The 114633-nt window shown below is 51.7% G+C and carries 116 protein-coding genes and 2 pseudogenes (1 of these 118 running past the window's edge); 53 read left to right on the forward strand and 65 right to left on the reverse strand.

Translation table 11 applies throughout. From position 1 onward, the window contains the following. From FFT88_RS01925 to gadW, 3 genes are all read left to right on the forward strand, one after another. On the forward strand, window positions 1–1144 hold the 3' portion of the coding sequence (locus FFT88_RS01925) for a glutamate decarboxylase (protein ID WP_135381088.1). 257 nt of this gene lie to the left of the window's left edge; 1144 of the gene's 1401 nt are visible here — the last part of the coding sequence; its start codon lies beyond the left edge, outside the window; the stop codon is at window positions 1142–1144. Between the two features lie 398 nt (window positions 1145–1542). After that, window positions 1543–2358, forward strand: a complete 816-nt coding sequence (gadX, locus tag FFT88_RS01930; protein WP_135405540.1) for a DNA-binding transcriptional regulator GadX — start codon at window positions 1543–1545, stop codon at window positions 2356–2358. 368 nt (window positions 2359–2726) lie between these two features. After that, entirely contained in the window at window positions 2727–3455 is a 729-nt protein-coding gene (gene gadW, locus FFT88_RS01935) for an acid resistance transcriptional activator GadW (RefSeq protein WP_135405392.1), read from the forward strand. Between the two features lie 363 nt (window positions 3456–3818). On the opposite strand, the gene mdtF is transcribed toward gadW, so the two are convergent. Both mdtF and mdtE read right to left on the reverse strand, forming a co-directional pair. Then, window positions 3819–6932, reverse strand: coding sequence for a multidrug efflux pump RND permease MdtF (gene mdtF, locus FFT88_RS01940; protein WP_135405394.1), 3114 nt, complete (start codon window positions 6930–6932; stop codon window positions 3819–3821). Window positions 6933–6956: 24 nt separating this feature from the next. Beyond that, the gene (gene mdtE, locus FFT88_RS01945) at window positions 6957–8066 is read right to left on the reverse strand and encodes a multidrug transporter subunit MdtE (protein WP_346763846.1); all 1110 of its coding nucleotides are present in this window, start codon (window positions 8064–8066) and stop codon (window positions 6957–6959) included. Window positions 8067–8173: 107 nt separating this feature from the next. Here mdtE and FFT88_RS25910 point away from each other — a divergent pair. Continuing rightward, window positions 8174–8458 (forward strand): annotated as a pseudogene (locus FFT88_RS25910) (hypothetical protein); the annotation flags it as partial. Between the two features lie 19 nt (window positions 8459–8477). Here FFT88_RS25910 and gadE read toward each other — a convergent pair. Next, entirely contained in the window at window positions 8478–9005 is a 528-nt protein-coding gene (gadE, locus tag FFT88_RS01955) for an acid resistance transcriptional activator GadE (RefSeq protein ID WP_064527778.1), read from the reverse strand. A 721-nt stretch (window positions 9006–9726) separates the two neighbouring features. Then, window positions 9727–10296, reverse strand: coding sequence for an acid-resistance protein HdeD (gene hdeD, locus FFT88_RS01960; RefSeq protein ID WP_135405400.1), 570 nt, complete (start codon window positions 10294–10296; stop codon window positions 9727–9729). A 254-nt stretch (window positions 10297–10550) separates the two neighbouring features. On the opposite strand from hdeD, the gene hdeA reads away from it, so the two are divergent. The 3 genes from hdeA to FFT88_RS01975 all read left to right on the forward strand — a co-directional run bounded on the left by hdeA (window position 10551) and on the right by FFT88_RS01975 (window position 12036). After that, window positions 10551–10883 (forward strand): acid-activated periplasmic chaperone HdeA, encoded by a 333-nt coding sequence (hdeA, locus tag FFT88_RS01965; protein ID WP_130209189.1) that lies wholly within the window; start codon window positions 10551–10553, stop codon window positions 10881–10883. 115 nt (window positions 10884–10998) lie between these two features. After that, the gene (hdeB, locus tag FFT88_RS01970) at window positions 10999–11325 is read left to right on the forward strand and encodes an acid-activated periplasmic chaperone HdeB (protein ID WP_130209187.1); all 327 of its coding nucleotides are present in this window, start codon (window positions 10999–11001) and stop codon (window positions 11323–11325) included. Window positions 11326–11388: 63 nt separating this feature from the next. Next, the gene (locus FFT88_RS01975) at window positions 11389–12036 is read left to right on the forward strand and encodes an MgtC/SapB family protein (RefSeq protein ID WP_135405403.1); all 648 of its coding nucleotides are present in this window, start codon (window positions 11389–11391) and stop codon (window positions 12034–12036) included. A gap of 50 nt (window positions 12037–12086) precedes the next feature. On the opposite strand, the gene FFT88_RS01980 is transcribed toward FFT88_RS01975, so the two are convergent. Genes FFT88_RS01980 through shuT form a run of 6 tightly spaced genes read right to left on the reverse strand, consistent with a single transcriptional unit; the run spans window position 12087 to window position 17298 of the window. Beyond that, window positions 12087–12857, reverse strand: a complete 771-nt coding sequence (locus tag FFT88_RS01980; protein ID WP_135405415.1) for a heme ABC transporter ATP-binding protein — start codon at window positions 12855–12857, stop codon at window positions 12087–12089. Further along, window positions 12854–13846, reverse strand: coding sequence for a heme ABC transporter permease ShuU/ChuU (shuU, locus tag FFT88_RS01985; protein ID WP_217355974.1), 993 nt, complete (start codon window positions 13844–13846; stop codon window positions 12854–12856). Before shuU ends, FFT88_RS01980 begins: the two co-directional genes overlap by 4 nt. A 50-nt stretch (window positions 13847–13896) precedes the next feature. After that, window positions 13897–14520, reverse strand: coding sequence for an anaerobilin reductase (gene chuY, locus FFT88_RS01990; RefSeq protein ID WP_130217834.1), 624 nt, complete (start codon window positions 14518–14520; stop codon window positions 13897–13899). Then, entirely contained in the window at window positions 14520–15014 is a 495-nt protein-coding gene (gene hutX / locus FFT88_RS01995; RefSeq protein ID WP_021550030.1) for a heme utilization cystosolic carrier protein HutX, read from the reverse strand. The genes chuY and hutX overlap by 1 nt, the downstream gene beginning before the upstream one ends. A gap of 12 nt (window positions 15015–15026) precedes the next feature. Then, on the reverse strand, window positions 15027–16364 hold the full coding sequence (hutW, locus tag FFT88_RS02000; protein WP_135405418.1) for a heme anaerobic degradation radical SAM methyltransferase ChuW/HutW: 1338 nt from the start codon (window positions 16362–16364) through the stop codon (window positions 15027–15029). 19 nt (window positions 16365–16383) lie between these two features. After that, window positions 16384–17298: a heme ABC transporter substrate-binding protein ShuT gene (gene shuT / locus FFT88_RS02005; RefSeq protein ID WP_135405541.1), complete on the reverse strand. Its 915-nt coding sequence runs from the start codon at window positions 17296–17298 to the stop codon at window positions 16384–16386. A gap of 55 nt (window positions 17299–17353) precedes the next feature. Here shuT and FFT88_RS25230 point away from each other — a divergent pair, with 55 nt between their 5' ends. The 3 genes from FFT88_RS25230 to chuS all read left to right on the forward strand — a co-directional run bounded on the left by FFT88_RS25230 (window position 17354) and on the right by chuS (window position 21030). Next, window positions 17354–17554 (forward strand): hypothetical protein, encoded by a 201-nt coding sequence (locus tag FFT88_RS25230; protein ID WP_167851621.1) that lies wholly within the window; start codon window positions 17354–17356, stop codon window positions 17552–17554. Between the two features lie 416 nt (window positions 17555–17970). Next, entirely contained in the window at window positions 17971–19953 is a 1983-nt protein-coding gene (gene chuA, locus FFT88_RS02015) for a TonB-dependent heme/hemoglobin receptor ChuA/ShuA (protein WP_135405420.1), read from the forward strand. A 48-nt stretch (window positions 19954–20001) separates the two neighbouring features. Beyond that, window positions 20002–21030 (forward strand): hematinate-forming heme oxygenase ChuS, encoded by a 1029-nt coding sequence (chuS, locus tag FFT88_RS02020; RefSeq protein WP_135405423.1) that lies wholly within the window; start codon window positions 20002–20004, stop codon window positions 21028–21030. 61 nt (window positions 21031–21091) lie between these two features. Here chuS and FFT88_RS02025 read toward each other — a convergent pair whose 3' ends face one another. The 5 genes from FFT88_RS02025 to arsR all read right to left on the reverse strand — a co-directional run bounded on the left by FFT88_RS02025 (window position 21092) and on the right by arsR (window position 24921). Next, window positions 21092–21622 (reverse strand): LuxR C-terminal-related transcriptional regulator, encoded by a 531-nt coding sequence (locus tag FFT88_RS02025; RefSeq protein WP_130217826.1) that lies wholly within the window; start codon window positions 21620–21622, stop codon window positions 21092–21094. 142 nt (window positions 21623–21764) lie between these two features. Beyond that, window positions 21765–22331, reverse strand: a complete 567-nt coding sequence (gene slp, locus FFT88_RS02030) for an outer membrane lipoprotein Slp (RefSeq protein WP_130217824.1) — start codon at window positions 22329–22331, stop codon at window positions 21765–21767. A gap of 454 nt (window positions 22332–22785) precedes the next feature. Continuing rightward, on the reverse strand, window positions 22786–23211 hold the full coding sequence (gene arsC, locus FFT88_RS02035; protein ID WP_135405426.1) for a glutaredoxin-dependent arsenate reductase: 426 nt from the start codon (window positions 23209–23211) through the stop codon (window positions 22786–22788). A gap of 12 nt (window positions 23212–23223) precedes the next feature. After that, window positions 23224–24513, reverse strand: a complete 1290-nt coding sequence (gene arsB, locus FFT88_RS02040) for an arsenite/antimonite:H(+) antiporter ArsB (protein WP_000922639.1) — start codon at window positions 24511–24513, stop codon at window positions 23224–23226. Between the two features lie 54 nt (window positions 24514–24567). Next, a complete protein-coding gene (arsR, locus tag FFT88_RS02045) occupies window positions 24568–24921 on the reverse strand; it encodes an As(III)-sensing metalloregulatory transcriptional repressor ArsR (protein ID WP_135405428.1) in 354 nt (117 codons plus the stop codon). Window positions 24922–25665: 744 nt separating this feature from the next. Here arsR and dinQ point away from each other — a divergent pair. After that, window positions 25666–25749 (forward strand): damage-inducible type I toxin DinQ, encoded by an 84-nt coding sequence (dinQ, locus tag FFT88_RS02050; RefSeq protein WP_001295215.1) that lies wholly within the window; start codon window positions 25666–25668, stop codon window positions 25747–25749. Window positions 25750–25802: 53 nt separating this feature from the next. Here the strand turns inward: dinQ and gorA are convergent, their stop codons facing one another. Both gorA and rlmJ read right to left on the reverse strand, forming a co-directional pair. Then, window positions 25803–27155, reverse strand: coding sequence for a glutathione-disulfide reductase (gene gorA, locus FFT88_RS02055; protein ID WP_135405430.1), 1353 nt, complete (start codon window positions 27153–27155; stop codon window positions 25803–25805). Window positions 27156–27226: 71 nt separating this feature from the next. Next, complete coding sequence (gene rlmJ, locus FFT88_RS02060; RefSeq protein ID WP_105289337.1) at window positions 27227–28069, reverse strand: 23S rRNA (adenine(2030)-N(6))-methyltransferase; 843 nt, start codon at window positions 28067–28069, stop codon at window positions 27227–27229. Window positions 28070–28271: 202 nt separating this feature from the next. Here rlmJ and prlC point away from each other — a divergent pair, with 202 nt between their 5' ends. Then, window positions 28272–30314 carry an oligopeptidase A gene (prlC, locus tag FFT88_RS02065; RefSeq protein WP_001298719.1) on the forward strand — a complete coding sequence of 681 codons (2043 nt, stop codon included), beginning with the start codon at window positions 28272–28274 and terminating at the stop codon, window positions 30312–30314. 7 nt (window positions 30315–30321) lie between these two features. After that, the gene (gene rsmJ, locus FFT88_RS02070) at window positions 30322–31074 is read left to right on the forward strand and encodes a 16S rRNA (guanine(1516)-N(2))-methyltransferase RsmJ (RefSeq protein WP_135405432.1); all 753 of its coding nucleotides are present in this window, start codon (window positions 30322–30324) and stop codon (window positions 31072–31074) included. Between the two features lie 48 nt (window positions 31075–31122). On the opposite strand, the gene dtpB is transcribed toward rsmJ, so the two are convergent. Both dtpB and uspA read right to left on the reverse strand, forming a co-directional pair. Then, a complete protein-coding gene (gene dtpB, locus FFT88_RS02075; protein ID WP_135405435.1) occupies window positions 31123–32592 on the reverse strand; it encodes a dipeptide/tripeptide permease DtpB in 1470 nt (489 codons plus the stop codon). A 354-nt stretch (window positions 32593–32946) separates the two neighbouring features. After that, entirely contained in the window at window positions 32947–33381 is a 435-nt protein-coding gene (uspA, locus tag FFT88_RS02080) for a universal stress protein UspA (protein WP_000323571.1), read from the reverse strand. A gap of 390 nt (window positions 33382–33771) precedes the next feature. On the opposite strand from uspA, the gene uspB reads away from it, so the two are divergent. Next, complete coding sequence (uspB, locus tag FFT88_RS02085; protein ID WP_000626187.1) at window positions 33772–34107, forward strand: universal stress protein UspB; 336 nt, start codon at window positions 33772–33774, stop codon at window positions 34105–34107. Window positions 34108–34174: 67 nt separating this feature from the next. Here the strand turns inward: uspB and pitA are convergent, their stop codons facing one another. Continuing rightward, window positions 34175–35674 carry an inorganic phosphate transporter PitA gene (pitA, locus tag FFT88_RS02090; protein WP_135405438.1) on the reverse strand — a complete coding sequence of 500 codons (1500 nt, stop codon included), beginning with the start codon at window positions 35672–35674 and terminating at the stop codon, window positions 34175–34177. Window positions 35675–35904: 230 nt separating this feature from the next. On the opposite strand from pitA, the gene FFT88_RS02095 reads away from it, so the two are divergent. Then, window positions 35905–37098: an NAD(P)/FAD-dependent oxidoreductase gene (locus FFT88_RS02095; RefSeq protein WP_135405440.1), complete on the forward strand. Its 1194-nt coding sequence runs from the start codon at window positions 35905–35907 to the stop codon at window positions 37096–37098. Here the strand turns inward: FFT88_RS02095 and FFT88_RS02100 are convergent. Further along, entirely contained in the window at window positions 37090–38088 is a 999-nt protein-coding gene (locus tag FFT88_RS02100) for a permease (protein ID WP_135405442.1), read from the reverse strand. The genes FFT88_RS02095 and FFT88_RS02100 overlap by 9 nt on opposite strands. A gap of 105 nt (window positions 38089–38193) precedes the next feature. Here FFT88_RS02100 and FFT88_RS02105 point away from each other — a divergent pair, with 105 nt between their 5' ends. Next, entirely contained in the window at window positions 38194–38490 is a 297-nt protein-coding gene (locus tag FFT88_RS02105; RefSeq protein WP_000418114.1) for a metalloregulator ArsR/SmtB family transcription factor, read from the forward strand. Between the two features lie 42 nt (window positions 38491–38532). Here FFT88_RS02105 and FFT88_RS02110 read toward each other — a convergent pair whose 3' ends face one another. After that, window positions 38533–39585: a DUF2776 family protein gene (locus FFT88_RS02110; RefSeq protein WP_135405445.1), complete on the reverse strand. Its 1053-nt coding sequence runs from the start codon at window positions 39583–39585 to the stop codon at window positions 38533–38535. Between the two features lie 552 nt (window positions 39586–40137). Between FFT88_RS02110 and FFT88_RS25480 the strand changes: the two genes are divergently transcribed. From FFT88_RS25480 to FFT88_RS02135, 6 genes are all read left to right on the forward strand, one after another. Beyond that, complete coding sequence (locus FFT88_RS25480) at window positions 40138–40251, forward strand: hypothetical protein (RefSeq protein ID WP_214251098.1); 114 nt, start codon at window positions 40138–40140, stop codon at window positions 40249–40251. 62 nt (window positions 40252–40313) lie between these two features. Beyond that, window positions 40314–41381, forward strand: coding sequence for an HlyD family secretion protein (locus FFT88_RS02115; protein WP_135405447.1), 1068 nt, complete (start codon window positions 40314–40316; stop codon window positions 41379–41381). Beyond that, window positions 41378–44113 (forward strand): ribosome-associated ATPase/putative transporter RbbA, encoded by a 2736-nt coding sequence (gene rbbA / locus FFT88_RS02120; RefSeq protein WP_028132003.1) that lies wholly within the window; start codon window positions 41378–41380, stop codon window positions 44111–44113. Before FFT88_RS02115 ends, rbbA begins: the two co-directional genes overlap by 4 nt. Beyond that, a complete protein-coding gene (locus FFT88_RS02125) occupies window positions 44113–45237 on the forward strand; it encodes an ABC transporter permease (protein ID WP_016262635.1) in 1125 nt (374 codons plus the stop codon). The genes rbbA and FFT88_RS02125 overlap by 1 nt, the downstream gene beginning before the upstream one ends. A gap of 72 nt (window positions 45238–45309) precedes the next feature. After that, a complete protein-coding gene (locus FFT88_RS02130) occupies window positions 45310–45585 on the forward strand; it encodes a type II toxin-antitoxin system HicA family toxin (protein ID WP_001260301.1) in 276 nt (91 codons plus the stop codon). Beyond that, a complete protein-coding gene (locus tag FFT88_RS02135) occupies window positions 45582–45941 on the forward strand; it encodes a type II toxin-antitoxin system HicB family antitoxin (protein ID WP_000593555.1) in 360 nt (119 codons plus the stop codon). Before FFT88_RS02130 ends, FFT88_RS02135 begins: the two co-directional genes overlap by 4 nt. Before the next feature lie 49 nt (window positions 45942–45990). Here the strand turns inward: FFT88_RS02135 and FFT88_RS02140 are convergent, their stop codons facing one another. The 33 genes and pseudogenes from FFT88_RS02140 to FFT88_RS02300 form a co-directional block, all read right to left on the reverse strand. After that, window positions 45991–46851 carry a class II aldolase gene (locus FFT88_RS02140; RefSeq protein WP_135405450.1) on the reverse strand — a complete coding sequence of 287 codons (861 nt, stop codon included), beginning with the start codon at window positions 46849–46851 and terminating at the stop codon, window positions 45991–45993. Between the two features lie 31 nt (window positions 46852–46882). Then, a complete protein-coding gene (locus FFT88_RS02145) occupies window positions 46883–47152 on the reverse strand; it encodes an HPr family phosphocarrier protein (RefSeq protein ID WP_130217802.1) in 270 nt (89 codons plus the stop codon). Next, window positions 47142–48649, reverse strand: a pseudogene (locus FFT88_RS02150) (FGGY-family carbohydrate kinase). Before FFT88_RS02150 ends, FFT88_RS02145 begins: the two are co-directional and overlap by 11 nt. Continuing rightward, window positions 48642–50000, reverse strand: a complete 1359-nt coding sequence (locus FFT88_RS02155) for a PTS galactitol transporter subunit IIC (protein WP_001308116.1) — start codon at window positions 49998–50000, stop codon at window positions 48642–48644. Before FFT88_RS02155 ends, FFT88_RS02150 begins: the two are co-directional and overlap by 8 nt. Before the next feature lie 76 nt (window positions 50001–50076). Next, window positions 50077–50358, reverse strand: a complete 282-nt coding sequence (locus tag FFT88_RS02160) for a PTS sugar transporter subunit IIB (RefSeq protein WP_000084025.1) — start codon at window positions 50356–50358, stop codon at window positions 50077–50079. Continuing rightward, window positions 50355–50828, reverse strand: coding sequence for a PTS sugar transporter subunit IIA (locus FFT88_RS02165; protein ID WP_048971476.1), 474 nt, complete (start codon window positions 50826–50828; stop codon window positions 50355–50357). The genes FFT88_RS02160 and FFT88_RS02165 overlap by 4 nt, the downstream gene beginning before the upstream one ends. A gap of 24 nt (window positions 50829–50852) precedes the next feature. Beyond that, entirely contained in the window at window positions 50853–51599 is a 747-nt protein-coding gene (locus FFT88_RS02170) for a GntR family transcriptional regulator (protein ID WP_001308115.1), read from the reverse strand. Window positions 51600–51797: 198 nt separating this feature from the next. Continuing rightward, a complete protein-coding gene (nikR, locus tag FFT88_RS02175; RefSeq protein ID WP_001190062.1) occupies window positions 51798–52199 on the reverse strand; it encodes a nickel-responsive transcriptional regulator NikR in 402 nt (133 codons plus the stop codon). 5 nt (window positions 52200–52204) lie between these two features. Then, window positions 52205–53011, reverse strand: a complete 807-nt coding sequence (gene nikE, locus FFT88_RS02180) for a nickel import ATP-binding protein NikE (RefSeq protein WP_135405453.1) — start codon at window positions 53009–53011, stop codon at window positions 52205–52207. After that, window positions 53008–53772: a nickel import ATP-binding protein NikD gene (nikD, locus tag FFT88_RS02185; protein ID WP_130217794.1), complete on the reverse strand. Its 765-nt coding sequence runs from the start codon at window positions 53770–53772 to the stop codon at window positions 53008–53010. Before nikD ends, nikE begins: the two co-directional genes overlap by 4 nt. Further along, a complete protein-coding gene (gene nikC, locus FFT88_RS02190; RefSeq protein ID WP_001008963.1) occupies window positions 53772–54605 on the reverse strand; it encodes a nickel ABC transporter permease subunit NikC in 834 nt (277 codons plus the stop codon). The genes nikD and nikC overlap by 1 nt, the downstream gene beginning before the upstream one ends. Beyond that, on the reverse strand, window positions 54602–55546 hold the full coding sequence (gene nikB / locus FFT88_RS02195) for a nickel ABC transporter permease subunit NikB (RefSeq protein WP_135405455.1): 945 nt from the start codon (window positions 55544–55546) through the stop codon (window positions 54602–54604). Before nikB ends, nikC begins: the two co-directional genes overlap by 4 nt. Then, window positions 55546–57120, reverse strand: coding sequence for a nickel ABC transporter substrate-binding protein (gene nikA / locus FFT88_RS02200; RefSeq protein WP_135405457.1), 1575 nt, complete (start codon window positions 57118–57120; stop codon window positions 55546–55548). The genes nikB and nikA overlap by 1 nt, the downstream gene beginning before the upstream one ends. 110 nt (window positions 57121–57230) lie before the next feature. Further along, window positions 57231–57818, reverse strand: coding sequence for a 4'-phosphopantetheinyl transferase AcpT (gene acpT, locus FFT88_RS02205; RefSeq protein ID WP_130217788.1), 588 nt, complete (start codon window positions 57816–57818; stop codon window positions 57231–57233). A 1-nt stretch (window position 57819) separates the two neighbouring features. Beyond that, window positions 57820–59049: a beta-ketoacyl-ACP synthase gene (locus tag FFT88_RS02210; RefSeq protein ID WP_000198472.1), complete on the reverse strand. Its 1230-nt coding sequence runs from the start codon at window positions 59047–59049 to the stop codon at window positions 57820–57822. Continuing rightward, window positions 59046–59777, reverse strand: a complete 732-nt coding sequence (locus tag FFT88_RS02215; RefSeq protein WP_135405458.1) for a 3-ketoacyl-ACP reductase FabG2 — start codon at window positions 59775–59777, stop codon at window positions 59046–59048. The genes FFT88_RS02210 and FFT88_RS02215 overlap by 4 nt, the downstream gene beginning before the upstream one ends. Continuing rightward, the gene (locus FFT88_RS02220; RefSeq protein ID WP_000020243.1) at window positions 59777–60241 is read right to left on the reverse strand and encodes a 3-hydroxy-fatty acyl-ACP dehydratase; all 465 of its coding nucleotides are present in this window, start codon (window positions 60239–60241) and stop codon (window positions 59777–59779) included. Before FFT88_RS02220 ends, FFT88_RS02215 begins: the two co-directional genes overlap by 1 nt. Beyond that, a complete protein-coding gene (locus FFT88_RS02225) occupies window positions 60238–61407 on the reverse strand; it encodes a beta-ketoacyl-[acyl-carrier-protein] synthase family protein (protein WP_135405459.1) in 1170 nt (389 codons plus the stop codon). Before FFT88_RS02225 ends, FFT88_RS02220 begins: the two co-directional genes overlap by 4 nt. Before the next feature lies 1 nt (window position 61408). Then, the gene (locus FFT88_RS02230; protein ID WP_135405460.1) at window positions 61409–61993 is read right to left on the reverse strand and encodes a DUF3261 domain-containing protein; all 585 of its coding nucleotides are present in this window, start codon (window positions 61991–61993) and stop codon (window positions 61409–61411) included. Beyond that, window positions 61990–64308, reverse strand: a complete 2319-nt coding sequence (locus tag FFT88_RS02235) for an MMPL family transporter (RefSeq protein ID WP_135405461.1) — start codon at window positions 64306–64308, stop codon at window positions 61990–61992. Before FFT88_RS02235 ends, FFT88_RS02230 begins: the two co-directional genes overlap by 4 nt. Then, on the reverse strand, window positions 64277–64882 hold the full coding sequence (locus tag FFT88_RS02240) for an outer membrane lipoprotein carrier protein LolA (RefSeq protein WP_000670564.1): 606 nt from the start codon (window positions 64880–64882) through the stop codon (window positions 64277–64279). Before FFT88_RS02240 ends, FFT88_RS02235 begins: the two co-directional genes overlap by 32 nt. After that, complete coding sequence (locus tag FFT88_RS02245; RefSeq protein ID WP_000930891.1) at window positions 64879–65301, reverse strand: thioesterase family protein; 423 nt, start codon at window positions 65299–65301, stop codon at window positions 64879–64881. Before FFT88_RS02245 ends, FFT88_RS02240 begins: the two co-directional genes overlap by 4 nt. Window positions 65302–65304: 3 nt before the next feature. Next, window positions 65305–66981, reverse strand: coding sequence for a glycosyltransferase (locus FFT88_RS02250; protein ID WP_135405462.1), 1677 nt, complete (start codon window positions 66979–66981; stop codon window positions 65305–65307). Continuing rightward, window positions 66972–67325 (reverse strand): 3-hydroxyacyl-ACP dehydratase FabZ family protein, encoded by a 354-nt coding sequence (locus FFT88_RS02255; RefSeq protein WP_024225041.1) that lies wholly within the window; start codon window positions 67323–67325, stop codon window positions 66972–66974. The genes FFT88_RS02250 and FFT88_RS02255 overlap by 10 nt, the downstream gene beginning before the upstream one ends. Next, the gene (locus FFT88_RS02260) at window positions 67312–68673 is read right to left on the reverse strand and encodes an acyl-CoA synthetase (RefSeq protein ID WP_135405463.1); all 1362 of its coding nucleotides are present in this window, start codon (window positions 68671–68673) and stop codon (window positions 67312–67314) included. The genes FFT88_RS02255 and FFT88_RS02260 overlap by 14 nt, the downstream gene beginning before the upstream one ends. Further along, complete coding sequence (locus FFT88_RS02265) at window positions 68670–69251, reverse strand: hypothetical protein (protein WP_135405464.1); 582 nt, start codon at window positions 69249–69251, stop codon at window positions 68670–68672. Before FFT88_RS02265 ends, FFT88_RS02260 begins: the two co-directional genes overlap by 4 nt. A 4-nt stretch (window positions 69252–69255) precedes the next feature. Continuing rightward, on the reverse strand, window positions 69256–69507 hold the full coding sequence (locus tag FFT88_RS02270; RefSeq protein ID WP_000139646.1) for an acyl carrier protein: 252 nt from the start codon (window positions 69505–69507) through the stop codon (window positions 69256–69258). Window positions 69508–69518: 11 nt separating this feature from the next. After that, window positions 69519–69776, reverse strand: coding sequence for a phosphopantetheine-binding protein (locus tag FFT88_RS02275; protein ID WP_047643688.1), 258 nt, complete (start codon window positions 69774–69776; stop codon window positions 69519–69521). Then, entirely contained in the window at window positions 69751–70572 is an 822-nt protein-coding gene (locus FFT88_RS02280; RefSeq protein WP_135405465.1) for a lysophospholipid acyltransferase family protein, read from the reverse strand. The genes FFT88_RS02275 and FFT88_RS02280 overlap by 26 nt, the downstream gene beginning before the upstream one ends. After that, window positions 70569–71291: a beta-ketoacyl synthase chain length factor gene (locus tag FFT88_RS02285; RefSeq protein WP_130217766.1), complete on the reverse strand. Its 723-nt coding sequence runs from the start codon at window positions 71289–71291 to the stop codon at window positions 70569–70571. Before FFT88_RS02285 ends, FFT88_RS02280 begins: the two co-directional genes overlap by 4 nt. Before the next feature lie 40 nt (window positions 71292–71331). After that, entirely contained in the window at window positions 71332–72390 is a 1059-nt protein-coding gene (locus FFT88_RS02290; protein ID WP_130235625.1) for a methyltransferase, read from the reverse strand. A 68-nt stretch (window positions 72391–72458) separates the two neighbouring features. Then, window positions 72459–72836, reverse strand: a complete 378-nt coding sequence (locus FFT88_RS02295) for a hypothetical protein (protein ID WP_130209208.1) — start codon at window positions 72834–72836, stop codon at window positions 72459–72461. Window positions 72837–73229: 393 nt separating this feature from the next. After that, the gene (locus FFT88_RS02300; RefSeq protein ID WP_130209100.1) at window positions 73230–74279 is read right to left on the reverse strand and encodes an AI-2E family transporter; all 1050 of its coding nucleotides are present in this window, start codon (window positions 74277–74279) and stop codon (window positions 73230–73232) included. A 98-nt stretch (window positions 74280–74377) separates the two neighbouring features. On the opposite strand from FFT88_RS02300, the gene FFT88_RS02305 reads away from it, so the two are divergent. Continuing rightward, window positions 74378–75628 carry an MFS transporter gene (locus FFT88_RS02305; RefSeq protein WP_135405466.1) on the forward strand — a complete coding sequence of 417 codons (1251 nt, stop codon included), beginning with the start codon at window positions 74378–74380 and terminating at the stop codon, window positions 75626–75628. A gap of 3 nt (window positions 75629–75631) precedes the next feature. On the opposite strand, the gene dcrB is transcribed toward FFT88_RS02305, so the two are convergent. Beyond that, window positions 75632–76189, reverse strand: a complete 558-nt coding sequence (gene dcrB, locus FFT88_RS02310; protein WP_130221346.1) for a phage sensitivity protein DcrB — start codon at window positions 76187–76189, stop codon at window positions 75632–75634. 72 nt (window positions 76190–76261) lie between these two features. Then, a complete protein-coding gene (locus FFT88_RS02315) occupies window positions 76262–76927 on the reverse strand; it encodes a 7-cyano-7-deazaguanine/7-aminomethyl-7-deazaguanine transporter (RefSeq protein ID WP_130258731.1) in 666 nt (221 codons plus the stop codon). Window positions 76928–77148: 221 nt separating this feature from the next. Here FFT88_RS02315 and tusA point away from each other — a divergent pair, with 221 nt between their 5' ends. Together tusA and FFT88_RS02325 are read left to right on the forward strand one after the other, a co-directional pair. Continuing rightward, window positions 77149–77394, forward strand: coding sequence for a sulfurtransferase TusA (gene tusA / locus FFT88_RS02320; protein WP_000130621.1), 246 nt, complete (start codon window positions 77149–77151; stop codon window positions 77392–77394). A gap of 264 nt (window positions 77395–77658) precedes the next feature. Next, the gene (locus tag FFT88_RS02325) at window positions 77659–77967 is read left to right on the forward strand and encodes a hypothetical protein (RefSeq protein WP_135405467.1); all 309 of its coding nucleotides are present in this window, start codon (window positions 77659–77661) and stop codon (window positions 77965–77967) included. Window positions 77968–77999: 32 nt separating this feature from the next. On the opposite strand, the gene zntA is transcribed toward FFT88_RS02325, so the two are convergent. Together zntA and FFT88_RS02335 are read right to left on the reverse strand one after the other, a co-directional pair. Beyond that, window positions 78000–80198 (reverse strand): Zn(II)/Cd(II)/Pb(II) translocating P-type ATPase ZntA, encoded by a 2199-nt coding sequence (zntA, locus tag FFT88_RS02330; RefSeq protein WP_135405468.1) that lies wholly within the window; start codon window positions 80196–80198, stop codon window positions 78000–78002. A 73-nt stretch (window positions 80199–80271) separates the two neighbouring features. Next, window positions 80272–80898: a lysoplasmalogenase gene (locus tag FFT88_RS02335; RefSeq protein WP_135405469.1), complete on the reverse strand. Its 627-nt coding sequence runs from the start codon at window positions 80896–80898 to the stop codon at window positions 80272–80274. 141 nt (window positions 80899–81039) lie between these two features. Between FFT88_RS02335 and FFT88_RS02340 the strand changes: the two genes are divergently transcribed. Continuing rightward, window positions 81040–81399 (forward strand): DUF2500 domain-containing protein, encoded by a 360-nt coding sequence (locus tag FFT88_RS02340; protein WP_135405470.1) that lies wholly within the window; start codon window positions 81040–81042, stop codon window positions 81397–81399. A gap of 2 nt (window positions 81400–81401) precedes the next feature. Here the strand turns inward: FFT88_RS02340 and FFT88_RS02345 are convergent, their stop codons facing one another. Together FFT88_RS02345 and rsmD are read right to left on the reverse strand one after the other, a co-directional pair. After that, window positions 81402–81671, reverse strand: coding sequence for a DUF1145 family protein (locus FFT88_RS02345; protein WP_130217750.1), 270 nt, complete (start codon window positions 81669–81671; stop codon window positions 81402–81404). After that, complete coding sequence (gene rsmD, locus FFT88_RS02350; protein ID WP_130209084.1) at window positions 81661–82257, reverse strand: 16S rRNA (guanine(966)-N(2))-methyltransferase; 597 nt, start codon at window positions 82255–82257, stop codon at window positions 81661–81663. Before rsmD ends, FFT88_RS02345 begins: the two co-directional genes overlap by 11 nt. A gap of 186 nt (window positions 82258–82443) precedes the next feature. Here rsmD and ftsY point away from each other — a divergent pair, with 186 nt between their 5' ends. From ftsY to ataT, 7 genes are all read left to right on the forward strand, one after another. After that, window positions 82444–83946 (forward strand): signal recognition particle-docking protein FtsY, encoded by a 1503-nt coding sequence (ftsY, locus tag FFT88_RS02355; protein WP_135405471.1) that lies wholly within the window; start codon window positions 82444–82446, stop codon window positions 83944–83946. 2 nt (window positions 83947–83948) lie between these two features. Continuing rightward, window positions 83949–84617 (forward strand): cell division ATP-binding protein FtsE, encoded by a 669-nt coding sequence (gene ftsE, locus FFT88_RS02360; protein WP_000617723.1) that lies wholly within the window; start codon window positions 83949–83951, stop codon window positions 84615–84617. Further along, window positions 84610–85668 carry a permease-like cell division protein FtsX gene (ftsX, locus tag FFT88_RS02365; RefSeq protein ID WP_130209080.1) on the forward strand — a complete coding sequence of 353 codons (1059 nt, stop codon included), beginning with the start codon at window positions 84610–84612 and terminating at the stop codon, window positions 85666–85668. The genes ftsE and ftsX overlap by 8 nt, the downstream gene beginning before the upstream one ends. 244 nt (window positions 85669–85912) lie before the next feature. After that, window positions 85913–86767, forward strand: a complete 855-nt coding sequence (gene rpoH / locus FFT88_RS02370; RefSeq protein ID WP_000130217.1) for an RNA polymerase sigma factor RpoH — start codon at window positions 85913–85915, stop codon at window positions 86765–86767. Between the two features lie 271 nt (window positions 86768–87038). Next, window positions 87039–88142, forward strand: coding sequence for a branched chain amino acid ABC transporter substrate-binding protein LivJ (gene livJ, locus FFT88_RS02375; RefSeq protein ID WP_130209078.1), 1104 nt, complete (start codon window positions 87039–87041; stop codon window positions 88140–88142). Between the two features lie 149 nt (window positions 88143–88291). After that, window positions 88292–88558: a type II toxin-antitoxin system antitoxin AtaR gene (ataR, locus tag FFT88_RS02380; RefSeq protein WP_001277108.1), complete on the forward strand. Its 267-nt coding sequence runs from the start codon at window positions 88292–88294 to the stop codon at window positions 88556–88558. Between the two features lie 6 nt (window positions 88559–88564). Further along, window positions 88565–89092, forward strand: a complete 528-nt coding sequence (gene ataT, locus FFT88_RS02385) for a type II toxin-antitoxin system toxin acetyltransferase AtaT (protein ID WP_135405472.1) — start codon at window positions 88565–88567, stop codon at window positions 89090–89092. On the opposite strand, the gene panM is transcribed toward ataT, so the two are convergent. After that, window positions 89089–89472: an aspartate 1-decarboxylase autocleavage activator PanM gene (panM, locus tag FFT88_RS02390; protein WP_135405473.1), complete on the reverse strand. Its 384-nt coding sequence runs from the start codon at window positions 89470–89472 to the stop codon at window positions 89089–89091. The two genes, ataT and panM, sit on opposite strands and share 4 nt — an antisense overlap. 423 nt (window positions 89473–89895) lie before the next feature. Between panM and livK the strand changes: the two genes are divergently transcribed. From livK to ugpQ, 11 genes are all read left to right on the forward strand, one after another. Next, on the forward strand, window positions 89896–91005 hold the full coding sequence (gene livK / locus FFT88_RS02395) for a high-affinity branched-chain amino acid ABC transporter substrate-binding protein LivK (protein ID WP_135405474.1): 1110 nt from the start codon (window positions 89896–89898) through the stop codon (window positions 91003–91005). 47 nt (window positions 91006–91052) lie between these two features. Beyond that, complete coding sequence (livH, locus tag FFT88_RS02400) at window positions 91053–91979, forward strand: high-affinity branched-chain amino acid ABC transporter permease LivH (RefSeq protein ID WP_135405475.1); 927 nt, start codon at window positions 91053–91055, stop codon at window positions 91977–91979. Beyond that, entirely contained in the window at window positions 91976–93253 is a 1278-nt protein-coding gene (gene livM / locus FFT88_RS02405; protein ID WP_000803777.1) for a branched chain amino acid ABC transporter permease LivM, read from the forward strand. Before livH ends, livM begins: the two co-directional genes overlap by 4 nt. Next, window positions 93250–94017 (forward strand): high-affinity branched-chain amino acid ABC transporter ATP-binding protein LivG, encoded by a 768-nt coding sequence (gene livG / locus FFT88_RS02410; protein ID WP_000082101.1) that lies wholly within the window; start codon window positions 93250–93252, stop codon window positions 94015–94017. The genes livM and livG overlap by 4 nt, the downstream gene beginning before the upstream one ends. 1 nt (window position 94018) lies before the next feature. Beyond that, window positions 94019–94732 (forward strand): high-affinity branched-chain amino acid ABC transporter ATP-binding protein LivF, encoded by a 714-nt coding sequence (gene livF, locus FFT88_RS02415; RefSeq protein WP_130221357.1) that lies wholly within the window; start codon window positions 94019–94021, stop codon window positions 94730–94732. Between the two features lie 118 nt (window positions 94733–94850). Further along, complete coding sequence (locus tag FFT88_RS02420) at window positions 94851–95597, forward strand: tetratricopeptide repeat protein (protein ID WP_135405476.1); 747 nt, start codon at window positions 94851–94853, stop codon at window positions 95595–95597. Between the two features lie 359 nt (window positions 95598–95956). Then, complete coding sequence (ugpB, locus tag FFT88_RS02425) at window positions 95957–97273, forward strand: sn-glycerol-3-phosphate ABC transporter substrate-binding protein UgpB (protein ID WP_130221358.1); 1317 nt, start codon at window positions 95957–95959, stop codon at window positions 97271–97273. 97 nt (window positions 97274–97370) lie between these two features. Continuing rightward, window positions 97371–98258, forward strand: coding sequence for a sn-glycerol-3-phosphate ABC transporter permease UgpA (gene ugpA / locus FFT88_RS02430; protein WP_000099289.1), 888 nt, complete (start codon window positions 97371–97373; stop codon window positions 98256–98258). Further along, window positions 98255–99100 carry a sn-glycerol-3-phosphate ABC transporter permease UgpE gene (gene ugpE, locus FFT88_RS02435; protein WP_000572183.1) on the forward strand — a complete coding sequence of 282 codons (846 nt, stop codon included), beginning with the start codon at window positions 98255–98257 and terminating at the stop codon, window positions 99098–99100. The genes ugpA and ugpE overlap by 4 nt, the downstream gene beginning before the upstream one ends. Before the next feature lies 1 nt (window position 99101). Next, a complete protein-coding gene (gene ugpC, locus FFT88_RS02440; RefSeq protein ID WP_130258722.1) occupies window positions 99102–100172 on the forward strand; it encodes a sn-glycerol 3-phosphate ABC transporter ATP binding protein UgpC in 1071 nt (356 codons plus the stop codon). Continuing rightward, window positions 100169–100912: a glycerophosphodiester phosphodiesterase gene (gene ugpQ / locus FFT88_RS02445; RefSeq protein ID WP_135405477.1), complete on the forward strand. Its 744-nt coding sequence runs from the start codon at window positions 100169–100171 to the stop codon at window positions 100910–100912. Before ugpC ends, ugpQ begins: the two co-directional genes overlap by 4 nt. Here ugpQ and FFT88_RS02450 read toward each other — a convergent pair. Further along, window positions 100899–101339: a DUF2756 family protein gene (locus FFT88_RS02450; RefSeq protein ID WP_130209058.1), complete on the reverse strand. Its 441-nt coding sequence runs from the start codon at window positions 101337–101339 to the stop codon at window positions 100899–100901. The two genes, ugpQ and FFT88_RS02450, sit on opposite strands and share 14 nt — an antisense overlap. 120 nt (window positions 101340–101459) lie before the next feature. Here FFT88_RS02450 and ggt point away from each other — a divergent pair, with 120 nt between their 5' ends. Further along, complete coding sequence (gene ggt, locus FFT88_RS02455; protein ID WP_135405478.1) at window positions 101460–103193, forward strand: gamma-glutamyltransferase; 1734 nt, start codon at window positions 101460–101462, stop codon at window positions 103191–103193. A gap of 59 nt (window positions 103194–103252) precedes the next feature. Here ggt and yhhY read toward each other — a convergent pair whose 3' ends face one another. Beyond that, the gene (gene yhhY, locus FFT88_RS02460; protein WP_135405479.1) at window positions 103253–103741 is read right to left on the reverse strand and encodes an N-acetyltransferase; all 489 of its coding nucleotides are present in this window, start codon (window positions 103739–103741) and stop codon (window positions 103253–103255) included. Between the two features lie 475 nt (window positions 103742–104216). On the opposite strand from yhhY, the gene FFT88_RS02470 reads away from it, so the two are divergent. The 7 genes from FFT88_RS02470 to FFT88_RS02500 all read left to right on the forward strand — a co-directional run bounded on the left by FFT88_RS02470 (window position 104217) and on the right by FFT88_RS02500 (window position 112609). Then, entirely contained in the window at window positions 104217–105254 is a 1038-nt protein-coding gene (locus tag FFT88_RS02470) for an oxidoreductase (RefSeq protein ID WP_135405481.1), read from the forward strand. Window positions 105255–105376: 122 nt separating this feature from the next. Next, window positions 105377–106072, forward strand: coding sequence for a quercetin 2,3-dioxygenase (gene yhhW / locus FFT88_RS02475; RefSeq protein ID WP_130209049.1), 696 nt, complete (start codon window positions 105377–105379; stop codon window positions 106070–106072). 93 nt (window positions 106073–106165) lie between these two features. Next, a complete protein-coding gene (gene gntR, locus FFT88_RS02480) occupies window positions 106166–107161 on the forward strand; it encodes a gluconate operon transcriptional repressor GntR (RefSeq protein WP_130209047.1) in 996 nt (331 codons plus the stop codon). Between the two features lie 138 nt (window positions 107162–107299). After that, window positions 107300–107827 (forward strand): gluconokinase, encoded by a 528-nt coding sequence (gene gntK / locus FFT88_RS02485; RefSeq protein WP_000108330.1) that lies wholly within the window; start codon window positions 107300–107302, stop codon window positions 107825–107827. A gap of 3 nt (window positions 107828–107830) precedes the next feature. Next, window positions 107831–109171 (forward strand): gluconate transporter, encoded by a 1341-nt coding sequence (gntU, locus tag FFT88_RS02490; RefSeq protein WP_000210111.1) that lies wholly within the window; start codon window positions 107831–107833, stop codon window positions 109169–109171. A gap of 139 nt (window positions 109172–109310) precedes the next feature. After that, window positions 109311–111407, forward strand: a complete 2097-nt coding sequence (locus FFT88_RS02495) for a RecQ family ATP-dependent DNA helicase (RefSeq protein ID WP_135405482.1) — start codon at window positions 109311–109313, stop codon at window positions 111405–111407. Further along, on the forward strand, window positions 111314–112609 hold the full coding sequence (locus FFT88_RS02500) for a DNA-processing protein DprA (RefSeq protein WP_135405483.1): 1296 nt from the start codon (window positions 111314–111316) through the stop codon (window positions 112607–112609). The genes FFT88_RS02495 and FFT88_RS02500 overlap by 94 nt, the downstream gene beginning before the upstream one ends. 45 nt (window positions 112610–112654) lie before the next feature. On the opposite strand, the gene yhgN is transcribed toward FFT88_RS02500, so the two are convergent. Next, a complete protein-coding gene (yhgN, locus tag FFT88_RS02505; protein WP_130217718.1) occupies window positions 112655–113248 on the reverse strand; it encodes an NAAT family transporter YhgN in 594 nt (197 codons plus the stop codon). A gap of 191 nt (window positions 113249–113439) precedes the next feature. Between yhgN and asd the strand changes: the two genes are divergently transcribed. Continuing rightward, the gene (gene asd, locus FFT88_RS02510; RefSeq protein WP_130217716.1) at window positions 113440–114543 is read left to right on the forward strand and encodes an aspartate-semialdehyde dehydrogenase; all 1104 of its coding nucleotides are present in this window, start codon (window positions 113440–113442) and stop codon (window positions 114541–114543) included. Window positions 114544–114633 lie beyond the last annotated feature (90 nt).

Consider the following 114633-nt stretch of genomic DNA (forward strand, 5'->3'; position numbering starts at 1 on the left):
CAAAGAAGAATATCCGCAATCTGCAGCCATCGACCTGCGCTGTGTAAATATGGTTGCTGACCTGTGGCACGCGCCTGCACCGAAAAACGGCCAGGCCGTTGGCACCAACACCATTGGTTCTTCCGAGGCTTGTATGCTCGGCGGGATGGCGATGAAATGGCGTTGGCGCAAGCGTATGGAAGCCGCAGGTAAGCCGACCGATAAACCAAACCTGGTCTGCGGCCCGGTGCAAATCTGCTGGCATAAATTTGCCCGCTACTGGGATGTCGAGCTGCGTGAGATCCCTATGCGTCCCGGTCAGCTATTCATGGATCCGAAACGCATGATTGAGGCCTGCGACGAAAACACCATTGGCGTGGTACCGACTTTCGGCGTGACCTATACCGGTAACTATGAGTTCCCGCAACCGCTGCACGATGCACTGGATAAATTCCAGGCCGACACCGGTATCGACATCGACATGCACATCGACGCCGCCAGCGGTGGTTTCCTTGCGCCGTTCGTGGCGCCGGATATTGTCTGGGACTTCCGCTTGCCGCGCGTGAAATCGATCAGTGCTTCAGGCCATAAATTCGGTCTGGCTCCGCTGGGCTGCGGCTGGGTTATCTGGCGTGACGAAGAAGCGCTGCCGAAAGAACTGGTATTCAACGTTGACTATCTCGGCGGTCAGATTGGTACTTTCGCCATCAACTTCTCCCGTCCGGCAGGTCAGGTGATTGCCCAGTACTATGAATTCCTGCGCCTCGGTCGTGAAGGTTATACCAAAGTACAGAACGCCTCTTACCAGGTTGCTGCTTACCTGGCGGATGAAATCGCCAAACTGGGGCCGTATGAGTTCATCTGTACGGGTCGCCCGGATGAAGGTATCCCGGCGGTGTGCTTCAAACTGAAAGACGGGGAAAATCCAGGATATACCCTGTATGACCTCTCTGAACGTCTGCGTCTGCGCGGCTGGCAGGTTCCGGCATTTACCCTCGGCGGTGAAGCCACCGACATCGTGGTTATGCGCATTATGTGCCGCCGTGGCTTCGAAATGGACTTCGCTGAACTGTTACTGGAAGACTACAAAGCCTCCCTGAAATACCTCAGCGATCACCCGAAACTGCAGGGCATTGCCCAGCAGAACAGCTTTAAACATACCTGATAACCGAATGTCACCTGCATGCCAGGAGCATGCGGGTGTAATTCATTCACGGTAAAGAAATATATCCTATAAATAAGAGCAGTGGCGTAATGATCAGAATGCTAATTCTGATCATTTTTTTTGTTTTTTGGGAAAATCATATAATTGAATAATTTGCAATGTAAATTAAACCTTGTGCAAATTACAATAGAATGCATCAGTTATTATTCATATTCGTTATTATTGCTTATTTTTTTCTCTAACAGATTGAAAAATAAGTGACCCGGAACAATGCTTCTAACCACTTAGGATGCTACTCTTTTTTTTTCGTTTAAGCTTTATTTAAGTCGCGATTTGACTTAGGGTGTTTGCGTGCTACATTAAATACAATAATATGTTTCTGTTATAGTGTATTAATGATGCAATCACTACATGGAACTTGTTTAATTGCGTACGCAAAGCATAAATATATTCTCACCATGCAGAATGGTGAATATCGCTATTTTAACGGTGGTGATTTGGTTTTTGCGGATGCAAACCAGATTTTAGTTGATAAATGTGCAGAGAACGTCGTCTTTGTCACTAAGGAAACACTTTCATTATTTCTCCCGATGCTCAAGGAGAAGGCATTAACTCTTCATGCCTGTAAAAAAGTTCCTTCGTTAATTGTGCATCACTGTACCCGAGATATCCCTATTTTTCAGGAAGTTGTGCAGCTTTCACAGAGTAAAAATCTCCGCTATGGTGAGGTTTTACGTAACAGGGCATTAATATTCGCGATATTGTCGGTTTTTCTTGAAGATGAACAGTTTATAGCGCTACTCATGAATATCCTACAGCCCAATATGCGAACGCGGGTTTGTACGGTTATTAACCGTAATATCGCTCATGAATGGTCATTGGCGAAAATAGCCAGCGAGTTATTGATGAGTCCTAGTTTGTTAAAGAAAAAATTACGTGAAGAAGAGACGTCTTATTCGCAACTGCTTACCGAATGTAGAATGCGACGAGCGTTACAACTCATTGTAATTCATGGCTTTTCTATAAAGCGAGTGGCCGTGTCGTGTGGCTATAACAGTGTGTCGTATTTTATTTATGTTTTTCGCAATTATTATGGTATGACACCGACAGAGTATCATGAACGAATAGCTGAAAGAGGGTGTGATAACCATCTGATAATGGATATTTGTGTAGCAGAAAAGTGTTGTCACCATGAAAGGATAGTAAGGTTATAATTGCTTTTTGAAGATAAAAAAAACCCGGCATAGGGGACCGGGAAGAGGATAGTCTGCCGTCTCCAGACTAATAAGCCGTTATAACACTCCATGTTGGCACGGGAAACTTTGTGCTCTCAGTGGGTTAAATATAACTTTTGCTGGAGATAAGATCAGCCAATTTTTTATAAACATAAGCTATACACAAATTTAAGATATATCACGCATGCATTTACTTTTTATGGCTTAACTGATATATGCGCTTATGTATGTGATTACTTTTTGGTCCTACCAATTTTGGCAGTTTTGGATTTTTACAGGAGTCATACATCATTTCATTTGTATACTGAAATTGTAATGGTTGTAGTAATGGAATATAAGGGCTTGTCATGACACACGTTTGCTCAGTGATCCTCACCCGCCGTTCATTTGATATTTATCATGAGCAGCAAAAACTCTATTTGCAAAAAGAGAGTATTCTTTTGATGGACAAAAATATGGTGGAGAATTTTCCTTTTGATGAATCCTATGCCCGCAGACTAGATATCGATGAAAGGATCATTAGCCATTATTTGTACAATATCCGTCTTTCGGGTCGGTGTTTAGGGCTGCATGGTAAAAAACGGTTGTTGGTTAACCCAACACCACCAATGCCGCTGGTCACTGCGATATTTGATAGTTTTGCTCAAGAAGATATTGCGTCCAGGACATTAAGTAATATGCTTTACTTTTCCTGCCTTTCGATGTTTTCACGAAATAAAGAACTTATTCCTTTCCTTTTTAATAGCATTAGTACCGTTTCAGGTAAAGTTGAACGCATTATTGGCTGTGATATAGCCAAACGTTGGTATCTGCGTGATATCGCCGAAAAAATGTATACCAGTGAAAGCCTAATCAAGAAAAAATTGCAGGATGAAAATACCTGCTTCAGTAAAATATTGTTGGCCTCGCGAATGTCGATGGCCAGACGATTACTCGAGTTACGACAAATCCCGCTGCCGATGGTCGCAGAAAAATGTGGCTATAGCAGTACGTCGTACTTTATTAATACTTTCCGCCAGTACTATGGCGTAACACCGCACCAGTTTGCGCAACAGTCAACAGGGACCTTTAACTGACGGGATTTCTCATTCGAAAGTCGGTCAGGATCTCCCTCACACTTCATGTGAAAATCTTTCCTTATTAACTCTGCCGGGTCACCGGCAAGTTTGCTTTCGCAGTTTGCAAAACAGTAAACGTATTTTCAGGAGGAAAAGACGCGGCATGTTCAGGATTATTAAGTTTGCAATTCATACAATTACGGGAATTCTGGTCAGTGTCGTGTTGTTTAAATTGATAACCAACGGTTGGAGCGGGTTCTACTTTCAATGCTGTTTACTGAGTCTGATGTTCCTGGCGGTAAGCTGGCTGTTGAGTGGCGAGTGGTTAGCGGGAAAGAGTAAGGCTGAACCCTCACGCTCAACCTTACTCTCGTTTACGCGTTACGCTTTTTTAAAGCGGGCAAAGAGATGTTCCACCACAACGAAAAAGACCGGAACGAAGTAAATCGCCAGCACCGTTGCTGCAAACATCCCCCCCATAACGCCTGTACCTACTGCGTTTTGCGCACCGGAGCCTGCGCCATGACTGATAACCAGCGGCAGCACGCCGAGAATAAAGGCCAGAGAGGTCATCAGGATTGGGCGTAAGCGCATCCGTGCCGCTTCGATAATCGCTTCCATCGGTGTCTTCCCTTCTTTTTGCATCATCTCAACCGCAAACTCGACAATCAGGATGGCGTTCTTGGCGGAAAGCCCAATGGTGGTTAGCAGACCAACCTGGAAGTAGACGTCATTGCTTAAGCCGCGCAGATCTGTAGCCAGTAACGCGCCAATTACCCCAAGCGGTACGACCAGCATTACCGAGAATGGAATCGACCAGCTTTCATAAAGTGCGGCGAGGGCAAGGAACACCACGACCAGCGAGATGGCATATAGTGCCGGTGCCTGGTTGGAAGATAACGCTTCCTGATATGACAGTCCGGTCCATGAATAGCCAACGCCTGTCGGAAGTTTTGCGACCAGATCCGCCATAAATTTCATTGCGTCACCCGTACTTTTTCCTGCCGCCGCTTCACCTAAAATCTCCATTGCTGGAATACCGTTGTAGCGTTCCAGACGTGGTGAGCCGTAGGTCCATTCTGTTGAAGAATAGGCAGAAAGCGGCGCCATCGTGCCAGAGGCGTTGCGTACATACCATTGGTTGATGTTGTCCGGCAGCATACGGAACGGTGTTCCCGCCTGGACATACACTTTTTTCACTCGTCCCTGGTTAAGGAAGTCGTTGACGTAGCTACTGCCGAAGGCGGTAGAGAGGGTCTGGTTGATATCAGACAATTCCACGCCCATTGCTTCGGCTTTCGCGGCGTTGACGTTCACTTTGAACATCGGCGTATCTTCCAGGCCGTTCGGGCGAACCGCTGTTACCTGATCAGGTGATTGTGCTGCCAGCGACAACAACTCGTTTCTCGCCTGGGTCAGCTTTTCATGCCCCAGATTACCGTTGTCCAGCAGTTCCATATCAAAACCTGACGCTGTCCCCAGTTCTGCTACCGCCGGTAAGTTGAACGGGAAAATAACTGCTTTATTGATGCGGCTAAGAGCCACCATCGCCCGCTGAATAATCGCGGTCACCGAATTTTCTTCGCCGACGCGTTCAGACCACGGCTTCAGGCTGATAAACGCCAGACCGTTGTTTTGCCCCTGGCCGCTGAAACCAAAGCCGCCAACGGTAAACACCGACTGAACATTATTTTTCTCTTTTGTCAGATAGTAATCGGTCACCTGCTGCAGCACTTTAGTGGTGTTAACCATCGTGGAACCTGATGGTAGCTGTGCAGTGGTCATAAATACCCCCTGATCCTCTTCCGGCAAGAAGGAGGTCGGTGTACGCAGAAACAGCACTGCCATCCCGGCACAAATCAGCAGGTAAACCACCATATAGCGACCCGTGCAGCGCAGCAGTGAGCGGGTACTGTCGGTATAGTGTTGAGTTGATTTTTCAAACAGATGGTTAAATCGCACAAATAACGCATTCTGTTTGTGACCTCCTTCTGGAACGGCTTTCAAAATGGTGGCGCAAAGGGCAGGCGTTAGACTCATCGCCACAAACACCGAAAGCAACATGGAGGAGATCAGCGTAATGGAGAACTGACGGTAAATTTCCCCGGTCGCGCCGCTCATAAAGGCCATTGGCATAAACACCGCGGAAAGCACAACGGCAATCCCGACCAGCGCACGTTGGATTTGCCCCATTGATTTATGCGTCGCTTCCTTCGGCGGCAGCTTATCTTCTGCTATCACGCGCTCGACGTTTTCTACCACCACGATAGCATCATCAACCAGCAACCCTATCGCCAGCACCATCCCGAACATGGTGAGGGTGTTGATGGTAAAACCGACCGCCGACAAAATCGCAAATGTGCCGAGAATAACGACCGGAACGGCAATAGTCGGGATGATCGTAGCGCGAATGTTTTGTAAAAACAGATACATGACCAGGAAGACGAGGATGATGGCCTCAACCAGCGTTTTGAAAACTTCCTGGATTGAAATTTTAATAAATGGTGTCGTGTCGTAAGGATAAACCGTCTTCAGGCTGGCGGGGAAATAGGCCGATAAACGGTTGAGCTCTGCTTTTACCGCCCGCGAGGTATCGAGCGCGTTTGCTCCGGTAGCCAGTTTGATAGCGATCCCGGCGGCAGGTTTGCCGTTATAGCGCGCTACGGTGGAATAATCTTCCGCTCCCAGCTCGACGCGGGCAACGTCGCGCAGCAGCACTTGTGAACCATCTTGCTGAACTTTCAGCAGGATTTTGCCAAATTCTTCTGGTGTTTGTAGACGTGTCTGCACAATGATCGAGGCGTTCAGTTGTTGGTCTGCCGCCTGTGGCATTCCGCCCAGTTGACCGCCGGAAATCTGGTTGTTCTGTACCTTGATTTGGGAAATAACATCGGCAGGAACAAGGTTGTATTTATTGAGTTTTTGCGGGTCAAGCCAGATACGCATGGCGTACTCTGAACCAAAGAGCTGCACGCTACCGACACCTGCGGTACGACTTAATGGATCTTTAATATTAGAAGCCACATAGTCTGCAATGTCGTACTGATTGAGGCTGCCGTTTTCAGAGATAAACGCTGCCACCATCAGGATATTGCTGCTCGACTTATTGACGCTAATCCCTTGTTGCTGTACTGCTTCGGGGAGTGATGGCATGGCAAGTTGCAGTTTATTCTGCACCTGAACCTGCGCAATATCGGGCGACGTTCCTGTCTCAAAGGTCAGTGTGATGGACGCATTACCCGCAGCATCACTGGTTGATGACATATACATCAGGCCATCAAGTCCATTCATATTTTGCTCAATCACCTGAGTGACTGAATCTTCTACCGTTTGCGCATCAGCACCCGGATAGGTGGCGCTAACGGTGATGGTCGGTGGTGCAATCTGCGGATATTGCGCCACCGGTAAGTTCATGATCGCCAGCCCGCCTGCGAGCATCAAAATAATGGCAAGTACCCAGGCAAAAACCGGGCGATCAATAAAATAGTTAGCCATGAAAGTCCCCTTAAGCCTGCAACGTTATTGTTTCGATTCGGTGCTGGCGTTTTCCTGGCTGGAGGAAATTGCGCGTGCTTTGATACCTGGGCGAATGCGTTGCAAACCGGAAACGATCACCCGATCGCCAGCTTGCAAGCCAGAGGTAACAACCCATTGGTTGCCGATGGCTTTGGTAGCGTCAATTTCACGTAACTGCACGACATCATCTTTATCAAGAATGAGCGCCGTTGCTTTGCCCTGAGCGTTGTGAGTAACGCCTTCCTGAGGCACCAGTAACACATTCTGGCGACTACCTTCATCCACTAATGCTGTGACGTACATGCCTGGCAGTAAGTCACCGTTTGGATTGGGGAAAATCGCGCGCAACGTGACGGAGCCCGTGGTTTCATCCACCGTCGGGTCAGAGAATTTTAGCGTACCGGTCTGGCTGTAACGTTTACCATTTTCCAGATTGAGCTGTACTGGTGTACTGCCCTGAACCTGTTTGATTTGCCCACTGGCGACCTCTTCTTTCATGCGCAAAAAATCCTGCACTGACTGCGTGAGATCGACATAAATCGGGTCCAGACGCTGTACGGTAACCAGTGAATCCGCCTGGTTAGCGGTAACGAGTGCGCCGACGGTCACTGATGATTTCCCGCTGACGCCCGTGATGGGTGAGGTGACATTCGCGTATTGCAGATTGATGGTCGCCTGCTCAACAGCCGCTTTAGCAACGGTGACATTGGCTTCCGCCTCATTCAGCTGGGTGCGCGCGGTGTCGTAATCCTGACGGCTGACGTAGTTGGTTTTCAGCAACGATGCCTGGCGATTAAAGGTAATGCGGGCATTGCTGGCGGTAGAGAGGGCTTTCGCCAGCGAACCTTTGGCTGAGTTCAGCTCTGCCTGCAAGGGCGCAGGGTCAATCTGATACAACGAATCGCCCTGGTTAACTTTATCGCCTTCGATAAAATTGCGCTTAATGATGATGCCACCCACCTGCGGGCGAATCTCAGCAACTTCATAAGGAACAGTTCTGCCGGGCAATTCGCTCATGACATTGATTGAGCCGGGGGAGAGCGTCACCACGCCCACTTCTGGCGTCATGGCGCCAGCATTTTGCGCTGATTTGTCGTCGCATGCGGTGAGTATTACGCCGCAGAATAACAACGGTATTAACAGTTTTCTTTTTCTGTTCATTTTATTCCCTGAAAATTCGTGAAAAATTACGGATTTTTTGAATGTGTGCGGGGAGAGGCATGAGGGATTTACAGACCTGCGGCATAGTGCAAGCCATGGGGATGTATGCCTGTGATGGCGCATGCAGGCCGAGTGACCAATGTGGTGATTTAGATGGCAAAAAAAATGTTGCCGTTCTGCTGACAGTCTCTGCCTGCGTCCGGGCAACGAATGTTTCTACTGGTGGATACATAAACCAGGGGAATAAGTTCGTTTTTGCTTCTCCTTTGGTTATCACCGGGAGTAATGGAGTCAGCATTTGCATCCCTCGTCATGCCAGCCGTCAATTTCAGGCACTTATCGCTGGGCCACATCAACGCCTTCTTAAAAATAAGAAGAGATCCCCAGAGTCACGATGTCGCTCATACGTCTAAGTTTCAGCTTGTACATAATATTGAATTTCTGGATCTTTAATGTCTGCTGCGAAATTTTCAGTGTTGACGTGATATTACTTTCATTTTTGTTCTTCAGGATTAATTGCATAATTTTGAATTGATTATGCGAGAAACATAATTGAGAATTCTTATGAGGCAAGTGTTTTCCATAAGTAATATCAATCAGATTTTTAATGCTTTCTTTACGGCTGATAAAAAAGATAGGCGACTGACTTTTAAGTTTACTGATGTGGTAAGGTGCCAGAACAATGATTCTTTCAGCATCTAACTTCTCAAGAAACTTAATCGCTTCTTCATCAAGGATATGATTATGATAGGTATCAATGATCACCTTGAATGGTTTGTTACCTATGCTTTTTATCTCTGACAGGGAATTGATTTTTATCATTTCGTGATTATCTTTCAACTGCAAAAAGCCCTGTAAAAGAAAAGAATCCTTCGTCATGAGAAAAATCATAACTTGCTCCTTAGCCGTTATTGTTTCGAACATGTCATCCTTTTCATTATTTACATCCATGTCCGAATTCGTTGTTCAATATAGTAAACGCCTATAAGAACGTTGCCCTTCGTGAACTAATACGTCTATTAACACTAATCAAAACTTGAGATTTATCCATCACGCACTCCATATATTGATCCTAGGTAACATTCCTGGGTGTTATAAATTTGTTAGTGCTAACAAGAAATTAACAACTCCCATATTTTCACCAAGAATAAGTTATCAATTTAAAGTTTGTGATTTCTTAATGATAAAACTAAAATAAAAAAGTAATCCGATTTAAATATCGAGTCTCCTTGTTTCTACTTAAGCTGGCAATTGGATTGCCAGCTTTCTTTTTAATTTTGGGGGAAAATTAACATAAACTGCATTAATTACCTTCTTATTGAGACAATGCTTGCCAAATCTTGATTTCATTTTCCCACAGCACTTTTAAACATTAAACCTGACTACAGAAAATATCAGCCATGATAATGTTTGAAATGGCTAATTTGCTGTGAAATTTATAAAACCATAAAGGTTTCAGCGAGTTGTTTAATGAGTCGCACGGTAATTATTTCAACGATGGTTTATGTTTTGCCCTGGTGGCGATATGAAGCGGGAGTGTTATATGCCTCATAGTCACCATAAGTGATTATGAGGCGGTGTGGGAAATACTGTGTCGACGGTCTGATATTGATTATTTTTTAACGAATAAACTAGCGAAGCTAAACAAGCTGGCAGCGCTGAATATTAGTTCTATCCCCACCAGTGTAGAAACTAGTGTTACAGAAACCATTGGCGTTGCACCCAGGAATATCCATGCGATGATGATATCCAGGATACCAATGACTAGTTGTAGCCAGCTGCCTTTCATTGAACGCTGGCGATACCAGCTCATCAAGCGAATAACCCCAGCGACACAAAACAAGCCAGCAATAAACGCCGCAATAGCAAAAATTCCCAGTTCTGGTGCGCGGATGAAGAAATAGCCGATCAACAAATAGGCGACAGCGACAAGGAAGCCGGATAATACAGGCCAGAAATTATGACTCCGGTTGCTGAATAAACCGACAATAAGCGCAATGCCTGAGCAGATTAATAATGCGCCAACGACCGTGCTAAGGATATCGCCAGAGACAAACGGGAAGCTTATACACAGCAAACCGACAATAAACAGTAGCACAGCAATAAACTGGATTGCTCTCCGATGCTTCTTAAGCATATCCATGTCAAATTTCAAAATTGTTGCCTTATCTATATATAACATAGAACCACCCTATAAATTTAAGAAGAAAAACCCCTGCTATCAATCTATGCCAAAAATGCATCCAGGAATGCATGTGATTTAATAAAAATTTCCTAATTAATGTGTCTGACACCAATGTAACTTGTTGTATTTAAATAAAAATATCTGATTTTGACATTTTATCTCAACATGACATACCCAAAAAACCAGGTTATAACCTCAATGTCGAAATTGATTCGTGACGGCTCTTTCACTTTATAGTTGAGGATATTACGATGAAAAAAGTATTAGGTGTAATTCTTGGTGGCCTGCTTCTTCTGCCAGTTGTGAGCAATGCCGCGGATGCACAAAAAGCAGCTGATAATAAAAAACCTGTCAACTCCTGGACCTGTGAAGATTTCCTGGCTGTGGACGAATCCTTCCAGCCGACTGCAGTCGGTTTTGCTGAAGCACTGAATAACAAAGATAAACCAGAAGATGCGGTTATGGATGTTCAGGGCATTGCAACCGTAACCCCAGCTATCGTTCAGGCTTGTACTCAGGATAAACAAGCCAGCTTTAAAGATAAAGTTAAAGGCGAATGGGACAAGATTAAGAAAGATATGTAATTCATGGAATGCGTTGCATCGTATTTCCTTGAATATTGAACAGGCAGGAATACCTCGCGTTAAAGCAGATAATCCTCCTGTTCATATATACTTTATTTGTTGAATGGGTTGTAAAATGAATATTTCATCTCTACGTAAAGCCATGATTTTCGTTGGCGCTGTAGCGGCACTTTCACTGGTTAATGCACAATCTGCACTGGCTGCTAATGAATCTGCTAAAGATATGACTTGTCAGGAATTTATTGACCTGAATCCAAAAGCGATGACACCGGTTGCATGGTGGATGCTGCATGAGGAAACGGTTTACAAAGGTGGTGATACTGTAACCTTAAATGAAACTGATCTGACTCAGATTCCTAAAGTGATTGAATATTGTAAGAAAAATCCGCAGAAAAATTTGTATACCTTCAAAGATAAATTGGCAAATGTCCTGCCGAATTAACAGGAATAAAGCAAAAAGGAGTAGCAAGTTGAGCCATCTTGCTGCTCCTTTTTGCATTTTTATATGACTGCAGAATTTATTATTCGTCTAATCCTGGCTGCTATTGCCTGTGGTGCTAATGGCATGGAAAGGCAAATGCGCGGCAAAGGGGCAGGGCTTCGTACACATGTCTTAATCGGTATGGGTAGCGCCCTGTTTATGATTGTGTCGAAATATGGTTTCGCTGATGTGCTGGCGCTGGATCATGTCGGGCTTGATCCCAGCCGTATTGCCGCTCAGGTTGTCACTGGCGTCGGTTTTATAGGCGCGGGTAATATCCTCGTTCGTAATCAAAATATTGTCGGCCTCACCACCGCTGCGGATATCTGGGTAACAGCAGCAATCGGTATGGTGATTGGTAGCGGCATGTATGAGCTGGGGATTTACGGTTCTGTAATGACCTTGTTGGTACTGGAAGTCTTCCATCAATTAACTTTCCGGCTGATGAACAAGAATTACCATTTACAGCTGACGTTGGTGAACGGTAATACGCTGTCGATGCTCAACTGGTTTAAACAACAAAAAATAAAAACTGATTTAGTTTCGTTGCAAGAAAATGAAGATCATGACGTGGTTGCTATTGATATTCAGCTTCATGCGGCGACGTCGATTGAAGACTTATTAAAGTCACTAAAAGACATAACGGGTGTGAAAGGTGTTTCAATCAGCTAATGTGAATATTAATGATATCGACGGGAGTACGCCCGGTACTCCCGTCGTATTTAACTATCGAGGACAATCAGCGGAGAATGATTGGCAGGGGCGTTTAATACAGTAATATCCGCGCCGTAGAGCATAGTCAGCGCCTGCTGTGTCAACACGTCCTGCGGTTTACCATTGGCGATAACCTTTCCTTTTTGCATCAATACAACACGGTCGGCATAACGGGCGGCAAGATTAAGATCGTGCAAAACACAGCAGACGTTGAATTGCCGTTCGCGAACTAACTGACGTAATAAACGAAACAGATGCTGCTGATGATGAATATCCAGCGCCGACGTTGGTTCATCAAGAAATAACCATTTCGGCGAGGGTATTGCTTCCCAAAGTTGTACCAGCAGGCGCGCTAATTGCACACGCTGTTGTTCACCGCCGGATAATTGCCGATAGTCGCGGTTTGTTAACGCCTGACAGTCGCATAGCGCCATTATCTGTGCCGTTTCATCCCCCTGATTACCGGTACGATGCGGATGGCGCCCCATCTGGATCACTTCTTGTACGCTGAATGGAAACGCCATATGGCTATTCTGACGCATCACGGCACGGTGTTTCGCCAGTTCGGTAATTGACCATTCATTTAATGGCTTATTAAATAACCGGCATTCACCGCTATCAGGTTGAAGATAGCCGGTGAGTTGGCGAAGCAACGTGGATTTTCCCGCACCATTAGGACCGAGAATGGCAACAATTTCCCCGCCGGGAAAAGTCAGCGAGACATTGTCAGTCAGGCGTCGCCCATGAAGGCTATAAACCAGGTTCCGGGCGCTAATCATGCGATCCTCCGGTTGCGCAGAATCAACCACATGAAATACGGACCGCCAAGCAGGCTGGTTAGTAATCCTACAGGCATTTCTGCGGGCTGTACCAGTGTGCGGGCAAGCGTGTCTGCCATCAGCAATAAGCAGGCTCCGGCAAGGGCAGAGCAAGGAATTAGCCAGCGATGATTTGCTCCGGTTGTCATGCGAATCAGATGCGGGATCACCAGGCCTATAAAGCCGATAATGCCGCTTACCGATACGGCAGCGCCAACGAGCAGTGAGCTAATCAACAGTAATTGTTGGCGTTTACGCTTTACGTTCACGCCGAGGTAATGGGCTTCTTCATCACCAAGTTGCAGCAAATTCAGCGTTCCGGCGAGACACGTTGTTGCCATAATGGCGGGCAGAATGAAGGAGCTGGCAACCAATAACGTTGGCCATTGCGCCTGACCGAGATTGCCCATCATCCACAACGTGAGTTGTCGTAGCTGTTGCTCATCGCCGATATAGCTCAGTATGCCGATCGCTGCGCCGCACAGGGCATTGATGGCGATACCGGCGAGTAACAATTGCATCATGCTGCCATCGCGATGGCGCTGCGTGATGAGAAAAATGATGGTGCAGACCACTAAACTTCCGGCGATGGCAAACACCATTTGTTCATAAAGCACCAGCACCACGGGGAAGGAAAAGGGCAGCACAATAGCAACGCCGACCATTAATGCCGAACCGCTACTGACGCCGAGCAATCCTGGGTCAGCCATGGGGTTGCGGAAAAGCCCCTGCATAATCACCCCGGCGGTTGCCAACGCGGCGCCTACCAGCACGGCCAGTAAAACGCGCGGCAGGCGAATATTTAGCCAGATATCGCGGTATTCCTCATCAAAAAGGGCATCAAAACTGATCTTTAACGCTCCCTGACTGGCACCGAACAGCACCAGAGCTAGCAATAATAGTGATAGCCCCATAAAGACCCTGGAGGAAGAGAGTGAATCCTTGAGCACGCAAAACTCCGTTATGACGTTGCGGCGCGGAGAGTCTGCGCCGCATGGGATTACGCCGGTTTCAGGTCAGGTTCAATCAGACTGTAGATCTGCTTGTTGAGTGCTGGCGCGTTTGCCAGTTCATGAATGTGTGCGGCGACATCGGCACGGTGAACAAAACCATGACACTCCTGATTTTGTATCCGTTGTGCTTTGCCTGTTGCTGCGCCGTCAAGCAGACCGCCAGGGCGGAGAATGGCGTAGTCTAGCTGGCTGGTTTGCAGCCAGCTTTCCGCCAGTGTCTTTTCGCGCACCGCCTGACCAAACGCGGCTTTTGCCCGATCCGATAAGAACGGCCAACTATCGCCGCATCCCAAAGAAGTCACCAGAATCATGCGACGGATGCCTGCCTTTTCGGCCTCATCAATCACCGTTCTGTGGGCCAGATAATCCTGTGCGCCGCCCATTGTTGAGATGATAAGTGCTTGCGGACCAGCCGCGCGGCAGGCGGCTGCGACTACGCTGGCGTCACAAGCGTCGCCAGTAAAAACCTGCACACCTTGTTGCGCCAGTTGAGCCGCAGCGTCTGCACGGCGAACGACAGCGACGACCGGACGTTGTTCCGCCAGCGCCAGTTCAAGCGTTCTGGCGCCTACGCCTTTTCCGCCCGCGCCAAAGAGTAGCCAGGGTGTCATCAGGCGTGTTCCTTTAACGATGCTGCCAGAGCATGGAAGGCGTTGACCTGTTCACTCAGGAGCTGACGATGGTCATCCCTGCCGAGGAAGATTTTCAGCATGGCGCTGCCTTCTTTGTTGAAAAAGAGAATGGATGCGGTGTCCATGCCCATAAATTTACGTTCGATTAAGGCAATATGCGTGCAGTTTTCTGCTTTGATATGCCCGGACATGCCGTGCTTTCCACGCAGATTGAAATAGCCGTGGCGGTGGAAACCCGAAGGCAGTTCGCCGCTAAATTCGAGGATCACATCGGCAGTATGCACCAGCGTGGTGACGTTGCCCCATTCGCAGACGGTATCCCAGACAGTATCGAATTTATCGCCTGACACAACAGTCGGAGAGGGCAGATTTTTCACTACCTCCAGCAGCGTGGTGTTGTATTGTTCGGCGATCGCCTCCAGTGTACCGTCTGGCTCCGTTTTCAAAAATTCCTGTAACGAGACATGGCTCATAAATCACTCCTGTTATGGTTTTTCAAGCGCAATCGCTGGCGCATTAAGTACCTGAATCAGTTCATTAAGAGACTGCAAAATGTTGCTTGCCCAGAAACGACCTTCATTGGTTAATCGCAGACACGTTGAAGCATCGCGGCTTAAGCCTTTTTGGTGCCACTGGGCCAGTAATGGTGCGAGTTTTTCGGCATGTGGCGTAAGTTCGTCCAGCGGTACACGCGCTGTTTCAATGCCCGATTGCAAGGTATGACGCCACTGCGCGTTACGTTCAGCGTTACGCATGATCATCATCAGCGGTTTTTTGCCTGCCGTGACGGATTCATGCCAGGTCTGCAGATTGCGTTCATTCATCCAGGAGTAACCATTAATCGAACCGCCGGCGCCGGAACCAAAGGCCAGACAATCGGCACCTTGTTTTATCAGCAGGTTATAGAGATTGCGTTCGCGTGTGGTACGGCCCCAGTGGCTGTTACTGATGCAGCGCCAACCAGCATCGTCCATAAAATCACACCCTTGCAGGTAAAGATCGCGACGTTCCGCCGGAGAGGGCACGGTAGTGCGCCCGTTTTCCACGGCTTTGCCCAGTGGCGTGTTGGGCAGGACGTTGAGCGCATAGAGGTCGACGCCGTCAAGACCGATATCGCGGGCAATAGCCAGATCTTCTCCCCAGGTTTGCGCATCCTGACCTGGCAGGCCAAACAGCAGGTCACAGACCACCGCAGCACGGTCACGTTTGACCAGGCTTTCCATAAACGCAATGGCGGTTGGACCATCCGAGGTGCGGGCCATTTTCTTGCGGATTTTGCTGTTAAACGACTGAATACCAATTGAGAAGCGGTTTGCTCCCGCATCAAGGCAAGCGTCGATTCGCTCAGCGTCAAAATTCAGTACCCGGCCTTCAATGGTGATTTCACAATCGGGTGCCAGTGGTAATTTCTCTCGTAGTGTGGTGATGATTCTTGCCAAATCGCGCGCGGAGAGTGCGGAAGGCGTACCGCCACCGAAATAGACCGCATGGATGGGCGCGGACTGATGCAATACACTGTCTGCCTCCTGTTCGATTTCTCGAATCAGGGCGTCGGTATAATGAGCACACGCATCTTCATTAAAACGATTCTGATAAAAACCGCAAAACGTGCAGTGTGTCGCGCAAAAAGGAATATGAAGATAAACCAGTCGCTTACGAGGTGAGGTTGTTTGACTGATCATCTCTTGCCAGGTCTGTGCCAGTTGTTCTTTGGCGACCGGAATGGCCCCACGAAACGGCATCATGGCACGCCTGTCTTTAAATGGCTGGTCACCGTCTAAAGCAAAATGAGGCGTGAGATCCAGGGTATTTTTCATGTTCATACGTCTGATTTAAATCCGTTTATTGCGGCCAAATTTGCTGGTGTAAAGACTCAACGACATCAGCAATACGCGGGCCCATTCCCAGAATCAGGTTTTGATCAACGGTGATAATGCGCTGGTTCTTCCAGGCGGCGGTGTGGGTAATTCCGGCAATAGAACGTAGCCGGTTAATATCGCCATCGACCATTTGTGAGGTTACGACAATCACTTCAGGGTTAGCCGCAATCAGCGATTCCGCGCTGTAGCTTTTGTACTGCTGGTGGGTAGCGACGTTTTCTGCTCCGGCAAGCGAAAGAATGGCGTCCGCAACGCTGCCTTTACCGGCAACCTGTGGCGCGCTGCCGCCAGCAGAGAGAATAAACATCGCTTTAACCGGGGCTTTTTTTGCCGTCACGCTTTGCTGTACTCGCTCCAGGCGTTGGCTGATTTGTGTCACCAGCGCCTCGCCTTGTTCAGGAACCTGTAGCGTTTTTGCCAGTTGGCGAATGTTGGCGTACATCTGCTCAAGGGTGGCTGGTACACGCGGCAGAGTGACGACGTTGACTTTTTGCGCCCGCAGTTGGTCGAGCACAATTTGCGGTCCTGCATCCTGCCAGGTAATTACACTATCCGGGCGAAGTGACAAAATGCCTTCGCTGCTGAGTTGTTTCCAGTAGCCAATATGCGGCAGTTTGGCGGTTTCTGGTGGATAAGATGTCGTTTCATCGACACCCACCACGCGCTCGCCAGCACCCATCGCGTAGATTAGCTCCGTCAGTGATCCTCCAGCGACCACAATGCGTTCGGCAGCCGTTGCGCTAAAAGCCCAGCTAAGAGCCAGTACTGCCGTAAACAATTTTTTTCGTTTTACCGCAGTCTTCGCGACAGAGGCCACGGCTGAAATACATAACGTTAGTGGGGAAAAAAGATACGGCCTGTTGGTGATCCTTGGCATCATATGAGAACTCTTATCGAATTGAGAATGATCATGATTATCATTTGAGTTATATATGAAACACAACCGTCGATTCAATACGCAAGGCGTTACAAGCGTATTTATTTTTGATTTTTATCAAGATGCTTCGTCAGCTAACGTTCTTGTTACCGACAAAATTTCAGGGCGGGAAAAAGCTGAGATCTCCAAGATATCGCGGCTTGCAGAGCAAAGAGAAAAGAAAATTATCGCGGTTAACGACAACGTTTCGTTATGAGGTCGTGGGGGACTGCCACAAGAAAAAAATGGTTTTCTGGATACAGGATAGCTTTCATAACCCCCTGTTTATTGTGTTAATGGCGGTTAAAAAAAAGCTTGATCATAAAAAATTGATCGATAATAATTCTCATTATCACGTCTGGCTTTAACAAAATATGACCATATGGATAACAAAATCATAGCTTTTGCAAGGGATAGCGCACAGCGCTCTTCACTCCAGATGCGGCATATCGCTTTGCCTGACAAAGAGGGCGAATTGTCCGGGATACCAGACAATTTCACGGAATATAAACGCCTGTTAACTCACCCGGCGAATATTATCGCTTTGAATTGTAAATAAATTTATTTTTCGCCAGCCATCCCGGTATTAATCCAGGTAGCCAGCATTTTTTATTTTCCTCATGGAGAATCGCTATGTCACGTCTGCAATTTACCTCGTTGCGCTTGAGTTTGTTGGCTTTGGCTGTTTCTGCCACCTTGCCAACGTTTGCTTTTGCTACTGAAACCATGACCGTTACGGCAACGGGGAATGCCCGTAGTTCCTTCGAAGCACCAATGATGGTCAGCGTCCTCGACACTTCCGCTCCTGAAAACCAAACGGCGACTTCAGCCACCGATCTGCTGCGTCATGTTCCTGGAATTACCCTTGATGGTACCGGACGAACCAACGGTCAGGATGTAAATATGCGTGGTTATGACCATCGCGGCGTGCTGGTGCTTGTCGATGGCGTTCGTCAGGGAACGGATACCGGACACCTGAATGGGACTTTCCTCGATCCGGCGCTGATCAAACGTGTCGAGATTGTCCGTGGACCTTCGGCATTACTGTATGGCAGTGGCGCGCTGGGTGGGGTTATCTCCTACGATACGGTCGATGCAAAAGATTTATTGCAGGAAGGACAAAGCAGCGGTTTTCGCGTTTTTGGCACCGGTGGCACGGGGGACCATAGCCTGGGATTAGGCGCGAGCGCGTTTGGGCGAACGGAAAACCTGGATGGTATTGTGGCCTGGTCCAGTCGCGATCGTGGTGATTTACGCCAGAGCAATGGCGAAACCGCGCCGAATGATGAGGCTATTAATAACATGCTGGCGAAAGGAACCTGGCAAATTGATTCTGCCCAGGCTCTGAGCGGATTAGTGCGTTACTACAATAACGACGCGCGCGAACCAAAAAATCCGCAGACCGTTGAAGCGTCTGACAGCAGTAATCCGATGGTTGATCGTTCAACGATTCAACGTGATGCACAGCTTTCTTATAAGCTCTCTCCAGTGGGCAACGACTGGTTAAATGCTGATGCAAAAGTTTACTGGTCGGAAGTTCGTATTAATGCGCAAAACACGGGAAGTTCCGGTGAGTATCGCGAGCAGACAACGAAAGGTGCCAAACTGGAGAACCGTTCCACTCTGTTTGCCGAGAGTTTTGCCTCTCACCTGCTGACGTATGGCGGTGAGTATTATCGTCAGGAACAGCATCCGGGCGGCGCGACGACGGGCTTCCCGCAAGCAAAAATTGATTTCAGTTCCGGCTGGCTACAGGATGAGATCACCTTACGCGATCTGCCGATTACCCTGCTTGGCGGAACCCGTTATGACAGCTATCGCGGTAGCAGCGACGGTTACAAAGATGTGGATGCCGACAAATGGTCGTCTCGTGCAGGGATGACTATCAATCCGACCAACTGGCTGATGTTATTTGGTTCATATGCCCAGGCATTCCGCGCGCCGACGATGGGCGAAATGTATAACGATTCTAAGCACTTCTCGATTGGTCGCTTCTATACCAACTATTGGGTGCCAAACCCGAACTTACGTCCGGAAACCAACGAAACTCAGGAATACGGCTTTGGGCTGCGTTTTGATGACCTGATGTTGTCCAATGATGCCCTGGAATTTAAAGCCAGCTACTTTGATACCAAAGCGAAGGATTACATCTCCACAACCGTCGATTTCGCGGCGGCGACAACCATGTCTTATAACGTCCCGAACGCCAAAATCTGGGGCTGGGATGTGATGACGAAATATACCACTGACCTGTTTAGCCTTGATGTGGCCTATAACCGTACCCGCGGCAAAGACACCGATACCGGGGAATATATCTCCAGCATTAACCCGGATACCGTTACCAGCACCCTGAATATTCCGATCGCTCACAGTGGCTTCTCTGTTGGTTGGGTCGGTACGTTTGCCGATCGCTCAACACATATCAGCAGCAGTTACAGCAAACAACCTGGCTACGGCGTGAATGATTTCTACGTCAGTTATCAAGGGCAGCAGGCGCTCAAAGGCATGACCACTACTTTAGTGTTGGGCAACGCCTTCGATAAAGAGTACTGGTCGCCGCAGGGCATCCCACAGGATGGACGTAACGGCAAAATTTTCGTGAGTTATCAATGGTAATCATCAGCCCCGATATTTCGGGGCATTTATCTGGAAGGAAGAGAGACAATGAACCACTACACACGCTGGCTTGAGTTAAAAGAACAAAATCCCGGAAAGTACGCGCGTGACATCGCAGGTTTAATGAATATCAGCGAAGCAGAACTGGCATTTGCGCGCGTCACGCACGACGCGTGGCGGATGCGCGGCGATATTCGTGAAATTCTGGCGGCGCTGGAAAGCGTTGGTGAAACCAAATGTATTTGTCGTAATGAATATGCAGTCCATGAGCAAGTTGGCTCGTTCACAAACCAGCATTTGAACGGTCATGCTGGATTAATACTCAACCCGCGCGCGCTGGATTTGCGACTATTTCTTAATCAGTGGACCAGTGTTTTCCATATAAAAGAAAACACGGCTCGCGGTGAACGTCAGAGTATTCAGTTTTTTGATCATCAGGGCGATGCATTACTGAAAGTTTATGCTACCGACAATACCGATATAGCGGCATGGAATGAGCTTCTGGCACGCTTTATCGTCGAGGAAAATACGCCGCTTGAGTTAACAACGATTGATGCGCCTGCCGCACAAACCGACGTCGATGCCAGTGTTGTAGAACAAGAGTGGCGTGCGATGACGGATGTCCATCAGTTTTTTACGTTGCTCAAGCGCTACAATCTGACTCGTCAGCAGGCGTTCAATCTGGTGGCAGACGATTTGGCCTGCAAAGTATCTGGTAGTGCGCTGGCGCAGATTCTGGAATCTGCACAGCAGGATGGCAATGAAATCATGGTGTTTGTTGGCAACCGTGGCTGCGTACAGATTTTCACGGGAGTGGTCGAAAAAGTGGTGCCAATGAAAGGTTGGCTGAATATTTTCAACCCGACGTTTACTCTTCATCTATTAGAAGAGAGCATTGCTGAAGCCTGGGTTACCCGTAAACCGACCAGCGATGGCTACGTAACCAGCCTGGAACTGTTTGCTCATGATGGTACGCAGATTGCGCAACTTTATGGTCAGCGTACTGAAGGGGAACAGGAGCAGGCGCAATGGCGTAAACAGATTGCGGCGCTGACGCAGGAAGGCGTTGCTGCATAACGAGTCATTGTCAGGAGGTCTGGCTGTCGCCGGGCCTCTTTATAAATATCAGCTGGAGATTTCAGACCAGATAATCAATATGTTGATGACGTACCAGTTCGTTGATCCGTTTAAGATTGAGGATCATCATAATATTGTGTTTATGGCAGTAGAATGTTTTCAGCGATATTTTGAGTTTCCCCAGAATATCTTCTGTCGTCATTTGATTCGCAATGCAGCTCAGAACCTGATGCTGTTTGCGCGAGAGTGACACGTCCGCTTCTGGTACAGAGCAATAACTGCCATTGAGCAGCGCGACGAAGTCAATAATCGTAATATTTCTCTGGACAAAGGTTACCGGAACTTTCCCCAGACAGCGTTTAATATTAAACGGCGAGAAAACAATGACATGAACAGGCCGCAGGCGTTCAATTTTGTTGAGCATTGATGAGTGGAATACATTATTCATTAATGTATCAATAATCACTAAGGCATTCTGATGCAACGTTAAGTCAATCTCTTTTTCGTTCTGTATATGAACGACATTACCTTTACTTATAATATTTTTCATCGCGGTGAAAAACATGGTGTCTTTGGTAATTATAAGAAACATAACCGACTCCCGTTGCGAACATTAACTTTATAATCAGGTCGCCAAAGGTAATAAAAAGGTCAGGGCTTGTAATTATAGTTATATAGAAATGATTTTATTGAAGATGCAGATATTTGAAAAATATCTGCATCTTTAAACCAAATTATTTCACCAGTTCTGGCGTTACCTGGCTAACTGCATTGGTGTAGTACGGTGTGCCCCAGCCGGGTTCAGGCCAGAATGCGCCGTAGCCGTAATCCCACAAGTTGTAGGTGGTATTGACCACTTCTCTCAAATGCCATACCTGAATCCCCTGCACATTTACGTCAACGAAGTTATATGGGACTTTATTGATAAATCCAGGTTGTTCGCCCTGAATGGTGCCGAGAACGGTGACAAAGTGGTTACGGTAGTTCACTGGGTCAAGGAAGCCGCTTTGTCTGGCGAGCAGTCGCCCTTGATAGTTGGCCTCAATGTCAGGTTTCGCATAGCTATCCAACGGCAATACGGCGATTTCTAGCAACGTATCTGTTTTACCGTTGATAACGTTGATAACCTTCCCGCCGAAGCGTGCCTGTTGGCCAACATACAAATTCGGTTGGTTATGAACAGCAACAAAACTTTTTTGAATATCAGGTTGGTTATTGCCTTTGATATTTTGCGGAATCGAACTACATGCGGCAAGAAAAAATGAAAGGCTGAAGATGAGTGCACCTTTTGTCTTGTTCATGTTACTATCCTTATCAACAAATGTTAAAACCATAATAGATATTTCTTTATAGTTTTCATCTGATTTTCAGGTGATATGCCTGATAGTAACGTAAACCTGTCTGATATTTATATCCTTGCAGATGAGTTCCGGAAAGCATTGATGTGTGATGTTATTATGTGTCTCCTTATAATATGGGATATTATAAAGAGGCTCTTATTTCTAATGGCACATGGCGTAAAGATTGTTATTGATGTGATGATAATGGTTTATAAATGTTAGATATGCAAGCCATTCGTAATTTTAACTTTGGGGATCTTCAATTTAAAAACGCTTATTATATGACTCATTTTATCTGTTCATTAAAAAACATTGTTTATCCGCCCTGCATGGATATCAATAAGTTACTGAAATTGCACGATCGAAATTATGTATTTTTTTGTCAATAATGAGAGGGCGCAGCCGCCCCCTTTGTTTATTTTAATCGTTTACCCGCCTCATCAACCACTTTCTCGCCATCTTCCTTGGTGAACGCGCCTTGTTGCGCATCTGGCAGAATTTCCAGCACCACTTCTGAAGGGCGGCACAGACGAGTTCCCAGCGGTGTAACCACAATCGGGCGATTAATCAGGATGGGATATTGCAGCATAAAGTCGATTAACCGATCGTCAGTAAAATTATCTTCCGCAAGGCCCAATTCCTCATACGGTTCAACGTTTTTACGCAGCAGCGCGCGTACGGAAATCCCCATATCGGCAATGAGTTTGACCAGTTCATCGCGCGTCGGTGGTGTTTCCAGATAATAGATAATGGTCGGTTCTGTACCGCTGTTGCGGACCATCTCAAGCGTATTACGCGACGTACCGCAGGCCGGGTTGTGATAAATGGTAATGTTGCTCATATCAGTATCTCATTACAAAGTGAAAGAGAGGCGTAGCGCCAGCGCGGCGAGCGTCACAAACAGTACAGGCAGGGTCATGATAATCCCTGTACGGAAGTAATATCCCCAGCTGATTGTCATATTCTTCTGCGAAAGTACGTGCAGCCAGAGCAGCGTTGCCAGGCTACCAATCGGGGTAATTTTCGGCCCCAAATCGCAGCCAATCACGTTGGCATAAACCATCGCTTCTTTGATGACACCAGATGCCGTGCTGCCATCAATGGACAACGCGCCAACCAGTACCGTTGGCATATTGTTCATAATAGAAGAGAGGAAGGCGGTGAGGAATCCGGTGCCGAGCGTCGCGGCCCACAGGCCGTTATCCGCCAGCACGTTGAGTACGCCAGAAAGATATTCCGTTAACCCGGCATTGCGCAGGCCATAAACCACCAGATACATGCCGAGCGAGAAGATGACAATCTGCCAGGGTGCACCGCGCAGGACTTTGCCCGTATTAATCGCATGACCGCGTTTAGCGACGACAAATAATATCAGTGCGCCCACAGCTGCAATGGCGCTCACCGGAATGCCGAGTGGTTCCAGGACGAAAAATCCCACCAGCAGAAGCAGTAAAACAACCCAGCCAGTTTTGAACGTAGCAGGATCTTTGATCGCTTCTGCGGGAGATTTCAGCAGCGCCATATCGTAGTTCTGCGGAATATCTTTGCGAAAATAGAGATGTAGCATCACCAGCGTGGCAACAATCGCGGCGATATCCACCGGCACCATCACCGATGCGTATTCGCGAAAGCCGAGGCCAAAGAAATCTGCCGAAACGATATTCACCAGATTGGAGACAATAAGCGGCAGACTGGCGGTATCGGCAATGAATCCGGCCGCCATCACGAACGCAAGCGTAGTGCCTTTGCTAAAACCTAAAGCCAGCAGCATGGCGATGACAATCGGCGTCAAAATAAGCGCCGCGCCATCATTGGCAAACAGGGCAGCAACGGCAGCGCCGAGCAGGACAATCCAGGTAAACAGCAGGCGACCACGACCATTGCCCCAGCGTGAAACGTGCAGCGCCGCCCATTCAAAAAAGCCGGACTCATCCAGCAGCAGGCTGATGATAATGACGGCAATAAACGCAGCCGTCGCGTTCCAGACGATATTCCACACCACCGGAATATCGCCCGGATGGACCACGCCCGTAACTAACGCCAGTACTGCGCCGAGTGTTGCACTCCAGCCGATGCCTAAACCTTTCGGCTGCCAGATAACCAATACGATGGTCAGGACAAAGATAGCGCCTGCCAGTAACATAATGCCTCCCGGATAAAACACATGTGCAAATCCATATGTGTTTAGCTAAATTTTTTAACCGAAAATGTTCTTACTGTCTGCGGAACAGTTTTGCCGAGCCAGGTTGCGGACAATCGCCTGAATCTTTTCCTGTTCACACCGCCAGGCCTGCTCAATAATTTTCGCCGCCCATGCTGGAATATGCGGCGATAAGCGGTAATGAACCCACTTACCTTGCTTGCGATCCAGCAATAGCCCGCTTTCACGCAGCAATGCCAGGTGGCGGGATATCTTGGGCTGCGACTGGTCGAGAGCAGTGCAGAGATCGCAGACGCATAACTCTCCCAGTTCGCTGAGCAGTAAAACGATGCCCAGACGGGTTTCATCGGCAAGAATTTTGAACAGTTGGATGGGTAACATAAATGACATATTGCGCTCCTGATTGTTGCAGGCAGTGTCTCTCTTCAAAGCGGATAAGTCAAAAACATATATGAATTAATGAATGTGTAAGTGCAGAAGATGGTAATAGGTGTGAATTTTGAGTTGGGTATTCATTTGAAAGGCGGTCTGAATCAGGACGTAAAAAAACCGACTTTGCGTCGGTTTTTTTACTCTTCAGCCTGAGTTGGTGGCTCTGGCTGGAGTGAGAATGCCATCATCTAACAGCTCAATACTATTAGCCAGTGGCTAACATTGCAAGAATTAGCGATTTCTTCAGCTGGCAGAGGGAGCACTTCGGTATATATCGCAGTGAAAGATGATTTATATACTTTCACCGGATTATCGCCGTATTAAGCCTTGTCCGAATCAGGACGTAAAAAAACCGACTTTGCGTCGGTTTTTTTACTCTTCAGCCCTGAGTTGGTGGCTCTGACTGGAGTGAGATAGTCATCATCTAACGCATCAATGCTAATACCATACTGAAACTATTGCAAGGACGTGCTGGTTTTATGACCTGCGCGTACTGTATGATTATCCAGTTAGCTCTGAGGCATTTTCACTCTGGCAATGCGCATAAACGCTTTCAAAGTCCTGATCAGTGGTACGGGTGGTGCCGTTAACTGATGCTCTGGCCGGAGTGAGAATGCCATTATCTAACAATGGGGCATGCGCCGTGACAGGCAGTGGATGAGTAAGCGGATGCATTCTCACTCCATCGCATGGAGAAAACGGGTGATTGACAAAGCAATCATCGTTCTTGGAGCGTTAATTGCGCTGCTGGAACTGATCCGCTTTCTGCTTCAGCTTCTGAACTGATAGCGGAAACGTAATTAAGGGCTAAGAGCACACTACTCTTAGCCCTTTAACATTTAACGCATTGTCACGAACTCTTCTGCCGCCGTTGGGTGAATGGCGACGGTATTGTCGAAGTCTTTTTTGGTTGCGCCCATCTTCAGCGCCACCGCGAAGCCCTGCAACATTTCATCCATACCAAAACCAATGCCGTGAATACCGACAATCTTCTCTTCTGGTCCAACGCACACCAGCTTCATGCGGCACGGCTGGCGATGAGTGGTGACGGCGGTATACATCGCGGTGAAAGAGGATTTATACACTTTCACCTGATCGTCGCCGTACTGCTCGCGCGCCTGCGGTTCCGTTAAACCAACAGTACCAATCGGCGGATGGCTGAAGACCACGGTTGGAACATTGCTGTAATCCAGATGCTCATCCGGCTTGTTATTAAACAGGCGTTCAGAGAGACGGCGACCCGCTGCAACTGCCACCGGTGTCAGTTCTACTGCACCCGTGTTATCGCCCACTGCGTAAATACCTTCAACGTTGGTGTTTTGATATTTATCGACGACGATATAGCCTTTTTCGTTGGTTTTAACGCCAGCGGCTTCCAGGTTGATGTTGTCATTGGCAGGCTCGCGACCAATCGCCCAAATCAGGCAATCCACCGTTTCACTACGCCCATCTTCCAGCTCCAGCGTCAGGCTGCCGTCGGCATTTTTCACCACCGCTTTCGGGATGGCATTGGTATGCAACTGTGGGCCTTCGGCGTTCATCACTTCGAGCAGCGTTTCAGAGATCATCGGGTCGAAGCTGCGCAGCGGCGCATGTTTACGCACAAACAGATGCGTTTTCGCGCCCAGGCCGTTAATCACGCCCGCCAGCTCAACAGCGATGTAACCTGCGCCAACAACCGCCACGCGCTCTGGCAAAGCAGGAAGGGCGAAGAAGCCATCAGAATCAATACCGTATTCCACGCCTGGAATATCCGGGTGGCTCGGACGACCGCCGGTGGCGATCAGAATATGATCGGCCGTGATGGTTTCGCCGTTTACCTCCAGCGTTTTGGCATCAACGAAACGGGCAAAACCTTTGATTACATCAACGTTATTTTTACCGAGCACGTTTTCATAGGAAGTATGAATACGGTCGATATAGGCGGTACGGCTGGCGATCAATGTTTCCCAGTTGAATTTATTGATAGTGGTATCGAAACCATAATCCGGGCCGTACATATGGATCGCTTCACGGATTTGCGCCGCGTGCCACATCACTTTTTTCGGCACGCAGCCGACGTTCACGCAGGTGCCGCCCAGCTCTTTGGCTTCAATCAGCGCGCATTTCTGGCCGTACATAGCCGCGCGGTTGATGGAGGCGATACCGCCGCTGCCGCCGCCGATGGCGATGTAATCATAGTGTTTAGTCATGACATAGTGTCCTTATCGTTGATTACCGCGATTGTAGCGCGAGACGTAATAGGTGCCAGCAATGGCTGCAATTACTCCGGCACGATCCAGCTTACGGTGGCGTGCCCGGTGCCAGCCGGAACCAGTTTGCTGTGCAGCCACGGCAGCACGTTATTCATCTGCTGTTCCAGCTTCCACGGCGGGTTAATCACAATCATGCCGGAAGCGGTCATGCCGCGGCGATCGCTGTCTGGCAGTACCGCCAGTTCAATTTGCAGAATTTTGCGAATGCCGGTTGCTTCCAGGTCGTGGATCATGCGCTTAATTTGCTGGCGCAGCACCACTGGATACCACAATGCGTAAGTGCCAGTGGCGAAACGTTTGTAACCTTCTGCTATCCCGCTGACCACCGCCTGATAGTCAGTTTTCATTTCATACGGCGGGTCGATAAGGATTAAACCACGGCGGGAAACCGGCGGCAGTTTGGCCTTAAGCTGCTGGAAACCGTCGGCTTTTTCCACGCGCGCACGGTTGTCTTTCTGAAATTCAGAACGCAGCAACGGGTAATCGCTCGGGTGCAGTTCGGTCAGTTGCAGGCTGTCCTGTTCACGCAGTAACTGACGAGCAATCAACGGCGAACCGGGGTAGTAGCGCAACTGACCGCTACGGTTGAAGTGTTTTACCACATTGATGTACGGCTCCAGCTCCGCAGGCAAATCGTCCTGCTGCCAGATACGGGCGATACCTTCAAGATATTCGCCGGTACGCTCGGCATGTTCGCTGCTTAACTGATAACGCCCGGCTCCTGCGTGGGTGTCGAGATAGAGAAACGGTTTATCTTTCTCTTTCAGCGACTCGATGATCAGGCTCTGAACGGTATGTTTAAGGACGTCGGCGTGGTTGCCAGCGTGAAAGCTGTGGCGATAACTGAGCATGGGTAAAGGTGTTCCGGTAAGTAAAAATCGGCCCGTATTCGGGGCGCACAAAAGCCTATCAGGACAGTATACCGAAAAGAGGCCGCCGCCGCGAAAGCGTAACGTTTCTCATTGAAATTCACTACACTTAACCCCATGCTACACACATTATGTAAAGCGCCTGTTGAGCGCTTCCTTAACCTCTTTAACCAGGACTGCGCTAATGACGAATCCGTTACTGACCCCCTTTGAATTGCCTCCGTTTTCTAAAATTCTCCCGGAACATGTGGTTCCAGCCGTGACTAAGGCGCTGAACGACTGCCGCGAAAATGTGGAGCGCGTAGTCGCGCAAGGAGCACCGTACACCTGGGAAAATCTCTGCCAGCCGCTGGCGGAAGTGGACGATGTGCTGGGGCGTATCTTCTCCCCGGTCAGCCACCTGAACTCGGTGAAAAATAGCCCGGAGCTGCGCGAAGCCTACGAACAAACCCTGCCGCTGCTGTCGGAATACAGCACCTGGGTAGGGCAACATGAAGGGCTGTATAAAGCGTACCGCGACCTGCGCGATGGCGATCATTACGCCACGCTGAACACGGCGCAGAAAAAAGCGGTTGATAACGCACTGCGCGACTTCGAACTCTCTGGTATCGGTCTGCCGAAAGAGAAACAGCAGCGTTACGGCGAAATTGCTACCCGTCTTTCTGAGCTGGGCAACCAGTACAGCAACAACGTCCTCGATGCGACGATGGGCTGGACCAAACTCGTCACCGACGAAGCGGAACTGGCGGGGATGCCAGAAAGCGCGCTGGCTGCGGCAAAAGCCCAGGCCGAAGCGAAAGAGCTGGAAGGCTATCTGCTGACGCTGGATATCCCAAGCTATCTGCCGGTAATGACCTACTGCGACAACCAGGCTCTGCGTGAAGAGATGTATCGTGCTTATAGCACTCGCGCCTCCGATCAAGGCCCAAACGCTGGTAAATGGGATAACAGCAAGGTGATGGAAGAGATCCTCGCTCTGCGTCACGAACTGGCGCAATTGCTGGGCTTTGAAAACTACGCCTTTAAATCCCTTGCCACTAAAATGGCAGAAAACCCGCAGCAGGTGCTTGATTTCTTAACCGATCTGGCAAAACGCGCGCGTCCGCAGGGCGAAAAAGAGCTGGCGCAACTGCGCGCCTTCGCCAAAGCCGAATTTGGCGTCGATGAGCTGCAGCCGTGGGATATCGCATACTACAGCGAAAAACAAAAACAGCATCTTTACAGCATCAGTGACGAACAGCTGCGTCCGTACTTCCCGGAAAACAAAGCGGTTAACGGCCTGTTTGAAGTGGTGAAACGTATTTACGGCATCACCGCTAAAGAGCGTAAAGATGTTGATGTCTGGCATCCGGATGTACGTTTCTTCGAACTGTATGACGAGAACAACGAACTGCGCGGTAGCTTCTACCTCGACCTGTATGCCCGTGAAAACAAGCGCGGCGGGGCGTGGATGGATGACTGCGTAGGCCAGATGCGCAAAGCCGACGGTTCGCTGCAAAAACCGGTCGCGTATCTGACCTGTAACTTCAACCGCCCGGTAAATGGTAAACCGGCGCTGTTTACCCATGACGAAGTGATCACCCTGTTCCACGAGTTCGGTCACGGCCTGCATCATATGCTGACCCGCATCGAAACCGCTGGTGTTTCCGGGATCAGCGGGGTGCCGTGGGATGCGGTCGAACTGCCGAGCCAGTTTATGGAAAACTGGTGCTGGGAGCCGGAGGCGCTGGCGTTTATCTCCGGTCACTATGAAACCGGCGAACCGCTGCCGAAAGAGTTGCTGGATAAAATGCTGGCGGCGAAGAACTACCAGGCGGCGCTGTTTATTCTGCGCCAGCTGGAGTTCGGCCTGTTCGATTTCCGCCTCCATGCCGAGTTCCGCCCGGATCAGGGAGCGAAAATCCTCGAAACTCTGGCAGAAATCAAGAAACTGGTTGCCGTGGTACCGTCTCCGTCATGGGGCCGTTTCCCGCACGCTTTCAGCCATATTTTCGCCGGTGGTTATGCCGCAGGTTACTACAGCTACCTGTGGGCTGACGTACTGGCGGCAGATGCCTTCTCGCGCTTTGAGGAAGAGGGCATTTTCAACCGTGAAACCGGGCAGTCGTTCCTCGACAACATTCTGAGCCGTGGCGGTTCAGAAGAGCCGATGGATCTGTTCAAACGCTTCCGTGGTCGTGAACCGCAGCTGGATGCGATGCTGGAGCATTACGGCATTAAGGGCTGATCATTCAGTGAAAATCTGCTTAATTGATGAAACAGGCACCGGAGACGGTGCCTTATCTGTTCTGGCGGCCCGCTGGGGGCTGGAGCACGATGAAGACAACCTGATGGCGCTGGTGTTAACGCCGGAACATCTGGAATTGCGCAAGCGTGATGAGCCAAAACTTGGCGGCATCTTTGTTGATTTTGTTGGCGGAGCGATGGCGCACCGACGCAAATTCGGCGGTGGTCGCGGTGAGGCGGTGGCGAAAGCGGTGGGCATTAAAGGCGATTATTTGCCGGATGTGGTGGACGCCACCGCAGGACTTGGGCGCGATGCCTTTGTGCTGGCTTCAGTCGGTTGCCGCGTGCGGATGCTGGAGCGTAATCCAGTCGTTGCCGCATTGCTCGACGACGGCCTGGCGCGTGGTTATGCGGATGCGGAAATCGGCGGCTGGTTGCAGGAGCGGTTGCAGTTAATTCACGCCTCCAGCCTGACGGCGCTGACTGATATTACCCCACGCCCGCAGGTGGTCTATCTCGATCCGATGTTCCCGCATAAGCAGAAAAGCGCGCTGGTGAAAAAAGAGATGCGTGTCTTTCAGTCGCTGGTGGGGCCGGATCTTGATGCCGATGGGTTGCTGGAGCCTGCGCGGCTGCTGGCGACCAAACGCGTGGTGGTAAAGCGTCCGGACTACGCGCCGCCGCTGGCGAATGTCGCCACGCCAAACGCGGTTGTCACCAAAGGGCATCGCTTTGATATTTATGCTGGTACACCGGCGTAAAAGTAAAACAGGGTAGCGTTATCGCTACCCTGTTTTCTGCAAGAATAATTAATGGCTTTCCGGCGTCTCAATCATTCGTTTCAGCCACGGCACCATCAACAGCATCACTACAGCAACGCCCAGCGTGACCAGACCAATCTTACCAAACACGTTGGTATAGACAGGCAGCGTCTCAAGCGGGTCGGTAATGTTGTCTGGTACTGCGGTAAATGTTGCCACATAGCCGCCCAGCAAGAACGCGGCAGCCTGCGTAAGGAACCACATCCCGAGAATAAAGCCCATCAAATGTTGTGGCACCAGAGCGGCAATCATTGCCAGGCCCAGGGCGCTAATAAGCAGTTCACCTAAGCTCTGGAATAAGTAAACCAGCACGATAAACCACGGCGATGTCAGCCCCTGGGCATCCGCAAACCACATTCCCGCTGCGGCGGCTGTCAAAAAGCCCAGCGAGCACATAAACATACCGAGGGTAAATTTCATCGGCATGGAGAGGTCTTTGCCTTTGTTACCCAGATGCGTGTAAATGCCTGCCAGAACTGGGCTGGCGAGCACCACCCAGAACGGGTTAAGCGCCTGGAAGCTCACCGGGTTGATGGAAAAACCGAGAATTTCATGATGCACGTTGTTGATAGCAAAGAAGTTCAGCGACGTTGGCATCTGGGCGTAGAGGATGTAAAACACTACCGCTTCAAGCATCAGCACAAAGGCGACAAACATCTTATTGCGCCCGGTTTTATCCAGCTTGAATGCCTGACGGAAGAAGATAATGGTCACGACGATAGAGAGCACAATCAGTACCAGATTGGCGACTTCCACGTTGTGCATCAGCCATGCGCAAACGAAAATCATCACCACGCTGCCAAGCAGCACGTACAACAATTTGCTGAAGTTCATCGGTCGGAAATCTGGTTCAGAACCAATATTTTTCACCATTCCGCGACAGGCGATGTAAACCAGTAGCGCGACAATCAATCCTGCTCCGCATAAGTTATAGGTGACGGAATAGCCAAATCTGTCAGCGATAACCGGTGCTAGCGACAGCGCAATCAACGAGCCGATATTGATCGACATATAGAACAGGGTGAAAGCGCCATCGAGACGTGGATCTTTCGGTGGATAGCACTTCGAAAGCAGGCTTGCCGGGTTGGCTTTAAACAGGCCGTTGCCGACGGCGATTGTTCCCAGCGCGATGAATATCAGGTCTGGCTTGAGTAGCGACATCCCGGTCATGAAGTAGCCCATCGCCAGAACAATTGCCCCAAGGACAATGGTGCGTTTAGTTCCTAACAGATGGTCGCCAACATAACCGCCGATCGAGATAAGGCCATAGACCAGCGCAGCGAAGGCACCAAAGGTGACAAAAGCCTGTTCTTGTGAGAAACCGAGCTGTTTAACGAAGAAAACGGCCAGGACGCCTTGCACGCCGTAGTAACCGAATCGCTCCCATAGTTCGACAAAAAAGATCATGAAGAATGGGCGAGGTTGTTGCAGCATCCCAGTGGGTGTTGTTGTATTCATAATTTTTAGCCTTTCAATACCATCATGAAAAGTATGAACGCGTAAGTGATTGCGTGCGAAAGAGTTTACACACGTCTAAAATTCTTAATATTGATGTAATGAATGCATTAATGCACTACCACAACAAAAAACAACCAGCTAATCATGCTGGTTGTTTGAGATATGATGGCGCTAAATGCTATTTTGTCGTGATGTAAATTTGAATTATTCGATGCGTAGTGGAACTTTCTGACTGCGGATGAACACCGGCTTGATTGAGCGCTCCAGTGTTTGTCCCCGCACGTCGCATTCGGGTACAACACAAAAAGCAGAACGCCCGCATAAGCGGGCGCTCAGGAGCAAGTAGGGAAGATATTATTCTTCTTCGTCGCGCAGCGGAACAATCAGCATATCAACGTGAACGGTGTTGATCAGCTGACGCGCGGAAGACATCAGTTTGCTCCAGAAGTCCTGGTGGTGACCACAAACAACCAGGTCCATGTCGTATTTCTTGATCGCATCAACCAGAACCTGACCCAAATCGCCGCTGCCGCTAAGGGTTTCAGTGATTGGGTAGCCTGCGTTGGTGGAGAGTTCGGTCAATGCATGATGAGTCTCTTCGGAAATGCGTTTCTGCATGTCACCCAGATTTACATCAATAAGTCCGGTGTATAGGTCAGAGTAGTTTACATCTACGTGGATCAGAGAAACTTTCGCATTGTAGGGGCGAGCCATAGAGACTGCTTTCTCTACCAGAACTTTGCTTTCCGGGGAGAGATCGACCGCGATGAGAATGTGTTTATAAGCCATAGTGTTACTCCTTCCATAAAGTTGTCGATGACTGGCCAGCTTGCGTTTCTTGTGCCGTTACGTCACCCGCGTCCTGCGAACTACGTGCGCGGGGCTAACCCAGCCGTAAAGATTCAGTGAAAAGACCATCCTTACCTTATAGCGACCTGGATGATCCGTCAATCCGCCTTGCTTACCAATCAGATAATCAAATTTTCTACATGAATGTATTGATAGTGGTTAACCTTATGGAAAAAAAACAACCTGATCTCCTACACTATCTATAGAGCCGCTCGGATGTTTGCCATCACAAAAGCGGTTTCTCCAGGACCTGGTGTTAACTGATTGGCAGCGTATCGGGAGCGGTAGCCCCGGAGGGGAACTCCGCGGGCAGGTCGCCGGGGAGGGGGTATGATAAGCACCGTCGCATTATTTTGGGCTTTATGTGTCGTTTGCATTGTTAACATGGCGCGCTATTTCTCATCACTACGCGCGTTGTTAGTGGTACTGCGTAATTGCGATCCATTGCTCTATCAATATGTTGATGGAGGGGGCTTTTTTACCTCACATGGCCAACCCAACAAACAGGTGCGTCTCGTTTGGTATATCTATGCCCAACGTTATCGCGATCATCACGATGATGAGTTTATCCGTCGCTGCGAGCGCGTGCGTCGTCAGTTTATTCTGACCAGCGCATTGTGTGGCCTGGTGGTGGTAAGCCTGATTGCGTTGATGATTTGGCATTAAGCGCCACGGTAATAACGCATAAAAAAAGCGGGCCAGTAAACTGACCCGCTCGTTTTTATGCGTGCGATTACAGGAACTGCAAGGAGATCCAGTACAGCGCACCGGAGAGCAGAACTGCAGCCGGGAGGGTAAACACCCAGGCCATCAGAATGCTGGTCACCGTTTTACGCTGTAAGCCGCCGCCGTCAACCACCATCGTCCCCGCTACGGAAGAGGAGAGTACGTGAGTGGTGGAAACCGGCATCCCGGTATAACTCGCCAGACCGATAGACACCGCTGCCGTCATCTGAGCAGACATACCCTGAGCATAGGTCATGCCTTTCTTACCGATTTTCTCACCGATAGTGGTCGCCACACGACGCCAGCCAATCATCGTACCGATACCTAACGCCAGCGCGACTGCCATGATGATCCACACCGGAGCATACTCGATGGTGCTCAGCATATCGGACTTCAGTTTCTTCAACAGACGCTGATCATCCGCAGTGACGCCAGGCATTTTCACCACTTTGTCGATAGTGTCAGAAACGCACAGCATAATGCGGCGCATCTGGCTACGTTGGTCAAGCGACAGCTTGTCGTAGCTTTCCACATCGGCGGTCAGCATGCCTTTCAGGCGGTTGAGCGCGTTAATGGTATTCGACGGATGGCAATGGAACTCCGCAGGTTGTGTTGCGCCTGCTTCTGGTGTCGGTACTAACTGATCGGCACCGGTCGCCTGTTTAAGCAGCGCAGGATGCTGCTCAAAGTAAGCTTCCACATTGTTGATGGCATCACGGGTACGGGTGATTTCGTAGCCAGTGGCATTCATATTCACCACGAAGCCCGCTGGTGCGACGCCAATCAGAACCAACATAACCAGACCAATGCCTTTCTGACCATCGTTCGCGCCGTGAGAGAACGCCACGCCGATAGCGGAAAGGATCAGCGCGATACGCGTCCAGAACGGCGGCTTTTTCTTGCCGTCTTTCTTTTCACGTTCCGCTGGGGTCAGGTGGATACGGGCGCGTTTCTTGGTGCCGCTCCAGTAGCGACGCAGCAAGAAAATCAGACCGCCAGCAAACACCAGGCCGACAATAGGGGAAACGATCAGAGATGCGAAAATACTTAATACTTTCGGGATATTGAGTGCATCCACCACTGACGTACCGGACATCAACGCATTGGTTAAACCAATACCGATGATCGCGCCAATCAGCGTATGGGAGCTGGATGCAGGTAAACCAAAGTACCAGGTACCAAGGTTCCAGATAATTGCTGCCAGCAACATAGAGAACACCATGGCAAGACCATGGGACGATCCCATATTAAGCAGCAGATCCGTCGGCAGCATATGCACAATGGCATAGGCAACACTAAGACCACCCAGCAAAACACCCAGGAAGTTGAACACTGCCGCCATAACCACAGCGAGCTGAGAACGCATCGCGCGGGTATAGATGACAGTTGCCACGGCGTTGGCTGTGTCATGGAAACCATTGATGGCTTCGTAGAACAGCACAAAAGCCAGTGCAAGCAATAATAACAGCCCGGTATGCAAATCCAGGCCAGCAAACAAATGTAGCATAGGACGTTACGCCATTTTGAGGACATGAACGCGGCGCATTATCAGTGACTTTCGCGGCGCGGGCAAAGTGAAATATAGATTTTTTTGATTTGCCTCCTGTATGAATTTCGCTCAAAAAATAATTATCTTATATAATTCAGGCAAATACTTCCCCTAAGTAATATTGCTGCTGGTGCGGCCACTGAGGAATCTTTACAATTCACGCCCATTTTTTCTAAGAGGAGCGCAACGTGGAAAGGTTTGATGCCATTATTATAGGCGCTGGTGCGGCGGGTATGTTCTGTTCTGCGCTGGCAGGTCAGGCAGGACGCCGGGTTCTGCTGATCGATAATGGTAAAAAACCAGGGCGAAAAATCCTCATGTCTGGCGGTGGGCGCTGCAACTTTACCAACCTTTATGTCGAATCAGGCGCTTATCTGAGCCAGAATCCGCATTTTTGTAAGTCTGCGCTCGCGCGTTTTACCCAGTGGGATTTCATTGATCTGGTCAATAAACACGGCATCGCCTGGCACGAGAAAACGTTAGGGCAACTCTTCTGTGATGACTCCGCTCAGCAGATTGTCGACATGCTGGTGGATGAGTGCGAGAAGGGCAATGTGACCTTCAGATTACGTAGCGAAGTGTTGAGCGTGACGAAGGATGATGCGGGATTCACGCTTGAACTGAATGGTATGACAGTAGGCTGCGATAAACTGGTCATTGCGACCGGAGGCCTCTCGATGCCGGGTCTGGGCGCGTCGCCATTTGGTTATAAGATTGCCGAACAATTCGGGCTGAACGTGTTGCCGACGCGAGCAGGCCTGGTGCCATTCACCCTGCATAAACCGTTGCTGGAAGAGTTACAGGTGCTGGCAGGCGTGGCGGTGCCTTCAGTGATCACCGCTGAAAACGGCACCGTGTTCCGTGAGAACTTACTCTTCACCCACCGCGGCTTGTCTGGCCCTGCGGTATTGCAGATATCCAGCTACTGGCAACCGGGTGAATTTGTCAGCATCAATCTGCTACCGGATGTCGATCTGGAAGCCTTTCTTAATGAACAGCGTAACGCGCATCCGAATCAGAGCCTGAAAAACACGCTGGCGGTTCATTTGCCGAAACGGTTGGTTGAACGGTTACAACAACTCGGGCAGATCCCGGACGTCTCGTTAAAACAGCTCAACGTGCGTGACCAACAGGCGCTCATTGCCACATTGACTGACTGGCGCGTACAACCTAACGGCACTGAAGGCTATCGCACCGCCGAAGTGACGCTCGGCGGCGTGGACACCAATGAACTCTCTTCACGGACGATGGAAGCGCGTAAAGTTCCGGGCTTGTACTTTATCGGTGAAGTGATGGACGTTACCGGCTGGCTAGGGGGCTATAACTTCCAGTGGGCGTGGTCGAGCGCATGGGCTTGTGCGCAGGATTTGGCCTCAAAATAACGCTTGCGTTACATATCCCATAACCACGGCCATTCCTAAAATTACCATCAGAAAGGCAATAATCATCGGCGTGCGAAACATCGATTTCAGCAAAATAACTTCTGTTAAGCTGGCACCCGCGCTGCCGATGATGAGTGCCATTACGGCTCCCATCCCCATGCCTTTGGTCATTAATACCGAAGCGAGGGGAATTACGGCCTCTGCACGTATATAGAGCGGGATACCTATAACCGCGCTCAAGGGGATAGCCAGTGGATTATCCGTTCCGGCATGTGCTGCAATCCATTGTGCTGGAATAAAGCCGTAAATAAATGAGCCAATTAGCACCCCAATTAACAGGTAGGGAAGCACTTCTTTAAATTGCCGCCATGCATCCTTTATTGCCTGAGTCAGCAGGCTGGGGGGCGCCGTTTTGGCTGCACTACAGCAATTAACAGCAGGTTCTGCGGTACAGCAAGATGTGGTTTGCGGCGTAAACTTCGCAGAGCGCAAGTTAATAACGGGTTTATCGGACACTGATTTGCAGCAGCTCGCGTTGCTCCCCTTTGCCGGTATGACATATCGTTCGAAGCCAACAAAATCCAGTAACAAACTGGCGGCCAGCGAAACGCCGCACGCAATAACGGCGTACAACAACGTTACCTTCCAGCCAAATGTTGCCCACATTAGCCCGACGATAATCGGGTTGAGTAATGGTGAAACAAACAAAAAGGTGAGCGTTGGGCCAAATCCCGCTTTTGCAGAAAGAAGACCGCGAAGCATGGGAATGGTTGAGCAACTGCAAAACGGAGTCACTGCACCTAACATTGCTGCCAGCAAATAACCGCGCCCTTTACGCGCACCCATCATTTTCTGGATCTTATGATCCGGGATTTTCTGACGGATTACGCTGACACCAGCACTGATAAGAAGAAAAAGTAACGATAGCTCTACGGCTAAGAACAGGAACATCCCGGCGGCGTCGCGCAGCCCTGGTAACCATTCAAACATTTTATACCCTCGCTAAAACTATATTTCTAAAATTATCGAAATAACGAGCGGTGAGCAAGATATTTCTGGTATTATCGAAATATCAATTAGCCGGAGAAACTACTTATGGAACTGGAAGATGTCGCTAAGGCACTGAAAGAATTAGGTCATCCGACCCGTTTGTTTATTTTTCGTCATCTGGTCAAAGCGGGAGAACGCGGGATGCCGGTAGGCGAGTTACAGAAGGAACTTGCGATCCCCGCATCGACCTTGAGCCACCATATCTCGGCGCTGGTCTCCGTTGGTCTGGTTAAGCAAAACCGCGAAAGTCGCACGTTGATGTGTGTCTCGCAATATGATGTTCTGGAAGGGATTATTAGCTTTCTGCGTGAAGAGTGCTGCGTGAATAACGGGAAGTATTAATATTCGCCGGGCTGTAGCATAACCACAATCCGGCGAGAGTCATTATTTTTTCGCAGACCCCGCTTCTAATATAGAAACGATGGAAAACAGTGTAAAACACACTGCACCTAAGCCAACCAAAACTCGCGAAGGAATAAAATAAGCCATATCGGTTTGCGCAATTTCAGCAAGGAACGCTGCAAGGAACAGGCAAAACAGACAGGTAAATACCGGAATCATGGGTATTCTGTTGGCTAACGAACAGGTGCGTCGCCATACCAGCGCCAACAGCCACACTTTGGAGAAAATACTGTAGCAGATCATTCCCAGACAAATAAGAATAATGCCGGGTGCCAGTCTGGCACTTGCATCAGAACTGACTAAAACGTAGATGCCCTGAATAACGGTAAGTGAACCGAGCAAAATAACCCAATAACACCAGAGCCAATGTTCTTTCTCTGAGAATGTGTTCCGCGTTTGATGAACAATAGTGGCGACCAGGCCAATAAGACAAGCGCAAATTGCCGTTAACCCTAGCAGTACGTGACCAGCAACATAATGTGGTGTGATATCTGCACTACGTAACAGCGCGACTGACCAAATGAAACCAAAGAGAGTAAGCAGAACGGGAACAGCAATTAAGCAGTTACCGATTGTTGAAGAATAAGCCTGCAACGGCGTACCATCACTCTTACTGCCCGAGGCATTTTTGGGAATTAGCAGAAAATGCCCGGAAGACGCCGCCACGGTTGATACGCAGGCGGCAATCATCCCAACACCGAAAATAACATGCCCGGCAACAAATTCATCGGCCATGACATTATCACTTGCCAGCAGTAAGCATCCCCAAATCATAGTTGCGACAGACCCAGCGTAACCAATAACAGGAAAAAGTGTGTTGTAGAGCTTATTCACACCATGCGTTAACTGCGAAATAATAATAAATGCAGTAGTGAATAACGCCAGACAGATTGCAGAAAGCGAAATAAGCACATGCCCTGCCACAAAATACTCACTTTGCCCGGAACCTGCTAATACAAAATCACCCAATGCAATACATATTATCCCCATAATTAAAGGGATTAATTTAAATAGCCATCCGATATATATATTCATTTTAAACTCCATGTGTACTTTCTGCTAATATAAGAAAGCGTATCAGTAGTATTTTTAGTCAGTTAAATATGACAATGAGATACCACCAAATGTAACAAGTAACTTTACTATAGCCGGATTTATTGCCCGGAGTGTTAAGTTTTAGATGTGAGTTAATGCTGATAAATAAATATTTATCCTAAGGTAAATTCCGAGTTAATATCTTTATCCTATTTTTATTTTGTTGCTTTAAACGACCTTGTTCGAGATTGCTTTATTTAATACACAAGCATTTATCATCTTTTCAAAAAATTATTTCACTTTCGGTAAATATTTGCACCTCGGCGATAATAACGCTATGTGATAGTCATCGGATTTTCTGTTATGCAAACCTACGCAGTAGTACCTGAGAACCTGTGCAGAAGATTTTTGGTTAAAAACGCTATCGAACAGAAGAACATCGCGATGTATCACAAGCTGATGGTAATCAAATAGACAACATGAATATAAATGTTAGTATTTAATTGATTTCACTTATGAGTATGCGTGTTTCATTTACGGCCAGGAATGCTGATGATGACAACATTACTACCCGTTTTCACCAGACCTTCCCCGTTGGCGCTCAGTTTGCTGCGCCCTGGCCGCCTTTGCCGTTTCCTTCTTATCCCGGATGGAATAATTCGCTGAACGTCGTTCGGTGGCAGTTGTAACACGCGTCGATTGCTTACAGGGATTATGGCGGGTCGATTATGGATAATATTAAGCGCCATCTGGCGTGGTGGGTTGTCGGGTTACTGGCGGTGGCTGCTATCGTGGCGTGGTGGCTGTTGCGCCCGGCAGGTGTGCCGGAAGGCTTTGCCGTCAGCAATGGGCGCATTGAAGCGACGGAAGTGGATATCGCCAGCAAAATTGCCGGGCGTATCGACACCATTCTGGTGAAAGAAGGCCAGTTTGTTCGCGAAGGTGAAGTGCTGGCGAAGATGGATACTCGCGTGTTGCAGGAGCAGCGGCTGGAGGCCATCGCGCAAATCAAAGAGGCGCAAAGCGCCGTTGCCGCCGCGCAGGCTTTGCTGGAACAGCGGCAAAGTGAAACTCGCGCCGCTCAGTCGCTGGTTAATCAACGGCAAGCTGAACTGGACTCCGTAGCCAAACGTCATACCCGTTCCCGCTCACTGGCCCATCGTGGGGCTATTTCTGCGCAACAACTGGATGACGACCGCGCCGCTGCCGAAGGCGCCCGTGCTGCGCTGGAATCGGCAAAAGCCCAGGTTTCGGCTTCTAAAGCCGCTATAGAGGCGGCACGTACCAATATCATTCAGGCGCAAACTCGCGTCGAAGCGGCACAAGCCACTGAACGGCGCATTGCCGCAGATATCGATGACAGCGAACTGAAAGCCCCGCGTGACGGACGCGTGCAGTATCGGGTTGCCGAGCCAGGCGAAGTGCTGGCGGCAGGCGGTCGGGTGCTGAATATGGTCGATCTCAGCGACGTCTATATGACTTTCTTCCTGCCAACCGAACAGGCGGGCACGCTAAAACTGGGCGGTGAAGCCCGGCTGATCCTCGATGCCGCGCCAGATCTGCGTATTCCTGCAACCATCAGTTTTGTCGCCAGTGTTGCCCAGTTCACGCCAAAAACCGTCGAAACCAGCGATGAACGGCTGAAACTGATGTTCCGTGTCAAAGCGCGTATCCCACCGGAATTACTCCAGCAGCATCTGGAATATGTCAAAACCGGTTTACCGGGCGTAGCGTGGGTGCGGGTGAATGAAGAACTTCCGTGGCCTGAAGACCTGGTGGTGAGGTTGCCGCAATGACGCATCTGGAACTGGTTCCCGTCCCGCCTGTCGCGCAACTGGCGGGCGTGAGCCAGCATTATGGAAAAACCGTTGCGCTGAACAATATCACACTCGATATTCCGGCCCGTTGCATGGTCGGGCTGATTGGCCCGGACGGCGTCGGGAAGTCGAGCTTGTTGTCGTTGATTTCCGGTGCCCGCGTCATTGAACAGGGCAATGTGATGGTGCTGGGCGGCGATATGCGCGACCCGAAGCATCGCCGCGACGTCTGCCCGCGCATCGCCTGGATGCCGCAGGGGCTGGGCAAAAATCTCTACCACACCTTGTCGGTGTATGAAAACGTCGATTTTTTCGCTCGCCTGTTCGGTCACGACAAAGCGGAGCGGGAAGTCCGAATCAATGAACTGCTGACCAGCACCGGGTTAGCACCGTTTCGCGATCGTCCGGCAGGGAAACTCTCCGGCGGGATGAAGCAAAAACTTGGGCTGTGCTGTGCGTTAATCCACGATCCGGAATTGTTGATTCTTGATGAGCCAACAACGGGGGTTGACCCGCTCTCCCGCGCCCAGTTCTGGGATCTGATCGACAGTATTCGCCAGCGGCAGAGCAATATGAGCGTTCTGGTCGCCACCGCCTACATGGAAGAGGCCGAACGCTTTGACTGGTTGGTGGCGATGAATGCCGGAGAAGTGCTGGCAACTGGCAGCGCCGAAGAGTTGCGACAGCAAACGCAAAGCGCCACGCTGGAAGAAGCATTTATAAATCTGTTACCGCAAGCACAACGCCAGGCGCATCAGGCGGTAGTGATCCCACCGTATCAACCTGAAAACGCAGAGATTGCCATCGAAGCGCGCGATCTGACCATGCGTTTTGGTTCCTTCGTTGCCGTTGATCACGTCAATTTCCGCATTCCACGCGGGGAGATTTTTGGATTCCTTGGTTCGAACGGCTGCGGTAAATCCACCACCATGAAAATGCTTACCGGACTGCTGCCCGCCAGCGAAGGTGAGGCGTGGCTGTTTGGGCAACCGGTTGATCCAAAAGATATCGATACTCGCCGTCGGGTGGGCTATATGTCGCAGGCGTTTTCGCTCTATAACGAACTCACCGTGCGGCAAAACCTTGAGTTACATGCCCGTTTGTTTCACATCCCGGAAGCGGAAATTCCCGCGCGAGTGGCTGAAATGAGCGAGCGTTTTAAGCTCAACGACGTTGAAGATGTTCTGCCGGAGTCATTGCCGCTCGGCATTCGCCAGCGGCTTTCGCTGGCGGTGGCGGTGATTCATCGCCCGGAAATGTTAATCCTCGATGAGCCTACTTCTGGCGTCGATCCGGTGGCAAGGGATATGTTCTGGCAGTTGATGGTCGATCTCTCGCGTCAGGACAAAGTGACTATCTTCATCTCCACCCACTTTATGAACGAAGCGGAACGTTGCGACCGCATCTCACTGATGCACGCCGGAAAAGTGCTCGCCAGCGGTACACCGCAAGAGCTGGTTGAGAAACGCGGAGCCGCCAGTCTGGAAGAGGCATTTATCGCCTATTTGCAGGAGGCGGCAGGGCAGAGCAACGAAGCCGAAGCGCCGCCCGTGGTACACGACACCACCCACGCGCCGCGTCAGGGATTTAGCCTGCGCCGTCTGTTTAGCTACAGCCGCCGCGAAGCACTGGAACTGCGCCGCGATCCGGTACGTTCGACGCTGGCGTTGATGGGAACGGTGATCCTGATGCTGATAATGGGTTACGGCATCAGTATGGATGTGGAAAACCTGCGCTTTGCGGTGCTCGACCGCGACCAGACCGTCAGTAGCCAGGCGTGGACACTCAACCTCTCTGGTTCCCGTTACTTTATCGAACAGCCGCCGCTCACCAGTTATGACGAGCTTGATCGTCGGATGCGTGCGGGCGATATCACGGTGGCAATTGAGATCCCACCCAATTTCGGGCGCGATATCGCGCGCGGTACGCCTGTGGAACTCGGTGTCTGGATCGACGGAGCGATGCCGAGCCGTGCCGAAACGGTAAAAGGTTACGTGCAGGCCATGCACCAGAGCTGGCTACAGGATGTGGCGAGCCGACAATCGACGCCCGCCAGCCAAAGCGGGCTGATGAATATTGAGACGCGCTATCGCTATAACCCGGATGTAAAAAGCCTGCCAGCGATTGTTCCGGCGGTGATCCCGCTTCTGCTGATGATGATCCCGTCAATGCTAAGCGCCCTTAGCGTGGTGCGGGAAAAAGAGCTAGGGTCGATTATCAACCTTTACGTGACCCCCACCACCCGTAGCGAATTTTTGCTTGGCAAACAGCTGCCGTACATCGCGCTGGGGATGCTGAACTTTTTCCTGCTCTGCGGCCTGTCGGTGTTTGTGTTTGGCGTACCGCATAAAGGCAGTTTCCTGACGCTCACCCTGGCGGCGCTGCTGTATATCATCATCGCCACCGGAATGGGGCTGCTGATCTCTACCTTTATGAAAAGCCAGATTGCCGCCATTTTCGGTACGGCGATTATCACGTTGATCCCGGCGACGCAGTTTTCCGGGATGATCGATCCGGTAGCTTCGCTGGAAGGACCTGGACGTTGGATCGGCGAGGTTTACCCGACCAGTCATTTTCTGACTATCGCCCGCGGGACGTTCTCTAAAGCGCTGGATCTGACTGATTTGTGGCAACTTTTTATCCCGTTGCTGATAGCCATCCCGCTGGTGATGGGCTTAAGCATCCTGCTGCTGAAAAAACAGGAGGGATGATGCGCCATTTACGCAATATTTTTAATCTGGGTATCAAAGAGTTGCGCAGTCTGCTCGGTGATAAAGCGATGCTGACGCTGATTGTCTTCTCGTTTACGGTGTCGGTGTATTCGTCAGCGACCGTTACGCCTGGATCGTTGAACCTCGCGCCGATCGCCATTGCCGATATGGATCAATCGCAGTTATCGAACCGGATCGTTAACAGCTTCTATCGCCCGTGGTTTTTGCCACCGGAGATGATCACCGCCGATGAGATGGATGCCGGACTGGACGCCGGACGCTATACCTTCGCGATAAATATTCCGCCTAATTTTCAGCGTGATGTCCTCGCCGGACGCCAGCCGGATATTCAGGTGAACGTCGATGCCACGCGCATGAGCCAGGCATTTACCGGCAACGGGTATATCCAGAATATTATCAATGGTGAAGTGAACAGCTTTGTTGCGCGCTACCGTGATAACAGCGAACCGTTGGTATCACTGGAAACCCGGATGCGCTTTAACCCGAACCTCGATCCCGCGTGGTTTGGCGGGGTGATGGCGATCATCAACAACATTACCATGCTGGCGATTGTGCTGACCGGATCGGCGCTGATCCGCGAGCGTGAACACGGCACGGTGGAACACTTACTGGTGATGCCGATAACGCCGTTTGAGATCATGATGGCAAAGGTCTGGTCGATGGGGCTGGTGGTGCTGGTGGTATCGGGATTATCGCTGGTGCTGATGGTGAAAGGCGTGCTGGGCGTACCGATAGAAGGCTCGATCCCGCTGTTTATGCTGGGCGTGGCGCTCAGTCTGTTTGCCACCACGTCAATCGGCATTTTTATGGGGACGATAGCGCGTTCAATGCCGCAACTGGGGCTGCTGGTGATTCTGGTGCTGCTACCGTTGCAAATGCTTTCCGGTGGATCCACGCCGCGCGAAAGTATGCCGCAGATGGTGCAGGACATTATGCTGACCATGCCGACGACACACTTTGTTAGCCTCGCGCAAGCCATTCTCTACCGGGGTGCCGGATTTGAAATCGTCTGGCCGCAGTTCCTGACGCTGATGGCAATTGGCGGCGTGTTTTTCACCATCGCGCTGCTGCGATTCAGGAAGACGATTGGGACAATGGCGTAAGGAAGGGAACCTTGACTTCATACTGTGATGTCATACTATTGATGTCATGAAGTGAAGTCATAAGGACATGCCATGAGAACCCAGGTACAGGCTTTACGGAAGAAACAAAAAAATACATTGGATCAAATATTTAAATCTCCTGTTCCTCAAGGGATCAAGTGGTCTGATATAGAGTCACTGGTTAAAGCATTAGGCGGAGAAATTAAGGAAGGAAGAGGTTCGCGTTGTAAGTTCATACTAAATATGAGCGTTGCGTGTTTCCATCGGCCTCATCCGTCGCCAGATACCGATAAAGGCGCTGTAGAAAGCGTGCGTGACTGGTTACTAAGTATAGGGGTAAAACCATGATCAAACTGAAGACGCCAAACTCTATGGAGATTGCCGGACAACCTGCTGTTATCACCTACGTGCCAGAACTGAATGCATTTCGTGGCAAATTCCTGGGCTTGTCAGGTTATTGTGATTTTGTCTCTGACAGCATTCAGGGGCTGCAAAAAGAAGGGGAGCTTTCCCTGCGAGAGTATCTTGAGGATTGTAAAGCTGCGGGTATTGAGCCGTATGCGCGTACAGAAAAGATTAAGACCTTTACGTTACGCTATCCAGAATCGCTGAGTGAACGCCTTAATAATGCGGCTGCGCAGCAACAAGTCTCTGTTAATACCTATATTATTGAAACGCTGAATGAGCGTTTGAATCATTTATAACTTATAGCGGCCCAACAATTTCTGTTGCGCCGCTATATTTTTGTGGCTCTTAAGAGGCCTTTCTAATCAACCGATGCCCCTCATTCATCATCAGGATTTTGCTATACACATCTTCCTCGACGGCGTTTTTTGCTGATGTCATCACTCGTGCCAGATTCGCTTCGTTGTGATTATTCACATACGCTTTGCCGACGGCGGTGATAAACGCTTTGCGCAGATCGCTGGCGATATTTACTTTAGCGACGCGATAATTAACAAAGCTGCGTAATATTTCCGGGGCGATACCGGAGCCGCCGTGAATAACCAGCGGCACCGGGCAGACTTCGGCAATGCGCTTCAGCAGGGGGATATCGATACGCGGTATATCGTCCAGGCCATGAACGTTGCCAATAGAAACTGCCAGCATGTCGCAACCGGTGCGCTCGACAAAGGTCTTCACCTTTTCCGGTTCCGTTTTGCAATCGGCTTCGCTGACGTGATCGTCTTCTTTGCCGAGAATCGCCCCCAGCTCCGCTTCAACCGGTACGCCATAGGATTTACAGAAATCGACAGCTTCCTGAGTGAAAGCGATATTCTCTTCAAAAGAGAATGCTGCACCGTCAATCATGACCGAGGTAAAGCCCGCGCGCACCGCCTGTTTAACATCCTCCTGGGTTTTCCCGTGATCCAGATGAAGACTGACCGGAACATCCATTTTATCGGCGTGACGTTTCACGATTTCATAAATGTAATCGTATCCCGAGAGTTGTGCATTGGTGGGTGCAATCTGAATGAAGTTGGGTAATCCCGAACGCTCAATAGCGTTTAAAATTGAAATTGTCGTCTCCAGATTGGTGGTATTAAATGCGCCCGCTAATACCCGTTTTTCCTGAATTCGGTCGAGCAGTATCCGTCCATTAACTAATGGCATATTGAAAACCTCATCTTTTAATATCAGTTAATTATTCAGCTTCACCGAAGCGGTCACGAAATAAGGCGGTGAGAGTCTGTATTGCCTCATTTTCATCATCGCCTTCGCAGCGTATTTCCACCGTTTTGCCGCCTTTTATTCCGGCACGCATAATATTCATCATGCTGGTGGCATTAATATCATTACCCTCATAATGCAGCGTCACTTTACAGCTATACTTTTTGGCGGCTTTCGCCAGACAAGCCGCCGGACGTGCATGCAGGCCAGTACTGTTTCTGACCTCCACGGTTTTACTCAACATAGTGCTCCTCCCGATGATGTAATGGCATCACGCCTTCTTGCTGTAATTTCAACTGATACCAGCTTTTCCACTTGTGCTGATAACGCTGTAATTGATGATATCTCGCCCGATTCGGTAACAAACGTTGGGCTATGGTGACTTGCGGCGGTGGAATATCCGGTGCGGCGGTTAATAATGCTCCGACAGAAACCGCCTCGTTAAATGCAATTGCTTCAACCGGACGCTGTAAAATATCCGCCTTTAATTGCAGCCAAAGAGGATTATGGGTTGCCGGACCGATCACTTTTAACGCGCTGGTGCCAGGCACATTAAAACAGGCGAAGCAGTTGGCAAATTCCATGGTTAATCCCAGTGAGACGCTGGCAATTAACATGTCGATACTTAACGTATCGCCAAGGCCATAAAATAATCCACGGGTATGGCGATTTTTATAGGGCGAACCCGAACCGCGAAGATGCGGAATAAAGACGGGAATGTCATCGAGCAACCAATTCCCCGCCAGATAATCAGCATGTCCGCGAGTAAGTGATGCGGCGATCTCCTCATCGGTTAGCCGGAACGTGTTGCGCAGCCACTCCAGCGCGAAACCGCCCACGGGCAGAGACGCAAACAGGGTGAACTGGTTGGCAAGCGAATAACAGCCGTTTGCCAGCTTGTCACGTTTGGCCTGTTCATCCAGCGTCGGTTGTGTATCCAGTTGCAGAATGCCTTCCGTGGTCCCCGTCGAGTTAAGGATATCGCCCGGCATCATCTGCAACGCCCGCGCACCCACCATATGGTCATGTCCGGCCAGCGTCACGCTGACCGATTGCGAGAACCCAAGCGTTTTGCAGAGCGACTCGCTGACCCATCCGGCGTGCTCGCCTGGTTGCACTAATGGCGCAAATGCAGAACAGGGAACGTGTAACAACGCCGCCGCTTTCGCTGACCATTCGCCTTTGCGCACATCCAGGCACAGCGTGCGGCTGGCTAAGGTGATATCCGTGCGCTGTTCGCCAGTCAGCCGCCAGAGCAGCACTTCCGGCGCATGTAGCAACGCAGACCGCGGCGATTACGCAGCGGATAATGCTCCAGCAACCAACGCATTTTGAAGGCAGAGTAATTGCTGTGCAGTGGTAACCCGCAAATGTCATAAAGTGCCGCACTGTCTGCCTCGCTAAGTGTTGCCAGATACTCTTCACCGCGACGGTCATACCATGCCAGCATTGGCGTCAGGATCTCGCCGTGTTCGTCAAGGAACACGCCTGACTCGCCAAAACTGGCAATGCTGATCCGCCTGACTGGCAGCGGCGAAGCGGCGTTCAGTTGTGCTATCGCCTGGCGGACCTCCTGCCAGAGGGCGTCGATATCGAAATCGACATCGCCCTGTGGGGAGATCTGTTTTGCCGTCACAAATTTATGCGCGCCCAACGTCGTTGCATCCAGGCAGGAAAAGCAGGTGACTTTGCAATTGGTGGTGCCAATATCGATAACGATAGCTGCGCTGTTATCAGGCATAAACCGTGCTCCGCGTCATTCGGAAAATGCCATACAGTACCAGGGCGATAACCGGCACCAGACCAATGGCGATGATATTGCCGTTGAAGATTTCCAGCAGCCAGAAGCGGAACGGGTTACCGCCATCAAGGAAACTGGAAACCTGGCCGCTGGAGCCTTCGGCAAATTTGAAATTAACGTCTTTCGCCATTCCGGTAATAAACGGCGCGATTTTGGTAGCAATCCACAGATCGGCAATAATCACCGGGATCGCCGCCAGAACGGTGCGGAAAATATTGCCACGGCTGGCTAAAGCAATCATCGACGCCATTACCGCCAGGTTGGCAAGGTCGCCAAGCGGCAGGACTTCATTACCCGGAAGGACAAACGCGATAAAGACCGAGATTGGCGTCAGCAGCAGGGCGGTGGAGATAATCGCCGGGTTACCCACAGCAACGGCGATATCCAGGCCGATATAGAGATCGTCACGGTCAGGGTATTTGGCATTGAGATACTTTTTAATGGCTTCAGACAGCGGTAATAAACCTTCCATCAGGATGCGTACCATGCGTGGCAGGATGAACATCACACCGCCAATGCTGATGCCAAGCAGCAAGACTTTTTTGAAATCGTATCCGGCAATTACGCCGAGCAGAATGCCCAGAATAGTGCCAACCATCATCGGTTCGCCGAAGATGCCAAACTTTTTCTGTACGGTTTCCGGGTCGATATGAATACGATTGAGGCCGGGGATATGGTCGATGATTTTGTCGACCAGCAGACCGACCGGGAAGAACACCACCGAAGAGAGCGTCGGCAATGAGATCCCTTCCAGTCCAAAGTATTTTTGTACCAGTGGCGCAGACCAGTCGGCGAGTTTAAGTACTACCACCGCAGCAATCGCCGCCGCCAGCAAACCAAAGAACAGGCTGCCGGTACTGTAATAAACCAGCGTACCGGCAAGGGCAAAATGCCAGTAGTTCCACATATCTACGTCAACGGTGCGGGTTTTATTTAACGCCAGCATCGCCACGTTAATCAGAATGGTCAGGGGAATAACAAACGGGGCAATTGGTGAACCCCATGTAATAGCGGAAAGTGGTGGCCAGCCTAAATCCACCACCGGTAAATTAATTCCGGTGCGTTCAACCATCGCCTGGGCCGCTGGCCCAACATTGCTGGTAAGAATATCAAAAATGGCATAAATACCGACAAAACCAATGCCGACCGTTAATGATGAGCGTAAGGCTTTAGCGGGTTTTACTTTAAAACAGAGAGCAAGAATAAATAACACCAGCGGTAACATTACCGTGGGGCCAAATCCCAATATATATTGCACAATATTATAGAGGGTATGCGCGATATCGTTCATAATAAACCTCTTTTTCAGGCGAGAGCGCACCTCGCGTTAGCGCCTGATGGAGTGTGTTGAAATTAATTATTATTAATTACTTTTTAAGGATCGAAACAATTTGCGCCAGTACTTTCTCTTCGCCAATACCGGTAATAATCGGCAAGCCGTTAACCACCGGGACATCGAGTTCATAAGGCACTTTAGTCGTTGAGACTACCAGTGCTACACCGTCGGTATTTCCAGGTAAAGAGGCAACGTTGGTTTGGGAATAATTGACGTTAAGACCTTGCTCTTTGCAATATTCCATGACTTTTTCTGTTACCGCCGTGGATGTGGCAATACCCGTGGCGCAGACAAATAAAATGGTTTGACTCATATTTCACCTCGTTCTTTCATTTTGTTTAAGATTACTGTGTGTATTTCTGTTGTTTCCATCGTAAGCAGGGCGCGCATAAAGGGCGTATCCTGAATCATCTCCATAATCCAGCCCAGGGCATTTAATTGTTTGTTGCTTTCGCTTAATGCGAGCAAAAAAATCACTCTTACAGGTACGGGGTCAGGGTCGCCCCCCATATCGGCAAATTCTACCGGCTCCGGCAAAATGCCGACGGCAATTGCATTGTGCCTGACATGTTTATGATCCGTGTGTGGAATGGCGACACACGGCGGTTCGGTAGGCAGCCCCGTTGGGTAAGTTGCCTCACGTTTCAGCACATGGTCGGCAAAATCAGGGACCACCAACTCGGCGGCAACCAACGGTTGCGCTAACTGACGGATGATCTGTTCAACACTTAACCCTGCCGGAAGTCGTTGAATATAATTTTCCTGAAACTGTATGCCTTGCATTTTATTCCTCTTAAAAAAGTGTACTTAACTCACTTCCCGACGTTGCAGCACGGTGCCAAGATAATATTTATTTCCTTTTAACCAGACGTTGCCAAACTCAACGGGTAATCCACGGGAGAAAAAGACTAACTGCTCCAGATGCAAAACGGGTGCATCTTCACTGATATCTAAAAAATGACCGCGTTCATTACCAATTAATCGCGCGGCATAGCGACTTTCCGAGTAACGAATTTTTCTTTGCGACAAACTTTCTATTGTTGGAAATAAATTGTGTTGATTAAAATCGATTTCTGCGATGCCGGGGCATAGCTCAATATTGATACGGTTCTCTATCAGCATCGCTTTTTCATCACCAATTGAACGTAAACGCTCAAGGTAAAGAATATCCTGACCGGGCGTTATTCTTAATTTCTCTGCCACATAACGATTAGCCGGTTCAATCCGTGACGTAATAACTTCAGTAGTAAAATGTATTTTCTGGCTTTCCAGCGATTCCGCGAATGACAATAATCCTTCACCTAACGGATATGCCACGTTCTCTTTTTTGACAAATGTTCCCTTGCCCTGGACCTGAATCAACACGCCTTCTTTTACCAGTTGGGCGACCGCTTTTTTAACGGTTCCCCGACTCACTTCCAGCATATCCATAATCTGGTATTCCGAAGGAATGCGATCGTCTTCCACCAGATCCCCGGTATAAATACTTTCTCTTATCCACTCCACCACTTGTTGATAGAGCGGTATTTGTGACGACTTACTTAATGATTTCATGGCGCGCACCTGAACATTTACAGTTGTCTATGGACAATCATGGACAACTTCAAGCGTATAGTAGGTGAGCAGGCGAAAAAGAGGATCGAAGCGTCTCACATTTTGAGGGACCAAATCGTGATCAAAAAAATGTGACGTGAGTCGATATTTGGCAGGAATTTACTGCGCCGTCAGGAAATAACGGCGCGTTGGTAGGAGTTAATCTTCCTTCGGCAAGCACTGCAAATGCCCGTGCCGCACGCCGCGCTGGGCGATAACGTCATCGGCAAAATGCTGCACGTCGCCCATGTCGCCTTTCAACACGGCGATTTCCAGACAGTCGTCGTGGTTGATGTGCACATGCAGAGTAGCAACCGAGAGATCGTGGTGATGATGTTGGGTGGAGACAATACGGCTGGCTAAGTCGCGTTTTTCGTGTTCATACACATACGACAGCACCGCGAAACCTTGTGTGCCGTGCTGCTGTGTCGCTTCCTGCGCCAGGGCGCTACGCAGAATATCGCGGATAGCCTCGGAACGGTTGTTATAACCACGACGCTGGCTCAGGCTGTCCAGCGTCTCCAGTAAATCGTCATCAAGCGTGATGGTGACTCGTTGCATTTGCGTTAAACCTTTTCTGTGGCGCGACGGCGCACGGGGAATGCGGGTAATACCGCGTTTTGTAGCACACGTCCGGCGTCAGAGGAAAAGGTTAATTTATCTCCCACCACTTGGGTTTCGACGATTTGTCCGTTGTCCATCACCATCACTCGCTGGCAAAAGCGTTCTACAAGACGTAAGTCGTGGGTGATGAACAGGCAGGCGGTGCCAAACTGTTGTTGCAGCTTTTTCAGCAGGCGAATGACGCCCGCCTGTAACACGAGGTCAAGGTTAGAAACCGCTTCATCCAGAATCAGCAGTTTCGGTTCGACCGCCAGCGCGCGAGCCAGGCAGACGCGCTGGAGCTGGCCGCCGCTTAACTGCGGTGGGCGCTTGTCGAGCACGCTGTCGTCGAGATCGACCGCCTTCAGCATTTCGCTGGCGCGCGCCAGTTGTTCGGATTTTTTCAGTGATAGCAGGTGGCGCATCGGTTCACGCAGGATCTCGCGCACGGTTTTGCGCGGATTCACGGCGCTGATGGAGTCCTGAAATACCATCTGAATATCGCGGCGGAACGCTTTACGTTGCGCGCGATTAAGTTTCGCCAACGGTTCGCCGCGCCAGCTAATATTCCCTTGTGAGGGCGATTCTAAGCCTACCAGCAGCCGCGCGAGAGTGCTTTTTCCGCAGCCGCTGCGCCCCAGCAGGGCGACGGTTTCACCGCTTTTCAGGGTCAGCGTAACGTTATTAAGCACCGCCTGATGCTGGTGCTTACCGCTAAATCCACCGTGCGCATAGTGATGGGAAAGGCCGGAGACGTTAAGTAAAGTCATGATGCCAGCTCCATACCGTAGAGGGCGAGATGCGCAGAAACCAGGCTGCGCGTCACTGCATGTTTGGGGGCGTTAAACAGCGTTTCGACATCGCCCTGTTCGACAATTTTACCGTGTGACATCACCGCCACGTCATCCGCCAGACGCGCCACAACGCCCATATCATGGGTGACCAGCAGCATTCCCGGTGCTTGTTTTTGCATAATGCTTTCCAGCAGATCGAGGATGCGCGCCTGTGCTACCACGTCGAGGTCGGTGGTCGGTTCATCGGCGATGATAAACGGCGATTCACACAGCACCGCCATCGCAATCATCATGCGCTGCAACATACCGCCGCTCATCTCGAACGGGTACAGCTTCAATACGCGCGCGGCGTTTTCCAGCCCCACCGCTTCTATGGCAGCGGTAAGCGTGGCGTCGTCGGCGGGTTTCCCCAGCGCCAGGCAGGTTTCCCGCGCGTGGGTCTGCATGGTGTGTAGCGGATTAAAGGCGCTGCGCGGGTTCTGCATGATGGTGGCAATTTTGATGCCGCGCAGGGCGCAAGGCGAAACCGGTTTGCCATCGGCTAAAATTTCCCCCGCCGTCTGGCGAACGCCTGCGGGCAAAATGCCCAGCGTCGCGGCGCAGGTTAATGATTTCCCGCTGCCGCTACCGCCGACTAACGCCAGCACGCGCCCGCGTTGCAGGGTTAACGATACACCGTGCACCAGCGGCTGCGCGGCCTGTAGCGCGATATTACGTAGTTCAATCTGTTGCGGCATTAGTGTGCGTGCTCCGTCACCAGATGAGGATCCAGATGATCGCGCAGTGCGTCACCCACCAGGTTAAAGGCCATCACGCTGATAAACAGCGCCAGCCCCGGCCAGAACATTTGCAGCGGCTGGGTCCAGATATACTGGCGCGCGTCGTTAATCATCACGCCCCATTCGGCGGTCGGCGCGGTCACGCCGAGGCCGAGGAAGGACATCCCCGCGACGTGTAGCATCATATGACCGATATCCAGCGTCGCCAGCACCAGCAGCGAGGGGATCACCGCACCTGCCAGATGATCAACAAACACCCGCACATGGCCCGCGCCAGAAAGCCGTGATGCCAGCACAAACTCGCGCTGGCGCAGTGAAATCACCAGACTGCGCACCATGCGCGCGTACCATGCCCAGTGCGAAAGGGCGATGGCGATAATCACGTTGGTCAGCCCGGTGCCGAGCACGCCAACCATAAAGAACGACAGAATCGAGGTCGGGAAGGTCATAAACATATCCGCGACGCGCATGGTGGCCTGATCAACGCGCCCGCCAATCAACCCGGCGCTGCCGCCAATAACCAGCCCTAATGTCAGCACCAGCAGCAGGCAGGCCATTACCGAACCGAGCGACACGCGGGTCGCCGCCATCAGCCGCGAGAAAATATCGCGGCCTAAGTGGTCGGTGCCCAGCCAGTGCTGCGCATCCGGCGAGAGCAGGCGCGACGGCAGATCAATCGCCTGGGGGTCATACGGCAGCCACCACTGGCTGGTGAGCGCAATCAGCGCCAGCAGGGCGATAATGATCAGCGCCAGGCGTACCGACCAGCGGGAAGAGAGGAAAAAGTTCACGCGTGCGCTCCTTCATGACGACGAATGCGCGGGTCCAGCGCGGCGTTGAGCAAATCGACAATTAAATTACAGACCACAAAAACCACCACCATCATCAGCGTAAAGCACTGAATGACCGGATAGTCACGGTTAAAAATCGCCGACACCGCATAGCGCCCGACGCCCGGCCAGGCAAAGATGTTTTCGATAATCATCGTCCCGCCGATCAGTTCGCCGATGTGCATCCCCACGGCAGTAATCATCGGCAGCGAGGCATTGCGCAGAATATGGCGACGTTCGGTCTGTTTGTCGTTCAGGCCGCGCAGCCGCGCCCAGGTGACGTGACGCTGACCGGCGACGTCTAGCATACTGGCGCGCAGCAGTCGCGCGTTAATCGCCAGCGACATAAAGGCAATGGAAACCGCAGGCAAAATGATGTGCTGCCAGCCGCCGTAGCCCATCGCAGGTAGCCATTGCAGATACACCGAAAACGCCATCACCAGTAAAAACGCCAGCCAGAAGTTGGGCATCGACACGCCGAGAAACGCGATAAAACGTACGGCGAAATCCGGCAGACGGTCGCGATGGCGCGCCGCCCAGATACCGAGTGGCACTGAGGTAAACAGAATTAACACCAGCGCCGCGCCCGCCAGTTCCAGCGTGGCGGGCAGGAAGTTCAGCATATCGTCCAGTACCGGGCGTTGGCTGGCGAATGAGATACCAAAGTCAAGATGCAGCGCCTTCCATAACCAGGTGCCGTACTGGACGTACAGCGGCTGATCCAGCCCCAGCATGGTGCGGGTAGAGGCCAGCATCTCCGGCGTCGGCGGCAGGTTAGACAGACGCAGATAATCGAGCGCCGGGTCGCCGGTACCGAGGCGCAGCATCAGAAAAATGATCACCGAGGCGGCGAGCACCATCGGGATCAGCAGCAGAAAGCGGCGTAATACGTAACGCAACATTAAGGTTTCACCGGTTTAATCTGTTCGAACGGAATTTCGGTGGCGATCGGCGCGTAGGGGATGTTACCCAGCTCCGGTTTTGATACCACCATCATTGAGATGTAGCTGATCGGCAGATAAACCGCCTCGTCATGCAGACGGGTCAGAATGTCGCGATACAGCGCCTGACGTTGCGTTTCGTCATGGGTCGCCAGCACTTCGCCGATCTCTTTATCAATCAGCGGCTTGTCGGCTAATCCTTGCTGTGCCTGGAAGTCAGCGTGCGACGGTACGCGCATTGAACTCAGGAAGGCGTGTGGATCGTATGGCGCGCCCCAGGTGCGGTGGAAAATCATGCCAAAACGACCGTCGCGCTGACGAGCATAGATACTGCTCTCTTCTTCGCCAATCAGCGAGACATCTGCGCCAATCTGGCGCATATCAGCCTGAATGATTTCCGCCATCGATTTACTTAACGCATCGGTGCCGATGAACGAAAGTTCAATGCGCAGCGGCTGACCATTTTTCTCGCGGATGTCTTTGCCCGCAGGTAGCGTCCAACCGGCTTTTTCCAGCAACTCTTTCGCTTTCTGCGGATCGTACTGGCGTGGTTTCAGGCCGAGATTAGCGTAAGGCACAGAAGGGGCAAACAGGGTGTCGGCAACCTGCTGGGTGCCATACAACGCGTTATCAATCAGCGATTTTTTGTTTACCGCGTAATTAAGAGCTTCACGTACTGCCAGCTCGTTGGTGGGGGCTTTGGCGGTGTTGAGCGCCAGCATCACGGTTTCGATCGGCTGTGACAGTTGGGTGTGGTAAGCCGGATTCTGGCTAAAGCGGGCGAAGGTATCGAGCGGTAATAACCCTTCGTTTCCGTACAGCAGGTCGATATCGCCAGTTTCAAACGCTACCGCGCGGGTAGTCGGGTCCGGGATGACGTTAAAAGTGATCTTTTTAATCGCCGGCTTTTCGCCCCAGTAGTTTTCGTTACGGACGAAGACATCGTACTGATTCAGTTTCGATTCCTGCAAAACCCACGGCCCGGTGCCAATCGGCGCTTTAATCCCGTTCATGGTTTCATGGTTTTTAAACTGCGAGGGGGCGATAAAGCGGAAAGGGCGTGGCAGGGCCAGTTCTTGCAGGAAAGGATAGTAGGCGCTTTTCAGGGTGATTTGCAGCTCGTTTTTGCTGAGTGCTTTGACATCAACAATCTGGTTTGCCAGCTCCAGCCAGGCGTGACGTTGACGGTTATCGAGCACTGCGCGGAAGTTTTCTGCCGCTGCCTCGGCATCGAACGGTTCGCCGTTGGAGAATTTCACGTCATCACGCAGGGTGAAGGTCCAGGTTTTACCATCTTCTGAATGAGCCCAGCTTTTTGCCAGCCACGGGATCACCGAACCATCAGCCTGATATTTCACCAGCGGTTCATAAACCATGCTCTGGGCGAACATCTGGTTAGGCGTGTAAAGGTGCGGGTTTAGTGGCCCGACGTTCACCGGCCAGGCGGTGGTGATTTCATCTGGCGCGGCGGCATGGACGATAAAAGACGCACAAGCCAGCAGCGCAAATAGAGTGCGGCGGAGTGTGGAGAGCATGGTAACCCCAATGGATTAAAATAGATGGCGGAAATAAGTATGACGATTTTAAGTATTCGTCATACTGATTACCTGTTCTGGATCAAGAGATGGACAGTCGGGTGGGCGGATCAGTTAACTGAATCGATCCATTGCACACTGTCGGCGGTGAGCGTAAAGGGGGTAGGGGTGCAGATTGCCAGGCTTAAATTGTCGAGCTGGCAATGGCTGACTGACAGCGAGGACTGATAGGTGCTGTCTACGCTGACGATTTGCCAGGCGCTGCCGCCACGCTGTTTAACGATGGCTTCTTTGCGCGTCCAGATGCGCCAGAACATTTCCAGTTGCTGATCAGGATGCACGGCGTCCATTTCAGCGTGTTCCCCGAGGCTGAACACGGCGTTCGCCAGCCAGCGCCAGTTGGCGCGCGGGCGAATCACTTCGATATCGCAGCCGACTTCGCCTTCATCGCTCAACAGCAGAGCGATATCGTCACCGCTATGGCTTAAGTTGAACCATAGCGGCGTTTCCGGCGCGAATGCAGGTTTGCCTTGTTCGCCATAGATGATCTCCGGTAGCGGGGAAAGCGTGTGCGAAAGCAATGCACGCCCCGCCAGCCAGCGTTCGCGTCGTGGACCTTGCGGTGCTTGCTCGCGTAAACCCGGTGGCAGTGGAGCTGCGCTTAAGGTCGAAACTTTCCCCAGAACTATCCGATACATATCAGGGCCAACGTTTAATGATGATGGATGTATTAATGCCGCCAAAGGCAAAGTTGTTACTCTGCAAAAACTCACAATCAACCTTGCGGGCTTCATGCATGATGTAATCCAGCGCGCCACAATTCGGGTCTGGTTTATTCAGGTTTAGCGTAGGCGCAAACCAACCTTCGCGCATCATTTGCAGACTCATCCAGGCTTCGAGCGCGCCACAGGCACCAAGCGTATGACCAAAATAACTTTTCAGCGAGGAGAGCGGCACATTATCACCGTAAATGGTTGCTGTCGCCAGACTTTCTGCCATATCACCACGATCGGTCGCCGTGCCATGCGCCGAAATATAGCCGATATCTTGTGCGCTTAACCCGGCGATTTTCAGCGATTGCTCCATACAATACTGCATGGTTTCGCGCTGCGGCTGGGTAATATGTGCCGCGTCGCAGTTAGTCGCAAAGCCGACGATTTCACCGTAAATGGTCGCGCCGCGCGCTTTGGCGTGCTCCAGTTCTTCGAGAATGAGCGTACCTGCGCCTTCACCAATCACCAGCCCGTCGCGGTTTTCATCGAACGGTGAAGGTGTGGTTTTCGGCGCATCATTGTGCTGGCTGGTGGCGAAAAGCGTATCAAATACCGCTGCTTCTGAAGGACATAACTCTTCGGCACCACCGGCAACCATCACCGTTTGATAACCGTGGCGAATGGCTTCCCACGCATAACCGATTGCCTGGCTGCCGGAGGTACAGGCGCTGGAGGTTGGGATCACCCGCCCGCGCAGGCCGAAAAAGAGGCCAGTATTAACGGCGGTGGTGTGCGGCATCATCTGCACATAGGTGGTGCCAGTGATGTTGTTCGTGTGCTTTTCCGTCAGCATGGTGGCGAACTCGCTCACCGGGCCGGTACTGCCGGTCGATGAACCGTACGCAATGCCCGTTTCGCCGCTGGTTAATATCGGATCGCCAATCAACCCTGCCTGCTCTAACGCCAGCTCGCTGGCGCGGGTCGACATTTGCGACACGCGGCCCATTGCACGGATACGCTTGCGGGTGTAGTGCTCCGGTAGCGTGAAATCATCAACAGGCGCGCCAAGCAGGGTGTGCAGACCATCGTAGACCTGCCACTCCGGCATTTTGCGCACCGCATTTTCATACGCCAGTAAGCGTGCAGAAACGTCCTGCCAGTTTTCACCAAAGGCAGTCACGCCGCCCATTCCTGTAATCACTACGCGACGTGTCATAACATCCCTCCGTTGATGGAAATAACCTGGCGGGTGACGTAACCCGCAATATCAGACATTAAATAGCTGGCAAGCCCGGCAACTTCTTCCGCCTGGCCCATACGTTTCATGGGGATCATCGACATTGCCTCTTTCAGGGCGCTCTCTTCCATTTCGATCATCCCGGTATCAATAAGCCCCGGCGCGATGCAGTTGACGGTGATTTTGCGTTTCGCGAGTTCGATAGCCAGTGCTTTTGTTGCGCCGATAATTCCGGCTTTGGCAGCGCTGTAATTCACCTGGCCGCGATTGCCCATTATGCCGGAAACCGAGGATAGCGTGATGATGCGCCCACCCTGGCGTGCGCCGATCATCGGCATAATGCACGGCTGAATGACGTTGTAGAAACTGTCGAGGTTGGTGTGGATCACCGCATCCCAGTCGTCATCGCTTAAAGCCGGAAAAGCGGCATCGCGGGCGATCCCGGCGTTACTGACCACGCCGTACCAGGCACCGTTTTGCGCGATCTCGTGCTCCAGCACTTCCCGACACTGTTCGCGGTTTGCGACGTCGAAACTGAGCAAACGCCCGTTACCCCCGTTGGCGACAATGGCATTCAGCGTTTCCTGAGCGCCTGCGGCGTCACGGTGATAGTGAACGCCAATGTTAAAGCCGTCTGCCGCCAGTTGGCAGGCGATAGCGCGACCAATGCCTTTGCTGGCACCAGTAACCAGAACTGAACGACTCATCAGGACGCTCCTTGTTGAAACAGGGTGGTAAGTTCTTCCGCGGTCGGCTGGAAGGTGTTAATGCGGCCCGTCGCCTCGCCGTCGTTGATGCTGCACTCAAAACTGCCGAAGCGATCGTCTTGCATCAGCAGTTTGACGGTAATGGTCAGCGTCTGGCCTGCGGGCAGAATGCCAGCGGCGCAAAGCAATTCACGCGCGCCCAGTACCATCCCTAACTCAATACTGTTTTTGCCCTGCTGGTGGCGATGCCAGCCAGACCAGACTCCGACGGTTTGCGCCATCAGTTCAAGGGCAAACCAGCCAGGGAGATTGCCGTCCGGGTCGAGAAACGGTGCCAGTACGCCACTGGGCGAAACCGTTACGCGGCAGACCGCGCTGTCATCGCTGACGCTCACCACGTCTTCCAGCAGTAACATGGGCGCGTCGTGGGGCAGATAAGCGCCGGGTGATAAATAGTGGCTCACGAAACCCTCCCGAGCAGAATGCTGGCGTTATTGCCGCCAAAGGCGAAGGAATTGGACAGGATCACCGGACGTGCCAGCGGCTGCGGTTTTTCGATAATGCCGCACGGTGGCAGCGTGGGATCGCGCGGCGACAGGCTGAAATCCTGGGCGGGCAGCGGTAAATCACGCTGTAAGATCAACATGCTGATTGCCGCCTCGGTAATGCCCGCCGCGCCCAGCGTGTGTCCGGTCAAATGTTTGGTGGAGCTGCAAGGTACGCGTTCGCCAAACAGGGCGTTAACCACCATGGATTCAATCTGATCGTTGAGTTGTGTGGCGGTGCCGTGCAGGTTGATATAGCCGACGTCATCTGGCGTAAGCTGCGCATCGGTCAGCGCCTGATTAATAGCGCGGATCGCTCCTTCGCCCTGCGGATGCGGGGCCGAAATATGATAAGCGTCGCTTGATTCACCAACGCCCAGCAACGCGATGGGCTGCGGTTCGCGGGTCAGCAGCATTAGCCCCGCCCCTTCACCAATGGTGATACCTGCGCGGTCACGACCAAACGGCTGACATAAGGTTGGCGACAGCGATTCGAGGCTGTGAAAACCGTTAATCGGCATCCGGCTCAGGGTGTCTGCGCCACCCACAATGGCGGCATCGACCAGCCCCGCTTCGATAAGCCTGCGCCCGCTGATCATCGCTCTGGCGCTGGAAGAGCAGGCGGTTGAAAGGGTATAGGCCGGGCCGTCGAGCGCCAGCCAGTGGCTGAGAAAACGCGACGGATCGCCGAGTTCTTGTTGCGCGTAGTGCCATGTGGTGCTCGGCTGTCCGTTGGTGCGCAGGTTAACGTGCGTGTCGCCCTCATGCAGGCCGGAGGTGCTGGTGCCAAGTACAATCGCGATGCGCTCGCGACCATATTTCGCGATAGCGTCATCAACCTGCGGCTGGATCTGCGCCAGCGCCGCCAGCAGGATCTGATTGTTACGCGAGCGGTGCGCAGCGAATTTTTCGGGGATAAGCGGAAGCTCGCCATCCACGCCAGCCAGGACCGCCTGCGGATGCCCCTGCAACCAACCTGCGCGTGGGCGCATTCCGGGAGCAACACCGCGAGTCAGGTTGGCTGCGATCTCATCAAGGTTATTTCCCAGGGCGTTGATCATGCCGACGGCGGAAATATAAATCATATCAGTCACCTAAGTATTGAATGGTGATGTGGTATTTAAAGACATGCTGCTCAATGCTGATTGGCACGCGTTTGCCCTTGCGATTCAGATAGGTGATTTCCGTGACCAGTTTGCCGCTGGCGTTACGCAGCTCGCGTTTGTCACCGTTGTCGCGAAGTGTCCATCCTGCGGGAAGTTGCGGTTGCCAGGCGCTAATTGGCCAGTGGCTAAGCATCACGTCAGCCAGCACCTGACTTGCGGGCGGCAACTGTGGGACGACGATGGATTGCTCGGCGCGTAGCCCTTTTGCATCGTAGGTCACCAGAAACAGGCGAATACCGACCGACGACAGTCCGGCAAGGGTGATTTTCTGGTCGTCGGCGTTAAGCATCACTAGCAGCGACTGGGTTTTGCCGTTGAAGCTGCCGGTCAACAGTTGCTGGGAATTGACGGCGGGTGAAATCCCCGGCGCAGGCAGCGTGATGCGCGTGCCAGGTTGCAGCCACGCTTGCGGGCGGCCTTCCTGTTCTGGTTGCGAGTGGCTACAGCCGGTGAGGATAAGCGTAGCGGCCAGGGCGAACGCTCGCCAGAATGTGGGTTTGATCATTTTTTTGTTCTCTTTTTATCGGGCATAGCCAGCGGCGAAAGCAGGAAGGCGATGAAAATACCGCTCACCAGCACAATGCCAAAACTGCTGATGGCCTGGGTGGCGCTGAATACCAGCATTCCCAGCGTCAGCAAGGTGGTGAGCATTGCCAGCGTGATCGCCAGCAGTGAAGTTAACGGTGTACCGCGCGGATTACTGAAAAACAGCGTGTAGTTGATACCGATGCCAAGCACCAGCACCAGCGCCAGCAGCGAAAAGAGATTCACCGCCTGCCCGCTCATCGCCAGCACCGCCAGACCGCAGCCCAGCGAAAGCACCGAAGGCACCAGGCTGATAAGCCCTTTGCGCCAGCCGAGGCGAGCTACCGCGCCGCAGGCAATCACCGCCAGCGCCACCAGCAACAAGCCGGTTAAGACGTAGCGGTAAAGTGCGAACAATTCATCAAAGGTACTTTTGCGATCAACCCAGGCAATGCCGCCAGGGTAATAGCTGGCGATTTCCTGCAACAACGCGCTACTTTTAACCCCTTCAACCGGCACCAGCACGCCGCTTGCGCCATTTTCCAGCGTCAGCCACAGCAGACGCCAGCCTTCACTGGCGGGGCTTGCCAGCCATTCATCAACGTTCACCGACATGGCGTTGAGATCCGGGTTCACCGCCGTCAGCTCGGCATTTTGCAGTGCTTTTGTTACCGTCGGGGCCGCCGTTTTCAGCAGGTCTAAATCTTCCTCCTGCCGCGCCAGGGAGTTCAGCGGAATGGTGCGGTAGTTGCTGATAAGGCCGTCTTTTTTCGCCTTCTCCAGCGAGGTGGTAAATGTCTCCAGCCGTCTTAATGTTTGCTGTGGGGAGTCGCCGTAAACCACAAACCATTTTTGATCGACGCTTTGTCCGGTCAGGGCGGTAATGGCTTTCTCCTGGGCCAGAATATGCTGCGGCAGCGCCTGTAACTGCGAGATATCGTCATCGACGCGCAGCATTGACATCCCCGCCAGCGAAAACAGCGCCAGCGCGACGGGCAGACCCAGCGACAGTTTTTTATTACGCCGCCATGCCGCCAGCCAGCGCAGCATCAGCGCCATCGCCGGAACCGGGCGCACCGGCAGGCCACGGCACAGCCACGGATGCCAGAACAGGACGGTCAGACAGGAGGCGCTCAACCCGACGGCGGCAAAAATCGCCATCTGGCGAATACCAGGGAAAGGGGCGAGCATCATAATCAGATATGCTGCTACGGTGGTGAGCAGCGCCAGTAGCAAGGCATTACGCACTTTCGCCATGCTTTGCCACGGCGAAACGTCGTTGCCGTGCACCATCCGCTCGGTAAGGAAATAGAGCGTGTAGTCAGCGGAAATGCCAATAACGCTCATGCTCATCACCAGCGTCATCAGGTGTAATTCACCGAAAATCAACAAGGTGGCGACCGTTCCCGCCAGCGCGCCGATGCCGATGGAAATCACGCAAAGCAGCAACGGACGTAAAGAGCGGAACACCGCCACAATCAGTAATATCACCCCCAGCAGCGTTGCCACGCCCAGGGTGGAGATGTCCTGCTTCGCCTGTTGGCTGGCGTAATCGCTGTAAAACACCGTGCCGCGCGAGAGCAACTGCGCCTGCGGGTAACGCGTTTTCAGATCCTTTTCCAGCGTATTCAGGGTCGTGATGAGCTGGTGGGTTTGCTGCATATCAAACGACGATCCCGCCAGTTCGCCGTGCAGCAGATACCAGTAATTGCCCTGGGGATCCTGCGTTACCAGCCAGCCATCCATCAGCCGCAAACGCTGGCCGTTTTTCGCCATCGCCAGCTGCGAGCCGCGCATTAACATCAGCGGATCGTTTTGCAGCTCCTTGCCGCTTACCCCGGAGAACGCGGAATAAAGCTGGGAGAGGATCCACTGCGCCTGCGCTTCGCCGCCGTTTTGCAGGCGGGCGCGAGTGTCGGGGTCAATCAGGCCGTTGCGGTGCTGCCAGAAAAACGCTCCCCACGCTTGCAGGCTGGCGGCATCCATTGGCCCTTTAACGTCGCCAAGCGCAGCGGATTTTTGCAGCAGCGTCAGCCACTCCTGAGCGACCCTGGGATTCGCCTCTTTACCGGGGCTGACCAGCCACACCAGTTGCCGGTCCAGACGCTGCATAAAGCCGTCATTCAGCGCCGGAGGAATATCGCCCATCGCCTGTTTGGGTAACATAGCCAGCACGCTACTGTTCAGCCGTGATTGCGGCAGCAGGATCAGCAACGCCGCCGCCATGACCAGGCAGACTAGCCCCCATAACAGCGCGGGGCGTTTACTGGGCGGCAAAACGTTGGCGTTCGTCATCGGTCAGTTGCGCTGGCGTCAGTTGATGTTGGGTAAGAGCGATATCGGTGCGATCGCCCTGTTTATCATTAAGTTGAATGCTCTCCAGATAGGTTTGCCCGGCGAGATCGATGGTGTTGAAAATTTTATCCAGCGGCGTGGTGGTCGGCGTCAGGCGCAGCGTCCAGCGGCCTTCGCCTTTGTCGGCAAATTCGACGCGGAAGTTTTGTTCCAGCACTTTGCGATCGGCCTGGAACAGCGCGCGCAGCAGGTGGTTAAACTGGAACATCTGCGGGTTATTTTCTGCCGTGATGATTTGCGGCGGCTGGCCGTTGATCACCTGCACCATGCGTTTATCGTCGAGCAATAGCTGCATGGGGAAGGGTGAGGTTTGATCCCACAATAACCCCTGGTCGCGGGCGATCAACATCTGGCCCTGAGATCGCAGCGGCTGCGGCAGATCTTTAATCGTCCGGGTTTGATCAAAATGGGCGCGGATCACCGGTTGTTCGGTAAAGCGTTGCTGAAGATCGTCCAGGGTCAGGGCGCTTACAAACGGGCTAATCAGCAGTGCCAGCAGCGGCAAAAATTTCATGGTTTGACTCCCATGCGTTCAAACAGAATATCGGGGCTGACAAAGCACAGTTCGCGGCTTTGCTCGTCTACTGCGACCTGGATGGTGTATCCGGTGGTGGCGCGTTTGCCCGTTTCGGCATCGAAAATCTGATAGCCAATCCGCAGACGGTTTTCGAACTCTTCGATATGCGCACGCACGCGGATGCGTTGCTCAAAGGTGAGGGCGTGGCGATATTTCACCCGCGCATCGACCACTGGCCACAAATAACCGGACTCTTTCATCTGCCGATAGCCGTAATTGAACTGGTTGAGCAGCGCCTCGCGGGCCACTTCAAAGTAGCGAAAATAGTTACCGTGCCAGGCCACGCCCATCATATCGACGTCGTGAAAGGGAATGGTCAGCTCGACTTCAGCGGTAAATCGGGGATCGTTAAGCACCCTTTACTCCTTGTCCTGAATTTCCGGCAGTTGCCAGAAATCGAAAAAATTAAACCAGTCGAGGGGCGACTGGAGCGCGTAATGTTCCAGGCGCGCGGCGTAGTGGTCGATAGCGTTTTGCAGCGCCTGCTGGCGTTCGCCACGCGGCAACAGCAGCGGGTCGGCAAAGGTTTCGCAGTGAATATGCAGCTTGCCGTGCTGGCGCAGGGCGAAAATCAGATTCACCGGGCAGCGCAAAATGGACGCGAGAATAAACGGCCCCTGTGGGAAAGGTGCAGGCTGACCCATAAACGGACTCCAGCAGACGCGCCAGTCGCCGCCGCGTTGTGGGTTGACGGCGATGCGGTCACCGACAATCGCCACCCATTCGCCGTTATCCAGCTTCTCTTTCAGCAGGATGGCGGTTTCCGGGCCGATATCTGTTATCGGGAGCAGGTTGATGCCAGCCTGCGGGGCCATCTCCTGCATTATCTGTTTAAAGCGTTGGGCGTTTTCGCTAAACACCAGCGCGTTAATGGTTTTGTAGCCCTGAATTTTTGCCAGCGCCCGGCACACTTCCACATCGCCAAGATGCGAGGCCAGCAGCAATTTGCCGCGCGGATCGCGGACGTCAAGCGCCGCTTCTGCGCCTGGCGCAAACAGCACATCGCGCCCCAGCTGTAGTTCGCCGCGCCAGCTGGCGATTTTGTCGAGCATGGCGTTACCGAAACGTAGAAAGTGCTGATAGCTGTTGAGTTTTGCTGCCTGTGGTTGATGCTGGCGCACACGGGCGAGCCAGTCTTGTGATGCTTTGCGCGCACGAGCAGCGGTGAGCCAGTAGACGCCCACTACCGGGTAAAGCAGCGCGGTAAACGCCGTTCTTCCCAGCAGACGCCAGACCAGCAGCATCAGGCGCATTCCCCATAATCCTTTCACTTCACTCTGCCGCGCCCAGTGGCTGGAAGAGCGGCGCATTAACAGCGAAGGAATACGCGGCAACATGCCGAAAAACAGACGCGTGTGCATGAGCGAGATGCGGACGTTATCTTTCAGGGCATCAAAATGCGAAAGCCCGTCCAGCGGATAGGTGACGCGGGTCGGCACGAAATAACTGGTATTTCCCTGCCAGTAGAGGCGCACCATCACTTCGGTGTCGAAATCCATCCGCTTGCCGATGGTGGCGTGTTTTGCCAGTTGCAGCGTTGGCGCAACCGGATAAACGCGAAAACCGCACATGCTGTCTTTCAGTTGCAGGGAGAGCGTTTCTACCCATACCCAGACGTGGGTGACCCAGCGCCCGTACAGCCGTGAGCGGGGGATGGATTCATCGTAAATTGGCTGGCCGGAGATCAGCGCCGTAGGGTGCTGTTCGGCAAGTGTTAGCAGTTTGGGGATATCTTCAATCGCGTGCTGACCGTCAGCATCCACCTGTACCGCATGGCTGAAGCCCGCGTCTGCCGCTGCCTGTAAGCCGCGCATCACCGCCGCGCCTTTACCTGCGTTTTCTGCTAAGCGAATTAAGGTCACGCCAGGCTGTTCGCTAACCAGATTATCCAGTTGCTGTTGCGTGGCGGCATCGCTGCCGTCGTCCACCACAATACAGGGGAGATTAAATGGCTTAAGACGCGCCAGCACGCCCGGCATCATCGCGCCGTGGTTGTAGCAGGGAATCAACACGCAGGGAGAAAAGTTTACCGACATAGGCGGATCTTCCCGCTACTGGCGGTGTGGCGGGCGTCACCGTCGTGACGCTGATAGCTAAAGCTCAGAATCTGGCGATCTTCCTGCCAGTTAAGCGTGAGCGTGACGCGGTTTTCCGGCAGCAACGGAGACTGGAATTTTATGTTCTGAATGGAGTGAAAACGCCAGCCAGGCGCGAGCAGAGTGAGCGCGTAGCTCATCGCCCAGTCGATTTGCGCCACGCCAGGGAGTAATGGTTGCACGGCAAAATGACCGCGAAACCAGAACAGATCTGCCCTGAGATGCAAAACAATCTCAAGGTGATTCGCTTGTGCCTGATGGCGCTCGATTTCATGGGGCTTCATGAAATAACTCCTGTAATTGCGCATAGACACGCTTGTTCATACTGTTTACTGGTATTTCATCAATAACGCGCCAGTAACGCGGAATGGCAACTGGCTCCAGCGTCGGGCGCAGTAATCGCCGCCAGGTCATTTCCTGGCGATGCCCGCCGCCGTTCTGCCATTGCAGATGAGCTTCGTCATCCAGCACCAGCAAAACGCCAATGCACTGACGCCCGCCGCGCGTAACGGGAACTGCCGCCACCTCGCGAATACCGTCCAGTGCCAGCAGACGTTGTTCCACTTCCTGCAAAGAAATACGTTTTTCTTCAATCTTAACGATGCGTCCGCGACGCCCCATCAGATGGAACTGACCATCTTCGCTAAACTGCAAGATATCGTCGAGTAACAAGCCGGTATCTTCCGCCATCAGCGGTGAAAAGAGGCGAAAAGCATCACCTTCGGCCTGGAACTGCATACCTGGAAAGGGCTGCCAGCGGCGTTGCTCTTGTTCGCGGTAACGCCAGGCGATGACGCCGGTTTCCGTGCTGCCGTAGATTTCATCAGGCCAGACGCGCAGCCAGCTCGCGGTGTGTTGTACGTCCTGCCACGGCAGCTCACCGCCAGCAGAGAGAAGCACCTGAACGGGTGGCGGAGAAAGCTGGGTATCCAGGCGCTTCAAAAATGCCGGGCTGCTGATGAAGATATAGCGATGCTGATGACTCAACGCGGCAAACTGTTCGACATACCAGAGCATGGCGGCGTGCAGCGGTAATCCCAGCGCCATTGGCAGGAAAACGCGAAAAGTCAGGCCGTATAAATGCTGCGGCAATACGGAACCGACGACACGACAACCCGCCAGACGTGCGCCTAATCGTTCAGCCAGCAGTTCTGCTTCACGATCCAGCAAATGAACAGGTTTAATCACCCGCTTCGGCTGTCCCGTGGAACCGGAGGTAAACAGCTCGATAAAAGCCTCTGGCGCTATGGCGGCAAAGGTGAATGATTGTGTCGCGACTTGTGGGGAACTTGCTACCAACAGCAATGAACCTTGCCAGTTAAGTTCGCTGTCGCTAAGCACACCATCGAACAGTTCACGTTGCTCGTTAAGCTGGATAACACGGTTATGCCCCGGAAGCACCGGCGTTTTTCCGGCGTGTAGCGTGGCGAGCAGGGCAACGATAAACAGATAGCTGTTCTCAAAGCACAGCGCCCAGCGTTCACCCGGCCGTTGCTGCAAACGGCAGATAAGTTGCGCGACATCGTGACGCAAATCGCCCAGCGTCCAGGAGCTTTCGTCCAGCCACGCAATGGGCGTGTCATCAGGGCGTGGCGCAGTCAGCCAGCGTGCAAGCGGTAAGGTCTGCTTCATGAGCGATCTCTTTTCATCACCTGACGGCGCACCAGCCATTCACCAGCCATTAACGTCCCCATCAACAAATAAGCAATCATGCCGTTCCATGCAGTCCATAACGACATATCGCCATGCAGCGCGGTAAAGAGGGCAATTCCGCCGTTGATGATGAAAAAGCCGCACCAGACTTGCGTAACGTGGCGGGTATAGCGCACGCCCTTTTCCGGAAGGTCTGGCTCCTGCAAACGCGCCAACCGCTCAACTATCGGCATTGCCGACCACAGCGAACCGCCAAAAACCGCCAGCATTACCGTATTAACCACTACCGGGTAAAACAGCAGTAGCTGGTGCGTTTTCAACGCAAAGCTGGCGACACACAAGGCGATGCCTACGACAGCGACGATTTGTGTGACGGCTTGTAGTGGCCCCGCCTGGCGACGGGTCTGGCGCAGGCGCAACAAAAGCAGCAGCGCCATCAGCGGCAACAGCCAATGCAGGCCGTTATGTGCCAAACCAAGCCAAATCACAAACGGCCAGGCGAGCAGCAATAATCCGGTCAGCAGCTTAATAATCGGTAGCGAGCGAATGCCCGACATCAGATCAGGCTTCTTGTAGCAGGCGTTCTACGGCCTCTACGACATCCTGGACTGTACGCACTGCTTTAAACTCTTCCGGCTTGATTTTCTTACCGGTTTTCTTTTGCAGGTGCACAATCATGTCAACGGCGTCGATGCTGTCCAGTTCCAGATCTTCGTACAGGCGCGCTTCAGGTTTGATGTCCTGCGGATCGATTTCAAACAGCTTAACCAGCAGGGCAGAGACTTCCTGATAGACGGTTTGTTGTTCTGTCATGATGGCTTTCCTCAGGCACGTTGCGCAGCAATGAAAGAGGCCAGAGTGGCGACGGAGAAAAAGTGCTGACGCATCTCTTCACTTTCCGCAGAAAGTACAACGCCATATTCATTTTTCACTGCCAGCCCCAGTTCCAGGGCATCGATGGAATCCAGCCCTAAACCGTCGCCGAACAGCGGCGCATCGGTATCGATATCATCAGGAGTCAACTCGTCCAGATTGAGGGTGCTGATGATGAGGTTTTTAATTTCCAGATAAAGCGCTTGCATTATTTATTCCTGAGAGAGGTAAACAACCTTGTTGTAATTGAAGCAAAAGATGCCGGTTTAGCTGCCTTGCTGCCAGCGCCGGTTCTTGTGAAGTTGCATCGTAAAATTTATTGATTTCTACCCGCCCACGGACTTCAACCGTAAAAAACGGCCTGGCAGGCGGAACGTCATACCATTTACTTTGTTTATCCAGCAGATGCTCGCTACAGCCGATCGTCACGATGCGTAAATCGCTGGCGCAGCGCACGGCAATATTCGCCGCCCCGCGCTGCAACGTCATTTTTTCACCGGGCTTCGTTCGCGTGCCTTCGGGGAAAATCAGGATAGTGTCACCCTGTGCCAGTCTCTGTTGGCAGCGGGGTAACAGGGTTTCAGCTTCGCTGTTGATTAAATAATCTGCCGCCCGCACGACGCCGCCAAGAAAAGGATTTTTTAACAGCGCGCTTTTTACCAGGCAGTCAGTTTCTGGCATGACTGACGCCAGTAGTACGTAATCGATCAGTGTGGGATGATTGGCTACGACGAGGCAACCGCGTTCCTGACGTAAGATTTCAGCCCCATTAATCCGATAATCCAGCACGCCAAGCCCTTTTGCGACTGTTAAAAACAGGCGAAAACTGGCGGCAATGTTGCGACGCGCCAAACGACGGCGGCGGGAAGTATCCCACACCAAAACCAACAATACGTTAAACCACACTACAGAGAGCAGTAGTCCGCCGAGGCCAAACAGGGCAAAACACAACCCGGTCATAACCAGTCGCCATGTCCACTCCAGGCGCGACATCAGCTTACTCATCTGCGGCTCCAGCGCCATTGCACGCGCTCGCCAGGCAGTGAAAATTTATCAACGTTTTGTAAAAAGTGCTGTAAAAACAACATGCTTTGCGGCAGTGATGTTTCATTGCCCGCAATGACTGGCTGTGTTTCACATTGCCAGTCATCGCCAGCTTCAATCACCAGCGCGACGGCGTACGGCCAGGTCGGCATTTCTGCTGGCAGTTGTGGGTGATAGAACTCAGGCAGAAAGCCATCAAAATCGACCATCAACACGCGCTGGTATCCCGCTTGTAACAGGCTAAGCACTTCACATAAACCTTGCTGGAAACTGTCGCGACCAGCCGAAAGCGATGACGAAACGATCGGTTGTTTGGCCGCAATGGTCAGGTTACCCACGGAAGAGTTGTGTACGGAGAGCGCGAAGTCTGTCGGAGAGAGTGCCTGTTCGGTTGCCAGTGCATGAACAATGCGGTAATTGCGTTCCAGTTCGCCATGACGACTGGTATACAAAACGGCGCCTGGCTGATGGCGACGTAGCATTGCCAGACCGCACTCCACGGCCAGTTTGCTGCCAGAACTGAGACGGCGGGCGGTCATCATTGGCAATTCGCATAATTTTGCCAACGGTGCAGCAGGGTCAACCGCCCACGGCTGGCGCGACCATGCTTGCCATTGCTGGGCTTCGCTAAGTCCAGGCGCCAGTGCCTTCCAGTCGGTAATATTTAATGTAAATTTCATCAACGCGCGCCCGCGGTAAACCAAAATTATTAAGTGACGATTATTTCTTTTGGCATATCAATAATGTATGCCCAACGCCTAAATTATCGTGGCGCTCTGCTACCTGAAATCCTGCTTTATTCAGATAGTCGTAAAATTTCTCTGCGCTATAGAAACGGCTGTTACCGTTTGCCATGCAGGTGAAATAAAGTGAGGAGGCATTCAGGCTAAACGATGCCGCTTCAAACCGCTGCGCATCCCAGAACAACTCCATAATGCAAAGTTTTGCGCCGGGCTTCATTACGCTGGCAACTTTGCTGAGTATGCTAATTATTTGTTCGGGTGAAAAACAGTCTAAAAATTGACTCATCCACCAGATATCAGCCTCGCCCGGTAACGGCGCATCGCTTAGCATATCCACAGCATGGAAATCTATACGATCAGAAAAGCCTGCATTCGCGATATTTTCTTTGGCGAGCACGATTTGTTGTGGCAGATCTAATAACGTAACGGTGATATTTTCGTTGTATTTACAGCAGCGCAAAGCCCACTTACCGGTATTGCCGCCTACATCGTACAAGGTTGTGGGGTTGTTGGCGAATACATAAGGCAGTGCGGCGTTAAATGCGCCATCTGAATAGTAATGATCAAACGCGAACCAGCTTTCACGGGCGGCATCCGGTAATTGTGAAAGTGCCGGATATATCGTCGGCCAGTCGCCAAATACTTTTAACCCGGAAGGTTTGCCTTCATTGAGTGAATCGGCGAGGAAGAATAGCCCCTGATAACAGACATCCTGGGTGAAATCCATATTCACGCGCGTCATGGTGTCATGCAGGAGGTAATGACCGATTTTCGCCAGGTAATAAATTCCCTCTTTGCAGGTAATAATTCGCCCGCTTAAGCCCATATCTAACAGAACGCTGGCAGCATATTCGTTGATATGACTATTTTCGGTGATATCAGCCAGCGTTGCGCCATGTTTGCCTTGCCGATCCAGATAAGAAAGTACACCCGCATTACGCAGGCAGAGAGCTGTTTGAAAAAGCATGGGGGCAAAGGCAATGCGTTGAGCTTCGGTAATCGCATCCAGTGCGCTAAGAGAATCCTGTTCGTACATGTTGGGCACAACCTGTTAAGAGGGAATTAAATTATTATCGGACCGAAGCGGCCCGACTTTAGGGGAAATTACAAATCTGCGCCAGCCGACAAATTCAGTTGAATATCTTTGTCGAGATTGCGGACCCAGCGATTATAGTTTTTATGAATTTGTCCGCCTGATGCTTGCAGGTTCTGACTATTTTCATAATTGATATCGTAGCTGGATGCCGTGTAGTTAATGCGAATTTCTGCTGAATGATCGCGTGATTGTTGACGTGCTTTAATTACGCCTTGTCCGGCTTCGGACATAATCCATTTGCGTTCAACGCCAGCTTTCAGAATCGCTTTTTTAACTTGATCCTGAGTATGACCGGCGCTGACGGTTGAGTGAACTTGATCAATTGGCGCAGTACGCGCACAACCCGCTAAAGCGCCCACAACAGCAATAGCAGCAAACCATTTCATGTAGTGTTTCATTATAACCCCATTAAAGTATTGTTTTTACGAGTAAAGCAGGATTTAACTGTAATTGCTGGTATCACTATTCTTTATTTAGCGAAAAATTTACTTATGAGATAAGTCAGTAAGTGCACATCAGAACAAATCATTTTGAGATGACTAAATTACTGCCAGCGGGGACCAACTATAAGTGAGTGAGAAAAATGAGGCAATAAAAATAACACAATATAATCAGTGCGTTCTCTGGGATGGGAATTTAATGATTATTCGGTGTTTATATATATTTGACTTAAGGAGTGGTTTTTATAAATTAATTTTCTGAATAATATTTCATCATTTCCTCAAATCAAATGGCCACCGTTAGATAAACAGCAGCCATTGCCTGATCAGGATGCGCTATTAACCTGGTAACCGACTTTTCGGCCTTCCCGGTCCCAGTAAAATCGCCAATTTGCTACCGCCTTTCGTGGTTTCCATCCAGATTTTACAGACGCTGGTTAATGGCACCGAGAGTAGCATTCCTACCGGACCGAGCAGCCATCCCCAAACCAACAACGAAAGAAATACCACCATGGTGGACATCCCCAGACGATGGCCCATCATCCGTGGTTCTAAAATATTGCCGATGACCATATGGACAACTAAAAACAATGCGCCGACCAGAATACATTCGTAAACACCATTAAACAGCAGCACCTGAATCATTGGCGGTACGGCGGAAATTACCGCGCCGATATTGGGGACGTAGTTGAGTAAAAACGCCAGTACCGCCCACATCAGCGCAAACTGCACGCCCATCAGCGCCAACCCCAGCCAGACGATAACGCCCGTCCATAAACTTAGCAGCGTTTTTAATGCCAGATAATGCGAAACGCCTTTTAATGCGCGGTGTAATCCGGCGATGTGAATCTGTGGGTTATTCAACGCAAAGCGCATTTTGTAAGGGACGTGGCGTACTTCAAACAGCATAAAAACAACGGTCATCACCAGCAGAAGTACGCTCGCCATTGCCCCGGAAAGCCCGGTCATTAAAGCGGTGGTGAAGGTAACCACTTTTTCTGAATCCATCCGCTGCAACATTCGTTCCGGTGACATATGCAAATTAAGAAAAGGCAGCATCTCCTGCAATTTAAAAAGCTTGCGCGTCAGCTCCTTATTAAATTTCGGCAGCATAGAGATGAATTCGTTAAACGATGCGGCCAGCACACCGACCAGCGCAGTAAGCGCAATCAACATCACTACGACTACAATCGTAATGGCAACGGGACGCTGAACTCCGCGACGAATAAACCAGGTCACCAGTGGATTGAGGACGATGGCGAAAAACAGCGCCAGTAACAATTGCACAATGATGTCTGCCGCTGCGTGAATACCTGCGAGGATTACTACCAGTGAAGCCAGCTTGAGTAGAATGTGCATGCCCGTTTTATCGGGTTGAGATGTTTCCATTGGGGCTTCCTTATGACTTTTTGTATTAAGTGTAGCGGGAGTCACGCCAGCAATATTCTGATTCTTCTTGCTGATTTACACGCCACCACGTGGTAAAAATGAAACACTGTTGTAAAAATGTGGTGCTTCTCATGCCCGTACCTGTTGCCGAACCGGCGCTTAACGGAATGCGCCTGAATTTGCGCATTGTCTCCATTGTCATGTTTAACTTCGCCAGCTATCTGACCATTGGGTTACCGCTCGCCGTGCTACCGGGCTATGTCCATGATGTGATGGGCTTTAGCGCCTTCTGGGCGGGGTTGGTTATCAGTCTGCAATATTTCGCCACGTTGCTGAGTCGTCCTCATGCCGGGCGTTATGCTGATTTGCTGGGGCCAAAAAAGATTGTCGTCTTCGGTTTGTGCGGCTGCTTTTTGAGCGGGTTGGGTTATCTGGTGGCTGGGTTAACCGCCAGTCTGCCAATTATCAGTCTGTTATTACTTTGCCTGGGGCGCGTGATTCTTGGGATTGGGCAAAGTTTTGCCGGAACGGGGTCGACACTGTGGGGCGTTGGCGTGGTCGGTTCGCTGCATATCGGACGAGTGATTTCGTGGAATGGCATTGTCACTTACGGAGCGATGGCGATGGGCGCGCCGTTAGGTGTGGTGTTTTATCACTGGGGCGGTTTGCAGGCGTTAGCATTAATCATTATGGGCGTGGCGCTGGTGGCTATTTTGTTGGCAATACCGCGTCCGACGGTGAAAGCCAGTAAAGGCAAACCTCTGCCGTTTCGCGCGGTGCTTGGGCGCGTCTGGCTGTACGGTATGGCGCTGGCGTTGGCTTCCGCCGGGTTTGGCGTTATCGCCACCTTTATCACGCTGTTTTATGACGCTAAAGGCTGGGACGGTGCGGCCTTCGCGCTGACGTTGTTTAGCTGTGCGTTTGTTGGAACGCGATTGTTATTCCCTAACGGCATAAACCGCATGGGTGGCTTAAACGTGGCGATGCTCTGTTTTAGCGTTGAGATAATCGGCCTGCTGCTGGTTGGCGTGGCGACTATGCCGTGGATGGCGAAAATCGGCGTCTTACTGGCGGGGGCGGGCTTTTCGCTGGTGTTCCCGGCATTGGGCGTAGTGGCGGTCAAAGCGGTGCCGCAGCAGAATCAGGGGGCGGCGCTGGCAACCTACACCGTATTTATGGATTTATCGCTTGGCGTGACCGGACCACTGGCAGGGCTGGTGATGAGTTGGGCGGGCGTCCCGGTGATTTATCTGGCGGCGGCGGGGCTGGTCGCAATCGCGTTATTGCTGACGTGGCGATTAAAAAAACGGCCTCCGGTGGAAGCACCTGAGGCCGTTTCGTCATCTTAAAACTTACTGAATAACCAGCGTGTTAATGATGTTTTCTGCGGTGGTCTGCGCTTTTTGCTGATCGTCAGCAGGCAGTGTGATTTGCATTGTCAGCAGTTGGTTGCCCACGTTACCCAGAATGACGGAAGAGTACGCCGTCTGGCCTTTAGCAGAGATAACGCTGTCTAACTGCTGCATTTTGTGACCTTTCAGCTCAATGGCTTTGTTGGTCACCACTTGCAGCTGTGGATCGCGGCTACGTTGCTGATCTTCCAGACGCTTCGCCAGCACAGCCAGGTCTTCTTTCGGATCATCGCCCATAATAACAATCACCGCTTTCTGCCCGGTGGCGTCGGACCAGACGTGCATGTTATTGGCCTGTGTTCCCAGCTTACCGCTCTGGTCGGTCATATCCGCTGGCAGCGAGAAGCTTAACTTGCCATCAAGCAGGTTGACGGGATTCGCGGTAGCGTTACTTTCCGCGACTGTACCTTCCGCTGTAGTGTTAGTGTCTTTATCATCACAGGCCGCAAGCCCCATAACCAGCAGGCCAATTCCGACATATTTAACCAGATTGCGCATTGACATCTTCCTTTCGATAAACGGCCATAACGGCTCATTCATCCATCTTATCACAAGTCTGATAACGAACCTTTAACTGGCCTGCAAAGCGTTGATTTCGGATTTATCTGCCAGTCTTTTCAATAGCATATTGAGTAATACGCCATACATTGGCAGGAAAAAAACGATGCTGATTAACACTTTGAAACAGTAATCAACCAGCGCGATTTCCATCCAGTGTTCGGCCATAAAGGCATCCGGACTCCGCCAGAAAGCAATGAAGAAGAAGGCCAGTGTGTCACTGACGTTACCGAACAGTGTGGACGCCGTCGGTGCCAGCCACCAGCGGCGATTCTGACGCAGGCGGTTAAAGACATGCACGTCGAGGATCTGCCCCAGCGCGTAGGCCATAAAGCTGGCGGTAGCGATACGAGCGACAAACAGGTTGAAGTGGGCGAGAGCACCGAATCCCTGCCATGAACCCATATAGAACAGCGACGAGATGACATAGGAGATCAATAACGCCGGGATCATCACCGCAAAGATGATACGACGGGCCAGCGGTGCGCCAAAAATACGCACGGTCAGGTCGGTAGCAAGAAAAATAAACGGAAAGCTAAACGCGCCCCAGGTGGTATGAAAACCAAAAATGGAGACGGGAAGCTGAACCAGATAGTTACTGGAGGTGATCACCAGCAGATGAAATAACGATAACCAGAACAACGCTTTGTAGCGCAGTGGTTGTGTTGAAACGTTCATATTTTACCTTTTTGATTAACCATTGGGGTGAGGGAACCCAATACGTACGACACGCTATTTTACCTTGATTAAATAACGTTCTTACCCTTTTTTCGAGCCGCCGCATGATACTGCTTTACGTTGACAATGCAATGGCTAATTTTCACGCAATCGTTAACCTGGTTTGCTAACGGACATACAGAGCGTAAACTAGCGCCGTTTTTTTATGTGATGAGAAGAAAATGACCGATCTCTTTTCCAGCCCTGACCACACACTCGACGCGCTTGGCCTGCGCTGCCCGGAACCGGTGATGATGGTGCGCAAAACCGTGCGCAATATGCAGCCTGGCGAAACGTTACTGATTATTGCCGATGATCCAGCCACGACCCGAGATATTCCTGGGTTTTGTACCTTTATGGAACACGAACTGGTTGCTAAAGAGACGGATGGACTGCCTTATCGTTATTTGATTCGTAAAGGCGGTTGATAGGGGCTGATTGGCTTCGATGCCGCCTTTTCCTCACCACCTAACCCTCTCCCCAGAGGGGCGAGGGGACCGATCGCGCTCAATGTTGCGGCTTGCAACTGGTTTGGTAGGACGGATAAAGCGTTCAAGCTGCATCTGCGATACGGTGCACAATGCCTGATGCGACGCTGCCGCGTCTTATCATGCCTACGAGTTCGATGCTCTGTGTAGGCCAGATAAGGCGTTCACGCCGCATCCGGCACGCAAGTGTAATGGAATGCACAAATGGATTATTTAATTCCAGTTTGTCTGGGATTGCTGGGATTGCTGGCGATGTTCGCCCCCAATTGGCTGATGCCTGTTTTTATCATCATGGGGGGATGGCTGGGGGTACTTGCCTGTGGTTGGCTCTGGTTAATGATTTTTTTACCTTTACTTAGCGGTGTCGGGCTTGCTTATGCCCTGTGGCTGATGTTCAAAAGGCCATCATTAGCATCCCGCCTGGTTGCTGCATTCAGTGTTATCTCCGTCATTCTGATGTTAGCGCTATATTACGCTTTCCTGACCATGCCGCCGTTCCCGCCTCAGCACTAAGCCTGATAGCCAGAGGCTATCAGGCAACACCTTTATCTCCTGCGCAACAACCTTAACGCATTCGCCGTTACCAGCACCGTCGCCCCCGTATCTGCCAGCACCGCCAGCCACAGGCCGGTCATCCCTAACAGTGTGGTGACGAGGAAAACGCCTTTCAGCCCCAATGCAATGGTGATGTTCTGGCGGATATTGGCGTGAGTGGCGCGCGCCAGTTCAATCATTTGCACCAGGCCGCGCAGGTGGTTATGGGTTAATGCCGCATCTGCGGTTTCCAGCGCCACGTCTGTGCCACTGCCCATTGCAATCCCGATGGCGGCAGCTTTCATCGCTGGCGCGTCGTTAATACCGTCGCCGACCATCGCCAGCGGCGCATGTTGATTCAGCTCGGTCACCGCTTTGACTTTATCTTCCGGCAATAGGCCCGCTTTAAATTCCAGCCCCAGTTCCCCGGCGATTGCCGCCGCTGCGCGTGGATTATCGCCAGTAAGGATCACCCCTTTGACGCCCAGCGCGTTCAGTTCATTGATAGCAGTTGCGGCATCGGCGCGCAGGGTGTCCTGCAATGCAATGACACCAAGTACGTCATCGTTACGTACCACCAGCACTACCGTTTGCCCGGCGCTTTCCAGTTCATTAATCAAACCAGCAAATGCATCAGCAGGATGTTTTCCGGCAGCGCAAATCAATACGCGCTCACCGTTAACCTGCGCTTCAATGCCGGACCCGACCAGCGCCCGCTGTGACTCGGCGGCGGGAATGGCGAGTGTAGCGACCTGCGCTTCACGAACTATGGCTTGCGCAAGTGGATGCGTTGCGCCTTGCTCGACCGCCGCCGCCAGTGTCAGCAGTTCAGATTCGCTAATACCCGTTGCCGGATGAATCGCGGTAACGCGCGGTTTACCGACGGTCAGCGTACCGGTTTTATCAAACGCCACCTGGGTAACGCGACCTAGCTGTTCCAGTGCCGCGCCACCTTTAATCAATGCCCCACGACGTGCCGCCGCCGCCAGCCCGGAGGTAATCGCCGCGGGCGTGGAGATAACTAACGCACACGGGCAACCAATCAGTAGCAGAGTCAGCCCTTTATAAATCCACTCCTGCCAGCTGGCGGCAAACAGCAGTGGTGGCACCAGCGTCACCAGCAGAGCGACGGCCATAATCGCGGGCGTATAGATACGGCTGAAACGATCGATAAACCGCTCAATGGGTGCGCGACGCTCTTCGGCTTCTTCAATAAGTTTCAGAATCCGGTCAATGGCGCTGGCACCCGGTTCTGACAGCACTTCCAGCGTCACCAGACGGTCTACGCTGGTGGCGCCTGCAGGAACTTTATCGCCTGTCGCGCGCTCCACCGGAATGGATTCGCCGGTCAGGGCGCTTTCATCAAAACTGGCAAACGGTGAGAGCAGTTTACCGTCGGCAGGCAAACGCCCACCTGCCGCAACTTCAATCACATCGCCAGGGCGCAGGCTGTTTATTGCCACCTCTTCCCGCTCACCGTTACGCAGGCGCGTGGCGGTTTCTGGTTTCAGCGCCATTAACGCGCTGACCCCTTGACGTGCGCGGCTGGCGGCCCAGCCTTCCAGTCGTTCGCCAATCAAAAACAGCAGCAACACCATCGCAGCTTCAGCCGTTGCGCCAATAAACAGCGCACCAATGGCGGCTACGCTCATTAACGTTTCAATAGCAAAGTAACTGCCGGATTTGATCAGCCGTAATGCCTGACGAGCAATTGGGTACAACCCAACCAGCGTGGTCGCGATAAACGCCAGTTGACCAAACGGATGATTGAACTGCTCCAGTCCCCAACTGATTGCCATCATCACGATAAGCGTAATCAGCGGCAGATTCTCTTTCAGGCGTGATTCTTGTGGTTCGTCGGTGGCCTGTTCATCGCGCAGGGAATAGCCTGCTTTTTGCACCGCAGATTCAACTTGTGCGCGGATGTCATTGTCGGCATCAACCACCAGCTTCTCGGTGGCGAACAACACCTGCACCTGATTCACGCCTGCAAGCTGGCGCACGGCATTTTCTACCTTGCGCGCACAGGCGGCACAGTCCATGCCGCTGACTTTCCAGCTATAGCGGTTGCCGGAGACGTTTTCGGAGAGTGTTGGCGTACTGGAACATGCGCCGTCGCAGCAACAGTCGTTGGCGTTCTTTACCGGTGTTAGCGGTTTGAACGCAGCAAATTGGGGGGCTTTCTTGCCGAGATTGTCAGGAGTCGACATGGCATCCTCCGGTTAAGTTTTTTCTCATTAACCGAAGGATACACTCTGGAGTCGACTCCAGAGTCAAGTTTTATCAGAGATACAGCGAGCGGACGATGAGGAAGTGACCGGCAAAGTAGCAGGCAGCAGCAATGGCGTTATCGGCCCGGAAGCGGCGGCGATAGTGGCTACCCAGCCAGACAAAGTTGCTGATAAACAGTAACGAAGCGCCGACAAACGCAGAGAGCGCCGGAGCGGTCGGACGGAAGAACCACACTTCACCTGCCAGCCACACCATCACCAGCGTCATACCGACAAAGGTACAAATGGGCCAACGTAACTCTTCCAGGCGTGTCCAGATAATGGCCAGCAACAGCGCGCCCAGTACCAGCAGCACCAGCGGCAATGGCCAGAAGAAAGAGAGCGTCATCTGGCTGGCGAAATAGATGGTGTACAGCAGGTGAGAGAGGAAAAATGCGCCAATGGCGTACATCAGACGCTGACGTGGTAATAGCGTTAGCGCATCGCCCAGCAGTGACGCACATAGCCCCGCCAGTACCAGATAGCTAATGGCGTCGAACATCGGCGCTTGCCAGGCCAGTAATAGCAGGAGAAGAAGAGTTAACGGTTTAAACACCCAGCGTTGCCAGGTTGAACCACGATAGGAGGCATCCACAGATAGCCATGCGGAAAGACAGACAGCGATAAACGACCAAAGCATCTTAGTTCCTTGAATTCGTTATTATTTAGTAAGCGGAATGCCTACAGTCTTGCTATTCAGTTTAGTGGCGAGGGCGGACAGATGACAACACCATAACGGGCAGGGTATGCTTATTTCCGCATTTTCCGATAAGGTACAAAGATGAGTAAACCACCTCTTTTCTTTATTGTTATCATTGGCTTAATTGTTGTCGCTGCATCGTTTCGCTTTATGCAGCAGCGGCGGGAAAAAGTTGATAATGATATGGCACCGCTCCAGCAAAAGCTGGTGGTGGTGAGTAGCAAGCGGGAAAAACCAATTAACGATCGCCGTTCGCGCCAGCAGGAAGTGACTCCGGCTGGCACCAGTATGCGCTATGAGGCAAGCTTCAAACCGCAAAGCGGTGGACTGGAGCAGACGTTCCGCCTCGACGCCCAGCAGTACCACGCCCTGACAGTGGGCGATAAAGGTACGCTGAGCTATAAAGGCACGCGTTTTGTCAGCTTTGTTGGCGAACAATAAGGTTATTTTTTAACTTTAAATTTCTTCTGCCAGGCCAGCAGTTCAAACACGCCGAAAAGGAAAATACGCACCTTTTCGGCACTGCTTAGCTGCGGACCATCCTTCGGCAAAGTGGATTTCAATAGCGCCAGCTGCATACCATGCATCAGCACGGTAAAAATCAGCGCCACGTTAACGAAAATATTCAGCGGTCGCGGAAATGGCTGAACAAGATTGAGGATTAAAAATCCCCATACGCAAAGCATTAACAAACGTCCAATATTAATCAGCATCACTTTCTCCTTGTGTTTCACGCTGATACAACCGATAAGCCACCTGCCCCGCCACTTTTTCCCGATATAACGACCAGTTTGCCGGAACAGTAGGCAGACCGTTTTCGACTTCACTCTCGACATATATCCAGGCTTCGTCAGCCAGCCAGCCGTTGTCTTCCAGTAAATTAATGGTTTCTTCCAACAAGCCTCGGCGGAATGGCGGATCGACAAACACGATATTATGCGGTGTGCCTTTTTGCGCCAGGAATGACATTGCATTGCTGTTAACCACCCGCGCATTATCTGCTTTCAGGGTTGCCAGATTCTTGATTAATTGCTGATGCACCGCACGATCCATCTCAATCAGCGTGGCGCCCGCAGCGTAGCGAGACAAGGCTTCCAGCCCCAGCGCGCCGCTACCGGCGAAGCAATCCAGACATTGCGCATCGACGATAACCGGAGCCAGCCAGTTAAATAACGTTTCGCGCACGCGATCGGTGGTGGGGCGCAGGCCTGGGCTGTCCGGAACCGGGAGTTTACGGCCTCGCCACTGCCCGCCAATAATGCGGATTTGGCCGCTACCGGAATGATTCGGTTTTTTCATGATAAATTGCTCAATCCGCCAGATAACACATAATTGCAGGCGGTGATGTGTATTCAGTTAAGTGATAGACTATTTCATCATTTTTTTAGCTGCTATGTACATAGCGTTAACGCTGTGCCATGAAGCAACAGCGAGGAGTGTAGTCGCAGATGGCGAAAGAAAAAAAAACGTGGCTTTTTTTCCTGGCTGGGCTTTGGTCAAAAAGAGCAGACCCCGGAAAAAGAGACAGAAGTCCAAAATGATCAATCGGTTGTAGAAGAAACAGTCCAGGCGCAAGAGCCTGCGAAGGTTGCTGAACAACCTGTTGAGGAGTTGCCGCAGGCCCATACTGAAGCCGAGGCGGAAACTTTTGCTGCCGAAGTGGTGGAAGTGACTGAACAGGTTGTCGAAAGCGAGAAAGTGCAGCCTGAAGCTGTTATCGAAGCGGAAGTCAGTGCGCAGCCAGAACCCGTAGTGGAAGAATCGCCAGCACCGGTAGTTGAACCTGAAGTCACGCCGGAGCCAGTGGTTATTGAACGTGAAGAGCTGCCATTGCCGGAAGACGTCAACGCCGAAGAAGTTTCGCCAGAAGAATGGCAGGCAGAAGCGGAAACCGTGGAGATTGTCGAAGCGGCGCAAGAAGAAGCGGCTAAAGAAGAAATCACCGACGAAGAGCTGGAAGCACAGGCGCTGGCTGCCGAAGCGGCAGAAGAGGCGGTGATGGTGGTTCCTCCGGCAGAAGAAGAGCAGCCGGTGGAAGAAATTGCCCAGGAGCAAGAAAAACCGACCAAAGAAGGTTTCTTCGCGCGCCTGAAACGCAGTCTGTTAAAAACCAAAGAAAATCTCGGTTCCGGATTTATCAGCCTGTTCCGCGGTAAAAAAATCGACGATGATCTGTTTGAAGAGCTGGAAGAGCAGCTTTTGATCGCCGATGTGGGTGTGGAAACCACGCGTAAAATCATCACCAATCTGACGGAAGGCGCATCCCGCAAGCAGCTTCGTGACGCCGAGGCGCTCTATGGCCTGCTGAAAGAAGAGATGGGCGAGATTCTGGCGAAAGTCGATGAACCACTGAACGTCGAAGGCAAAGCGCCGTTTGTGATCCTGATGGTGGGCGTCAACGGTGTGGGTAAAACCACGACGATTGGTAAGCTGGCGCGTCAGTTTGAGCAGCAGGGTAAATCGGTGATGCTGGCGGCGGGCGATACTTTCCGTGCGGCAGCGGTTGAGCAGCTTCAGGTCTGGGGTCAGCGCAACAATATCCCGGTGATTGCCCAGCATACCGGTGCAGATTCCGCCTCTGTTATCTTCGACGCCATTCAGGCTGCGAAGGCGCGTAATGTTGACGTTCTGATTGCCGATACCGCCGGACGTCTGCAGAACAAATCGCACCTGATGGAAGAGCTGAAGAAAATCGTCCGCGTGATGAAGAAACTCGACGTTGAAGCCCCGCATGAAGTTATGCTGACTATCGACGCCAGCACCGGGCAGAATGCGGTAAGCCAGGCCAAACTGTTCCACGAAGCGGTTGGCTTAACCGGCATCACGTTAACGAAACTGGACGGCACGGCGAAAGGCGGGGTAATTTTCTCGGTGGCTGACCAGTTTGGTATTCCTATCCGCTATATTGGTGTCGGCGAACGTATTGAGGATTTGCGTCCGTTTAAAGCGGACGACTTTATAGAGGCACTTTTTGCCCGAGAGGATTAACAATGATTCGCTTTGAACATGTCAGCAAGGCTTATCTCGGTGGGAGACAGGCGCTGCAGGGCGTTACGTTTCATATGCAGCCGGGTGAGATGGCGTTTCTGACCGGTCATTCCGGTGCAGGGAAAAGTACCCTCCTGAAGCTGATCTGTGGGATTGAGCGGCCAAGCGCCGGGAAAATCTGGTTTAGCGGCCATGACATCACGCGTCTGAAAAACCGTGAAGTTCCGTTTCTGCGCCGCCAGATCGGCATGATTTTCCAGGATCACCATCTACTGATGGACCGTACTGTCTATGATAACGTGGCGATCCCGTTGATTATCGCTGGTGCCAGCGGTGACGATATTCGTCGCCGTGTATCGGCGGCGCTGGACAAAGTCGGGCTACTGGACAAAGCGAAAAACTTTCCAATACAGCTTTCTGGCGGTGAACAGCAGCGCGTTGGCATTGCCCGCGCGGTGGTGAACAAACCTGCGGTACTGCTGGCTGACGAACCGACCGGTAACCTGGATGATGCGCTGTCAGAAGGGATTTTACGTCTGTTTGAAGAGTTTAATCGCGTTGGGGTAACAGTATTGATGGCAACACACGACATCAACCTGATTTCACGACGTTCCTATCGCATGCTCACCCTGAGCGATGGTCACTTGCATGGAGGCGTGGGCCATGAATAAGCGCGATGCAATCAATCATATCCGGCAGTTTGGCGGGCGTCTTGATCGCTTCCGTAAATCGGCTGGCGGCTCTGGCGACGGTGGGCGTAACGCGCCGAAACGCGCGAAGTCCTCGCCAAAACCGGCAAATCGCAAAACCAACGTTTTCAACGAACAGGTGCGCTATGCGTTCCACGGCGCTTTGCAGGATCTGAAAAGCAAACCGTTCGCCACGTTTTTAACCGTGATGGTCATCGCCATCTCCCTGACGCTGCCAAGCGTCTGTTATATGGTGTACAAAAACGTTAACCAGGCGGCGACGCAGTATTATCCGTCACCGCAAATTACCGTTTACTTGCAAAAAACGCTGGATGATGACGCCGCTGCGGGCGTGGTCGCGCAGCTACAGGCCGAGCAGGGCGTGGAGAAAGTGAACTATCTTTCTCGTGAAGATGCACTGGGCGAGTTCCGTAACTGGTCTGGTTTTGGTGGTGCGCTGGATATGCTGGAAGAAAACCCGCTTCCGGCAGTAGCGGTGGTGATCCCAAAACTCGATTTTCAGGGGACGGAGTCACTGAATACGCTGCGCGATCGAATCACGCAGATTAACGGCATTGACGAAGTGCGGATGGATGACAGCTGGTTTGCCCGTCTGGCGGCGTTGACTGGGCTGGTCGGGCGCGTTTCGGCGATGATTGGCGTATTGATGGTGGCGGCCGTGTTCCTCGTCATCGGCAACAGCGTACGTCTGAGCATCTTTGCTCGCCGTGACTCCATCAACGTGCAGAAACTGATTGGTGCGACGGATGGTTTCATCCTTCGCCCGTTCCTGTACGGCGGTGCACTGCTGGGATTTTCTGGCGCATTGTTGTCATTAATTTTGTCAGAAATTCTGGTACTGCGTTTGTCGTCAGCGGTGGCGGAAGTGGCGCAGGTTTTCGGAACTAAGTTTGATATCAATGGCTTATCGTTCGATGAATGTCTGCTTTTGCTGCTGGTGTGTTCGATGATTGGCTGGGTGGCAGCCTGGCTTGCCACGGTACAACATTTACGCCATTTTACGCCTGAATAATAAAAGCGTGTTATACTCTTTCCCTGCAATGGGTTCCGTAGCAGGGAAAGAGACCCCGTTGTCTCTTCCCGGTATTTCATCTCTATGTCACATTTTGTGCGTAATTTATTCACAGCGTTGCATTGAACTTGTGGATAAAATCACGGTCTGATAAAACAGTGAATGATAACCTCATTGCTCTTAAGCTCTGGCACAGTTGTTGCTACCACTGAGGCGCCAGAAGATATCGATTGAGAGGATTTGAATGACTGACAAAATGCAAAGTTTAGCTTTAGCCCCTGTTGGCAACCTGGATTCCTACATCCGGGCAGCTAACGCGTGGCCGATGTTGTCGGCTGACGAGGAGCGGGCGCTGGCTGAAAAGCTGCATTACCATGGCGATCTGGAAGCAGCTAAAACGCTGATCCTGTCTCACCTGCGGTTTGTTGTTCATATTGCTCGTAATTATGCGGGCTATGGCCTGCCACAGGCGGATTTGATTCAGGAAGGTAACATCGGCCTGATGAAAGCAGTGCGCCGTTTCAACCCGGAAGTGGGTGTGCGCCTGGTCTCCTTCGCCGTTCACTGGATCAAAGCAGAGATCCACGAATACGTTCTGCGTAACTGGCGTATCGTCAAAGTTGCGACCACCAAAGCGCAGCGCAAACTGTTCTTCAACCTGCGTAAAACCAAGCAGCGTCTGGGCTGGTTTAACCAGGATGAAGTCGAAATGGTGGCCCGTGAACTGGGCGTAACCAGCAAAGACGTACGTGAGATGGAATCACGTATGGCGGCACAGGACATGACCTTTGACCTGTCTTCCGACGACGATTCCGACAGCCAACCGATGGCACCGGTGCTCTATCTGCAGGATAAATCATCTAACTTTGCCGACGGCATTGAAGATGATAACTGGGAAGAGCAGGCGGCAAACCGCCTGACCGACGCGATGCAGGGTCTGGACGAGCGTAGCCAGGACATCATCCGCGCGCGCTGGCTGGACGAAGACAACAAGTCCACGTTGCAGGAACTGGCTGATCGTTACGGTGTTTCCGCTGAACGTGTGCGTCAGCTGGAAAAGAACGCGATGAAAAAACTTCGCGCTGCTATTGAAGCGTAATTTTCGCTGTTAAGCAGAGAACCCTGGATGAGAGTCCGGGGTTTTTGTTTTTTGGGCCTCTGCAATAATCAATTTCCCCCTCCGGCAAAACGCCAATCCCCACGCAGATTGTTAATAAACTGTCAAAATAGCTATTCCAATATCATAAAAATGGGGTATGTTTTAGCAGAGTATGCTGCTAAAGCACGGGTGGTCATGCATAAAACGAAATAAAGTGCTGAATCACAACACCACAACACACGTAATAACCAGAAGAATGGGGATTCTCAGGATGAATATAAAGGGTAAAGCGTTACTGGCAGGATGTATCGCGCTGGCATTCAGCAATATGGCTCTGGCGGAAGATATTAAAGTTGCGGTCGTGGGCGCGATGTCTGGCCCGGTGGCGCAGTACGGTGACCAGGAGTTTACTGGCGCAGAGCAGGCGGTAGCGGATATCAACGCCAAAGGCGGCGTTAAAGGTAACAAACTGCAAATCGTAAAATACGACGATGCTTGTGACCCGAAACAGGCGGTCGCGGTGGCGAACAAAGTCGTTAACGACGGCATTAAATACGTGATTGGTCACCTCTGTTCTTCATCAACACAGCCAGCGTCTGATATCTACGAAGACGAAGGCATTTTAATGATCACCCCTGCGGCAACCGCACCAGAGCTGACCGCGCGTGGCTATAAGTTGATTATGCGCACCACTGGCCTGGACTCTGACCAGGGACCAACGGCGGCGAAATATATTCTTGAGAAAGTGAAACCGCAGCGTATTGCTATCGTCCACGACAAACAACAGTACGGCGAAGGTCTAGCGCGTGCGGTGCAGGACGGCCTGAAAAAAGGTAATGCTAACGTGGTGTTCTTTGATGGCATCACTGCCGGGGAAAAAGATTTCTCAACGCTGGTGGCGCGTCTGAAGAAAGAGAATATCGACTTCGTTTACTACGGCGGTTATCACCCGGAAATGGGGCAAATCCTGCGTCAGGCACGCGCGGCAGGGCTGAAAACTCAGTTTATGGGGCCGGAAGGCGTGGCTAACGTCTCGCTGTCTAACATTGCGGGCGAATCAGCGGAAGGGCTGCTGGTGACCAAGCCGAAGAACTACGATCAGGTTCCGGCGAACAAACCCATTGTTGATGCTATCAAAGCGAAAAAACAGGATCCAAGCGGCGCGTTCGTCTGGACCACCTACGCCGCGCTGCAATCTTTGCAGGCGGGCCTGAATCAGTCTGACGATCCGGCTGAGATCGCGAAATACCTGAAAGCGAACTCGGTGGATACCGTGATGGGGCCGCTGACGTGGGATGAGAAAGGCGATCTGAAAGGCTTTGAGTTCGGCGTATTTGACTGGCACGCCAACGGCACGGCGACTGATGCGAAGTAACAGATAGATAAATGAAAATGCCCGATGCGCTTAACGTCCATCGGGTTTTTTTGTGTTTGTCGAAATGGTTGTAGAAAGATTAAACAATCCAGGATATGCTTATTGTACGGTGATATGCCGTACATATTATACGGAGCAGGAGAGTTCACATGTCTGCTGTTAAAAAGCAGCGTATCGATCTGCGTTTAACTGACGATGACAAAAGTATGATTGAGGAAGCGGCAGCGATATCTAATCAGTCCGTCAGCCAATTTATGTTGAACAGCGCTTCGCAGCGGGCTGCGGAAGTGATTGAACAGCATCGGCGGGTGATCCTCAATGAGGAATCCTGGACGCGGGTGATGGATGCGCTGAGTAATCCCCCGTCACCAGGTGAAAAGCTAAAACGCGCGGCAAAACGTCTTCAGGGAATGTAATAATTTATGGATGATCTGACGATAGAGATTCTGACCGATGATGCAGATTATGATCTACAGCGATTCGACTGCGGCGAGGAAGCGTTAAATCTCTTTCTGACGACACATCTCGTTCGTCAACATCGCAACAAAATTCTGCGAGCGTATATCCTTTGTCGCAACACTCCAGAACGTCAGGTCCTAGGATATTACACATTATCCGGCAGTTGTTTTGAACGAGCCGCATTGCCCTCGAAATCGAAACAGAAAAAAATTCCCTACAAAAATATTCCCAGCGTCACTCTTGGGCGTCTGGCAATTGATCGTTCAATACAGGGGCAGGGATGGGGAGCAACACTGGTTGCTCATGCCATGAAAGTCGTCTGGTCAGCCTCTTTAGCGGTAGGTATTCACGGTCTTTTTGTCGAGGCGCTGAATGAAAAAGCCCATACGTTTTATCAGTCGCTGGGCTTTATCCCTTTAGTCGGGGAAAACGAAAATGCGTTATTTTTCCCAACCAAATCCATTGAACTGCTTTTTACACAGAGCGATTAACGCTTCTCCCAGCCGCCCTGCTGTGCCGTAAATCCCAGTGCCTGCATAAACGCCGTCATCACACCGCGATCTTCCACGCCTGTATCCGCCATCCACCAGCATGAAACGCCAGGATTGTTACGCAAAACCTCTTCCAGCAGATATTGCCCCACACCACGACGGCGGGTGACTTCCCTCACGCGCAGGGAATCCAGTGCTCCCTCGGTGCCGCTCAAGGTTACCCGCACGCCAGCGAGCAGGCGCTCGTTAAAACGCGCGGCGTAGATACGGTGGTTATCGTCAACCTGTAAAGAGGAAGGGGAATACTCCGGCCAGATCTTTTGCAGGTCAATCCGGTCCTGGTCGCTAAAGTTTTCTAATCGAATGATGGTCAGCTTCATGGGTAACCCGTGTAAATCACAAAAGTGGAACCAGTGTAGCGAAATAATTTAATCGGAGGCTTTCTCTTTTTTATTTCTTTTGGCAGGTGATTAATTTTTTTTCAGCAATAATTACAAAGTTAAAACATTAGAGAATGAAAATTGTCCAGCATAATCCCCTGAATGGTAGTGAATTATTCCGCCCTTTATGCCGTTATTTTATGCTGACAACGACGCTTTTTTCTGTTTATCTATCAATAAATTCAGAATATTATCTGTTCTTAATCGACTGAAAAATAGGGGTTTTAATCGCTATTATCACAATATGCTGTGCTAAACCCTTAATCAGACAGGTAAAAACAGTGCAGTATAAAAAAAGAACAGTCTGATTTGTTAACACATAAAAACAAAGCAACACAACATTACGAGTGGGGATTTTGAATAATGAAACGGAATGCGAAAACTATCATCGCAGGGATGATTGCACTGGCAATATCACACACGGCTTTAGCCGACGATATTAAAGTTGCCGTTGTCGGCGCGATGTCCGGCCCGGTTGCCCAGTGGGGCGATATGGAATTTAACGGCGCGCGTCAGGCAATCAAAGACATCAATGCCAAAGGGGGAATTAAAGGCGATAAGCTGGTTGGCGTGGAATATGACGACGCCTGCGACCCGAAACAGGCCGTTGCGGTCGCCAACAAAATCGTTAACGACGGCATTAAATACGTTATTGGTCATCTGTGTTCTTCTTCTACCCAACCTGCGTCAGATATCTATGAAGACGAAGGTATTCTGATGATCTCGCCGGGAGCGACCAATCCGGAGCTGACCCAACGCGGTTATCAACACATCATGCGTACTGCCGGGCTGGACTCTTCCCAGGGGCCAACGGCGGCAAAATACATTCTTGAGACGGTGAAGCCCCAGCGCATCGCCATCATTCACGACAAACAACAGTATGGCGAAGGGCTGGCACGTTCGGTGCAGGACAGTCTGAAAGCGGCTAATGCCAACGTCGTTTTCTTCGACGGCATTACCGCTGGCGAGAAAGATTTCTCTGCGCTGATTGCCCGCCTGAAAAAAGAAAACATCGACTTCGTTTACTACGGCGGTTACTACCCGGAAATGGGGCAGATGCTGCGCCAGGCCCGTTCCGTTGGCCTGAAAACTCAGTTTATGGGGCCGGAAGGTGTGGGTAATGCGTCGCTGTCGAATATTGCCGGTGATGCCGCTGAAGGCATGTTGGTGACCATGCCAAAACGCTATGACCAGGATCCGGCAAACCAGGGCATCGTTGATGCGCTGAAAGCAGACAAGAAAGATCCATCCGGGCCATATGTCTGGATCACCTACGCGGCGGTGCAATCTCTGGCAACTGCCCTTGAGCGTACCGGCAGCGATGAGCCGCTGGCGCTGGTGAAAGATTTAAAAGCAAACGGTGCAAACACCGTGATTGGGCCGCTGAACTGGGATGAAAAAGGCGATCTTAAGGGATTTGATTTTGGTGTCTTCCAGTGGCACGCCGACGGTTCATCCACGGCAGCCAAGTGATCATCCCACCGCCCGTAAAATGCGGGCGGGTTTAGAAAGGTTACCTTATGTCTGAGCAGTTTTTGTATTTCTTGCAGCAGATGTTTAACGGCGTCACGCTGGGCAGTACTTACGCGCTGATTGCCATCGGCTACACCATGGTTTACGGCATTATCGGCATGATCAACTTCGCCCACGGCGAGGTTTATATGATTGGCAGCTATGTCTCATTTATGATCATCGCCACGCTGATGATGATGGGTATTGATACCGGCTGGCTGCTGGTGGCGGCGGGATTCGTCGGCGCAATCGTCATTGCCAGCGCCTACGGCTGGAGTATCGAACGGGTGGCCTATCGCCCGGTGCGCAACTCTAAGCGCCTGATTGCGCTCATCTCTGCAATCGGTATGTCCATCTTCCTGCAAAACTACGTCAGCCTGACCGAAGGTTCGCGTGATGTAGCGCTGCCCAGCCTGTTTAACGGTCAGTGGGTGGTGGGCCATAGCGAAAACTTCTCTGCTTCTATTACCACCATGCAGGCGGTGATCTGGATTGTGACTTTCCTCGCCATGCTGGCGCTGACGATTTTCATTCGCTATTCCCGCATGGGGCGCGCCTGTCGTGCCTGCGCGGAAGATCTGAAAATGGCGAGCCTGCTTGGCATTAACACCGACCGGGTGATTGCGCTGACCTTTGTGATTGGCGCGGCAATGGCGGCGGTGGCGGGTGTGCTGCTCGGTCAGTTCTACGGCGTAATTAACCCCTACATCGGCTTTATGGCCGGGATGAAAGCCTTTACCGCGGCGGTGCTCGGTGGGATTGGCAGCATTCCGGGAGCGATGATTGGCGGCCTGATTCTGGGGATTGCGGAGGCGCTCTCTTCTGCCTATCTGAGTACGGAATATAAAGATGTGGTCTCATTCGCCCTGCTGATTCTGGTGCTGCTGGTGATGCCGACCGGTATTCTGGGTCGCCCGGAGGTAGAGAAAGTATGAAACCGATGCATATTGCAATGGCGCTGCTCTCTGCCGCGATGTTCTTTGTCCTCGCTGGCGTCTTTATGGGCGTGCAACTGGAGCTGGATGGCACCAAACTGGTGGTCGACAGCGCTTCGGATGTCCGTTGGGAGTGGGTGTTTATCGGCACGGCGGTGGTCTTTTTCTTCCAGCTTTTGCGACCTGCGTTCCAGAAAGGGTTGAAAAGCGTTTCCGGGCCGAAGTTTATTCTGCCCGCGATTGATGGCTCCACAGTGAAACAGAAACTGTTCCTCGTGGCGCTGCTGGTGCTTGCGGTGGCGTGGCCGTTTATGGTGTCGCGTGGGACGGTGGATATCGCCACCCTGACCATGATCTACATTATCCTCGGCCTCGGGCTGAACGTGGTGGTGGGGCTTTCCGGCCTGCTGGTGCTGGGGTACGGCGGCTTTTACGCCATCGGCGCTTACACTTTTGCACTGCTCAATCACTATTACGGTCTTGGGTTCTGGACCTGTCTGCCGATTGCCGGGTTGATGGCAGCGGCGGCGGGCTTCCTGCTCGGTTTTCCGGTGCTGCGTCTGCGCGGTGATTATCTGGCGATCGTTACCCTCGGTTTCGGCGAAATTGTGCGCATATTGCTGCTCAATAACACCGAAATTACCGGCGGCCCGAACGGAATCAGTCAGATCCCGAAACCGACTTTCTTCGGCCTTGAGTTCAGCCGTACCGCCCGTGAAGGTGGCTGGGACACCTTCAGTAATTTCTTTGGCCTGAAATACGATCCCTCCGATCGCGTCATTTTCCTCTACCTGGTGGCGTTGCTGCTGGTGGTGCTAAGCCTGTTTGTCATTAACCGCCTGCTGCGGATGCCGCTGGGGCGTGCGTGGGAAGCGTTGCGTGAAGACGAGATCGCCTGCCGTTCGCTGGGCTTAAGCCCGCGTCGTATCAAGCTGACTGCCTTTACCATCAGCGCCGCGTTTGCCGGTTTTGCCGGAACGCTGTTTGCTGCGCGCCAGGGCTTTGTCAGCCCGGAATCCTTCACCTTTGCTGAATCAGCCTTTGTACTGGCGATAGTGGTGCTCGGCGGTATGGGCTCGCAATTTGCAGTGATTCTGGCGGCAGTTCTGCTGGTGGTGTCGCGCGAGTTGATGCGTGATTTCAACGAATACAGCATGTTAATGCTCGGTGGTTTGATGGTGCTGATGATGATCTGGCGTCCGCAGGGCTTGCTGCCCATGACGCGCCCGCAACTGAAGCTGAAAAACGGTGCAGCGAAAGGAGAGCAGGCATGAGTCAGCCATTATTATCTGTTAACGGCCTGATGATGCGCTTCGGCGGCCTGCTGGCGGTGAACAACGTCAATCTTGAACTGTACCCGCAGGAAATCGTCTCGTTAATCGGCCCTAACGGTGCCGGAAAAACCACGGTCTTCAACTGCCTGACCGGATTCTACAAACCCACTGGTGGCACCATTTTACTGCGCGATCAGCATCTGGAAGGTTTGCCCGGCCAGCAAATCGCCCGCATGGGCGTGGTGCGCACCTTCCAGCATGTGCGTCTGTTCCGTGAAATGACGGTAATTGAAAACCTGCTGGTGGCGCAGCATCAGCAACTGAAAACCGGGCTGTTCTCTGGCCTGTTGAAAACGCCTTCTTTCCGCCGCGCCCAGAGCGAAGCGCTCGACCGCGCCGCCACCTGGCTTGAGCGCATTGGTTTGCTGGAACACGCTAACCGTCAGGCGAGTAACCTGGCCTATGGTGACCAGCGCCGTCTGGAGATCGCCCGCTGTATGGTGACGCAGCCGGAGATTTTAATGCTCGACGAACCGGCAGCAGGTCTTAACCCGAAAGAGACGAAAGAGCTGGATGAACTGATTGCCGAACTGCGTAACCATCACAACACTACTATCTTGTTGATTGAACACGATATGAAGCTGGTGATGGGAATTTCAGACCGAATTTACGTGGTTAATCAGGGGACGCCGCTGGCAAACGGTACGCCGGAGCAGATCCGTAATAACCCGGACGTGATCCGTGCCTATTTAGGTGAGGCATAAGATGGAAAAAGTCATGTTGTCCTTTGACAAAGTCAGCGCCCACTACGGCAAAATCCAGGCGCTGCATGAGGTGAGCCTGCATATCAATCAGGGCGAGATTGTCACGCTGATTGGCGCGAACGGGGCGGGGAAAACCACCTTGCTCGGCACGTTATGCGGCGATCCACGCGCCACCAGCGGGCGAATTGTGTTTGATGATAAAGACATTACCGACTGGCAGACGGCGAAAATCATGCGCGAAGCGGTGGCGATTGTCCCGGAAGGGCGTCGCGTCTTCTCGCGGATGACGGTGGAAGAGAACCTGGCGATGGGCGGCTTCTTTGCCGAACGTGACCAGTTTCAGGAGCGCATAAAGTGGGTGTATGAGCTGTTTCCACGTCTCCATGAACGCCGTGTTCAGCGGGCGGGAACGATGTCTGGTGGTGAACAGCAGATGCTGGCGATTGGTCGCGCACTGATGAGCAACCCGCGTTTGTTGTTGCTTGATGAGCCATCGCTAGGTCTTGCGCCGATTATCATCCAGCAAATTTTCGACACCATCGAGCAGCTGCGCGAGAAGGGGATGACCATCTTCCTCGTCGAGCAGAACGCCAACCAGGCGCTGAAGCTCGCTGATCGCGGCTACGTGCTGGAAAACGGCCATGTTGTGCTCTCCGATACCGGCGATGCGCTGCTGGCGAACGAAGCAGTGAGAAGTGCGTATTTAGGCGGGTAAATTATCAATAACCCGGCAGCTAAGTTCTGCCGGGTTCTTCGTCCGTTTACAGACTTGTTTCGACTGACCGGGAGGATTAAAACCAGACCACTTATTTGCCACGGAAAGGTTCCCTCCCATGCATTATGCCGTTGTCGTCATGCTTGAACTGCTTTGCTGTATTCACGCGTATCGCTCCGGACAAGAGCGGTATTGGATTTTTATCATCTTCTGTTTTCCGGTGATTGGCTGCGTGGCGTATTTCGTCATGGTGATGCTGCCTGAAACGGGCGCTGACCGTCACGGGCGTACTTTGCTGATGCGTCTGCAGGACAAAATCAACCCGGAACGCCACCTGCGCAAATTAACCGAAGAGCTGGCGATTGCCGAGACTAATCAAAACCATTATGCGTTGGCTAATGAACTGGCGCGCCTTGGGCGTTATCACGAAGCCGTTCCCCATTATCAGCAGGCGTTAAGCGGGATATTCGTCCATGAAGCGGCAATGATGTTAAGCCTGGCGCAGGCACAGTTTGCCATTCAGGAGTTCGCCGCCTGTCAGCAGACGCTGGAAGATGTGATGCGTTATAACCCTGATTTTCAGTCGGCAGACGGGCATTTGTTATTTGCCAGAACCTTAGCCGCACAAGAAAAATACGCTGATGCGGAAAGCGAGTTTGAGGTGTTGATTTCTTATTACCCTGGCCCGCAGGCGCGTATTTACTATGCGGAAATGCTGGCGAAAATGAGTCGGTTACGTGAAGCCAACGAGCAGTATGTTGCTGTGGTTGATACGGCTAAACGCTCAAGACCTCATTATAGAAAACACCACCGGGAATGGATTAAGGCCGCCAATGAACGGCTGAAGCAGAGTATGGTGCGATGAAAATCTTCTTTGCCGTTAGACCAGTGTAGCGGCAATCTATTGTTAAAATTGAAAAATGTACTTCTCAACGGGCAGCAAAACTGGATGCAGAATTTGCTGCCATTTTTGCTCTTCATGGTAAGGCGTTCTGGCGATTAGCTGGTCGTTAATCGCCTCTTTTCAGTGCATTCTCGGGATATCCGTGCCCCATCTCCCATTTTCCCTCACCCACGCCGTCACCGCCTTGTCATCTTTCTGACACCTTACTATCTTAAAAATGTAACAAAAGAGTTATTTTTCTGTAATTCGAGCATGTCATGTTACCCCGCGAGCATAAAACGCGTGAATTCGCGCATTCGGTACAACAAGAGAGATAAACGATGAAACCGTTACATTATACAGCTTCAGCACTGGCGCTCGGACTGGCGTTAATGGGCAATGCGCAGGCAGTGACAACTATTCCCTTCTGGCATTCTATGGAAGGGGAACTGGGTAAAGAGGTTGATTCTCTGGCTCAACGTTTTAACGCTGAAAACCCGGATTACAAAATTGTACCGACCTATAAAGGCAACTACGAACAGAATTTAAGTGCGGGGATTGCCGCATTTCGTACCGGCAACGCTCCGGCTATTTTGCAGGTTTATGAAGTTGGCACCGCCACCATGATGGCGTCGAAAGCCATTAAACCGGTATATGACGTGTTTAAAGAGGCGGGGATTCAATTCGATGAGTCGCAGTTTGTGCCGACGGTTTCCGGTTACTACTCCGACAGCAAAACGGGCCACTTACTCTCCCAGCCGTTCAACAGCTCGACTCCCGTTCTCTATTACAACAAAGACGCCTTCAAGAAAGCAGGATTAGACCCGGAGCAGCCGCCGAAAACCTGGCAGGATCTGGCGGACTATGCCGCGAAACTGAAAGCCTCCGGTATGAAGTGCGGCTACGCCAGCGGCTGGCAGGGCTGGATCCAACTGGAAAACTTTAGCGCCTGGAACGGCCTGCCGTTTGCCAGCAAAAACAACGGCTTTGACGGCACAGACGCGGTGCTTGAGTTCAACAAGCCGGAGCAGGTGAAACACATCGCCATGCTCGAAGAGATGAACAAGAAGGGCGACTTCAGCTACGTCGGGCGTAAGGATGAATCCACCGAGAAGTTCTATAACGGTGATTGTGCGATGACCACCGCCTCTTCCGGTTCGCTTGCCAACATTCGCGAGTACGCCAAATTCAACTACGGCGTAGGCATGATGCCTTACGACGCCGATGCGAAAGGTGCGCCACAAAACGCCATTATCGGCGGGGCCAGCCTGTGGGTGATGCAGGGCAAAGATAAAGAAACGTATACCGGCGTGGCGAAGTTTCTCGACTTCCTCGCGAAGCCAGAAAACGCTGCCGAGTGGCATCAGAAAACCGGTTATCTGCCAATCACCAAAGCGGCGTATGACCTGACCCGTGAGCAGGGCTTTTACGAGAAAAACCCCGGGGCGGATACCGCGACGCGTCAGATGCTGAACAAGCCGCCGTTGCCGTTCACCAAAGGGCTGCGTCTGGGCAACATGCCGCAGATCCGCGTGATTGTGGATGAAGAACTGGAAAGCGTGTGGACCGGTAAGAAGACGCCACAGCAGGCGCTGGATACCGCCGTTGAGCGTGGGAATCAGTTGCTGCGCCGCTTTGAGAAATCGACGAAGTCTTAACCAGTGAAATGTCGGGTGCGCTTCGCTTATCCGACCTGCCATCGTGTGTAGGCAGAATAAGCGAAGCGTATCCGGCACAGTTCAGGAATTAACCGTAATGTCATCATCCCGTCCGGTGTTTCGCTCGCGCTGGCTGCCTTATTTGCTGGTCGCGCCGCAGCTCATCATCACCGTTATCTTTTTTATCTGGCCTGCGGGCGAAGCGTTGTGGTACTCGCTACAAAGCGTCGATCCGTTTGGTTTCTCCAGCCAGTTTGTCGGCCTGGATAACTTCGTCACGCTGTTCCATGACAGCTACTATCTCGACTCCTTCTGGACGACGATAAAATTCAGCACCTTTGTCACCGTCAGCGGTTTGCTGGTGTCGTTGTTCTTCGCGGCGCTGGTGGAGTACATCGTGCGCGGCAGCCGTTTCTATCAAACCTTAATGCTGCTGCCGTATGCCGTGGCTCCCGCCGTTGCCGCCGTATTGTGGATCTTCCTGTTTAACCCCGGTCGCGGGCTGATCACTCATTTTCTCGCAGAGTTCGGCTACGACTGGAACCACGCGCAAAACAGCGGTCAGGCGATGTTTTTGGTGGTGTTTGCCTCGGTGTGGAAGCAAATCAGCTACAACTTCCTGTTCTTCTATGCCGCGCTGCAATCCATTCCCCGTTCGTTGATCGAAGCTGCAGCCATCGATGGCGCAGGGCCGATTCGCCGCTTCTTTAAGATTGCGCTGCCGCTTATTGCGCCAGTGAGTTTCTTCCTGCTGGTGGTGAACCTGGTGTATGCCTTCTTCGACACCTTCCCGGTGATCGACGCCGCCACGTCCGGCGGGCCGGTTCAGGCCACCACGACGCTGATTTATAAGATTTACCGCGAAGGCTTTACCGGACTGGATCTGGCTTCGTCTGCCGCGCAGTCGGTGGTGTTGATGTTCCTCGTCATCGTGCTGACGGTGGTGCAGTTCCGCTATGTTGAAAGCAAGGTGCGTTACCAATGATTGAGAACCGTCCGTGGCTGACAATATTCAGCCATACCATGCTGATCCTCGGGATCGCGGTGATCCTCTTCCCGCTGTACGTGGCGTTTGTTGCGGCGACGCTGGATAAACAAGAAGTTTACGCCGCGCCGATGACGCTTATTCCCGGCACGCATCTGCTGGAAAACATCCACAACATCTGGGTGAACGGGGTAGGCACGAATAGCGCGCCGTTCTGGCGGATGTTGCTTAACAGCTTTGTGATGGCGTTCAGCATTACGCTCGGCAAAATTACCGTCTCGATGCTCTCGGCATTTGCCATTGTCTGGTTTCGTTTTCCGCTACGTAACCTCTTCTTCTGGATGATTTTTATCACCCTGATGCTGCCGGTTGAAGTGCGTATCTTCCCGACGGTAGAAGTCATCGCCAATCTGAAGATGCTCGACAGCTACGCTGGTTTAACGCTGCCGCTGATGGCCTCGGCGACCGCCACGTTTCTTTTCCGCCAGTTCTTTATGACGCTGCCGGATGAGCTGGTGGAAGCGGCGCGGATCGACGGCGCGTCGCCAATGCGTTTCTTTTGCGACATCGTTTTTCCGCTGTCCAAAACTAATCTGGCGGCGCTGTTTGTGATCACCTTTATTTACGGCTGGAACCAGTATTTGTGGCCGTTGTTGATTATTACCGACGTTGATCTCGGCACCACCGTGGCAGGGATTAAAGGGATGATCGCCACTGGCGAAGGCACCACGGAATGGAACTCGGTGATGGCGGCGATGTTGTTAACCCTGATCCCACCAGTAGTGATTGTTTTAGTGATGCAGCGTGCCTTTGTGCGCGGCCTGGTCGATAGTGAGAAATAAGATGGCAGGACTGAAATTACAGGCAGTAACCAAAAGCTGGGATGGCAAAACCCAGGTCATTAAACCGCTGACCCTTGATGTGGCGGATGGCGAATTCATCGTGATGGTCGGGCCGTCTGGCTGCGGGAAATCGACGTTATTGCGCATGGTGGCCGGACTGGAGCGGGTAACGACGGGCGATATCTGGATCGACCGCAAGCGTGTCACTGAAATGGAGCCGAAAGATCGCGGAATTGCGATGGTATTCCAGAACTACGCGCTTTATCCGCATATGAGCGTCGAAGAAAACATGGCGTGGGGGCTGAAAATCCGCGGCATGGGCAAGCAGCAAATTGCCGAGCGCGTTAAAGAAGCGGCGCGTATTCTGGAGCTGGACGGCCTGCTCAAACGTCGCCCACGCGAGCTTTCCGGCGGTCAGCGCCAGCGCGTGGCGATGGGCCGCGCGATTGTGCGTGAGCCGGCGGTGTTCTTGTTTGATGAGCCGCTCTCTAACCTCGATGCCAAGCTGCGCGTGCAGATGCGGCTTGAGCTACAACAACTGCACCGTCGCCTGAAAACAACTTCACTCTACGTTACCCACGATCAGGTTGAAGCGATGACTCTCGCTCAGCGGGTGATGGTGATGAACGGCGGCGTTGCCGAACAGATTGGCACACCGGTTGAAGTGTACGAAAAGCCCGCCAGCCTGTTTGTGGCGAGTTTTATCGGCAGTCCGGCGATGAACCTACTGGCTGGCCGCGTGAATAACGAAGGCACGCATTTCGAACTGGATGGCGGTATTGCGCTGCCGCTAAACGGTTACTATCGCCAGTATGCCGGGCGTAAAATGACACTCGGTATCCGCCCGGAACATATTGCGCTAAGTTCGCAGGCAGAAGGCGGCGTGCCACTGGTGATGGACACGCTGGAGATCCTCGGCGCAGATAACCTGGCACACGGACGCTGGGGGGAACAGAAGCTGGTGGTGCGACTGGCGCATCAGGAGCGCCCGACGGCAGGCAGCACGCTGTGGCTGCATCTGCCGGAAAATCAGCTACATCTTTTTGATGGTGAAACAGGACAACGAGTATGAGTAACTGGCCTTATCCCCGCATCGTCGCTCATCGTGGCGGCGGTAAGTTGGCCCCGGAAAACACCCTGGCGGCAATCGACGTAGGGGCAAAATACGGTCATAAGATGATCGAATTTGACGCGAAGTTATCGAAAGATGGCGAGATCTTTCTGCTCCATGATGACAACCTCGAACGTACCAGCAACGGCTGGGGCGTCGCGGGTGAGCTGAACTGGCAGGATTTACTGCGCGTGGATGCAGGCAGTTGGTACAGCAAAGCGTTTAAAGGTGAGCCGCTGCCGTTGCTTTCGCAGGTGGCGGAACGCTGTCGCGAACATGGGATGATGGCGAATATCGAAATCAAGCCCACCACTGGCACCGGGCCATTAACGGGCAAAATGGTGGCGCTGGCGGCGCGCGAACTGTGGGCAGGTATGACGCCGCCGCTGCTGTCATCGTTTGAGATTGATGCTTTAGAAGCTGCGCAACAGGCTGCACCGGAACTGCCGCGTGGTTTGTTGCTTGATGAGTGGCGCGACGACTGGCGCGAACTGACCACGCGGCTGGGCTGCGTCTCTATTCATCTCAATCATAAGTTGCTCGATAAAGCGCGAGTGATGCAGTTAAAAGACGCCGGACTGCGGATTCTGGTGTATACCGTCAACAAACCCCAGCGCGCGGCAGAGTTGCTGCGCTGGGGCGTGGATTGCATCTGTACCGATGCGATTGATGTGATTGGTCCGAACTTTACGGCCCAATAGTTTTCAACGGAATGTCAGGCTGCGACGTGCTGGGCGGATTCAGCATGTCGCCGTTTTTCCTCTCTTGCAGCATATGCTGCTGATTTAGCGAACTATCCGGATTATGGTTACTGTTTAACATCCCGCCGTTGGTGTTGGGCAGCATTTGCTGCCGGGCAGGATTTAGCTCCCCCGGCTGCGACTGCAATACCCGCTGAGAGTTGCTATTAATCTGATTTTCTAAATGCTGCTGTTGCAATTGCGTCTGAGTTTTCAGTTGCTGATTCAGCATCCCTTTTTGCTGGATTTGCTGAGTCTGCATTTGAGTTTGCATCCGCTGCTGGCTGGGGATCTGATACCCCGGCTGATTAGGATTATTCAGAGTATTAATGGGCTGTGCAAAGCCGACAAACGGCAGGAGTGCCGTCAAAAGCAGAAGTCGTTTCATCGCGTATCCTCCTCTGAAGATATCCTTTAAGTTTACTCGCTTCCCGGCAAAACGATGATTAATTCAGAGTTATATACCAGGCTTAGCTGGGGTTGCCCCACACATAACTGGAGAATAACGATGATAAAACCGACGTTTTTACGCCGGGCGGCGATTGCAGCTTTGCTTTCAGGATGTTGTTTTAGTGCGGCAGCCGCGCCACCTGTTTCTTATGGTGTGGAGGAAGATGTCTTCCATCCGGTACGCGCAAAGCAGGGGATGGTGGCGTCTGTAGATGCTACTGCCACTCAGGTGGGGGTGGATATCCTCAAGGAGGGCGGGAATGCCGTTGATGCTGCCGTGGCGGTGGGCTACGCGCTGGCGGTAACGCATCCGCAGGCGGGGAATCTGGGCGGCGGTGGTTTTATGTTAATCCGCTCGAAAAATGGCAATACCACGGCTATCGATTTCCGCGAAATGGCGCCGGCCAAAGCGACCCGCGATATGTTCATTGATGATCAGGGCAACCCGGACAGCAAAAAATCACTCACTTCGCATCTGGCTTCCGGCACGCCCGGTACGGTAGCAGGTTTCTCGCTGGCGTTGGATAAATACGGCACCATGCCGTTGAACAAAGTGGTGCAGCCAGCGTTTAAACTGGCACGCGATGGTTTTATCGTTAACGACGCGCTGGCAGACGATCTCAAAACCTACGGTAGCGAAGTGTTGCCGAATCACGAAAACAGTAAAGCTATCTTCTGGAAAGAGGGCGAGCCGCTGAAAAAGGGCGACAAGCTGGTGCAGGCGAACCTGGCAAAGAGCCTGGAGATGATTGCCGAAAACGGCCCGGATGAATTCTACAAAGGCACGATAGCAGAACACATTGCCCAGGAGATGCAGAAAAACGGTGGCTTGATCACGAAAGAAGATTTAGCGGCGTATAAAGCGGTCGAACGTACACCGATAAGCGGCGATTATCGCGGGTATCAGGTTTACTCCATGCCACCGCCATCTTCCGGCGGTATTCATATCGTACAAATCCTCAATATTCTGGAAAACTTCGATATGCAGAAATACGGCTTTGGCAGCGCCGATGCGATGCAAATCATGGCAGAAGCTGAGAAATACGCCTACGCCGACCGCTCGGAATATCTTGGCGACCCGGATTTTGTCAAAGTCCCGTGGCAGGCGCTGACCAATAAAGCCTATGCCAAATCCATTGCCGATCAAATCGATATCAATAAAGCGAAGCCGTCCAGCGAGATTCGCCCTGGCAAACTTGCGCCTTATGAGAGTAATCAAACTACCCATTACTCAGTGGTGGATAAAGACGGTAACGCGGTAGCGGTGACCTATACGCTGAACACCACCTTCGGTACGGGTATTGTCGCGGGCGAGAGCGGTATTCTGCTCAATAACCAGATGGATGATTTCTCCGCCAAACCAGGCGTGCCGAACGTTTATGGGCTGGTGGGCGGTGATGCCAACGCCGTCGGGCCGAACAAACGCCCGCTGTCGTCGATGTCGCCGACTATTGTGGTGAAAGACGGTAAAACCTGGCTGGTCACCGGAAGCCCTGGTGGTAGCCGGATTATCACTACCGTGCTGCAAATGGTAGTGAACAGCATCGATTATGGCATGAACATCGCCGAAGCGACCAATGCGCCGCGTTTCCACCATCAGTGGTTGCCGGACGAGCTGCGTGTCGAGAAAGGATTTAGCCCGGATACGATCAAGCTGCTGGAAGCAAAAGGTCAGAAAGTGGCGCTGAAAGAGGCGATGGGCAGCACGCAAAGCATTATGGTTGGGCCTGACGGTGAGTTGTACGGCGCATCCGACCCGCGCTCGGTGGATGATTTAACGGCGGGGTATTAATATCTTAAGCCTCTCCCGGTAGGTGAGGGCTTAAATGACAAACTTAGATTGCAAATTTTCTATTTCACCCGCGCCATATAATACGCATCAACATATTCACCATTACGCAATGCGTACTTCTTGCCGGTCCCTTCAATCTCAAAGCCGAATTTTTTATAGACCTTAATTGCTGGCGCGTTATCGACGAACACCGTTAGCTCGATACGATCTACCCGCAACCAGTTGTCGCACATTTCAATCATCTCTCGTATCAGGGCGCTGGCGACACCGCGATTCTTCCAGCGGGCGTCGACACAGATACCAAAATCGGCAACATGACTGCGGCGTGGGCGTTGTTGCACGTCAATGGTGAGATGGCCCACGACGTCTCCATCAATACAGGCGACGAGTTGCTTGATGCTGGGGCGATCGGAGAGTCGTTCCAGCCACATATGTTCTGAAGGATGAGGCACCTGTAGTGTGTTGTAATACACCTCCGGCTGGGCGTGGATATGCCGAATGGCCTCATAATCGCGCGTTTCTGCGTGGCGTATTACTATCTCACTCATTCCTCTGTCCTCTTTAGGGTAAATGTCCCTTTCAACATCATTGACTTTCAAATACGAGTCAAATGGATTTTTTTGCAAAAAGTGTTGGACAAGTGCGAATGAGAATGATTATTATTGTCTCGCATTCAGGAAGACCCTCGCGGAGAACCTGAAAGCACGACATTGCTCACATTGCTTCCAGTATTACTTAGCCAGCCGGGTGCTGGCTTTTTTTTTGCTTTCGTACTGGTTTGTTTGCCAGTTTGTCCACGGGAAGTGTTCCTCGTGTTGAGACAAATGCAAAATTGCCTGATGCGCTACGCTTATCAGGTCTACAAAACGATGCCATTTTGTGTAGGCAGGGTAAGGCCTTCACGCCGCATCCGGCATGAATAAAGTGCACTTTGCCAACAATCTGACGTACTGAAGCCCAGGCATAGGAACCGCGTCCGCTTTGCGCTAAGGTGTAAATAACCACCTTAAAAAGGACGAAATCATGGTCATCAACTGTGCCTTTATTGGCTTCGGCAAAAGCACCACCCGTTACCATCTGCCGTATGTACTTAACCGCAAGGATAGCTGGCATGTCGCGCATATTTTTCGCCGTCATGCGAAGCCGGAAGAACAGGCCCCCATTTATTCCCATATTCATTTCACCAGCGATCTCGACGAAGTGTTAAACGATCCCGATGTTAAGCTGGTTGTCGTCTGCACCCACGCGGACAGCCACTTCGAGTACGCGAAGCGCGCGCTGGAAGCCGGGAAAAATGTACTGGTCGAAAAACCGTTCACCCCGACGCTTGCGCAGGCGAAAGAGCTGTTTGCGCTGGCGAAAAGTAAAGGGCTGACCGTCACGCCGTATCAGAATCGTCGCTTTGATTCCTGCTTCCTGACGGCGAAAAAAGCGATTGAAAGCGGCAAGCTAGGAGAGATTGTCGAAGTGGAAAGCCATTTTGACTATTACCGCCCGGTGGCAGAAACCAAACCTGGACTGCCGCAGGATGGCGCGTTCTATGGGCTTGGTGTGCATACCCTGGACCAGGTTATCTCGCTGTTTGGTCGCCCGGATCACGTCGCTTATGACATCCGCAGCTTGCGTAATAAAGCCAATCCTGACGATACCTTTGAAGCGCAGCTGTTTTATGGCGACCTGAAAGCGATCGTTAAAACCAGTCATCTGGTGAAAATCGATTATCCGAAATTTATCGTTCACGGTAAGAAAGGTACATTTATTAAATACGGCATCGACCAGCAGGAAACCAGCCTGAAGGCTAATATTATGCCGGGCGAACCTGGATTTGCGGCGGATGATTCGGTCGGTGTGCTGGAGTATGTCAATGACGAGGGCGTGACGGTCAGAGAAGAGATGAAGCCGGAGATGGGCGACTATGGGCGCGTTTATGATGCGTTGTACCAAACCATCACCAGCGGTGCGCCAAATTACGTCAAGGAATCTGAAGTTCTTACTAATCTGGAAATCCTTGAACGCGGTTTTGAACAAGCCTCTCCCTCCACAGTGACTCTCGCGAAGTAAGTTTGATGGCCCCTCGAATAGTTCAATTTTTTTGAACAGAGGGGTCAATTTTCACCCTCTATCATCCCAGGCAGATCGGGTCCACACTAAGCCCATCGAAATCATTCAGGGGGCGAATACAAATGATCTACTTACGCAAAGCAAATGAACGCGGTCATGCTAATCATGGCTGGCTGGACTCCTGGCATACTTTCTCTTTTGCCAACTATTACGATCCGAACTTTATGGGCTTCTCCGCGCTGCGCGTGATTAACGACGACGTGATTGAAGCAGGGCAGGGCTTCGGCACTCATCCGCATAAAGATATGGAAATTTTGACCTACGTGCTGGAAGGTACTGTTGAGCACCAGGACAGCATGGGCAATAAAGAACAGGTTCCTGCGGGCGAGTTCCAGATTATGAGTGCGGGTACGGGTATTCGTCACTCAGAGTACAACCCAAGCAGCACCGAGCGTCTGCATCTGTATCAGATCTGGATCATGCCAGAAGAAAACGGCATTACGCCGCGTTATGAACAGCGTCGCTTCGATGCCGTGCAGGGCAAACAACTGGTGCTCTCGCCGGATGCGCGTGACGGTTCGCTGAAAGTGTATCAGGATATGGAACTGTACCGCTGGGCGCTGGTAAAAGATGAGCAGTCGATACATCAGATTGCCGCTGAACGCCGCGTCTGGATCCAGGTGGTGAAAGGTAATGTCACTATTAACGGCGTAAAAGCCTCGACCAGCGATGGTCTGGCGATTTGGGATGAGCAGGCGATTTCCGTCCACGCTGATAGCGACAGTGAAATCCTGCTGTTCGATTTACCGCCAGTCTAAATTTATCTCACAAACCTTCCTGAGGAATCAGGAAGGTTGTGATGCGTCCGTGGTAAACTAAAGGAATCTATCCCTTTTGTACCTTTCAGGACGATGAAAAAGAAAAGACCCGTACTTCAGGATGTGGCTGACCGTGTAGGCGTGACCAAAATGACGGTCAGCCGCTTTTTGCGTAACCCGGAGCAAGTTTCCGTCGCTCTACGTGGCAAGATTGCCGCCGCTCTTGATGAACTGGGTTATATTCCCAATCGCGCGCCCGATATCCTCTCTAACGCCACCAGCCGGGCGATTGGCGTCCTGTTACCTTCTCTCACCAACCAGGTTTTTGCGGAAGTATTACGCGGAATCGAAAGCGTCACCGACGCGCACGGTTATCAAACCATGCTGGCGCACTACGGTTATAAACCGGAAATGGAGCAAGAACGCCTTGAATCGATGCTCTCCTGGAATATCGATGGCCTGATCCTTACCGAACGCACCCACACGCCACGCACCTTAAAGATGATTGAAGTGGCGGGTATTCCGGTGGTGGAGCTGATGGACAGCCAGTCGCCGTGCCTCGATATCGCTGTCGGTTTTAATAACTTTGAAGCGGCACGCCAGATGACTGCCGCTATTATTGCTCGCGGGCATCGCCACATTGCTTATCTCGGCGCACGTCTCGACGAACGTACTATCATCAAACAGAAGGGATATGAGCAGGCGATGCTGGATGCAGGCCTGGTGCCATATAGCGTGATGGTTGAACAATCTTCTTCTTACTCTTCCGGTATTGAACTGATTCGTCAGGCGCGGCGGGAATATCCGCAGTTGGATGGCGTGTTCTGTACCAACGATGACCTGGCGGTCGGCGCGGCGTTTGAATGTCAGCGTCTGGGGTTGAAAGTTCCTGACGATATGGCGATTGCCGGTTTCCACGGTCATGACATTGGTCAGGTGATGGAGCCGCGGTTAGCGAGCGTGCTGACGCCGCGTGAGCGGATGGGCAGTATTGGCGCTGAACGCCTGCTGGCGCGTATTCGTGGCGAAGCGGTGACGCCGAAAATGTTAGATTTAGGTTTCACCTTGTCACCGGGTGGATCTATTTAAGCCTACAAATTTGAAGTAGCTCACACTTATACACTTAAGGCACGGATGGATATTGCTTCTGTTTTTGTCCGGCTGGAGAATGTTACCGATAACAGTTACCCGTAACATTCTTAATTCTTGTACTGTGGGGGCACCACTTTGAGCACGACTAATCATGATCACCACATTTACGTCTTAATGGGCGTATCGGGCAGCGGCAAATCTGCGGTCGCCAGTGAAGTGGCGCATCAACTTCATGCCGCGTTTCTTGATGGCGATTTCCTCCATCCGCGCCGCAATATCGAAAAAATGGCGTCTGGTGAACCGCTGAATGACGACGATCGCAAACCGTGGTTGCAGGCGCTGAACGACGCCGCGTTTGCCATGCAGCGTACCAATAAAGTGTCGCTGATCGTCTGCTCTGCACTGAAAAAACACTATCGCGACCTGCTGCGTGAAGGTAATCCGAATCTCTCTTTCATCTACCTGAAAGGCGATTTTGATGTGATTGAAAGCCGCCTGAAAGCGCGCAAAGGCCATTTCTTTAAAACCCAAATGTTGGTGACGCAGTTTGAAACGCTGCAGGAGCCGGGTGCGGACGAAACCGATGTACTGGTGGTGGATATCGATCAACCGCTGGAAGGTGTTGTGGCAAGCACCATTGAGGTTATTAAAAAAGGCAAATAAGTAGTGACTACATTAACGCTTGTTTTAACAGCAGTAGGGTCTGTTTTACTGCTGCTGTTTTTAGTCATGAAGGCGCGTATGCACGCTTTCCTGGCTTTGATGGTGGTGTCTATGGGGGCTGGCCTTTTTTCCGGTATGCCGCTCGATAAAATCGCAGCGACGATGGAAAAAGGGATGGGTGGCACCCTCGGCTTCCTGGCGGTGGTTGTCGCCCTGGGAGCCATGTTTGGCAAGATCTTACATGAAACCGGCGCAGTCGATCAGATTGCCGTCAAAATGCTCAAATCCTTCGGTCACAGCCGCGCGCATTATGCCATCGGCCTTGCGGGACTGGTCTGCGCGCTACCGCTGTTCTTTGAAGTGGCGATTGTTCTGCTGATTAGCGTTGCTTTCTCAATGGCGCGCCACACCGGCACGAACCTGGTGAAGCTGGTAATCCCATTGTTCGCAGGCGTGGCGGCAGCGGCGGCATTTCTGGTGCCTGGACCAGCGCCAATGCTGCTGGCATCGCAGATGAATGCCGACTTTGGCTGGATGATCCTGATTGGCCTGTGTGCGGCAATTCCGGGAATGATTATTGCCGGGCCGCTGTGGGGTAACTTCATCAGCCGCTACGTGGAGCTGCATATTCCTGACGACATCAGCGAACCGCATCTCGGCGAAGGCAAAATGCCGTCTTTTGGATTCAGCCTGTCGCTGATCCTGCTGCCGCTGGTGCTGGTAGGTCTTAAAACCATTGCTGCGCGTTTTGTACCAGAAGGATCAACTGCTTACGAATGGTTTGAGTTTATCGGTCATCCGTTTACTGCGATTCTGGTTGCTTGTCTGGTAGCGATTTATGGCCTGGCAATGCGTCAGGGCATGCCAAAAGACAAAGTGATGGAGATTTGCGGTCACGCGCTACAACCAGCGGGGATTATTCTGCTGGTGATTGGTGCAGGCGGCGTGTTCAAACAGGTGCTGGTTGACTCTGGCGTAGGTCCGGCGCTGGGCGAAGCATTAACCGGCATGGGCCTGCCGATTGCTATCACCTGCTTCGTGCTGGCAGCTGCAGTGCGCATCATTCAGGGGTCTGCCACCGTTGCCTGTTTAACGGCGGTGGGGCTGGTGATGCCGGTCATTGAACAACTGAACTACTCCGGTGCGCAAATGGCGGCACTGTCGATTTGTATCGCTGGTGGTTCGATTGTCGTCAGCCACGTTAACGACGCTGGTTTTTGGTTGTTCGGTAAATTTACCGGTGCGACCGAAGCCGAAACGCTGAAAACCTGGACCATGATGGAAACCATCCTCGGCACTGTCGGTGCCATCGTCGGGATGATTGCGTTCCAGCTGTTGAGTTAATTACTGCGACAAATTACTGCGAGCTTGCTCGCAGTAATTCATTTCTCTTTTCTCCCCTCTTCATCTTTTTGATCTCTCTCGCAAATTTACCTGCTAATAATCCGTTCTAATCACTGCCTAAAGATAGCAGGAGATAAAGATGGAAAAGCACGGAGCTGAATTGCTTTTAAAGCGGATGTTAGGAAATACCACCGCTACTTTCAGGGAAGGGCAATGGGAAGCCATAGACGCGGTGGTGAACCAACGGCGAAAACTGCTGGTTGTCCAACGCACTGGCTGGGGGAAAAGTGCCGTGTACTTCATCGCCAGTAAAATCTTCCGCGATCGCGGCGTTGGCCCGACAATTATCATCTCTCCTTTGCTTGCCCTGATGCGTAACCAGGTTGCCGCCGCTGAACGGTTAGGTATTACGGCTGAAACGTTGAATTCTACAAACAGAGAAGAATGGCAGCGCATTAGCGATAAGTTGCTGCAAGGTGAGGTCGATTGCTTGCTGGTTTCCCCGGAACGTTTGGCAAACCAGGACTTTATCGAAACGGTTTTATATCCTATAGCCGATCGTATTGGCTTGCTTGTGGTCGACGAGGCGCACTGCATCTCTGATTGGGGCCACGATTTTCGCCCGGATTACCGACGTATATTAGATATTTTGCGCCAACTGCCTGCGAATACCCCTGTTCTGGGTACAACCGCGACAGCGAATAACCGTGTCGTTGAGGATATCCGTCAGCAATTGGGTGACATTGTGATTCAGCGTGGAACGCTGGCTCGCGAAAGTTTGGCGCTTGATGCCTTAGTCTTAGGTGAACAGTCATCCCGTCTGGCATGGTTAGCAACGGTTATCCCTCAGTTTTCCAAATCGGGAATTGTTTATACCCTGACTACTCGCGATGCCGAACTTGTCGCCGAGTGGTTAAGGAAAAATGGTATCAGTGCATTTGCTTACTACAGTGGCGTGACTTGTGAAGGCGCGGAAGATTCTAATACTGCCAGGGAATATCTGGAGCAGGCACTGCTGGCAAATAAAATTAAAGTTCTGGTCGCGACGACGGCGCTGGGAATGGGCTTTGACAAACCAGATTTGGGGTTTGTTATTCATTACCAGATGCCAGGTTCGATAGTTGGTTACTACCAACAGGTGGGGCGTGCCGGTCGCGGTATCGATTCTGCTGTTGGCATACTGCTTTGTGGCAGTGAAGACCGCGCTATTCATAAATTCTTCCGTGAAAGCGCCTTTCCTGCGGAGGCGCAAATTCATGAAATACTCAACGTACTTAGCGAGAATGACGGTCTTACCCTACGAGGCATTGAACAACGGACGAATCTTCGTTATGGGCAAATAGAAAAAGCACTGAAGTTACTGGTAGCTGAAAATCCATCGCCTGTGGTGTATACCGAGAAATTATGGCGCAGAACAATTGTCAGTTTTTCTCCTGACCATGAACGAATTAACCATTTGATGAATCAGAGAAAAAATGAGCTGGAAGACGTTGAAAGCTATATCACGACCAAGGAGTGCAAAATGCAATTTCTGCGCCGCGCACTCGATGAGCCAAGTGCCGAACGTTGTGGTAAATGTAGCAGTTGTTTTCAGCATCCGTTGTTGTCGCCCGACATTGATAGCGGCTTACTCCATGCGGCAAATTTATTTATTAAACACGCTGACCTGCCATTAAATCTCAATAAACAGGTGGCAGCTGGGGCTTTTACGCAATACGGATTTAAAGGGAACTTGCCTGCGGGTTTACAAGGATCTACGGGGCGAGTCCTTTCTCGTTGGGGCGATTCCGGGTGGGGAAAGCAGGTAGCACAGGAGAAAAAAATGGGGCGCTTCAGTGATGAGCTGGTGGAGGCATGTGCGGAAATGGTTCTCCAACGCTGGAATCCGCATCCTGAACCAACCTGGGTATGCTGCGTTCCTTCATTAAGGCACCTCGACCTGGTTCCTGATTTTGCCCGGCGACTGGCGGCGAAACTAGGCTTACCTTTTATTGATGCCATTGGAAAAGTCGTGGACAATCCACCGCAGAAAATGCAGCAAAACCGTTTTCACCAGTGTCAAAATCTCGACGGGGCGTTTGTGATTACCCCTCCTTTGATGACAGGTCCGGCGTTGCTGGTTGACGATATCGTGGATTCTGCATGGACGCTGACAGTTCTGACAGCACTGTTACGCCAGGCAGGTTGCCCGACGGTTTATCCTCTTGCCCTTGCTTCTACCTCGGTAAAAAATTGATGAATCTTTCAGCCAATGCACAAGCAACTCTCCTGCTAACCAGCGATTTTTCTCGCGCGGCGGCGAGTGAGTATAAACCTCTTAGTAATAGTGAATGGGGGAAGTTTGCATTATGGCTGAAGCACCAACGTCTCAGTCCCGCCGATCTTCTGGTGCCGCAACCGCAAGAGAAACTTACAGGCTGGAGCGATCCGCGTATTTCTCAGGAGCGTATTCTTGGCTTGCTGGCGCGTGGTCATAGTCTGGCGTTGGCGGTAGATAAGTGGCAACGCGCCGGTTTATGGATCTTAACCCGAGGAGATGCCGATTATCCCGTTCGCTTGAAAAACCGATTGCGAACGGATGCACCTCCCGTTTTATTTGGCTGCGGGAATAAAGCATTACTGCAAGCGGAAGGTATGGCGATTGTTGGCTCGCGAGACGCTCCGACTGACGATTTGCGCTATACCCAACAACTGGCAGCGAAACTGGCCCAACAGGGGATTTGCGTTATCTCTGGTGGTGCGCGAGGTATTGATGAGTGTGCAATGGCGTCGGCACTAGAGGCCGGGGGAACTGCCGTTGGCGTATTAGCTGATAGCTTGTTAAAAACGAGCACGTTAGTGAAATGGCGTGAAGGGCTTATAGCAGGCAACCTGGTGTTGATTTCGCCGTTTTACCCAGAGGTACGTTTCACTGTCGGCAATGCGATGGCGCGGAATAAATATATTTATTGCCTTGCTGAAAGCGCAATGGTTGTACGTGCGGGAATGACCGGTGGAACGATAACCGGGGCGATGGAGGCATTAAAACATCAGTGGCTGCCTGTCCTGGTTAAACCAAATCAGGATATGCAATCAGCCAATTCACGATTAGTAGAAAATGGGGCGTCATGGAGTGCTGAACAGGCTGAAAATGTGACGATCAGACTGCCAGACGTTCCTGGGCAGATGTATGACAGAGCATTCCGTAACGCTCAACCAGAACTGTTTTCGCTGCATGAAGATGACGCAAATTATGCAGTAATGCCTGCGCATACGCCTGTCGATTTTTATCAACTCTTTGTAGCGGAACTGGCGATCCTTGCAAAGGAATCAATAAGTATTGAAAGGCTGGCGTCTTGTACTGGTTTAACCATCGAACAAGCTAGTGTATGGCTGAATCGCGCAGAAGAAGAGGGAAGGGTTATCCGATTGGGCGAAGGTCATTATCAGTTCAGGTAATAAAACAGGTGCCGCGTCTGATTGTTTGCAGCACCTGTTTGAACCTTACCCCTTCATCCACATCCGAATGCCGTCGAGGAACATCTGGGTTGCCATCATCACCAGAATCAATCCCATCAGGCGTTCCAGCGCGTTCACCCCTTTCTCGCCCAGCAGACGTAAAAATAGCGAAGACTGTAGCAGGATGACAAAGGTGCCGCCCCAGGCCAGCAGCAGTGCAATCACCAGATGCCCCATCTGATTCGGGTACTGATGAGACAGCAACATTAATGTGGCGAGGATAGTCGGCCCTGCTACTAATGGGATTGCCAGCGGCACAATAAACGGCTCTTCACCTGCCGGAAGCCCACTGCTATTGCCTGAAGCACTGGGGAAAATCATCTTAATGGCGATCAGAAAGAGAATGATGCCGCCAGAAATGGAGACGGTTTCTGCCCGCAGGCTAAGAAATGCCAGAATTTTCTCACCCGCAAACAGGAACACCAGCATCACCATGAGAGCAATAAGCAACTCTCGCACCATGATTGCCCGACGTCTTTTCGGTTCTGTATGTTTCAGTACGGACATAAAAATAGGTAGATTTCCGAGCGGATCCATAATCAAGATCAATAAAACTGCTGCAGAAATGATTTCATTCATAACTCAAGTTCCCTGATAATTGCCGTGGACTTTCTGCGTGCTACGAAAGCAGGATAAGTCGCATTACTGATGGCTTCGCTATCATTGATTAATTTCACTTGCGACTTTGGCTGCTTTTTGTATGGTGAAAGATGTGCCATGAGGACACCGGCACATATATACAGCACACATCTTTGCAGGAAAAAACGCTTATGAAAAATGTTGGTTTTATCGGCTGGCGCGGTATGGTCGGCTCCGTTCTCATGCAACGCATGGTTGAAGAGCGCGACTTCGACGCCATTCGCCCTGTCTTCTTTTCGACTTCACAGTCTGGTCAGGCTGCGCCTTCCTTTGGCGGTGCTTCTGGCACACTTCAGGATGCCTTTGATCTGGAGGCGCTGAAGGCTCTCGATATCATCGTAACCTGTCAGGGCGGCGAGTATACCAACGAAATCTATCCAAAGCTCCGTGAGAGCGGATGGCAAGGTTACTGGATTGACGCAGCATCGTCTCTGCGCATGAAAGATGACGCCATCATCATTCTTGACCCAGTCAATCAGGACGTCATTACTGATGGATTAAATAAAGGCATCAGGACTTTTGTTGGCGGTAACTGTACCGTAAGCCTGATGTTGATGTCGTTGGGCGGTTTATTCGCCAATGATCTTGTTGATTGGGTTTCCGTTGCAACCTACCAGGCGGCTTCCGGCGGTGGTGCGCGACATATGCGTGAGTTGTTAACCCAGATGGGCCAACTGTATGGCCATGTGGCGGATGAACTCGCGACACCGTCCTCTGCTATTCTCGATATTGAACGCAAAGTCACGACCTTAACCCGCAGCGGCGAGTTGTCAGTGGATAACTTTGGCGTGCCATTGGCAGGCAGCCTGATTCCGTGGATCGACAAACAGCTTGATAACGGTCAGAGCCGCGAAGAATGGAAAGGGCAGGCGGAAACTAACAAGATTCTCAACACATCTTCCGTTATTCCGGTAGATGGTTTGTGTGTGCGTGTCGGGGCGTTGCGCTGCCACAGCCAGGCATTCACCATCAAATTGAAAAAAGATGTGTCTATTCCGACCGTGGAAGAACTGTTGGCGGCCCATAACCCGTGGGCAAAAGTGGTTCCAAACGATCGCGAAATCACTATGCGTGAGCTAACCCCAGCTGCCGTCACCGGTACGCTGACCACGCCGGTAGGCCGTTTGCGTAAGCTGAATATGGGACCTGAGTTCCTGTCAGCCTTTACCGTGGGCGACCAGCTGCTGTGGGGGGCCGCGGAGCCGCTACGCCGGATGCTTCGTCAACTGGCGTAATGTTTATTCATTAAATTTGGGGCGTAATGCTGCCCCTTTTAGTGCGTAGTACAGGAGTAAGCGCAGATGTTTCATGATTTACCGGGAGTT

The sequence above is a fragment of the Escherichia sp. E4930 genome (assembly GCF_005845405.1).
Taxonomy (GTDB): domain Bacteria; phylum Pseudomonadota; class Gammaproteobacteria; order Enterobacterales; family Enterobacteriaceae; genus Escherichia.

Coding starts and splice junctions, on each gene's coding strand:
- gadX (WP_135405540.1), top strand. CDS start 1,543: ATGCAATCACTACATGGAACTTGTTTAATTGCGTACGCAAAGCATAAA.
- gadW (WP_135405392.1), top strand. CDS start 2,727: ATGACACACGTTTGCTCAGTGATCCTCACCCGCCGTTCATTTGATATT.
- mdtF (WP_135405394.1), bottom strand. CDS start 6,932: ATGGCTAACTATTTTATTGATCGCCCGGTTTTTGCCTGGGTACTTGCC.
- gadE (WP_064527778.1), bottom strand. CDS start 9,005: ATGATTTTTCTCATGACGAAGGATTCTTTTCTTTTACAGGGCTTTTTG.
- hdeD (WP_135405400.1), bottom strand. CDS start 10,296: ATGTTATATATAGATAAGGCAACAATTTTGAAATTTGACATGGATATG.
- hdeA (WP_130209189.1), top strand. CDS start 10,551: ATGAAAAAAGTATTAGGTGTAATTCTTGGTGGCCTGCTTCTTCTGCCA.
- hdeB (WP_130209187.1), top strand. CDS start 10,999: ATGAATATTTCATCTCTACGTAAAGCCATGATTTTCGTTGGCGCTGTA.
- FFT88_RS01975 (WP_135405403.1), top strand. CDS start 11,389: ATGACTGCAGAATTTATTATTCGTCTAATCCTGGCTGCTATTGCCTGT.
- FFT88_RS01980 (WP_135405415.1), bottom strand. CDS start 12,857: ATGATTAGCGCCCGGAACCTGGTTTATAGCCTTCATGGGCGACGCCTG.
- chuY (WP_130217834.1), bottom strand. CDS start 14,520: ATGACACCCTGGCTACTCTTTGGCGCGGGCGGAAAAGGCGTAGGCGCC.
- hutX (WP_021550030.1), bottom strand. CDS start 15,014: ATGAGCCATGTCTCGTTACAGGAATTTTTGAAAACGGAGCCAGACGGT.
- hutW (WP_135405418.1), bottom strand. CDS start 16,364: ATGAACATGAAAAATACCCTGGATCTCACGCCTCATTTTGCTTTAGAC.
- shuT (WP_135405541.1), bottom strand. CDS start 17,298: ATGCCAAGGATCACCAACAGGCCGTATCTTTTTTCCCCACTAACGTTA.
- FFT88_RS25230 (WP_167851621.1), top strand. CDS start 17,354: ATGAAACACAACCGTCGATTCAATACGCAAGGCGTTACAAGCGTATTT.
- chuA (WP_135405420.1), top strand. CDS start 17,971: ATGTCACGTCTGCAATTTACCTCGTTGCGCTTGAGTTTGTTGGCTTTG.
- chuS (WP_135405423.1), top strand. CDS start 20,002: ATGAACCACTACACACGCTGGCTTGAGTTAAAAGAACAAAATCCCGGA.
- FFT88_RS02025 (WP_130217826.1), bottom strand. CDS start 21,622: ATGTTTCTTATAATTACCAAAGACACCATGTTTTTCACCGCGATGAAA.
- slp (WP_130217824.1), bottom strand. CDS start 22,331: ATGAACAAGACAAAAGGTGCACTCATCTTCAGCCTTTCATTTTTTCTT.
- arsC (WP_135405426.1), bottom strand. CDS start 23,211: ATGAGCAACATTACCATTTATCACAACCCGGCCTGCGGTACGTCGCGT.
- arsB (WP_000922639.1), bottom strand. CDS start 24,513: ATGTTACTGGCAGGCGCTATCTTTGTCCTGACCATCGTATTGGTTATC.
- arsR (WP_135405428.1), bottom strand. CDS start 24,921: ATGTCATTTATGTTACCCATCCAACTGTTCAAAATTCTTGCCGATGAA.
- gorA (WP_135405430.1), bottom strand. CDS start 27,155: ATGACTAAACACTATGATTACATCGCCATCGGCGGCGGCAGCGGCGGT.
- rlmJ (WP_105289337.1), bottom strand. CDS start 28,069: ATGCTCAGTTATCGCCACAGCTTTCACGCTGGCAACCACGCCGACGTC.
- prlC (WP_001298719.1), top strand. CDS start 28,272: ATGACGAATCCGTTACTGACCCCCTTTGAATTGCCTCCGTTTTCTAAA.
- dtpB (WP_135405435.1), bottom strand. CDS start 32,592: ATGAATACAACAACACCCACTGGGATGCTGCAACAACCTCGCCCATTC.
- uspA (WP_000323571.1), bottom strand. CDS start 33,381: ATGGCTTATAAACACATTCTCATCGCGGTCGATCTCTCCCCGGAAAGC.
- uspB (WP_000626187.1), top strand. CDS start 33,772: ATGATAAGCACCGTCGCATTATTTTGGGCTTTATGTGTCGTTTGCATT.
- pitA (WP_135405438.1), bottom strand. CDS start 35,674: ATGCTACATTTGTTTGCTGGCCTGGATTTGCATACCGGGCTGTTATTA.
- FFT88_RS02100 (WP_135405442.1), bottom strand. CDS start 38,088: ATGTTTGAATGGTTACCAGGGCTGCGCGACGCCGCCGGGATGTTCCTG.
- FFT88_RS02105 (WP_000418114.1), top strand. CDS start 38,194: ATGGAACTGGAAGATGTCGCTAAGGCACTGAAAGAATTAGGTCATCCG.
- FFT88_RS02110 (WP_135405445.1), bottom strand. CDS start 39,585: ATGAATATATATATCGGATGGCTATTTAAATTAATCCCTTTAATTATG.
- FFT88_RS25480 (WP_214251098.1), top strand. CDS start 40,138: ATGATGACAACATTACTACCCGTTTTCACCAGACCTTCCCCGTTGGCG.
- FFT88_RS02115 (WP_135405447.1), top strand. CDS start 40,314: ATGGATAATATTAAGCGCCATCTGGCGTGGTGGGTTGTCGGGTTACTG.
- rbbA (WP_028132003.1), top strand. CDS start 41,378: ATGACGCATCTGGAACTGGTTCCCGTCCCGCCTGTCGCGCAACTGGCG.
- FFT88_RS02125 (WP_016262635.1), top strand. CDS start 44,113: ATGCGCCATTTACGCAATATTTTTAATCTGGGTATCAAAGAGTTGCGC.
- FFT88_RS02130 (WP_001260301.1), top strand. CDS start 45,310: ATGAGAACCCAGGTACAGGCTTTACGGAAGAAACAAAAAAATACATTG.
- FFT88_RS02135 (WP_000593555.1), top strand. CDS start 45,582: ATGATCAAACTGAAGACGCCAAACTCTATGGAGATTGCCGGACAACCT.
- FFT88_RS02140 (WP_135405450.1), bottom strand. CDS start 46,851: ATGCCATTAGTTAATGGACGGATACTGCTCGACCGAATTCAGGAAAAA.
- FFT88_RS02145 (WP_130217802.1), bottom strand. CDS start 47,152: ATGTTGAGTAAAACCGTGGAGGTCAGAAACAGTACTGGCCTGCATGCA.
- FFT88_RS02155 (WP_001308116.1), bottom strand. CDS start 50,000: ATGAACGATATCGCGCATACCCTCTATAATATTGTGCAATATATATTG.
- FFT88_RS02160 (WP_000084025.1), bottom strand. CDS start 50,358: ATGAGTCAAACCATTTTATTTGTCTGCGCCACGGGTATTGCCACATCC.
- FFT88_RS02165 (WP_048971476.1), bottom strand. CDS start 50,828: ATGCAAGGCATACAGTTTCAGGAAAATTATATTCAACGACTTCCGGCA.
- FFT88_RS02170 (WP_001308115.1), bottom strand. CDS start 51,599: ATGAAATCATTAAGTAAGTCGTCACAAATACCGCTCTATCAACAAGTG.
- nikR (WP_001190062.1), bottom strand. CDS start 52,199: ATGCAACGAGTCACCATCACGCTTGATGACGATTTACTGGAGACGCTG.
- nikE (WP_135405453.1), bottom strand. CDS start 53,011: ATGACTTTACTTAACGTCTCCGGCCTTTCCCATCACTATGCGCACGGT.
- nikD (WP_130217794.1), bottom strand. CDS start 53,772: ATGCCGCAACAGATTGAACTACGTAATATCGCGCTACAGGCCGCGCAG.
- nikB (WP_135405455.1), bottom strand. CDS start 55,546: ATGTTGCGTTACGTATTACGCCGCTTTCTGCTGCTGATCCCGATGGTG.
- nikA (WP_135405457.1), bottom strand. CDS start 57,120: ATGCTCTCCACACTCCGCCGCACTCTATTTGCGCTGCTGGCTTGTGCG.
- acpT (WP_130217788.1), bottom strand. CDS start 57,818: ATGTATCGGATAGTTCTGGGGAAAGTTTCGACCTTAAGCGCAGCTCCA.
- FFT88_RS02210 (WP_000198472.1), bottom strand. CDS start 59,049: ATGACACGTCGCGTAGTGATTACAGGAATGGGCGGCGTGACTGCCTTT.
- FFT88_RS02215 (WP_135405458.1), bottom strand. CDS start 59,777: ATGAGTCGTTCAGTTCTGGTTACTGGTGCCAGCAAAGGCATTGGTCGC.
- FFT88_RS02225 (WP_135405459.1), bottom strand. CDS start 61,407: ATGATTTATATTTCCGCCGTCGGCATGATCAACGCCCTGGGAAATAAC.
- FFT88_RS02230 (WP_135405460.1), bottom strand. CDS start 61,993: ATGATCAAACCCACATTCTGGCGAGCGTTCGCCCTGGCCGCTACGCTT.
- FFT88_RS02235 (WP_135405461.1), bottom strand. CDS start 64,308: ATGACGAACGCCAACGTTTTGCCGCCCAGTAAACGCCCCGCGCTGTTA.
- FFT88_RS02240 (WP_000670564.1), bottom strand. CDS start 64,882: ATGAAATTTTTGCCGCTGCTGGCACTGCTGATTAGCCCGTTTGTAAGC.
- FFT88_RS02250 (WP_135405462.1), bottom strand. CDS start 66,981: ATGTCGGTAAACTTTTCTCCCTGCGTGTTGATTCCCTGCTACAACCAC.
- FFT88_RS02255 (WP_024225041.1), bottom strand. CDS start 67,325: ATGAAGCCCCATGAAATCGAGCGCCATCAGGCACAAGCGAATCACCTT.
- FFT88_RS02260 (WP_135405463.1), bottom strand. CDS start 68,673: ATGAAGCAGACCTTACCGCTTGCACGCTGGCTGACTGCGCCACGCCCT.
- FFT88_RS02265 (WP_135405464.1), bottom strand. CDS start 69,251: ATGTCGGGCATTCGCTCGCTACCGATTATTAAGCTGCTGACCGGATTA.
- FFT88_RS02270 (WP_000139646.1), bottom strand. CDS start 69,507: ATGACAGAACAACAAACCGTCTATCAGGAAGTCTCTGCCCTGCTGGTT.
- FFT88_RS02275 (WP_047643688.1), bottom strand. CDS start 69,776: ATGCAAGCGCTTTATCTGGAAATTAAAAACCTCATCATCAGCACCCTC.
- FFT88_RS02280 (WP_135405465.1), bottom strand. CDS start 70,572: ATGAGTAAGCTGATGTCGCGCCTGGAGTGGACATGGCGACTGGTTATG.
- FFT88_RS02285 (WP_130217766.1), bottom strand. CDS start 71,291: ATGAAATTTACATTAAATATTACCGACTGGAAGGCACTGGCGCCTGGA.
- FFT88_RS02290 (WP_130235625.1), bottom strand. CDS start 72,390: ATGTACGAACAGGATTCTCTTAGCGCACTGGATGCGATTACCGAAGCT.
- FFT88_RS02295 (WP_130209208.1), bottom strand. CDS start 72,836: ATGAAATGGTTTGCTGCTATTGCTGTTGTGGGCGCTTTAGCGGGTTGT.
- FFT88_RS02300 (WP_130209100.1), bottom strand. CDS start 74,279: ATGGAAACATCTCAACCCGATAAAACGGGCATGCACATTCTACTCAAG.
- FFT88_RS02305 (WP_135405466.1), top strand. CDS start 74,378: ATGAAACACTGTTGTAAAAATGTGGTGCTTCTCATGCCCGTACCTGTT.
- dcrB (WP_130221346.1), bottom strand. CDS start 76,189: ATGCGCAATCTGGTTAAATATGTCGGAATTGGCCTGCTGGTTATGGGG.
- FFT88_RS02315 (WP_130258731.1), bottom strand. CDS start 76,927: ATGAACGTTTCAACACAACCACTGCGCTACAAAGCGTTGTTCTGGTTA.
- tusA (WP_000130621.1), top strand. CDS start 77,149: ATGACCGATCTCTTTTCCAGCCCTGACCACACACTCGACGCGCTTGGC.
- FFT88_RS02325 (WP_135405467.1), top strand. CDS start 77,659: ATGGATTATTTAATTCCAGTTTGTCTGGGATTGCTGGGATTGCTGGCG.
- zntA (WP_135405468.1), bottom strand. CDS start 80,198: ATGTCGACTCCTGACAATCTCGGCAAGAAAGCCCCCCAATTTGCTGCG.
- FFT88_RS02335 (WP_135405469.1), bottom strand. CDS start 80,898: ATGCTTTGGTCGTTTATCGCTGTCTGTCTTTCCGCATGGCTATCTGTG.
- FFT88_RS02340 (WP_135405470.1), top strand. CDS start 81,040: ATGAGTAAACCACCTCTTTTCTTTATTGTTATCATTGGCTTAATTGTT.
- FFT88_RS02345 (WP_130217750.1), bottom strand. CDS start 81,671: ATGCTGATTAATATTGGACGTTTGTTAATGCTTTGCGTATGGGGATTT.
- rsmD (WP_130209084.1), bottom strand. CDS start 82,257: ATGAAAAAACCGAATCATTCCGGTAGCGGCCAAATCCGCATTATTGGC.
- ftsE (WP_000617723.1), top strand. CDS start 83,949: ATGATTCGCTTTGAACATGTCAGCAAGGCTTATCTCGGTGGGAGACAG.
- ftsX (WP_130209080.1), top strand. CDS start 84,610: ATGAATAAGCGCGATGCAATCAATCATATCCGGCAGTTTGGCGGGCGT.
- rpoH (WP_000130217.1), top strand. CDS start 85,913: ATGACTGACAAAATGCAAAGTTTAGCTTTAGCCCCTGTTGGCAACCTG.
- livJ (WP_130209078.1), top strand. CDS start 87,039: ATGAATATAAAGGGTAAAGCGTTACTGGCAGGATGTATCGCGCTGGCA.
- ataR (WP_001277108.1), top strand. CDS start 88,292: ATGTCTGCTGTTAAAAAGCAGCGTATCGATCTGCGTTTAACTGACGAT.
- ataT (WP_135405472.1), top strand. CDS start 88,565: ATGGATGATCTGACGATAGAGATTCTGACCGATGATGCAGATTATGAT.
- panM (WP_135405473.1), bottom strand. CDS start 89,472: ATGAAGCTGACCATCATTCGATTAGAAAACTTTAGCGACCAGGACCGG.
- livK (WP_135405474.1), top strand. CDS start 89,896: ATGAAACGGAATGCGAAAACTATCATCGCAGGGATGATTGCACTGGCA.
- livH (WP_135405475.1), top strand. CDS start 91,053: ATGTCTGAGCAGTTTTTGTATTTCTTGCAGCAGATGTTTAACGGCGTC.
- livM (WP_000803777.1), top strand. CDS start 91,976: ATGAAACCGATGCATATTGCAATGGCGCTGCTCTCTGCCGCGATGTTC.
- livG (WP_000082101.1), top strand. CDS start 93,250: ATGAGTCAGCCATTATTATCTGTTAACGGCCTGATGATGCGCTTCGGC.
- livF (WP_130221357.1), top strand. CDS start 94,019: ATGGAAAAAGTCATGTTGTCCTTTGACAAAGTCAGCGCCCACTACGGC.
- FFT88_RS02420 (WP_135405476.1), top strand. CDS start 94,851: ATGCATTATGCCGTTGTCGTCATGCTTGAACTGCTTTGCTGTATTCAC.
- ugpB (WP_130221358.1), top strand. CDS start 95,957: ATGAAACCGTTACATTATACAGCTTCAGCACTGGCGCTCGGACTGGCG.
- ugpA (WP_000099289.1), top strand. CDS start 97,371: ATGTCATCATCCCGTCCGGTGTTTCGCTCGCGCTGGCTGCCTTATTTG.
- ugpE (WP_000572183.1), top strand. CDS start 98,255: ATGATTGAGAACCGTCCGTGGCTGACAATATTCAGCCATACCATGCTG.
- ugpC (WP_130258722.1), top strand. CDS start 99,102: ATGGCAGGACTGAAATTACAGGCAGTAACCAAAAGCTGGGATGGCAAA.
- ugpQ (WP_135405477.1), top strand. CDS start 100,169: ATGAGTAACTGGCCTTATCCCCGCATCGTCGCTCATCGTGGCGGCGGT.
- FFT88_RS02450 (WP_130209058.1), bottom strand. CDS start 101,339: ATGAAACGACTTCTGCTTTTGACGGCACTCCTGCCGTTTGTCGGCTTT.
- ggt (WP_135405478.1), top strand. CDS start 101,460: ATGATAAAACCGACGTTTTTACGCCGGGCGGCGATTGCAGCTTTGCTT.
- yhhY (WP_135405479.1), bottom strand. CDS start 103,741: ATGAGTGAGATAGTAATACGCCACGCAGAAACGCGCGATTATGAGGCC.
- FFT88_RS02470 (WP_135405481.1), top strand. CDS start 104,217: ATGGTCATCAACTGTGCCTTTATTGGCTTCGGCAAAAGCACCACCCGT.
- yhhW (WP_130209049.1), top strand. CDS start 105,377: ATGATCTACTTACGCAAAGCAAATGAACGCGGTCATGCTAATCATGGC.
- gntR (WP_130209047.1), top strand. CDS start 106,166: ATGAAAAAGAAAAGACCCGTACTTCAGGATGTGGCTGACCGTGTAGGC.
- FFT88_RS02495 (WP_135405482.1), top strand. CDS start 109,311: ATGGAAAAGCACGGAGCTGAATTGCTTTTAAAGCGGATGTTAGGAAAT.
- FFT88_RS02500 (WP_135405483.1), top strand. CDS start 111,314: ATGGACGCTGACAGTTCTGACAGCACTGTTACGCCAGGCAGGTTGCCC.
- yhgN (WP_130217718.1), bottom strand. CDS start 113,248: ATGAATGAAATCATTTCTGCAGCAGTTTTATTGATCTTGATTATGGAT.
- asd (WP_130217716.1), top strand. CDS start 113,440: ATGAAAAATGTTGGTTTTATCGGCTGGCGCGGTATGGTCGGCTCCGTT.